The sequence below is a fragment of the Methylobacterium sp. M6A4_1b genome, from assembly GCF_053345175.1.
This window is the reverse complement of the sequence record NZ_JBKEZQ010000001.1, coordinates 109661-220802: the sequence shown is the minus strand read 5'-3', so window position 1 is coordinate 220802 and position 111142 is coordinate 109661. Positions and strand designations below refer to the sequence as shown.

Here is a 111142-nt window from a genome sequence, read left to right as displayed (position 1 = left end):
TGAACCCGTGACCAGCAGCATTCCCGTTGTGCCCGCATCAGCGCCAGCGTCGGTGCCCCACATCCGGAAGGCAGTAGCTTCGACCCCTTGGTGTGCACCGGAGCGTCGCGTTGGAAGCGGAGAGGGCTTCTGCCTGATCAACTGATCGACTGCGCGATGATGAGAACGTGCGCGGCCCACCGGTCCAGCGCGTCACGCTTCTCAGTGGCGTAGCTCGCTCGGTTGTAGACGCCTGCCACGCCGGCCTTGTGGCCGGATACATGGTTCAGCACAGCCTCAACGACGTGTGGCAGCACCCTTAGGTTGGCCATGCCGGTGGCGGCTGTCCTCCGGAGGTCGTGGAGGACCCACGCTGTGGAGATGCCCGTTCGCGCATCCAGTTCCGCCTTGGCCTTGCTGAACCCTGAGAAGCCGCCAGCCCGTTGGCCGAATAGAAGGTTTCTTCCCTCTCGCACTGGCACCGAGCCCAAGATCGACAGTGCTGCGGCTGACAGGGGAATGTCGTGGCGTCGGTTGTTCTTCGTTCGCTCCGATGGCAGCGACCACGCTGCGCCCTGGAGGTCCAGCTCACTCCACCGAATGCCAGCGACTTCCTCCCGCCTTTGCCCTGTCAAAATGAGCAACTGGACGATGCGGCCGAAATCACCGTCGTCGCAGGCAAGCCATATCGCACGCAGCTCGGCGTCGGTGAGCGTGCGCTCACGGAAAATCTCAGCCGCGGCTTTGTTGGTGCCGATCACGGGGTTAATTTCCGTAAGACCCTCTCCAGCAGCCCAGCTGAAGAATGCTGAAAGCGCAGCCCTTGCGCGGTTGGAGGCGAAGGGGCCGGATTTGGCTGCGATCTCGCTCAGCAACGTGGCTACCTGCGCACGCTTGATGTCGGCCAACGGCAGCGCGTGCAACGTCTTCGATTGGACGTCGAGGTAGCGTTTCACGTCGCCGAAGCTCGACGCACGAAGACGGCTTTCAGCGCGCGCGAGGTAGCGCGGGAGGACGCTACCGAACGTGACAGCCGACCGTGCCTTGGCTGCCTCCCGCTCTGCAGTGACGTCCACCCCAAGAGTGACGTTGGCGATCCGCTTCGCCGCCTCTAAGCGCGCCGTGGCGAGCGGGATCGCGCTCACTGTGCCCAGGGTGAAGACTGAGGACTTGCCGCCTTTCCGAGGCGGCTGCACAACCCAATAGGCGCTCCCGCTCGCGCGCAGTCGAACACCAAGGCCGTGACACTCGGTATCCCAAACCTTCCGCTCGGATTGCCCCGGCTCAAGTGCCAGGGCGGCGACGCTGGTTTTGGTGAACTTCACAAGGTTCTCGGAGGAAGCGCGACGGGCCACGGATCGTCTCTGGGCTGGGCTGGGCCGCAACTGGGCTGCAGCAATAGGTATCACGGCCGAAGCATCCTGGCTGCCCCTGATGCCAAAACTCAGCGGGCCCAACCAGAAAGCAATTTCTTGGCAGAGACTTACGCCGATATGGGCGTCCGGCTGATCGCTTCTGAATGCGCCTGAACATTCAACACCGGTTTCTCTTAATCAGCGGGTCCAAGGTTCGAACCCTTGTGCACCCACCAAACTTCCCGGTGTCCTTTAAGCCTCTGTGCCTCAGTCGTTTGGCGCTCGGACCTCGTTGAGGCGGCTCACCGCCCCGGCCTTATTTCCCGTATGCATCCGCTTCGATGGACTTGCCCGGGCCGTCTCGATCTACGATCATGGTCTTGAAAGTACTGATATCCTGATCAATCGATCGCTGGGTCGTCAGTGACGAGGATCTCCGTGATCCAATGATCTGGGCCGCCGATTGCGGGTTCGGCCAAGTCGAACGCACGCATTTCTTGAAAAAATGCCCACCCTTGTGGGCGGGTTCAAGTTCGGCTTCGGAGCGGGATCACGCGGCGCGCACCGTGGCGAGAAAGCCATCGACCTCGGTGGACTTTGTCGCCACCTTCGCGAACGTGCTGAGCTGCTTGGCATCGTCCGAGGTCGGTCTGCCTCTCGGCCCGTCCGCGCCCAAGGGCGGCGTGAGGGCGGTCCGCGCGGGATCTCCGTCCTGACGGATGTCGGCAGCAGCCCATAACCATGCGGACAAGGCGGCTCTGCGCTTCGCTCAGCCCTTCGTCGGACGCTGTGATATCCGATCGTCCCGACCCCTGCGGTCGGTGACGCCTCTGGGTGATCTGGCAGAACTGCCCGGCGACATCGCGGGTGTGCCGAACGCCGCCGAGGAGAGGGCTGCTGCCAGCAGCGAGGGGCTGGGCGCAGCCTCCGAGTCATCGCGCCAGACCGCGCGCCTGACCGCCGAGGTCGCTCTCTTTCTTTCGACCGCACCCGCTGCTGAACAACTGTGATCCCGCGGTGCGAAGCCGGCTGGATCTGAAGATGTATTCCACAGATATTCTGTAAGAATTCCGATCCGATATACGAAGATACGATTTCTATTTCAATGGATGGCAATTTTGCGGCCGATCGACTTGGGCCGCGCCATGATTATTCCCCGATCCGGGCAGGACGCTGCACAATCGGATAGATTTGACAAATTTAATATTGGATCAATGACAATCAGGAAAGGAAAGTTGACCCTTTCGAATAGACATTTTTAAATTCCGATTTGCTTAATGTATCCGGGTCATCCTGACTGGATGAGTAACGCCGATCAGCGACACCCATCATGACCAAAAGTCCGGGCACGCCCGCGTTCCTCGAAGAGCAGACCGCTCTCCTGCAGCACCATCTCGTCTCGATCTCGGAGGCGATCGTGAAGACGCGTCGGGAGATCGCCGAACTGCGTCAGGAGCAGGAGGCCGGGCGCACCCGCGACGAGCTTCATGCGGTCGTCCACAGCACCGAGCAGGCCACCAACACCATTCTCACGGCAGCGGAGACCGTCGACACGCTCGCCCGCGGCATCGCCGCCCGAACGGAGCACGCGGCGACCCTTGCGGATGCCGAGGCGATCCAGGCGCAGATGCGGACCGTCTTCGAGGCCTGCAACTTCCAGGACCTGACCGGGCAGCGCATTTCCAAGGTGGTGCGCACCGTCGTCCTGGTCGAGGAGCGCGTGGCCGAGATGCTGCGTCTGTGGGCCGGATCGGCCGAGACGTCCGCGGCGGCCAAGCCTATCGCGAATCGGCCGCCCGCGCCTGGGGCGGAGACGCGTCGGCGCGGCGCGGAAGACGGGCTCCTGAACGGCCCCGCCCTACCGGGTACGGCGGCCGTCTCCCAGGATGCCGTCGACGCGATGTTCGGCTGAGGTTGCGCAGGTGGTCATGCAGAGGGGCTGCATGCTCGTGATCACGGACGATGCCGGACGCAGCGCCGGTCTGGCGCGGGACTTGGCCGCCGGCGCGCCGTTCGCGCTGCTCGACCTCCACGATCCGTCGATCCCGACCGAACCCGCCTCAACCCTTCTCGTCGATGTCCTCGATCTGCGCCCGGACACGGCCGCCCGCCTACGCCGGGTTCTCACGCAGATGCAGGGCGGCGCGCCTCTGGTCGTCCTGCTGCACAAGGACGATCCGCGCGGGCGCATGCAGGCCCTGGCGCTCGGGGCGACCCGGACGCTCTGCCCGCCCTTCGACATTCCCCGCCTGCGCGCGTCCCTGGCGCAGTCGGCGGTCGCCCCGGACGCCGAACCCATACCCTTGTGCGCCCTCCAGGTGGCCTGCCAGGCACGCAGCTTCCTCACGACCGTGTTCGTGCCGGACCGGCCGTTCACCCCGACCGTCGTCGACACCGGCAGCGCCTTCATCGAGCAGGCGATCCAAGAGACCGGCATCCGCGATTGGATCCGGGCCGTGCGCCGCTTCGACGACATCACCCACCAGCACTGCCTGCTCGTCGCCGGCCTCGCCGCGGCCTTCGGCCAGGCCCTCGGTCTCGGCGAGCAGGAATGCCACCGCCTGACCCGGGCCGCGCTCCTTCACGACGTCGGCAAGATCCACGTCCCCACCGCGATCCTGAAGAAGCCGGGCAGGCTCGACGCCAACGAGATGGCGGTGATGAAGCGTCATCCGGAGATCGGACACGCCATGCTGACCGGCCAGGGCTTCCATCCGGAGGTGCTGCAGGTCGTGCGCTCCCATCACGAGATGCTCGATGGCTCAGGCTACCCCGACAAGCTCAAGGCGGTCGACATCCCCGACCTCGTGCGGGTGCTGACCGTCTGCGATATCTATGCGGCCCTGATCGAGCGGCGGCCCTACAAGGCGCCGATGGCGAGCGGGAAGGCCTTCGCGATCCTGGAGAGCATGACGGGGCGCCTCGACGCCACCATCGTCGATGCCTTCCGGCCGGTCGCCGCCGGCTTCATCCCGCGCTTCCCGCAGGATGCATGAGCGTGTTCGCGCGATTTCTGCATCGCTGCATTCGCTCTCCCCGCACCTGGATCGGGCTCGGCATTCTCGTCCCGGTCGGCATGGTGGCGGTCTGCTCGGTGATGCTGCTGCAACTGCGCCGGGATGCGTGGGACAAGGCCGAGCAGACCGCGAAGAACCTGCTCACGGTGATCGAGCGCGACATCGACCGCAACATCGAGATCATCGACCGGGCCTTGGAGAGCCTCGTCGAGAACCTCACGATGTACGATCTCGAAGAACTCAGCCCGAAGTTCCGCCAGCGCATCCTGTTCGACGGCGCCGTCAATGCCAGGGATCTCAACGCGCTGCTGGTCCTCGACCAGTACGGCAATTGCATCTACGACGCCGCCGGCTGGCCGGCCCGATCGTTCAACAACGCCGATCGTGCCTACTTCAAGGCGCATCAGGCCAATCCCGATCTCGGGCTTGGCATCAGTCAACCCATGATGTCCCGGTCCGTGGGAAAGCCGGTCGTCGTCCTCAGTCGCCGCACGGGCCTGCCCGGGGGCTCATTCAGCGGGATCGTCCTCGGCAGCCTGTCCCTGTCCTACTTCGATCGCCTGTTCGCGCATCTCGAGCTCGGGCAAGCCGGCACGATCAACCTCTTCCTCGGCGACGGCACCCGTATCGTGCGCTATCCCGAGCCCGATCCCGGAGCACCGCCCAACTTCGCGAACGCACCGAACTTCCTGCGCTTCCAGCGCGAGGGCCGCGGCAGCTTCGTCGCCGCAACGCAAACCGACGGAATCGAGCGCCTCTACAGCTTCACCAGGGTCGGCACCCTGCCGCTCATCCTGAACGTCGCGCTCTCGACCCGTGAAATCGAGGCGGAGTGGCGGTCCAGGGCCCTGGTGATCGGCACACTCGTCCTGGCCCTGTGCGGGATCACGGTCGGGCTCTCGCTCCTCGTCGCCTGGGAGCTCGAGCGGCGCAACGCGGCCGAGGCCGAACTGGCGGATGAGTCGCGCACCGATGCCCTGACCGGCCTGCCCAATCGGCGCGCCTTCGAGGAGGCGTTCGAGCGCGCCTGGGCCGACGCACGCAGGCGTCGCGCTCCCCTCGCGCTCCTCGTCATCGATGCCGACCACTTCAAGGGCTACAACGACCGGTACGGTCATGCCGGCGGCGACCGCGTGCTTCGGGCGCTCGCCGGGGCTTTCTCCGCGTGTGCTCAACGGCCGGGCGACCTCGTCGCCCGGGTCGGCGGCGAGGAGTTCACCCACCTTCTCGCCGACATCGACCCCGAGGACGCGGCGCAGCTCGCCGAGCAAGTGCACGCGGCCGTCGCACGCCTGGTCGTCGCGGCGAACGGCACCGATGTCGGGCGGATCACGGTCAGCATCGGGCTCGCGTTCGCCCTGCCGCGCCTGGGCGGGAGCCCGGCCGATCTCTTCCGCCTGGCCGACGCCGCCCTCTACGCGGCCAAGGCGATGGGCCGGAACCGGACGTGCTATGCGGTGATGGGTATGGACGGTGCCGAGATCTTTCGGTCAAGTCCGCAGCTGGACATCGAACCTGTCCCGACCACCGTGCGCTCGGACGTCGTTCCTCTCGTCGCCTGACGGGTTCCATCGGCACGGCGCCGAGCTCGCTCCGAGCCGTCCCGTCCCGATGATCGCTTCGGTGAAGCCCGTCGCCTGTGGCCACAGCGCCGTGGCCTTCAACGGCTCGGCTGCCGCCGCGACCTGGACGTCCGCCTCGGCGCCCTGCCGGCGAGCCGCCTGGAGTACCGTGAGGCGAATGCGGGCCTCGGCGACCTCGACGACGAGCCTCGCAGCCGGGTCACCGTGACTTCGCTATCTTGCGAGCGCTACCAGCATCGCCCACCGACTCCGGCTCTCGAGAAACGAACCTGACCGTTCGTCTGGGCCGGGCCCGGTGAAAGGCTGTTGCGTGTCGGTGATCATCGGCCGGCCGGAACCCCGGATCCGAGAGGGGACCAAGCGCAGAATGCAGGAGGCTGGGTGGGCCGGGACGAGGGTACGAGACCGGGACCCGCGCAGTAAGGAAGGCGAGTCAGGACCAAATTCGGAGAGGCGCTTCGGGTAGGCACGTACCAAGGACTGTCCTGGATCGCCGAGACGCACTCAAGCAGCTCGGAGGCGCGAGCCTCAGCATCATGCTATGAGCGCCGGAGACTAGGTCGCCAGCCAAGTTCCCGTGAAGGAGACGACCGCGGAGTAAATCGCCCGGCCCGTTTCGTCGCGCACCGTCAAACTGAAACGTTGGATATCGCCGCCTCCGGGAGCTTCCTCCGAGGCGACGAGGGGCAGGAACTTCTTGGCCTCTTCCACGGCCTCCGATGGCCCGGGAAATTCCATTCCTTCTTCATCACGCATCGAGCTGGTATCGGTGACGTCAAAGAAAAATCGAGGCATTCAACTCTGCGAACCCATAGAGCTTAGATTTGTGCATTTAAAGATGTGTTCAAATCAACGTCCGGACCATTCCATGAATCAGAATTGCGCCGTTTTGTCAAATCTGATTTTCAAGCAGGATATATATTTACAAATCGAAGACAATATATGGTCATGCAAACATACATCACGCTCGTGAGTATGAACTGTTTAAGTAATTTGCACTGAATCCGGCATAGTTCTGTAGAGCCTGCGGATCGGGGATCGATACTCGCTTGCTCCTGATTTCGATCAGGCCGGTCCCACGAAGTTTCTGAAGTGTGCGATTTACATGGACTCCCGACAGGCCAAGGGTATCCGCAAAATCCGCTTGCGTGATCGGCCAGTCAAAACTGTTTCTCGATGTTAGTCCGACCAAGCCGAGGCGGGCCAGCAATTCGCAGAAGAGATGGGCGGCCTGCTTCTCTGCTGAGGGGCGACGCTTGCGCACGACCCATTCACGGAGGATGGCCTCATCGAGAGACGCGGCCCATCGTAAGGCGCGACCCAGGGTCGGATGGGTCGTGATGCAATCGTCGAGGACTTCCCGGCGAATGAGCGCGACCTCGCACGCACCGAACGTGCTGATGGAATGATCGATGCCGCCGAACAGCGGCATGTTGAGGTCGCAGACATCGCCCGGGATCAGATAGGCGAAGATCGCCCGCGTGCCGTCGGGGAGGATCTTGTAACGGCAGGCGATGCCTCTCTGAATGATGTGAACGTTCTCCGAGACAGACGCCTCTAGGATCAGTGTCGCACGAGGTTCGATGACGCGTGTGTTGGATGTCAGGCTGACGAGTGCCGTCTTATCACTGTCGCTGAGCGCAAAACGACTTTCGAGCTTTTGGATGAGATGATTTGCCATATCCGCCGGACCGTTGACGACACACAGATTTCGAAACTTAACGGAAGTTACCGATTTCCATCAATTTATCATCATTTTATTCGAGATGAATATTCAAATGTTACAAAATCTGGATTCATAGCTGTGGATTTTTGCGAAAAATAGGAAAACTACCTCATTCCATGAGCATCAACTCCGGGCGTCGACTTTTGAACACTACGTACTTGACCGCGCGAATCTTTGCGGGAGCTGTCTGCGACCCGCGAGATCACCCAAAGAGGCTCGTTCGGCGGTCCCTCGGCACGCGCCGATGGGGTCTCGGGCGAGACGAATGCGGCGCAGATATCCTTTCGGTGCAGCCGGTCATCGGTGCACCCCCACGGCCGCGACGTGATCAGAGACGACCGCGAGAAACACGGTTCGGAGGAGGTGATTTCGGCGCCGTGAAGGCTGGCGCGCGGCCTCCCGAGTCCGGATCGAACCATCAGTCTGGCGTCTCCGTCATCGCGCGGAGGCGCAGACGCGGTGGGATCGCTGATCGCGGCGTTGATGATCCTATGAGACTTCGCTCACGCGCGACGTCACCGCAACGCTGCGAGGCGACGGCGGGCAAGGAGCGCGTTCAGCGCATCCCGGGTCGCGAGAGGAGGCGACGCCGCCTGCGAGATCGCGCGCCTTGCGCCGGAACGGGGACAAGCTCCGGTGCCCATGGCGATGTCGGCCCGGGCCGACACCGGCCTAACCGCGGGGGAAGCTGCTCGCCCCACTGCAACGTCGATCCCGACCGGTTCCACGTTCTGAGCCGCGGCGCGGCACCTCGCGCAAATTGCTGACGAGCATCCGCTCCATCCGAGAGCCCCCCGCGGACGAGGGCGGCAGCCCCACGGGTCGCGGCGACCACGGATCGGCAGACCATCAGCGGTGCGCTTGCACGCGATCCTGGTGCGCGCGGCGCCGAGCGCGACCGCGTTACTCGCTTCTGCCGCCCTTCTTGTCGCGTTCGGCCTGGGCGGACGAGGCGGTGCGCGGGTTCGCCTTGCCGTCGTGAACGGCCTTTGCGTTCGCCTCCTTGGCCGCCTCGCTGCCGTGGCTTTTCTTCTCGGTCATGGTCATTTCCCGTGTGGCGCACCGAGGACTTCGCGCGTGAGGGTGCAACGGTTAAGCCTGCGCCGACGTTTCCCGTCGCGGCCCCCAACATCCGAGGGCCATGGGAGCAGATCATGCTGGTACGTTTTGGGTTGAGCCTCATCCTCGCGGCGGCTGCGGCCAGCGCTGCCATGGCGGCACCGATGTCCGACGAGGACAAGGCCGCCCTGCAGCTGCAATGCGCCGGCGACTTCACGACCTTCTGCGCCGGCCTGCCGCCCGAGGACGGCCCCGAGACGCAGGCCTGCTTCCAAAAGAACATGTCGAAACTCTCGCCCGGCTGCCAGAACGCAATTCAGGCCTACAAAAAGAAGGGCTGAAGCCACACCGGGCGGTTTTCGCGAGCTTCCAAGTCCGGAGATGCCGGGCGTTGGAGCTCGCACGTCGGACCGTTGGATCAGGCGTACGACACTCCGCCTGACAGGGTCGCGGTGGAGAGCCGGCGGTCATCCCGGAGATTTCGTTCGATCCTTTCGTCCTGACGACCTCGGAAAGGGCCGCCGCCGTCCGCGGAATACCGGGATCCGACCGGGTCAGGGTGACTCGCCGCTGCGATGTGGGCCGGTCGGGAGCGGCAGGGGCGGCCGACGATCTCCTACTTCCCAGCCCTCCCGACAGCCGTCGGTCACTGGTCGCGACGGCGGCGGAACCAGCGCCGGAGGCCGATCGTCAGGGCGGCGGCGAGGACGATGAGGCCGAGGCCGGGATGCAGGAGCGCGGCCGCCTGGAACAGGACGAACACGCCGACGACGACCATCCAGGGCCTCATCGCGAGCGCGTCAGCCGCATCCGTCGTTTGCGCGGGGACCGGTCGCGGCGCCGGGGGCTGGCGACCGATGGGTGGGACGACGCGCCGGTCGGCCGCGCCCGCCGCGCCGCGGGCCGCTTCGGCCCGGGCGGCGTCCGCCTCGACCAGCAGCGGATCGGGGCGTGGGCCGGGCTGCTCCGCCGGAACCCACCAGCCCGCGCGTGGCGGCATGCCTTGCGCGGAGCGCACGCGGAATGCGGTGACCCGGGGCTGCGCCCGCTTCGGCTGCGCTCCGTGCCGCTCGGCGAGCCTTCTGGCTTGCGCCACCAGGGGCGTGCCGACCTCGGGTGTGACCATCCGGACGAAGCGGGCGAAGCCGAGGGCGGCGCCGAGCACCGCCCCGTCCGTGCTCCGACCCCAGCGCCGGCCGATCGGCCCATGCCGCTCGATTCCGTGGAGCAGCGCACGAAAGCGGCGCAGGGACTCGCGGGGCACCGCGACCCGCTCGTTGACGGTCAGCCCGGTTACCTCCTGATGGCGTCCCCGCCGCATCACCCGGGTCTTGTCGGGATGCACGGTGAAGCCTTCCTGCGCGACGATCTCGTGCACGTATTTCAGCAGGGGACCGACCTTGGCCGCCGCCTCCCCCGACGCCGAGAAGGTCATGTCGTCGGCGTAGCGGGTGAACGGGCGGCCCGGTCGGGAGTTGATCGATCCGCGCACCGGAGAGCGCGTCGTCCTGCGCGCGTGGCACACGCTGTTCTGGATCCCGATGCAGTATTATTCGGTGCTGCTGCTGCTGCTCGGTGCCCTCGCCGCCCTGATGGCCCACGGCCCCGGACGCGTGGCGTGACGGGCGTCTCGGTCCGGCGCGGGCCGGACCTCGAGGCAGTGAAGTCCAAGCCGTAGACTCCGAGAATGTGGACTTGCCGGCCGCACGTCCGAAGCTCGCCAGCCTCCTGCTCCTCGCGCGGAGGTGCCTCCACGGCTTGCCGGACTCCAATCGCGGACAGGAGGATGACCAACTCGGCGACGTCGAAAAGATCGGGGGCAGCCGCGAATTTTCGACGTGCGCCTCGGGCCGTGACGAACCGGGCCGAACCGGCGCTGGGGAACGCGACGGGGAACGGGCGGAACGCGAGATCAACGGGAGAGGGTCGAAAAGGCGGAGAGGTCGACGCGCAAGGTGGAGCGGGCGATCGGGATCGAACCGACGACATTCAGCTTGGGAAGGTCACCGTCAAAGCTTGAGCCCTGAGGGGTTCGCTAGATCAACTCCCTGCGAGACTTGAAGATTTCCCTCTGAGGCGCGGCGCCTAGTGCCCCTCGGAGACGACGGCCTGCGGCTTTCGCCCGACCGGATCGCACCACCCGCCACCCTATTCACCGGACGATTTCCCGGCAGGAGGCCCCATGCCCCCACGAGACACGAGCTTCCCCGAGGGCAACGACGTGGTCCTCCACAAGGGCCCCTGCACCTCATGTTCCTCCAGCGACGGAATGGCGACCTATGCAGACGGACAACCACGCGGTCCTCGCCCAGGAGGTTCTCCGCCAGGGGCTTGGCCCCCACACCGCGGAGTGGCCCGAGGTCCCCGAAGACCTCCGCCTGTTCCTGGAGGGCTCCTTCCCGGGCCGCTGCTACGCCCCCGCCGAGGAGAACCTGGAGCAGCACCTCGTCTACTCCGGGCAAGCCAACCTCGTGGCCACCCTCCGGGTCATCTTCGAGCAGCAGAAGGCCGAGGCCCTGGCGCTCGACCCCGACGACGACACCGCGCTCTCCGTCGAGCTGGACCATCCAGAGCAGGAGGACTGAGGCCATGTGCTTCGGCGGTGGCTCCAAGAGCACCAACAACGTGAACACCCCCGCCTACGCCGCGACACCCGAGGCCGGCGCGGGGGCCATCCAGCAGGACAGCGTGGCGAGCCCGCAGACCACCTCCAAGGTCCCCGGGCTCTCCGACCGTCCCACGCAGGCTGACATGACGGGCGCCGACCGGCGGACCCAGGGCGTCGGCCTCAACATCACGCGCGTACCGGATGGTGACCTCTACATCGCCACCGGGTCCGCGTACTATTTACTCCACGGGTGAGGCCATGGGAGGCATCTCGCCCGGGCCCAGTGCTGGCGCGGCGGCTGTCTCCACTCTAGCAGCCACCGTTGCGGTCCTCTCGGCCTCGGTCTCGACCATCCCCGCCCCCTCGGACACGATGCCCCCGGCCACGGCGCTGGACGGCATCCAGGGGAGCGCGGTCACCTACGCCCGGGCAGACCACACGCACGCCGCCCGGGTCCAGCGAACCGTAGTCGCGATGGCGGCTGACGGGACCTACACGTGGGTCTTCGCTCGCCCCATCACGGTGCCGAAGGGGAAGCGCCCGGCCATCGCCTACATGGTGGACGACACGGGCACCCCGGTGGCGGTCCAGGTGATCGCCCGGGGCGTGGCGGCCTCACAGGATGGCCTCACCGACATTCACACCTCGGTGACGGTGAAGGCGCAGCGGGCCCAGGTGCTTCCGGCCGCCCTGTTGTCCCTCACCTCCCTCATCAACTTCAACGTCTTCGGCGGCTCCGTTGCGGCGGGGCTCCAAGTCAACCTCTGGGCAGGAGACCCCACACAATGACGCGCTTACCGAGCTGCTGCGCCGGGTGCTCACCAGGGCCCGGAAGGTCTGGCGCATCTCCCTCCCGCAGGAGCCCAACTGGGGCGCCCACCGGCTGGCCAAGGCCGCAACCGATAGCGCGAACCGCCGCTCAATCTCCCGGACTATCTCCCGGAAAGGGTTGGGAAAAGTGGAGCGGGCGATCGGGATCGAACCGACGACATTCAGCTTGGGAAGCTGTTTATTCGATGCCGGTGAGAAATATGAGGCTCCCAAGACGCTGCAGGCCATAGCCTTTTAGCGTCACGTATCTCATACCTAACCCACACCTCCGTGTGAGACGCTGTGTGGGACGGGTTATGGCCAAGGGATCTGATCTCGACAGCACTGCTAAGCGGTCCCGTCTCGCGCCGGCCAAAAACCCCTACTGGATCGGCATTGCTGGTGGCCGGGGTGGGGTGTCGCTCGGCTATCGGAGACCGAAGAGCGGGCCGGGCACGTGGACCGTCAAGCTGGTGCTCGACGGCAACCGCAGGGAGGCTCGTCTGGCACAGGCTGCAGACGCGGGGGCCGCGCCGGATGCATTGAGTTACCCCGCAGCCGTCACCGCGGCGATGGCATGGGCGCGGCAGCAGCTCGAGCTTCAGGAACGCCAACAGGCCGGCGCGGAGCCAGAGCAGCCGCTGACCGTCGCTAAAGCAATGGACGCGTATGCCGACGCCCATGAGGCGCGGAAGGCGACACCGCGGAACTACATGCGTGGCACGCTCAAGAAGCACGTCCACGCTGACGCGGCCTTCGCGACCATCCCGATGTCGAAGCTCACCGCGGAGGCGATACTGGCCTGGCGTCGACGGCTTGCTCCCAATCTCTCGAAGCGCTCCGTGAACTGGATCTTGACTGTCACTCGAGCCGGGCTGAACCATGCGCTCAGCACGAACCGAAGGTCGCTGCCCGCGACCCTAGCGGCCGAGATCAAAGTCGGCACCAAGGCGCTGCCGGGCGACACGAACGCCCGCAAGCAGGTGCTGCCCGATGCCGATGTCCGACGCTTGGTCGACGCCGCCTTCGCAGTCGACGAGACCGGTGATTTCGGCCGCCTCATCCTCGTGATGGCTGCGACAGGAGCCCGGTTCTCCCAGGTTGCCCGCATCAGGGTTGGTGACGTTCAGGCGGCGCGCTCGCGGATCATGGTGCCGCCGGCGCGGAAGGGGCAAGAGGCTAAGGCTCCTGCACCGATCGCCGTCCCTGTCGGTGAGGATGTCATTGCTCGCCTACAGCCTGCTCTCGCTGGCAGGCGTGGCCACGAGCCTCTGCTGCTGCACTGGCACCACGCAAAGAAGAAGGGGTCGGTGGCGTGGGTGCCAGTCGAGCGCCAGACGTGGCCTGAAGCCACAACAGCACGTCGACATTGGATCCTGGCCCGCGCTGAAGCAGGGCTTCCGGACACTACGGTGATGCTGTGCCTTCGCCACAGCTCCATCGTGCGAGGGCTCAGTGCAGGCCTGCCGGTGCGCCTCGTCGCGGCGCTGCATGACACAAGCGTCGAGATGATCGAGCAACACTATTCGGCCTACATCGTCGATGCCACCGAAGAGCTCGCTCGCCGGGCAATCACACCACTTGCTCCCGTAGAAGTCATACCGCTTCGCGTAGTCGGCGAGGTAGAGGCCTAATGCCTAAACGTGTGGTCGCTCGAACCAAGCTGACAAAGAACGGATGCGTTAAAGGACGTCCCGTGAATGGTCGCGGCCCTGTGAAGATCGAGCCGAAGCTGCGGCGATACCTTGTGGGCTGGAAACGTCCAAGGATGATCGAGGACCCGGTCACTGGAGAGGAGGTCCGCCCGGATGAACCGTTGAGGCCGATCTATGAAGTTCGAGAGGTTCGTCGCGGGCGGCCGCCGGTAAAGCGATCCGAGGCCTTGCTTGGCATCGTTGATGCGGTTGTCGCGTTCGGCAAAGCCGGGAGCGCCAAGGCGGAGGCCACCGCCTCAGAGCTGAAGATCGACACGATTAAGCGAAAACGTAGACGCGTCAGAAATCCAAAAAAGACCGAGAAACTTTCGGCAATAAAATCAACAAAATGAACAGCTTATGATTATTTTTTAGCCCCTCTTTTTCGTACACCTCCACTGCATGAAGTTCGCTTCACCAACGTGGAGGAGAGACATGCGACAAATTAGAGGAGCGGCTCACGCACCGGCGACTGCAGCGAAGACATCGTCTGTCGACCCAAATTGGGGAGCGATCCCACACCATCAGATGACGCCGGCCAGCCGCATCGCCGGTGTCTCGGAAGGCTCGCTGTATCGAGCCGCCGAAGAAGGCCGATTGAAGCTGGTTCGCTTGGCCGGCCGTACCCTGGTGGAAACGGAGAGCCTCAAGGCCTTCATCGCCAGTGCCCAACCTTGGACGCCTTCAGACCGCGGCGCGGCAGGACGAGCCAAGCGTGCCGAAGCCGCTCGTGCGGCGCTGCGTTGAGGGCCGAGACGATGACGAGCCTCGTCCCCATCATTGCCCGCGCCGCGAAGGGCGACGACCTATCGGTTCAGTGGCAGCCGACCCCGAACTTTGCCGCCGGCAACGCGCAGTTCCTCAACCCCGATCCTGCCTGCCTCATCCAGGTCCGATCGATGACGAAGGCGGATCTTGGCGCCAACGGCGCCGGCCGTCGGGCCAACGCCATCCTATGGATCAAGGGCGAAGATGGCGGCCCGGACATCGCCTATTACGTCCGCATCCCGCCGCACCTGCGCAAGAACAACCGGGCTGGCGTGATGCGCGGGATCGAGTGCGTTCGGCGCTTCGACCGCGCACTCGCCTGCCATGCCCTCGACGTCGCGTCCCGTACCCGTTGGCCTAAGCTGGAGGGCCGTTCGTGGACAGCCTGACCGAGCTTCGAAGCGCCCAAGGGTTGCGCATGGTCAAGCGCATCACGCGCGACCCCTCTACCGGCAAGCTAGCGATCGAGGACTACGACGCGGGCGCCTACAGCTTCCATCAGGCTACGCACCAAGTCGCCTCGATAAGGACCATGGCTACGGTCCTCGATACGATCATGCTCAACCCGACGGCCTGCGTGATCCGTGGCGAGCCGAAGTATCCCGAGCTGCAAGTCGTCCTGCGTCGGAAAACCCATTTCGACGACGTGCCCCGGCGATGGGTTCTCCTCGATATGGAGAACATACCGCTGCCTCCCGGCCTGGACTGGCGCACGGAGCCGGAGGCGGCCATCAGGCATGCGATCAGCCTTCTCCCGAGACACTTCCACGGCGTGACGTGCTGGTGGACCTTCACCGGCAGCCAGGGGGTCAAGAAAGGCCCAGATGGCGCGGACGACCTGCGCGTCCGGCTCGCTTTCTGGTTCGACCGCCCCGTGTCCAATCAGGAGCTGAAAACCTGGTTGACCGAGAAGACCCCGGAGGTCGGCAAGCCGCGGAGTAGCTGGCGCAAGATCCATCCGGTCGACCCGTCGGCCTTTCGCGTCGTGCAACCCAACTATATCGGGCGCCCTGTCTGCGACGAAGGCGTCACCGATCCCGTTCCTATCCGGTCCGGCCTTCTTGTCGGATCGCGCGAGGTCGTATCGATCCCGATGCCGATTGTGCCTCGGACCTCCGGCATCGCCACGCCCACGAAAGCCTCGGGACCATCCAAGCTGAGCGACGAGGCATCGATCAGCGAACCTGTGACAGACCCGTATAAGCCGGACGGCAGTGGCTTCGCCTACCACGTCAAGAGCATAGGCGATGGGCCTGGCGGCCAGGGCTTTCACGATCCCATGAAGGCGGCCGTTGCGTCATGGGTCGGCCAGAACGGGCCGGATGCCGACGCCACGGCCATGCTGGAGACGATCGCCGCGGTCGCGCGTAACGCGCCGCGGGTGGAGAGCACGCACACGGCCGCCTACGTCGAGCGCCTGATCCTCGGCTTGTCCACGATCCTGGAATGGGTGCGGACGGAGGAGCGAAAGCGGGCGGACATCCAGTCGGCGGTCGGAAGCGTATGCGATCCAGGGCGCTCGCTTCCGACCATGAGCGTGGCGGAGGCGTCCAGTGCCCTTTCGGCCGGCGTCATGGCTGCGTTCGCCGAGATCCTGCCTGCGGCATACGAACGGCGGGGGCGGGTGCGATGACATCGTCAGAAACGAGCGAGGCTGGCACGGCGGGATCCCTTTTCGACCTGTCGCCAGCGCCCCCTTCACCTCACATCGCCATCGGCGCAGGCATCGGGCTCGGTAAGACCGAGGCTGCGTTGCGCGCCATACATCGCGCAGTGACCGACGATCGATCGTCGCGTTTCGCCGTGTTCGTTCCGACGCACGTAACGGCCGACGATATCGCAGTGCGTCTGAACCGAATGGCGGGCGAGATCGTCGCCGCCGTATGGCGGGGAACGGGGCGGCCCGACCCGACGCGGCCGCAGCGCCTGATGTGCCCGATGCACCCGCTCGTGGACCAAGTGCGCACGGCCGGTGGAGACGTCAGGGACGTGTGTGGATCCGGGAAGGCCGGGTGCGACCATCATCCGCTCAAGCCCGACCAGATACCCGGTAACGCCTGTGCCTACCGACAACAGTTTGATGCGGGCATCTCCGTCTGGATCATGCCGCATGCGATGCTGACGAGCGCGGCGCCGGACGTGTTCATGACGGCCGAACGGAAGCGTCTCGGTTACCCAGTCGACGTCGTGGTGATCGACGAAGCTCCCTGGCTTTCCTGTCTCGGCGGTTGCGATCCTAAGAACCCGGTGCAGATCCGCGTCGAGGACGTCGTGCACCTCCCGCGTTGTCCAGAAGGAGGCGCGGGTCGAGCCGAGTATCTGGGTATCGCTCGACGGCTCGCTATTGCCCTCAAGGGACAGGAAGGGCTCCTGAAGCGAGACCCGTTCGTCGAGGCCGGGTTGTGGCCGGGCGCCGCCGACCGTGCCGCTGCGCTCACGCGGGGGCTACAGGCGGCACTACCGATCCGCCGCGACCTGCCGGCCGAAGCTGCAGCAGCGGCCTTGAAGGCTGACGGGAGCGGCAGTGGCGCTACCGAGCTCGTCCGCCGGCTCTGGACAGAGGTCTCGACCTTCCTGCGGTCAGGGGCGTCCACAGCTCCACACACGTTGCAGCTCGCGACGGACGACGAAGGCCATAGCGTTGTCCGCTTACGGTGGAAGGACGAGATCCATCGAGACTGGGCGGACGGACCGATCCTGCACCTCGACGCCACGATCGTACCGGAGGTGGCACGACGCTGGCTCCCGCATTTGCGGGTCGAGGCGCAAGTACGGGCGTCCGAGACGAACGTGTACCGGGTCGCCCTGATCGAGCGTGCATTCGGCAAGAGCGGCCTTGTGGGAGGAGGATCGGAAGCTAGGAAGCGCTTGGCTGCGAACAGGCGAGAGCGGGTTCTCCACTTTGTCGAGGTGCAAGCCTTTCTCCACCGCGGTCGAGGCCGATTGATGCGGGATGGTACCCGAGGGCCGGACGTGGCGCTCGCCGGCAACAAGGAATTGGTCGACGCACTACGCCCGCATCTCCCGCCGAACGTCGCGCTTCTGCATTTCAACGGCTCGCGGGGCTACGACGGTTTGGGTGGCGTCTCGGCGATGGTGACGGTCGGGCGGCCGGAGGCCTCGGTGCAGGCGGTCGAGCAATGCGCATCGATCGCGTTCGGCGAACTCATACCTCCATGTGGCGAGCGCTGGTATCCATCCGTCCAGGGTGCACACCTGATGATCGACGGGTCGGGGCGTCGGATCCCGGCTCATGCACACCCGGACCCACGCGCAGAAGCCTTTCGCCGGCAGGTTGCCACCGAGCTCGAACAGACCGAAGGCCGCGCACGGGGTGTGCGCCGCGGGCCCGAGAACCCCCTGACTTCCTTCCTCGTGACCAACGCACAGACGGACTTGCCGCTCGACGCGGCCGTGACGGAAGACGAGATGCTGGACGTCCCGCTCGTGCTGTTGCTGTTCGCTCGTGGTCTCGTGCCGGACACCTCGGCGGACGCGGCCAAGGTGCTTCACGACATCTTCGGCACCGATGCCAAGGGGGCTGCAGCCTTTCGTCAGCGGATAGGGCGGGAGGGTAACGGTGGCCTCGCACCCTTCTTCGCGTCCTCAGAAGCCGGTCGGAGCGCTGGCGGGGGCGAAGTTGTGACAGGCCTATTAGAGAACTACTTAACGTCTGTCACAGGTTCGCACCGTCAATCAGACCTCCCGCCCCGAGCTCTCGCGTGGCCGGCGGCGGTGCTGGCCTTCAGGTGCTTTCGGTACAGAGCCCATGATCGCCGAACGAGCGGTCTCGCCCTCGTCGATACGGTTCGGCATGCCGACCCGGAAGCGGCACTTCAAGGTGTCGTCGGTCAGCTCGTCAGTTTCGCATCGGTCGAGAGCCCCGCGTGGCTCGAGAGTGTCCAGACAGCCTATCGTGACGAGCGGCACAAGGCGGACGCCGTCTATCAAATGTCCGTCGCCGATCCGACGCCGAGCCTACCCCCGGTCGAGTTGACGACTACGTCAGACCCGGGCCCAACGGCTGCGTTCGCGCCGCAAGCCGCGTCGACGGCTGTCGAACCGACCATGACCATCTTCGAGATCGCTTCCGAGCTAGGGGTCCGACCTCAGGCCTTCATGCACGGGCCGAAATACAAGCAGCTTGAACGAGCATTCGGCCGCGAGAAGGCGGGCGTGATGAAGCTCGTCATGAGGTTCGGCGCCGAAGCCGTCCAGGCTGCCGGCGCTCGGTGCCTCGCTCGATCAGTCGGGAGACAAGCCTGATCCAAGAGGTCGGATTGCGGCATGTATAGCATCTGCTATATAATTTCACTGAAATCCTAAATAGGAATATCGGCATGCCACTGAAGTCAGGGTTGTTCACCCCCCAAGAAAAGGCTTTCGTCCGTCACATGAGCCATAGCAACGACCCCACCGTGGCAGCCCAGGCGGCTGGCTATGTGCAGCCTGCCTCCCGCGGCGGCGTGCTCATGCGCCGACAGGATGTCCTCGAAGAAGTTCAGGCCGCCATCGCCTACCGACTTAAGACGGAGGGGGCCAAGGTCGGCGTCGGCGTCCTGATTGAAGTCGCCGAAGACAAGAAGCACCCGGCCGCGAGCCGTGTCATGGCCGCCAGGCCCTCGTGCAGCTCTCCGGCGTCGGGACGACCGATGCCAGCGAGGAAAAGGCCCTCCACACCATGACCCGCGCCGAGCTCGTCATCCGGGCCGAACAGGCGCGTAGAGTGCTGGCCGAGCTGGACGCGCCCATCATCGAGCACGAGGACGCACCGGCCGGTGGTGTCTTCGACTGAAAGGGTCCTCAGCGCCGGGGCGTCTCCGGCTTCTGCTTCAGCGCAGCGCCTGCAGCTTTTCCGGCGAGGACAGGCAGTGCCGCGAAGGCGAGACAGAACGCGACGAAGCCAATGAGAATGAGCATGGCGTTTCCTAGACTGCGGGAGGCTGAAGACGCGCCCGGAGACGAGCGACGGCCGTAGCAGTCCAAGCGCCCCGTCCGCTTGGCGTTGGGATGCCTTCGGCTTGTAGGGCAGTGGCGACGCTGCGCAGCGTGCCCGTGTTATTGGGGTCGATCTCAGCCAACGCGACGGCCAAATCCTGCACCTTGACGCCAATCTTCTCGGCACGCACCGCTCGCGCTTTGGCGGTATTTTCCGCCGTTCCAGTATAGCCGCGAGCGCCACCGAGAGCCTGGCCGCGCGCCTTTGCGGCTGCCAAAGCTAGTTTGGTGTTGGTGGAGATGCGCTTGCGTTCTGCCTGCGCGACGACGGCCATGATACCGACAACCATCTCGTTCGCTTCGGGCATATCGGCGGCGACGAACCGGACGCCCGCACTCTGAAGATTGAGCAAGAACGCGGCGTCACGCGATAGGCGGTCAAGTCTGGCGATCAATAGCGTGGCGTTACGAAGTCGACAGAGGCGCAGCGCTTGGTCGAGCTTCGGCCGATCATTCCGCTTGCCGCTCTCGACCTCGACCACTTCTGTTAGGAGGGTCCAGTTCCCGCCGTTGAGGAAATCGGTCACTGCTTTGCGCTGCGCGTCGAGGCCCAGGCCGGATGTGCCTTGGCGCTTCGTCGAGACGCGCAGATAGCTGATGAACTTGCCGTCTGCCATGACTTGCGCCTCGTTGCGAATTGAGCGACCAACGTTGCTCAATTTGATACAAGCCCGATCTGTGGTCAACCTCCGTCGCGGAGATGCGCCTGAAGCTCGTCGCATGCAGCCTCGCGAGCCTGGAGCCGGATCACGGCCGCGGCACAGGGCCCCGCTGACGACGGTCCGCGCGGGGCGATGTCCACGGCCATAGGATCGAGGTCGTCGGAGAGGCGCAGGGCCTCGGCCCTGGCCAGGGAGAGCAGCCCCGTTAAGCGCTCGCCGGCTTCCTTCGAGATGTCATCACAGATCAGCACGGTCTCGATTGCAGCGCCGAGCGTGCTCGCGATGGCGTAGGCCCGGACGTCGGGCTGCGAGTAGATTTCAAGCATGTAACGACCTCGTGTGTATGGCTCCGAGAGCTAGGGTTGACGCTACGCTAGGCCCGCTGTCAATCGAAGTATTGCACGGCCTAATCCGTGAATATGTATTTTCGTCGTACGTTGTCCGACAGATCAGACGATCATCTGATATGATGCTGCTAAGTGCCTGGGGCGACATGAGCGGGTGTCTGGCGTGTCTGGTGCTTGTCTGATCTTCTGACCAACCTGCCAAAACGTCGCAGAGCGTCCGGTGCCTAGCGGTAGGGGTGGGGGCGCACCCCCGGGGTATACCCCCGCGCCGCGCGCGAAAACGTCGCCCGAGCGGTGTTGGAAAATTCTGGCTGTGAAATCGAGCCGACACTTTTGTCCGGCGCATCGCCTATATGGAGATGTCACAGGTTCGGCGAAGCAGATATTCTTTTACTTTCAGTATCTTAGCGTGATATTCTGCTCGAAGTCACTACGAGCCATAGCATCCCGTGAACGCAATCGAAGCCGCCCTAATCAGAGACGACGACTACACCTCCGTGTGGCTCTGGCTGGATCACGCCGTCACTCGCGACAACGCCGCCGGCCTCGTCTTCGACCTTGAGCTCGTGTTCAACGTGCTGATCAATCGCGCGGCTCGCACTTATCTCACGGTCGAGCAGGTATCCGAACTGCGGCGGCTGTTCCCTGTGTGCCGCCAGCGCTGTGAACGATACCTCCCGCCACACTGCGGCGTGGAGGACGTCCGTGCAGGGTTCTCTGCGGCCGACCGACTTCTGGCCCTCTGGCTTCGCCCGCCGAGCAAACGCGCCGGCCACACCATCGAGCACGAGCCCTATGCCGGCATTCTCCGCTTCCATGGCGTACTGAGATCGCTGCGGCGGGCGGGTTCCCTACCCATGGCTGCCGTGATCCCGACCGCGATCAAGCGCAACGGCTGCGAGATCATCCCCTTCCCGAAGCCCTGCCAGGAACATGCTCGATGAAGTCCGAGAGGAACGCCGCACCCGAGATCCTGGCCCATCTGCAGAAGGCCGCGACGTCGCTGGAGGACGGGCAGATCATCGTGAACCTCTCGGAGGCGTTCGCCGCGGTCGTCCGCGGTCATGGGGTCGGGCAGATCCCTGGCTGGCAGCGTGACGCGATCGTCGCTGCGCTGATCCGGGCCGAGGACACCGCGCGCAGCGCCCTTCCGGCCCATTTCTCCGAGAGCAGCCTGCACCAGGGATGCCTTGCCATCTTCGGCCTCGTGAATGCCTGGGCCAAGCCGGTCGGGTCGCCCGAGCGGCGCGAGGCAGCGCCGGCCGGGCTTCCGCTGATGGTGCGCATGATCGCGAACAATCTCGACACCCTGTGCGCGAGCATGGAGATGGCGCGGCTCCTCCCGCCCGCCGTGTCTGCCCAAGCAATCCCCCTCGCCGACATGCGGCTATCCGCGACGGCTCACTGAGAGACGGCCGACATGAGCAAGAAAGACGGCGGCGCCAGCAAGGCGGCGGCAGCGGCCAGGGCAGACGAGACCGCGCGTCAGGCGACGATCCGGCAGGGCACGCAGGCCGTCAACGACACCTTCAGCCAGTTCGATCAGCCCTTCTTCGACAAGCAGCGCGACAGCTACACCGGCTTCGCCCTGCCGCAGCTCGACGACCAATACGGGAAAGCTCAGAAGACCCTCACCTACGCGTTGGCGCGCGACGGCAACCTCAACTCGTCCGCGCAGGCTGTCCAGAACGCCGAGCTTCAGAAGACCTACGACACGCAACGCTTGGCCATCGCCGACCAGGGTCAGAACTTCGCCAACCAAGCCCGTTCCAGCGTCGAGGACGCCCGCGGCAACCTGATCTCGACGCTGAACGCCACGGGAGACGCCACGCAGGCAGCGCAGTCGGCTGCGGCGCGCGCGGGAGCACTGTCCGCTCCACAGGGCTACAGCGCGCTGGGCGATGCCTTCGGAGCCGTCCTGAACGGCTTTGCGGTCAACGCTCAGAACAACCGGGCGCAGGCCATGTTGACCGGTAAGCCGCTGTCGGCTTCAGGTCTGTTCGGCTCGTCAAGCGGCGCCGTGAAGACCACGGCGTGAGGGCTTGAGGATGAGGTACACCCTGCACCGCCTCGCGCCAGGCAGCTACGACCTCGTCCTCGCCGGCGAAATCGTGGGCAGTGTGGTTCGCGAGATCGTAGCCGGTGACGACGCTCCTATCTGGCACGCTGAACTTCTGGACGATCCGCCACCGGCCGGGCGGCCGCGTCCGTTCAGCAAGGTCGACCACACCTTCGGCTCGCTGCAGGCTGTCACTGTCTGGCTTGGCGATGCCCACATCATCGACCTCACACGCAGTTGAACGCGAGTACTAATGTGCCTATCTAGTATCCTCGAAGTTCCAAATTGTATATATATAATGCATATTCGGTTAAAGTGACGGTTCCGTTATTTCGGATATGTAATGTCATGTGGTATTAGCGGTGGAGCAAGCCATAGAACGGAATTTTGGATGTCTGAAAACTCTGAAAGTCACGCCTTCAACTTCGCGGAGCTGGCTGTTGATATCGCTGCCGCTTACGTGTCGAACAACTCGGTTCGGCCCACCGAACTGTCGGATCTGATCCGCACCATCCACGCTGCTCTCGGTAGCCTTGCCATCAGCGCTGCACCAACCGCGTCGGAGCCGAAAGTCGAGAAGCTGAGCGCAGCTCAGATCCGCAAGTCCGTTACGCCTGACGGCATCGTCAGCTTCCTCGACGGCAAGACCTACAAGACCCTGAAGCGCCACCTGACTAGCCACGGGCTCGACCCGCAAAGCTACCGGGTTCGCTTCGGTCTTTCGGCCGACTATCCGATGGTCGCTCAGTCCTACGCCGCCATGCGTTCCGACCTCGCCAAGTCGATCGGTCTCGGCCGGGTCGCCGGACGCACCCAGGGCGAGCAATCGTCAGCAGGGCGCCGCAAGAAGGCTGCATAAGAGCTGCTTGCAGTGCGCGAAGCCCCGCAGCCCTCATCGGCGCGGGGCTTCGTCATTCCCGGCAGCTGAAATCGACGCTTGTCATCGGGTCCTTACCGGGCAAGCACGCGTGCGGCTGTCTTGGTCGTTTCGACCGCATGTGTGACGCTCGCCACAGAGCTAGAAATTGCCAGGATGTTCTGCGCTATCGCACCAACTGCTCCAGCGGCATCCTGCATGTTGCCCGACATGTCGCGCGTGACGACGCTCTGCTCCTCCACAGCCGCTGCTGAGCTCACCACGTAGTCACGCATCCGCTCAACCGAGCCCTTGATCGTGTTGAGGGCACCTACGACTTGCTTTGAGACCGCCTGCACGTTGTCGATCTCGCCCGTGATCTGCTCGGTAGCACGCGCAGCTTGGTTGGCGAGGTTCTTCACTTCCTGTGCCACAACCGCAAAACCGCGCCCGGCTTCACCAGCACGCGCACTCTCGATCGTGGCGTTCAGAGCCAGCAGGTTAATCTGGCCGGCGATGTTCTGGATCAGGCTGACGATGCCACTCATGGCTGTCGCCGCCTGTGACAACCTTTGAGTGAACTCAGCAGCCCCGCTCACCTGCTCATTAGCCTCGTCCGTGGCAGCCCGCGACTTTGCCATGCTCTGAGAGATCTCGGCCACGGAGGCAGCAAGCTCCTCGGCAGCCGCGGCCATGGTCTGCACCGTGTTGGCGGTCGTGCCCGCCGCTTGCGTGGCCTCGTCGGCCTCATGGTTCGAGCGCAGGATGGCGGTGTCGATCTCGCCGAAGTTCTCCTCGATCAGCCGGTTAAGGTCAGCCAGAAGTTTGACCTGCGCGGTGATGTCAGTGGCAAACTTCACTACCTTGTAGGGCCGGCCGCTTGCGTCGAAGATAGGATTGTAGCTGGCCTGGATCCAAATCTCGCGTCCGCCTTTGCCGATGCGCTTGAACTGGCCTGCCACGTACTCGCCGGCTTGGAGCTTGCCCCAGAACGCGCGGTACTCGGCGCTAGCTTTCAAGGCAGGCTCAACGAACTGGCTGTGGTGCCGGCCTTGGATCTCTGGCAGCGTGTAATCCAATGCGGCGAGGAAGTTCTCGTTGGCCTCCTGGACGATGCCATCGAGGTCGAACGAGATCACCGCTTGCGCCTTGCCGATAGCCTCAACCTGCCCGCGCCGCTCTGCCTCCTCAGCAATCTGATGGGAGATGTCGCTCGCAACCTTGACGACCTTGTACGGCTTACCCGAGCGGTCCAGAACCGGGTTGTAAGTCGCTCTGATCCAGACCTCGCGGCCTCCCTTTGCAACGCGCTTGTAGCGGCCAGCCTGGAACTCGCCGGCGCGCAGTTTGTCCCAGAACGCGTCGTACTCGGCGCTCGCCTTGTAGGATGGCTCGATGAAGAGACTATGATGCTGACCCTGGATCTCGGACAGACTGTAGCCGAGAACACTGAGGAGGTTCTCGTTAGCAGTCAGCACGGTGCCGTCGAGGTTGAACTCGATCACGCCGAGTGAGCGGCTTAGAGCCGCCAGCGTCGCTTCGGCATTCGACCGAGCTGCGTTCCTTGCACCAAACATCGCCGACCTCCAGCGAGAGCCGTGAAGGGCTCGTCCAGATCTCGTGAATGCAGGTCCGTATCGTACCTGCCACGCCACGCTCACGGAAACGTGTACAGGCAGATCCTTAAGAATGCCGAAACTGCGATGAAGCTGGTTGCCTTATTGAAGATTGCGTCAGGCTCATTCAAGTTCGCGCTCTCCCGCATTCGCCGCTAGATATGTTCTTTTGTGAGCGGCCAGTGGCTTATCCTCCCGCCAAACATCGCCTTTGATGACGAGGTACTGTCCGGAGGGTACGGGGACTACGCCGACATGCTGATAGTGCTCGAATTGACGCTCAGCCTCGTGACCCTCGCCACCCGGCCGCCTTCGCCTCGTCCTCCGAGCAGAACATGCGCTCGCCGGCGCGATCGTTAATCCGGGTTCGTTCGTAATCCCGTGAGCCGATCAGATGGTAGATCCGCTCGCCGCCGGCCGAGATGTTGCCCTTGATGTTGCAGCCGCTCGCCTTGCTCGGCGGTGTGACTGTCTCGGGCCGCGCATGCTCGCCGCCGGCGCGCTTCTCCCGGCGCCATTCGGACGGCTCCTGGGACGTGCCGGCCCAGATGCCGTGCCGGAGCGCCTTCGCCGTGAACTCGGTGTTGGCGTAGTCCTCGGTATAGCGCCGGTACGCGATGGCATGGCCTTGGCGGACCATCCAGGCGTTCAGATCCTCAGCTTCGGCCCGGCACACGGCTACGACCCGGCCGTAGCGGTCGGTGTCGCGCGGATCGCAGGTCGCGAGCCGATTGCCGATGTGGTCCGACAGGGTGAGTGCCGCTGTCTGACCGCAGCGGTAATCCTTGCCGTCGGCATCCTTGCAAAGCTGCGCACTCTCGGGTGCATCGATGCCGTGCAGCCGGATCCGCGTTCCGCGGACCTCGAGCGTGTCGCCATCGATCACGGAGGCCCGTCCGACGATCGGATCGGCCAGAGCCGAAGTGGCGATGAGCAGGATGAGGAGGCAGGGCCAGGAGCGCATGCGGGGGCTCTACCACGCTGAATTTTGAGAACGACGGGCCCATTACTTCCGCAACTCGTGTGCGCGGCTAGAGGCCGCGTTCAAGCGCTCAAGGTGTGCAGCATGCGAACCGTCCCCGTCAGAGCCGGCCGAACACGAAGCGGACCATGTTCCAAGGTTTTGAAATCTCGTCTCGCCCATCTCGAGCGATGCGAATGATACGCCCGGCTGCAACGACAGCAGCAAGCGCTTTATGTGGCTCGGTGAAGCCGTCCCGTTCACCGAACTTGCCCCCGGTTAATGCGCGGACCAGACCAACGAACTCGGTTTTGAGAGGCCCACGTCGCGCAGGGGGGAGATCCCGCGACATGCGCTCGACGTCGGCTTGTAGCACCGTCTGCGAGCCTCGAAGGCGGATTTCGTGCTTCAAGGCAGTCGAGGTAAATTCCTTCGCCTCGTCAGATGCTGCTTCCGGTAGAACTCCATCCTCGCGAGGGACACCGAGCAGCCAATAGTCCAAGCTCAGGTCGGAGATCGTTCCTATCACTTCAGCGAACGTGTCACAGCGAGATGAGAGCTGGTCAAGGCGGAGCTTCACCCACATCACAGTCAGCGGGATGGCGGCGACGCCCAAACCTGCGACAAAGGACCAAGCTATCGAGCCTGCAGTGAGTGTCTGCGCGGGCTCTGGGCACGAGATCGTCAACGGCGCTTTGGCTTCTTGGCGTCCTCTTCACGCATGTACTCAAGTGCGAGATCGCGAAAAACCTCGAACTCGCCGGTGCCGCGAATTTCTAGCCGTTGCATCGCCTCGGCGTAGCTATCGAACATCCCTCGAAGGAGCCCGCCGAACACCTCTTCCAGGAACGAGCCGATGTAGGTATCGACGCCATCGAGATCGACAACAACTCGTTCGTTTGTCGCCACCGCATCACGTAAAGCCGGCTCCAGCCAGCGCGTGCGAAACTCCACACCGTTGAAGCTGCCATTGCGGCCGGAACGGCCGCCAGGCGTCCGCGTAAAATCGGATGCAATCTTGATGATGTGCGTTCGGGTAGGCGTGTCCCGCTTCTCTGCGACGCTCATGGAGCGATCTCCGGAGGCAATCTGCTGCATCACAGGTCGACGATCCATTCGACGAACGTGCCGTTGAGCGTCACGCCCCGCGTCCGGTATTCGTCCTTGCGTCCCGAACATGCCACAAATTCCCCATTCCTGCTGATAATCCGTAAACGGCCCTGTCGTTCGTTCCGGATATAATCACGCATCAGCCCAAGGCCACGCCCCCTGTGAGAAAGGCCAGTCCCCGAGATACCCACTCGCACTGCCGCCGCTAATGTCTGGCCGTCCAGCGAAGCGTCCTCGGGATCGTATCCATTCCCTGTAAGGCGGTTCAAAAACCGTCGCACGCGTTCGTGGCGACGTCCGTACGGGATCGCACGTGGAATTGTCACGCCCTGATCGTAGACAGCGAACGTCAGCCGACGTGCTACCGGATCGACGGCACCGGTAATCCACCAGCGTCCGACGTTGGGAAGCTCCGTCTCGACAGCGTCGGGATACGCGTGATCGCTCGTGTTGTTCAGCGCTTCGCCGATCGCCATGAGGAATGTGCGGAACTTAGAAAGCGGATCCGCCTCGATCCCGATAACTGCCGCAGACGCAGCAAGAGAGATGACCTCGCGCAGGGTGTCGGATGCGACGCGCATGTCGACGCTTGTGTCCGCGCGGAACGGAACGATGAGTTGATCGGCGTCGGGCTGCATGTCCGCCGTATCAATTCCAAGAAGGGGCAGAAGGCCTAGGCTTAAAAGCATCTTTCTTGGCTGTGGCTGCCACTTATGCATATCGATCGTGAACATCTGCCGGGTTCGCGTCAGGATCCGAGCCCGATCAAATTCCGCCGCGACTATCAGACCTGCTCCTGGTGAGATCTCGGCGAGTTGACCAAAATCGTACCACCCTATCGGCCTCCGCCGAGTGCGTATCTTGTTCCGGCCTTCCAGATATTGATTACAAAGCTGTCGACTGAGGCCGGAAATGAATTCCACCGTCTCATCGAAATTCTGATCGAAGCACAGAAGTGCAGGCACGGGCCTAGGCCGCGCGGAAACCCACATTCGCCGCCGCTTGCCCTGCCAGTATCCGGTGGCACGCTTGTAGGACTGGCCCGACCGCTTTGCGCATCGACGCGCACGTTCATCCTCGCGACGCCGTGCAGCTCGGCGCGCATGTCGGATCAGCCAAATTTTCTGGAATGCGGAGAGCTTTTTCATTCAGAGAGCTTGCGTCCGCAGCGGGCAGTTGAAGCATTCAGGCCTCTACCCTGTCGCAAACGACGAAACCAGCGTCACCTGGCTGGAAGCGCGGCGTTCGACGGCACCGCCTACCCAGGTTCGCTGTTTCGATCCTTGAACCGCACGCCAGCTCCACCCCGTTCTTGGGGATGAACTCGAGGCCGGCTTTCTTCAAGGCGAGCCCTAAGAGGTTCCGATTGCTGTCTCGCATCTCGCCGCCGCGCTCGAAGGCGCGGATCGTGACGGCGCTCAGCTCAGTCGCGTCCGCGAGGTCATGCTGCGGTTCCCACCCCGTCCGATCGAACGATCAATCCGGACGTCTGTGAAGGCCTTCGTCAGCACCACCCGTCCGACGGCGTCGTAGACTTCGACCCACCAGCCTGACCAATCGAGCCGCGCCCCGTGGAGCATCAAATCAAGGGCGACGCGCTCGGCGTGGAGGCGCACGAGCGCCAGCGTCGGCAGTCGCTGGCCGCGCAGATCAGCGACGAGATCGTGCCCATCCGTACAGTGGAAGCGGTAAAGCCGCGTCGGCATTGGTCTTCTACCCCGCGCTCCACAGGCGTCCACCGCCCTGTTTCCCGGCTCGGCCGTTGCGATTGAACCACGCCCGGCTATGCGGTTTGTTCCCGTTGTGTTCTAACCGCAGCCGGACGCGCAATGCAGGCCCAGCCCAATGAACCCCCTGTGGACATCCGTCTCACCGAAGCGGAGACGATCGCGCTCGCCTATCACCGTGCCGCACGGGGCGACGCGTGGGCTGCCCTCGTCCAGGCAGTTGAGGATGCGTTAGGCGATCTCGCCGAGGCTGAGCATCGGACTGCGCAGCAGCGCCGGTTCATCTCGCGGGGCTTCATCCGCGACGGCGCGATCAGCCCAGGCACCGGCCGATGAAGCTGCTCCGGATCGCGGAGCTTCCGCCCTACAGCGCCGGCACGGTCCGCATCCCGATCCAGGGTGCCGCGCTCTGCGCCGGCTTCCCATCGCCGGCCGACGACTTCCTTGAGGGCGCGCTGGAGCTACCGCGCTGGCTGGCGCCCAACCCGCCCGCCACCTTCGCCTGGAACATCTCGGGCGACAGCATGCGCGGCGCCGGCATCTTCGACCGGGATCTGGCGGTCGCCGACCGTAGCTTGAAGCCCGGCAACGGCAGCGTCGTCGTGGCGATCGTCGATGGCACCATGAGCCTGAAGCGCCTCGTAATCGAGGGCAATGTCGCGCGCCTCGCCTTCGACAATCCCGACCTGCCGGCCTTCGCCGTCGAGGATCTGATCGAGGGCGAGATCTGGGGCGTGGTGCGCTTCTCCATCCGCTGGCACGTGGCACGCGCCGGGCTGGTGCGATGAGCCGTGCCATCGCGCTGATCGACGGCAACAGCTTCTACTGCTCGTGCGAACGGGTCTTCGACCCCAAGCTCGCCCGCGTGCCGGTCATCGTGCTGTCCAACAACGACGGCTGCGCCATTGCCCGCACGGCCGAGGCCAAGGCGCTCGGCATCAAAATGGGCGATCCCTGGTTCAAGATCCGCCAGCAATGCCAGCGCGAGGGCGTGAGGGTCTTCTCCTCGAACTACACCCTCTACGGCGACATGAGCGCCCGCACGAACGCCGTGTACCGCGACTTCTCGCCGGCGGTGGAGATCTACTCCATCGACGAGAGCTTCCTCGACCTCTCGGACGTGCGTGACCGGGACCGGGTGGCACTCGCGCGCGACCTGCGCTCAACGGTGCGTGCCTGGACCGGCATTCCAACCTGCGTCGGCATCGGGCCCACGAAGACGCTGGCGAAGCTCGCCAACCACATCGCCAAGACGATCCCGGACCTCGACGGCGTCTGCGACCTGACCGACCCGATCGCCTACGATCACTGGCTCTGCCGGATCTCGGTGGCCGAGGTCTGGGGCATCGGCCGGGCCTCGCTCGCCAAGCTGATCGGGCTCGGCGTCGACACGGTGGCCGACCTGCGCGACCTCGACCCGCGACCGGTGCGTAAGGCCATGACGGTGGTGGGCGAGCGCATCATCTACGAACTACGTGGGCTCGCCTGCCTGCCGCTCGAACTGATGCCGGCCCAGCGCAAGGGCTGCGCGGTGACCCGCTCGTTCTCCCGGCGCATCACCGAGCGCGAGACCCTGGAGCAGGCGGTGGCCGCGCATGCGACGCGTCTGGCCGAGAAGCTACGGCGCGGCGGCCTCGGTACCACCCACGTCTCGGTCTTCTACCACACGAGCGAGCACGACCGCGGCGACCCGATGCGCTCGGTCTCCACCACCGTGACGCTGCCCGAGGCCACGAACGACACGATGGCACTGATCAAGGCGGCACAGGCCGGCGTGGCGCGCACCTGGCGCGAGGCGCCGAGCGACCGGCCCTGGCGCTACAGCAAGGCCGGCGTGGTCACGACAGACCTGAAGCTCTTGGAGGATGCGCCGCGGGCACTGATCGGACAGCTCGACCGCGAGCGCAGCGCGCCGCTGATGGCGGCCATGGACGCCTGCAACGCCCGTTTCGGGCGGGGCGCGGTCGTGCCGGCTCGGGCCGGGCTCACCGAGAAACGGACCTGGTCGACGAAATTCGAAATGCGTAGCCCGCGCTACACCACGCAGGTCAGTGAGTTGCCGACAGCGCATGCCGGATGCGGGAATGCGAGATGGCCTGCACCGTCGGCCCTCTCCGTGTGAAGGATTAGACCTTTTTAACCACCCCCCTGTGCCTGCCCTTGGATGGAAGGCCAATTCGGCCTTCGCGGGACGTTTCGGTCCCTGGTTTCCGGGGATAACCGGGGGGAGGTTCGGTAGCTATTCCAGCCGGTGCGAACCATCAGCCATCTGAGCGTGCGCTCACGTATGCCATTGTCAGGGGCGGTAGTGGGTCTGTTTGAAACTCAGTGCGGGTGGCCAAGCCTTGTAGGGCAATGGCAACACGCTAGATACGACGATCAACAGTGAGGCGGATCATGGCTGACGGCTGGGCAGTAGGTGTGACGTGGGACAGAGCGGGGGAAGATCTCATCAACGAGGTATGGTTCGCTGCCATCACGGATGAGCAAGCAGCAATCACCTCTGTCGCGCAGGCGACAAACGGTCCTAGGATTTGGGCTCAAGCACCAGTATCCGAGGCTGTCCTGACTGCGCTTGGCATAAAGTCTGGAGAAGCCAAGAAGTGGCTGTGACCCCCAAGCGCCGCCGCGATCCCTACCAGCTCGCCAAGCTCATTGTGAAGTTGCGTCAGGAGACGCGACCGAGTTGTCCGACACCGCCCTGATCAGATAGGCGAGAGCCGGAGGTAAGCGGATATCGTTTTGTTGAAGTGGCTGCCGTTGCAAAGCCAATTATGCGCAACGCATCTAAGAACGGAAGCAAGCATGCCAATTAAGACGAGACAGGGGTGGATAGCTCCCAAACCCGATAACTGTCGGTATGTAGTAAATGGCGAGCATCCGACCGGCGTCTTCGTGCAGCATATACCGCGGGCCGTAACCAGCCTAGAGTATGCGGGCTCGGGAACCGTGGCAGGAGATGGCTTCGAGCTTCCGACTGATCCTGATTTTCTTCGCGACATCGCGGCAGCGATCAACAGCTTAGCGGATGAGATCGAAAAGGCGCGAAGCGGGCGATAATAAATAAATCCAAACCGACCCACAGCCGCATAGGCTACTCGCGGCATCATAACATGGTGTTCGTTACATAGGAAATCTGCGTTGAAAGTTCCCCGGCCTATTCCAATACATGGCTATCTAAAAGGAGACTTCGCAAACGCAGGGACGGCCTTTCTTGTTCAACACAATACCTCCGTATGGTTAGTAACTTGCCTTCACAGCTTAACAGGTCAGCTTGTTAATCCAATAAAAACGACGCATTTGCAGCCAGGCTCAATTAGTGTTGTCGGGAATAGCTTAAGTCTACCACTATCGATCTTCCCCAATCGAGTGCGAATAGTAGAAGAACCTTTCTCTTCAAAATTGATCGATGTAATTTCGGTCAGGTTGAGCAGCAATGAAATTTTTGCTCTCAACGAATACGGACAGTTTGACGCTTCTTTAATTAGAGAGCCAAATATTGGAGAGAAAGTTGATGTAACTGGATTTCCAAAGCTCGGCGCGCACTTGATTGGATCGTCTGAATTCCAGGCCGAAGTTGAAGCCTTGGATTTGTGGAAATTTAAATTGAATAAGCCGAGCGCTAAAGGCTACTCTGGTGGCCCCGTTTCGAAGGGGGATAAACTTTTTGGCATCGTTTATGGGGATACCGGGTCTGAGCCAGCATATACGAATGCAATAGCCTGTAATCTATCGGTGCTAAAACAGAATTTATTCGTATAAACTTCGTTCGAGTTTCCGCTATTACGCAGAAGAACACTTCAATTCAGCGTCGTCGAGATACGCTTTCGACGACGCTGCGCAGATGCTCCGGTGCGTGGTAGCCATAGAAGCCCTCGACCACTTTCTCGGTCGTGCCGAGTGCCATCGCGACTTTCGAGAACGGCGCGGCGTCGCGTACCGCCCAGCGTATTCCAGCCACGGTCGAAAGCTGCGTCAGTCCGCCCGTCCAAGAGCTCTATACCCTTGGCATGGATCGTGGGCTAGCTTGGACCCGTCGTGCTACCCCTCTGCCTTGTCGCTCTGGCCCTTCTTCACGCCGCCCATCGGATCAGTCTCGTCCTCTCCTGCCTCGTCAGGATCTGTTCGCCCCTAAGGGGTGAGGCGCGGCGCAGCGATGTCGTCCTCGTTGACCTCGATGGAAGGTTTGCCACCCTTCTCCTTCTCTCCTGCATGCATGCGAACACGCGTAGCATCATAGGAAGCGGAAGCTCGGGTCTTGTTCGTCGTGGAGGTTTCGGCGCGCATTGATGTCTCTCCTGTTGAGAGGTCAACGGCCCGTGGTCAGCGAGGTTCGAACGGCGTGCGACTGTGGGCTGGGGCGCTGACCGATGGGGCCTGCACTTGGTCATCGGCAGTTTGGGTGGGTGCGCGACGGCCGTAAGCTCGCTATGCGCCCCGCTCCCTCGCGCGGTTCATCACCCGAAGACGCAGCGGACGACCTGCAACGGCGCCGCCGAGCCCGTCCGTGATGGAGAGCGGGAAGCAGCGCGCGATGCTGCCCAGCACACCGGCGAGAAACCCCTTTTGGGAAGCGTCATCACCCACGAGCTTCGAATGCGTGATCCGCGGCTGCCCCTGCAGGCTGCCATCGCGCTAGATGCTGAACAGGACCGTGACCTCTGAGCCCGCTGACCCCGCGGGCCCGCCAACCGATTGAGAACAGGAGCCGAGCAGCTGCCACAGTCCATTGAGGGTCGACGCAGGCTCGGCATGGGCGCTTGGCGCGGCTGAAAACACGAGCAGCAGGGCGAACATTAGAGAGCGCATGGGGATCCGCCGCCGATTAGCGAGCCTGTGGCCTCGAGGGCTGAACCTCACGAAGGGCTTCGCCGAGATCGTCGTCCTCATCGTCACCGGGCTCCTCTGTCGAGTAGCCATCCTTGTCCGGAGCCGACAGTTCTCTCTGCCCACGCGGCTTTCCATCGAGGCCCAAATCCCGCTCACGCTGGGTACGAGGAGCTTCTCTCGAGCTCGGATCGTCTCAAGGGGGCGGAAGGCTCTGTGAGTGCGCCTGCGCCACCATGAGCAAACTGATGGCTGCCAGCGATAGGACGGCGGGTTTCATGAGTGTGCCTTGGAACGGTCGAACGACGCCTGTCGGGGACGTTACCTTGATTGAGGCTCCCGCGTCCCTACTCATCCTGGCAGGGTCGCAACGCGAGCAACTCGTCCAGAACGGCGGCGAGGATCGCCCAACCGAACTCATCCGCCCGATGGATAGCGCGTGATCCACCAGCGCCAGTATCAGGGGCCAGGTTCGCAGCCCCGATCACAATCGAGAGGATGCCGCAGTCGGCCATGATGGAGAGGCGGCCTTCCGGCAAGGCTGAGCGTGCCAACAGGAGGGCTGCATCAGTCCAAGCCTTCGCATCAAGGAGGATCGCGAAGCGAGCTTTCGTATCCGGCGATTGCCTGCCGGTGCAGGCAAACCACACCTCGGCAAAGAGTGCGCGGTCTGGACCAGATGCGTCCGAGACGCGCTTACGGAGGCTGCGAGGGAGGCCGTATCTCTCACACTGAGCGCCGATCTCAAGCCGCTATGTGAGATGACTGTGTGGGACGGCGCCGCAAACCGAAGCTAAGTGATTGTAAAGATTGGAGCGGGCGATCGGGATCGAACCGACGACATTCAGCTTGGGAAGCTGACGTTCTACCACTGAACTACGCCCGCGCCGCGCGGATCGGTAGGCCGCAGCGGTGGCCCCGGAGACCACGAGCGGGACCATATCAGACCCGCACCCGTTGTCCACGGGGCCGTGCCAAAACCAGACCCTTTCGCGGAGGCGCGTTCACAAGGTCAGGGGTTTCCGCTAGGTTCCGGCCGCCTCGCCAGCGTGGATGGCGCGCATGCATGCCGATGCGCGGCCTCAGCCGGTCGTGTCCACCCGCCCCCTCACAGGATGCCAACCCCGCGCATGACGGCCCGCACGTGACGACGATCGACGACACCTTGGTTCCGGGCCGGAGCGCCCGTCTCATCCTGGCCTCCGCCTCTCCCCGGCGCCTCGCGCTCCTGCAGCAGGTGGGGATCGAGCCCGACGCGCTCCTCGCGGCGGATATCGACGAGACCCCGCGCAAGTCCGAAACACCCCGCGAACTCGCCCGGCGCCTCGCGCGCGAGAAGCTCGCGGCGGCGGGAGCCGCGGCGCGGCGGCGGGACGACTTGCGCGATGCCTATCTCATCGCGGCGGACACGGTCGTCGCCGTGGGCCGCCGCGTGCTCCCCAAGGCCGAGCTGCCCGACGAGGCGGCCGATTGCCTGCGTCTCCTCTCAGGGCGCCAGCACCGGGTCTACACGGCCGTCTGCCTGCTCTCACCCCAGGACGTGCGCCGCGAGCGGGTGGTCGAGACCCGTGTCCGGTTCAAGCGCCTGTCCACCCGGGAGATCGATGCCTATCTCGCCTCCGACGAATGGCGCGGCAAGGCTGGTGGCTATGCGATCCAGGGACTGGCGGGTGCCTTCGTGGTGAAACTCGTGGGCTCGCACAGTGCCGTGATCGGGTTGCCGCTCTACGAGACCGTCAGCCTGCTCGAGGGAGAGGGGTTTCCGGTTCGCGCCGCCTGGGGGGAACCCGCATGAGCGATGTCGATGCCGCCCGCCGACGCGCGGGGCCGTCCAAGCCCGATCCGTGCCCGATCTGCGGGAAGCCGCTGGAGGCCGCCTTCGTGCCGTTCTGCTCCGCCCGCTGCGCCGACGTCGACCTTGGGCGCTGGCTGACCGACCGCTACGTCATCCCGACTGCGGAGGACGAGGACGAGGATGCGGAGGGCGTCGGTTCCCGGTCCGACCGCGCCGACTAAGGGCGTCGATCCGTCGGCAAAATCGAATGAAAAAATCTCTTCGGATCGAGGCTGGACAGCCCGCAATCCACCCCCTATACCCCCGCTCCAGCCGGTGCCGCTCTCGCGAACCGGCGGAGGCCCAGGTAGCTCAGTTGGTAGAGCATGCGACTGAAAATCGCAGTGTCGGCGGTTCGATTCCGTCCCTGGGCACCATCGTTTTCCTGAATTGATTTTCCAAGCAATAGCTTCGGTCAAGGTATGCCTTGCCGGTGATCTGACGCGGGTTCGAACATCGGTTCGGTCTCGACGGTGTCCTGTGTGACGAGTGCCGCCGGCGGATGATTATCCATTGGCCAATCGTCTACAAAGAGCCTCCCGAAGATCGGGAGCCGTCACCTTCACCCGCCCGGAGTAACCCGGGCGGGATTTTTTCGTCTGTTGCCGGATTGTTGCTGCGAATCGATCGCAGATGGTGTGGGGTCTATGGGTTGAGGTCGACGCCCGATCAACCGTTAGGTCTCACAACCACGCCCGCCCGGCTTCGGCCGCGGCGGGTTTCTTCGATTTGGAGGATGATCGATCGAACGCGATCGTTGTGCATCACCCCATGATGCGAACGATGACCTCGACGGTCGACAGAATTCGATCCGATCGCGCCAGTCCAGGGCACCCGCACGGATCTGGTATCGGGCGCCGAGGTCACGTCGATGGGACTTCGCCTCGCGGCGCCGAGTGCCGCAACCAGGAACTGACGTGTGCTGAAGGCGGTCGACCGAGGATCTCAGGCCCTCCTGTTCGTCGTGGTCGCAGCTGCGCCTCTCCCGTTCGGCTCGATCGAGCCGTTCTGGACCAATGTGTTCCTCGTCCTGATCGGGGTCAGTTGCCTGGGTGCGCCATGGAGCCGGATGCCGGATCGACTCCACCGAGCGGCGGCCCGGATCGTCCTGGCAATCCTGATCGTCGGCGTGGTCACCCTGCTGCAGTTCCTGCCCGACCCGTGGTGGACCGTGCCGGATCCGATCTGGCGTTCCGTCGCACCGCAGATCGACAGAACTCCGCTTCCGCGAGCCTCGAGCATCGCCTCCCTGCCGATGGAAACCCTTGCCCCCTCGTTCCTGTTCGCCCTCACCGCGCTGCGAGCGCTGCCGATCGGAGCCGACCGCGAGGCCGCCAAGCGGCTGCTCCACGTGGTCGCCTGGTCCGGCCTTTTCTATGCAGGCTTCGGCATTCTCCTGCTCGAGATCGAGCCGGATCGCGTGCTCTGGGTGAAGAAGGTCGCGTATGTGGGGAACATGACGGGTCCCTTCGTCAACAGGAACACGGCCGCGACCTATTTCGGCAGCGTTGCGGTCATCTGGCTCATCCTGGGGCTCCGCGCCTGGTCCGGCTCGATGCGGCTCCGCCGGCGCCTCTGGCGCGCGACCACTCTGGCCGGATGCCTCACCTGCTTCGCGGCGGTGACGCTCACCGGCTCACGCGCCGGCCTCCTGCTCACCGTCGGTGCGCTGCTGTTCAGCCTGTTTCGTCTTCTTCCGAGCTACGTCACCCTCCGGCGCTACCGCAAGCGCGCCGCGCTCGCCGCTGTGGCCGCCTGTCTTGCCCTGGTCGAGATCTGGGGCGGCCAGGTCGGTCTTCGCATCCAGGCCCATGGCTTCGCCGATCCGGGTCGGTTGGAAATGTATCGGATCGCTCTCGAAATGATGCGGGAACGACCCTGGCTCGGCCACGGAGCCGGGTCGTTCGAGGCGGCGTTTCCCGCTTATCGCAGCGATGTCCTGGGCATGTTCGGCGTCTGGGACATCGCCCACAGCACGCCCCTGGAGATTGCCGTCGAGTGGGGTGTGCCGGTCCTCGCCGTTCTCTGCGCGCTCTGGGCCTGGGCTGCCCTCGCGATGTGGCGCGCCGGCCGCGTCAGGGGTCGCGATCGCTCCGTCGTCGTTGCGGCTTTCGCCGTCGGAGGCCTCGGCACCCTGCATTCGATCGTCGATTTCTCCCTCCAGATCCCGGGCTACGCTGTGGTGTTCGCCGCCCTCGTCGGGTGCGGGCTGGGACGGTCCAGGTTGCTGACGGCACCGCTGCCGGATGGGGATGCACGAAGGACCCCGACGCCGGATGGGCGCGATGCCCCCGCGGCCCCCGCGATAGGCTTCCGGTGACCCGAGTCGGCCGCGCGCCCGGTGCTGTCGCGATCGGGACGATGGCCCCGAAGGCCGGACGCGCGGTGACGGTCGAATCGATCGGCCGGGCGATCGTTCCGTAAGGGATTTTCGGGAAGGACGGGCACCCGCCGCGAGGCATCGGGGGGGCGGTCGTCCGGGATCAGACCGGGCGGTCTCGGTCCTTGGTTCGGCCCCAGTCCCGGAGCGGCGCCGAGCTCCCCAGCCGTTCGGAGCGGCGCGGTTCGCCGGTGGAGCCGGGGCGCGGCGCGTTCGCGTTGCCGCGCACGACGTCGCCCTGGACGATCGCGTGGCCGGACGCCACGGCCAGGATCAACTGGGTCGCATAGGCGCGCGGACCGCTTCCCTTCAACGACATCCCGGGTCCGCCGGGACGAAGCTTGCTGCCGAGGAGGCCCCAGGGAGGAGGAGCGGCGAGCCTCCGGATGCCGAGCCCTCGGTCGATCAGGGCCGCCGCTTCCTCGATCTGCCCATCGAGGAGGAGGAGGCCGGGCCGCGTGATGCGGAACGCGTAATTGCCGTCGTCATCCACCTCGACGAGGGACACGAGCTTCAGGGACAGGGCTTGGCAGGCGGTCTCGACATTCTCGCGGGTAAACTCCGCCTCGAGAGCAAGGGCTCCGAGAGGCGCCCCGGGCGCTCGGCAGGAGACCCGCTCCAGGAACAGGCGGCGTTTCGACGTCTGAGCCATGTCCCTCGCTGCCCGATCACTCGCCCCGGGCCGATCTTTCGCCGGGAAGCATGGCGCCGCGGAGGTTTCAGACTCGTTGCGAAGCGGCCGGACATCGATTCCTGCGGCCGGAGGCTCCTCGGTGGGTGCAGCTCAAGGCCGAGCAGGGGCGTCGCCGTGGCGGAACGACCAGCACGCCTTTCGTTCGCTCGACGGTCTGCGAAGGCGACTCCGACGCAGGCGAGCTTGGGTCAGGCGAGTCCCGGCCGAATTCGAGGCCGCGATTCCGCTCCCTTGCTCTTTGCGGGTATCGCCCTTTGTGAAGGGACAGGATCGCTCCGGGAGACCGATGATGACGAAGCTGTTCATTGCCAAGATCAGGTCCGCTGCGGGGACGAAGCCGCTGGTCACCGTGCGGGCCGCGGCAGAGGGCGAGGCGCGGCTGTTCCTCGAGGCCGCCTATCCGGAGGACGAGATCGTCGAGGTCGCGGAGCCGAGCGGCTGGGCGAGCGACGCCGACACGGGAAGCGTGCCGGGCGACGTCCGCGAACATGCCGGTGTCGAGTGGCAGGCTCCGTCGAGCCGCGCGGGGTAGTGGCCGGGATCGACGTCGGCCCCGGGAACCGGTGGTTTGTCGGCGCGCGGACGACGCGGGGGGACTCCGGCGACGGCGCCAACGCTCTCGAATGAGACCCGCTGCCTTCCGTCGGCACGACCCGAGGATGGCCGATCGCTCGAAGCATTCCGCCCGGGCGTCGATGACCTCTTTTCACGACGCGAGGCGGATCGCCGGATGTGGTCTTCCGCGGGCGATCGATTTACCGCTCCGCAGCCCGCCGCCTCGGTGTTGGAGCAGTGCCCTGCCTCAAGTCGAGGGGCTCGGCATTCCCCTCAGCACGGCTTCGTGCAGGATTCGGAGCCAGTGAATGGCCTCCTTGGCCTTGGCCTCCGCGATCTCCGCTCGCCGCTCGGCGTCTGCCACGAGGGCCTTGCTGGCGTTACCGGCATCGACGATCGCCTCGATGTTGGCCAGCGTGATCGACCAATCGAACTCATCGGTCTCCGCCTTGACGGCGGGCTCCGCCCGTCGCGTCAGAGTATCGGTGAAGTTCTCGGGGATCAGACGGTTCAGGTCTTCGCTCGAATGCGGAAACGAGGTGCTGAAAATGCTCCGGATCCGATCCGCCTCCTTGTCGAGCGAATCCATCGGCACAGGCTTTTCGGCGGCTTCCATCACGCATACACCCCACGCAGAACCGGGTTAGTCTGCATTCATAGTCACGATGTGCCGTAAAGATCTGATTAAAAGGCAAAAATCAGCCGATTGCGGAGATCGTTGGCGAGCGCCCCGGCTGCGTCGCGAGGTGAAAGCGAATTCATGCGGATCCGACCGGCGGCGGCCCCTCGGACGCGCCGCGACGAAGGGGGAACTGCCTATCGGGTGGCCCGGAACGGTGGATATCCTCCCAACTCGTGTGTCGAAGTGCGATCGGCTTGATGCCCTCCGCCCAGTCGACTACCGATTGCATCCTGGATCGGGCGCACCGTCGAATCATGATCTCCGGTGCCATGCTCGCTGCCCTCATTCGCTGTCTCGCACTCATCGCGGTCGCGGCGGCACTGCTTCAGCTTCGAGCCATCTCGATCGCTCCGGACAACGCGGCCTCGGCGGCGATGTCGATCGTGCGCGGGCATCATTTCGACGTCGAAGCGCTGAAGGCGCAGGCGAACCGGCGTGACAAGGCCTCGCCCGCCTGCGCGCGGCGCCGGATGCGGCATTGGCTGATCGTCCGTTCCCAGCTGGCGAGTGCGCTCATGCAGCGCGCCGACCTCGACGCGATGGATGCGGCGATGGACGGACTCGATCTGCGCAGTCGGAACCTGCTGGCCTGCTATCCGCGCGACGGGCTCGCCTGGCTGACACTGGCCTGGGTCGAGCTCAATCGCACCGGCGTCAGCGAGGACACGTACCGGAAATTGCGCAATTCCTATGCATTCGCACCTCGGGAAGGATGGCTCGCCGCACAGCGCAACCGCCTCGTCCTCCAACGTTTCAGCCTTATGCCCCCGGATCTTCGCGACCGCGCCCTCGTCGAATTCGCCGATCTCGTGGAGGGGCGCTTCATCGACGAAACCGTGGCCACGTTCTTGTCGGTGAAGCCCGCTCTGCAGGCCGAACTCATCGGCCGGACGAAGGGCGTGTCGGTCCTGTGGCAGACGAAGTTCCAGCAGGCGTTGAAGCGGGTCGGCATCGAGGTCCGCATGCCGGGCATCCCCGAGAAGCCCGATCGACCCTGGCACTGAAGGAGCGGCAGGGAGATCCGGGAATCCGGGGACGCATCCTCGACACGGCCGGCCCAAGAGCCGACGTCACTCGGCGCGCGCATCGGCGACCGGCGCGCGCGCAGGCCCGAGAGCCATCCGCCGGGCCGACGCCGGGATGTCGAGCCAGAGATCCGGGTTTCCGGCCGCCTGGATCTTGCTCCAACGATAGTTTGTCTGCGTCCAGGGGCGGATATCCGGGTGCAGGTTGTCGAGGACGAGGTCTCCGGATGCCTGCCGGACGACGAGGACGAGGTGTCCGACGCCCTCCGGCGTCACGACCACGGCCAGGGACAGGGTCCCGATCGGCCAGCCGCGCGCGAGGAGTTCGTGCCTCTTCTGGAGGGCGTAGGTGTTGCAGTTACCCTGTCTGGCGGTCAGGGACCACGCGCCGGCCTCCGAAAGGCCGGCTCTGGGAGCGATGCGCCGATTCACAGCCTCGTTGACGACGGCGAGCTCCTTCAGCCGCGCCGCCGTGATTTCGAGCGGTTCGTCCCGTCCATCCGGGGCGCAGTCGCGCGGCGCCTTCTGGCAGAAGCGGAGATAGGCGAACGGAGCGAAGGCCGGCCCCCCGGCGAGGATCGGTCCCGATGGGCTGCGACGGTCGCTGGGACTGTCCGGCCGTTTCGAGTTGGCGGAGGCTTCACCGGTGTCGAGCACCGCGAAACTCGCGAGGACCAGAGCTGCCGACATCCCCTTCGCAAGGATCGACCGGGCCGAGCTGTCACACCGTACCAAGCTCGAACCTCCACCGATCGCGAAACGAAACGGGGAGTGAACGTCGATCCACACACCCCTCGAGTGGGTTCAGCGTAGGGCGGGACCGGTAAATTTTTTTCCGGCGTCGATGCGCGTGTCCGGGACCTCGGACCGACACGCAACATCCCGGCGCGGCGGCTCGAGGCTACCCTCCACCTTGGGTGGATCGCCGCTCAGTCGGCGGAGTCGGATGTGTCGGTTTCGGCCAGGATGAAGTCCACGCCCCGTGCCACGACCGCCGGATCGTAGGCGTGCGGGCCGTCGTACTCGACTGCCGTGACCGCGTAGCCGGCCTCCCGCAACTGGGCGACGTGGACTCGCGCGCTTCGGTCGATCGGGATCTGCTCGTCGCGGGTGCCGTGGGAGAGGTAGATGCGCGGCGCGCCCGATTGCAGGTGGACGGAGAGGAAACCGGCCGAAGATACGAGGAGGTGGGTGACCACGTGCCCGTTGGCGAGGCCGAGGGAGAGCGTGTAGCTGCCGCCGTCGGAATGGCCCGCGAAGACCAAATGCGTCGGATCGAGAAGGTAGCGGCTGCCGACTTCGGCCAGCGCCTCGTCGACACGCTCCCGGTCTGGGCCGTGGCCGCCGATCACCAGGTCCCAGGTCGGAAACAACGACTGGGGTGCGAGCAGCAGGAAGCCTCGCGCCCGGGCATGCGCCTCCAGCATCGGCAGGATCTTCTCCGCGCTGCCGCCTCCGCCATGGAAGAGTACCACGAGGGGTGTCGGCCGGCGCGGCTCGATCCCCTCCGGCACCACGAGGACCGCGTCACGCTGGGCGAACAGGCCGAGGGCGTGGCGGCCTGGGGACAGGGGTTCCTGCGTGGGCAGCCGGTGCGCGAAGGCGAGCCGGCCGGCCAGTCGGGGATCGATCATGCGGAAGCCTGCTTGTCGGGAATTTCCAAAGGGCGGCCGCCCATCAGTTGGCCTTGTCCGCTTCAAGCGGCTTGATCTTCAGCTGGTCGATCAGCCAGCGCCATCCGCCGTCGGCTTGGCGCCGTGCGGTCTCCACCGAAATCGTCCCGTTCGGCAAGCGTGCGAAGGTCATGGCGAGATCGCCGTTCCGGATCGCCGGAAGGGTCTCTGCGGCCGGGAAATCGGATTTGCGCGCCAGGAGGTCCGCATAGAACTGCCGGATCTCGACGTGCCCCGTGGCCACCACCTTGCCGGCGGCCAGCACCGCGTCACGCTCGTAGAGGGCAACCAACCCCTCCACATCGCCCGCGTTGGCGCGTTCGTTGAAGAGGCGGGCGAGGTCTTCCGGCTCGTGTGCGAGCGGCGGGTTGTGGCCGGACGCTTCAGGCATCGTCGTCATGGCAGATCCTTCCGTGAATGAAATGGGAGGTTCAGGTCAGCAGCGCGCCCGCGCCGTCGCGAACCGAGACCGCAATGGGAATACCGGCCTGCACACTCTCGGAGACGGTACAGAAGCGTTGGAACTGCTCCAGCACCCGGTCGATACGGGGCACGGCGTCGGCGGTCGCCCCGAGGCTGATGGCGATTGCGATGCCCGTGATGCGCAGGCGGTTCTCGGCATTGCGCGTGACCTCGCAATGCGCCTCGGCCCGGATGCCGCCGGCTTCCTGCTTGTACTTGCCGAGGGCGAAGACGAGACTGGCACACAGGCAGTTCGTCACCGCCGAGACGAGAAGCTGTTCGGGAAACGGGCCTTCGCCCTTGCCGATGGGAACGGCCTCGTCCACGACCAGATGAGGAAGGATCCCGCCAAAATCGATCGCGAACTTATAGCCTTCGATCTGCGTGATCGTGATGCTCGGGCCTGCACCCATTGCGCCCCTCCCCCTGCCGGTTCTCGTTATCCGCGCCGTGCCGGTCCGTTTCGAGAACGCCGTCACCCGAGCTCGGGCTCCCTTCGCCGGTTGACGATGGCAGCGCGAGTTGACACTCCAACGGCGTTGGCATACCAAATACCAACGACTGTGGCACCGAAAAAACGAAGTCCTCGCGATGCCTCCGAACAGGCTCCGGCCTGACGGACAAGGAGAGGAGTGTTCCATGCCGGCGGATGACCGTCATCCGATCCCAGATTCGAGCCCGCCCGGTCGGTGAACCGGGCAGCGGAGACGACATCCGCGACACGGACAGGGAGACTAAGGGTCAGCGCATGACGAGCTCGATCGATTTTTCCGCCCTCGTGGCGGCGGCCGGCGACGCCGTCGTGGTGTCGGACCCGAGCGGCGCCATCACAGTCTGGAATCCCGCCGCGACGCGGATCTTCGGCTACACGGCGGCGGAGGCGATCGGCCAGCCGCTCGACCTCATCACGCCGGAGCGGCAGCGCAAGCGCCACTGGGAGGGTTATGCCAAGACCATGCAGACGGGAGTGACCAAGTACGGCGCCGACGTCCTGCGGGTGCCGGCCATCCACAAGGACGGTCACACGCTCTCCATCGCCTTCACCGTCGGGCTGATCCACGGCCCCGACAACGCCGTTACGGGCATCGCCGCGATCATCCGCGACGAGACTCAGCGCTGGAACGACGAGCGCGACCTGCGCCGTCGCCTGGCGGACCTCGAATCCCGCGTCGCCTGAGGGCGGCACGCGACACGCCGTGGGACCCCCGCTCGACGGGAGCCCGGCCAACCCAGAACCCGGATCGACCGGGCACGTCTCGAACTTCGCTTTCGTCTAAGCCAGCAGGGAGAACGCCACGATGAGCAAGCCGCTCGAGGGTATCAAGATCATCGATTTCACCCACGTCCAGGCAGGCCCGGCCTGCACGCAACTCCTGGCCTGGTTCGGCGCTGACGTGATCAAGGTGGAGCGCCCTGGGTCCGGCGACGTGACGCGTACGCAGCTTCGCCATGTCGAGGACGCCGACGCCCTCTACTTCACCATGCTCAATTCGAATAAGCGCTCCTTGACGCTCGACACGAAGACCCCCGAGGGCAAGGAAGTTCTCGAGAATCTGATCAAGCAATCCGACGTCATGGTCGAGAACTTCGGCCCCGGCGCCCTGGACCGTATGGGGTTCTCCTGGTCGCGCATCCAGGAGCTCAACCCGGGCATGATCCTCGCCTCGGTGAAGGGCTTCTCGGACGGCCACCACTACGAGGACCTGAAGGTCTACGAGAACGTCGCACAGTGTGCCGGCGGCGCGGCCTCGACCACCGGCTTCTGGGACGGCCCGCCCACCGTCAGCGCCGCCGCACTCGGTGACTCGAACACCGGCATGCATCTCGCCATCGGCATTCTCACGGCGCTTCACCAGAAGAACAAGACCGGCAAGGGCCAGAAGGTCGCCGTCTCGATGCAGGATTCGGTTCTCAATCTCTGCCGCGTCAAGCTGCGCGATCAGCAGCGCCTCGATGCCCTCGGCTACCTCGAAGAGTACCCGCAGTATCCGCACGGCGAGTTCTCGGATGTGGTGCCGCGCGGCGGCAACGCGGGCGGCGGCGGCCAGCCGGGCTGGGTGCTGAAGTGCAAGGGCTGGGAGACCGACCCGAACGCCTACATCTACTTCACGATTCAGGGCCATGCCTGGGCGCCGATCTGCAAGGCGATCGGCAAGCCGGAATGGGAGAACGACCCGGCCTACAGCACCGCCCGTGCGCGCCAGGACAAGATCATGGACATCTTCGGCACGATCGAGGCTTGGCTCGCCGACAAGACCAAGTTCGAGGCCGTCGACATCCTGCGCAAGTTCGACATCCCGTGCTCGCCGGTGCTGTCGATGAAGGAGATCGCCAACGATCCGTCGCTGCGCGCCAGCGGCACCGTCGTCGAGGTGCCGCACCCGAAGCTCGGCTCGTACCTGACCGTCGGCAGCCCGATCAAGTTCTCCGACATGCAGGTCGAGGTGAAGGCCTCGCCGCTGCTCGGTGAGCACACCGACGAAGTTCTCCTGGACCTCGGCTACACCCAGCAGCAGATCGAGCAGTTGCACCAGGCCCGCGCCGTCTGAGACAGCCAGAGATCGCAGCCGTCCCTCGGGGCGGCTGCCGGACGAACCGACAGACGGCGCGCCGAGAGGTGCGCCGTCTGTTTTCGTCCGGGTGCAGGACCCCTTTGTATCCGTCGTCGCCGTTGATCCTCTGCCGAATGGCTGAGATCATCATGGACTGTGGTGTTCGGTCCTGAAGCCTGCGTCGCACTCGCCTGAGATCGTGGCGAATGATCAGCCGATGGGCTGGCGCGACCGGGAGCATGTAGCAGCGCCCGAACGCATTGTGCGTGACGACGGACGCTGTGATCGTGAGCCGACGGTTCTGCGTGGAGAGGCAGATCACGACGTCGAGGTGCCGATCACGCTCCGTGAGGATCAACATGTCCGCATCGGCGTGCTCCACAAGGAAGAAATCAAGCCTTTCTCCAACTCGCACCGAAGCCCGGGCGCGCCCGCGATATCCGCTGATCGGTCTCGTGCCGAAGCGCGAGGAGATCATGTCGCGCACGCGGATGCCGCTCGCACGACCGGTCGGTGTCCCTCGGGATGAGATTCCCTGCTTGGACCGGCGTCACCGCGACCGGTACGGTGATCGACTGGGCATCGTGGAAGTCCAGATCGGCTACCGGTTGAAAAAGACGGGCGTGGGGAACCGAGGCCAAGCCCCGAGTTTCCTTCGGTCACAACCCCGGCGCTATCCCGTATGGCTGCACCTCACGGAGGGTGCAATCGCGCAATTTCCCCCGCGCCGCAATCACCGGGCGTTTGGCCCGGATGTGCTCTGAAGGGGCATCCAAAGAGCGCCTTCCCTGTTCAGCCGTGCGGTTCCGTGTCCTGAAGCCTGCGGGAGATCGGGCCATCGACGGGGGAACGCGCCGCGGTGTCGACGTCTATCGCATCATGGGGGCCTGCCATCGCCTCTTCGGGCAGCCAGCCGCTGAAGGGCTCCAGGGCGTCCGATCCGGCCGGGCGGTACCAGCGCCAGACCTGGCGTGCGGCGCTCGGGGCGTACCAGCGTCCGGGCCGGCCCTCGGCCAGGATCGGTCCGAGGGTGAGGTGATTGAGCCAGATCCGCGCGACGGTCTGGGGCGCCGTGTGCATCGGGCGCCAGGGGGCGAGCGGTGGCATCGGGCATCTCCGGAGCGGAAGGCGGGGGGCGAAACGGCCGCGGGGGCCTGGACTGATCGTCCGGCCCCCGCGGGTATTCTTCGATCGGTTCGTTCAGACCGTTAGGCCGCGACGATGCGGGGGGCCGGCTTGGTCTCGTCGGAGACGGCGAGTGCCTGCGCCACCACCCGCTTGCGCCAGGGCTTCAGCACCGCGATGGCGAGGAGCGAAGCGAGGATGTTGGCGCCGGCGGCCACCAGGAACACGCCGTCCCAGCTGTTGGTCGCCTGTTGCAGGTAGTTCGCCACCGGAACGAGGAGCGCCGCGGTGCCCTTGGCGGTGTAGAGCAGGCCCGCATTGGTAGCGGCGAACTTGGTGCCGAAGGTGTCCGTGCAGGTCGAGGGGAAGAGGGAGTAGATCTCACCCCAGGCGAAGAACACGAACCCGGAGAGCAGCACGAACCACAGCGGGTCATGGCCCCACAGGTAGAGCATGTAGATGCCGAAGCCTTCCATCGCGAAGGCGACGAACATCGTGTTCTCGCGGCCGATCTTGTCCGAGACCCAGCCGAAGAACGGGCGGGTCAGGCCGTTGAGCACGCGGTCGATGGTCGCCGCGAAGGTGATCGCCACCATGGTGATGCCCATGATCGTGACCGGCACCTTGTCGACGCCGATATCGGCAGCGATGGGCTTCAGGTTGGCGGTGATCATCAGGCCACCGGCGCCCACGATGACGAACATGAAGTACATCAGCCAGAAGATCGGCTGCCGGGCTACCTCACCGGGGGTGTAGTTGCGCCGGGTCTGGATGACGTTCGTGTTGACGGCAGCCTCGGGAACCTGCCCCTTCTTCGGCGAGGTGAAGAAGAACGCCAGCGCGCAGACGACGAGGCCCTGACCGATACCGAAGTTGAAGAACGCGGCCTGGAAGCCGTGATCCGCGATCATCCACTGGATCGGTGCGACGGTGAGGGCCGAGCCGGCGCCGAAGCCGGCGGCGATGATGCCGGCAGCCAGCCCACGCTTGTCCGGGAACCATTTCAAGGCACTGCCGACACAAGTGCCGTAGACCGCGCCCGCACCGATGCCGGCGACGACCTGACCGAGATAGAACATGTTCAAGGAGGTGGCATAGGAGTTGATCACCCAGCCGATGCCGCACAGGAGGCCGCCGAACAGCACCACCACCCGCGGGCCGTACTTGTCGACGAACCAGCCCTCGATCGGAACGAGCCAGGTCTCGAACAGCACGAACAGCGTGAAGGCCCATTGGATCGCTGCGCGATCGAAACCGAACTTCTTCTGGATATCAGGGACGAAGAACGTCCAGCCGTATTGCAGGTTTGCGATCATCACCATGCAGATGACGCCGATGACGAGCTGTCCCCATCGATAACTGTCGGATACGCGCTCGGTTGTGGTTTCCGCCCTCGACATGGCTTTTCCTCCGGTAGACTCTTGCTGAAACGAGTACGCGATCGGCTCTGCGTCCGATGCTGCGCACGGGGGCCGTTGGCCGCCGGGCTTGTCGCCGGCTTGGTATGTGGAATACCAGCCTCTCTCGCGTCGAACCGATCGTCAAGAGTTGGTTTCCAAGAAATCGATCCCGCAATGCAGCGCAGCTGCCGGACGTCAGCACGCTTTCGAGAGCCGATAAGTCCGTCCTGCAGCTATTTAGGAAGTCACTCGGTGCGCTTGTGGCACCACGTCCCGATGAATGCGGGAGATCGGCGAGCCGCTGACACGACCTGCCGAGGGCTGGGATTTCGTCCGCTCGTCAATTGGCGGGCAGGAGGGTCGAGCGCGAATTCCAGCTTGTCTGCCATGAGTTTGACGAAGCCTCCGCATCGGGAAGGTGCGCGATAATGCCGATCGGTAGGGATCGCGCGATGCAGAAGATCGATGCGACGCGAACCGGTGTGACCGTTACTGAAACGTCCCCATCTCTGCTAACCATAGAATTCTTTGCTGCGACGCAGCATGGCGGCCCACAAAATATGTGCTTTGTCCGATTGGGGCGGCGTCGCTGGATCGCGCCGAATTAGGCGCACGAACGACAATCCAGCGCGTCTGTCTCGTGTTTCTGCAGGATATTTCAATACGCGCGTTGACAGCTGAAATTCTGTATACCAGGCTTCGACCATAAGACGTCACAAGTCCGAAGGATCGGCGCCATGAGCGCGAGCCAGAAGCCTGGCAGTCAAGCCTCTCGTGTGCGCTACATCCGTATGGACCGGTCCGTGCGCGAGGCGATGCGCCTCCTCTCGACACCGGAGGTGGATGCTTTGATCGTCGTGGACGGGGCTTGCGACGAGACCGGATCCTTTATCGGAATACTCACGGAGCGCGAGATCTTCCGCGCCATGTCCGATAGGGGGCTGGACACCCTCGACAGTTTGGTCTGGATGCTGACCACGCCGGAATGCGTCACTGCCGACGTTCGGACCCCTTCGGCGGATCGGCTGCAATTGTTTTGCGCGCACAAGACCAACCACATCGCGATCATGGACGGCCTCTGCCTGCATTCAATTCAGAGTATCTGGGATTGTGTTGCCGAGGCTCCACACGCATCGACTGCCTGATGGGGGGATTCGGCTGAGATCGGAACTCTCGTTGATCGGCGATGTTCGCGTTGAGACGTCCGGCGTTTGGCTCTCGCATTGCAAAGGAACTCCGCAGGTCTGCGGCGAAATCTTTTGCGATGCCCAAACCTTGACGCGGAATGCGATCGAACTCAGATTTTTAGTCTCGCTCGACGGTGAGTGGGGCAAAGCAAAGCTGGCTCGGGAGAGCTGGCGCCCATCATCGCTCGTGGCTTCGGCAAGGTGCCGTCATCTGCGGTGAGGGAGTTGAAGGAGTGATCCCCATGCGTTTCCTGGCAATCCTCGACTGCCCTGTGATCTTCAGCGGCGAGAATAGCTATGGGATGACGAGCATCGACATGTGCCCATCGACCGGGATAACGAGCGGACTGATCAGTCGGCACGTGAAGGTGGTCGACGGTCGCCTGATCGCGGTCTGCATTTGGGCCAGCGAGTTCTGCTGCCGCAAGTACTTCGATGCAGCTTGGTACGGTAAGGCCGCGGACCTTTGGGGCGATCAGTATCAACTGCGTCTCGAGGTGATCGAGGAACCCCAGGCCGCCTAAGCGCAAGCACCTGAGAGGCATCCGGGCGAGGCCTACAGGCGGTTCGGGTTCACGTGGACAGCGGAGTGCTTCGGCATGATCAGCCATGCCCTGGCCAATCCATTGCAGGTCTCCGATTCCGGCGGCCACGGACCGTGGAATCCCGGCATCGAATCGAGCTTGCCGCGCGCGATCCTTCCCCTGGCCACGGTCTTCCGGACCGAAAACGTCGAGACTGCTCTCGCGGACGCCTATGAGATGAGCGATGTCAGCGGCCTGCCGCTGACCCAGGTCGTCCGTTTCCGACCCGAGCGCCTGGTGGTCCACGAGGTTCTGATCCGCGTGATGGCGGATCTCTCCGTACCGATGGGACAGACCTACGGCGATCTCGGCGTGAATTTCCGCGCGATCGTCTCGACCATCCTCCGCGAAGGCATTGCGGATCATGGCCAGGAGATCTCCGCCCGGCATGCGGAGATCTGCTCCGCCGCCGCAGTGCTCTTGGACAGCGAGATCGCCGCGATGCTGGACGAGCCTCGGCCCGCAGCAGCGGAGCCGGCGTCCTGGCTACGCTTCTGGCCCCTGCGCAGCCGGAGGACGAACCCTCAGGGACAGGGGAGGTGGGACCCGGCGCGCCGAGCCGAGCACCATCTCGAAGCTTGGGAGGCTCGGGCTATAGCGACCGACGATTCCCTTTCCTCGGCGGCCTGCACAGCGCTTCGTTGCGTGATTGCGAGTCTCGTCGGCCGACGTGGTTTCCTGATCCGAGACAGGGGGCTCCTCGGAAGGCTCGCCGGCACCCTCGTGTCAAACGGCTATGGTAGCCGCGCCCTGGGCGAGATGATCGAGCCCTGGATCCACGAGATCGTGGCGCGCCACGGCTACGTCCGCCTGGCGGCGCAGCCAGCCCCGGTGATCCTCAACGTCAAGGGCTCCTCCGCGTCCGGCAAGAGCACGATCCGGCCCTACCAACGGGCACTGGTGGAGGCCTTGGGGCTCGATTGGTTGGACTTCGCACTGATCACGCCCGACGTCTGGCGCAAGTTTCTGCTCGACTACGACAGTCTCGGGCCAGCACGACGCTACGCCGGCCCGCTCACTGGCCACGAGGTCGAGATCGTCGACCGTAAGCTCGACGGCTACATGGCGCGCAAGGCGGATGCCGGCCGCATCTCCCACCTCCTCATCGACCGCTTCCGCTTCGACAGCTTCGCGGTCAATCCCGGCACCGAGATGGGGAGCCAACTCCTCACTCGCTTCGGGCACCAAGTCTACATGCAATTCATGATCACGCCGCCGGACGCCACGGTGGAGCGAGCCTGGAAGCGTGGCGAGCAGTTCGGCCGCTACAAGGCGGTGGAGGATCTGCTGGCGCACAACGTCGAGGCCTATACGGGCATGCCGCGTTTGTTCTTCACGTGGGTGCTGCGGCCCGACAAAGAGGTCCATTTCGAGTTTCTCGACAACAGCGTGCCGGAGGGCCAGCGGCCCCGCACGGTCGCGTTCGGAACGAACGGCGTCATGAACATCCTCGACGTTCAGGTCCTGCTCGACATCGACCGCTATCAGGCGATCAATATCCAGGCGCGCGATCCGGAGGCGGTCTATGTCGGCGTTCCTCCCCGGGAAACGCTCGGGGCGATGCGTTTCCTGCGGGATTGCCTGCGCCGGATGACCACCATCCGCTTCGCCGATCACGCCACCGGGCGCGTGCTAGCGCACCTCGAGAACGGGCGTCTCGCCCGCCTCGCGCCGATGCTCGCGGGTGCGGACCCGATCGTGCATCGGGTGCTGGCCGCCCTGTGCGTGCTCTCGTCGGCGGAGGCGACCGTGGACACCAGCGAGGCCCTCCGGGTCAGCGAGGCGTGCACCCTCGGTGCCTGGGGCGAGGATGCACCGCCCAAACGAACGAACTGACTGCGTTCACAATGGCGCGGCGGCGCCGAAAAATTTCGGCGGCCACCTGTGAATTTGCAATGCAACATGACAAAGCTGCACTGCAATATGTCGTCAGGAGGCCGTCCGTGCTCGTATCCATTCTCATAACGACCGCCGCTCTCATCGCCATGCAGGTCGTGCTGGTTATCAAGCTCGCGGACTGGCTGTCGCAGGAGAGCGGGTCCCTCAAGGGCCACAACGCGGTCGTCGCGGGGGCCGGCAACGGCCGCTTCGCCGGCATCGCCTGAGCCGTTTGAGCGGTCCGAGAACCGGTCGTCCCAAAAATAGCGCGGCGTCGAGGGATCGAGGCCGCGCGAGGTGGGAGAAGACATCGGGTCGAAGGACGGGATCACTCGGCGGCGATTTTCCGGACCGAGCCGATGGCGCCGGACTCCGCGATCTTGAGGCGCTCGGCTTCCGAGTAGCCGAGGACCTCGGAGAGGATTTCCTCGGTGTGCTCACCGAGGAGGGGCGACCGGGTGATCTCGGTCTCGCTCGCCGAGAGCCGGATGGGGTTGCCCACCGTGAGGTACTTGCCGCGTGTGGGGTGATCGACTTCCACCACGGTGCCGGACTTGCGCAGCGACTCGTCCTCCGCGATCTCCTTCATGGAGAGGATCGGGCCGCACGGCACGTGCAGGGCGTTGAGAATTTCCATTGCCTCGAACTTGGTCTTCGACATCGTCCAGGATTCGATGCGGGTGAAGATCTCGTTCAGGTGCGGCAGGCGAGCCTTCGGCGTGGCGTAGTCGGGATGGGTCGCCCAGGCCGGTTCCCCGATCACGTCGCAGATCTGCGGCCACACAGCTCCCTGCGTGATGAAGTAGATGTACGCGTTCGGGTCGGTCTCCCAGCCCTTGCACTTGAGGATACGGCCCGGCTGACCACCCCCGGAATCGTTGCCGGCGCGCGGCACTGAATCCCCGAACGGGATCCCCTCGCCGAACTGGCTATATTCCGGCAAGGGACCGCGCTCGAGTCGCTGCTGGTCGCGCAGCTTGACGCGGCACAGGTTGAGCACCCCGTCCTGCATCGCACAGTCGACGCGCTGGCCAAGGCCGGTCTGGGTCCGGTGATACAGGGCTGTGACGATGCCCAACGCCAGATGGAGGCCGGTGCCGGAATCGCCGATCTGGGCCCCCGTCACCATCGGGATGTCGGTGCGGAACCCCGTGGTCGAGGCGGCACCGCCGACGCATTGCGCCACGTTCTCGTAGACCTTGCAGTTCTCGTAGGCGCCGGGGCCGAATCCTTTCACCGAAGCGAGGATCATGCGCGGGTTGGCGACGTGGATCGCCTCCCACGTCAGACCCATCCGGGCGAGAGCGCCAGGGGCGAAGTTCTCGACCAGGACGTCGCACTCGCCGATCAGGCGCCACAACACCTCGATGCCCTTGGGGTTCTTGGTGTCGAGGGTGATCGAGCGCTTGTTGTGGTTCAGCATCGTGAAATACAGGCTGTCCACATCGGGGATGTCCTGCAACTGCTGGCGCGTGGCATCGCCCACGCCCGGCCTCTCGACCTTGATCACGTCTGCACCGAACCAGGCCAGCAGCTGCGTGCAGGTCGGGCCCGACTGGACGTGCGTGAAGTCGAGGATCTTGACGCCTTCGAGGGCTTTCATGGCACAGGCTCACCTATCCGGGAGACTTTAGCGCGGGCATTCGGCGAGACGACGGCCGGGGGGGATGCCCTCCCGCGGCGGCGTTGACGGCGCCGCCCTGGCTGGAGCGTGCGGAGCGTCCGCAGGAGAGGCCTCCCGCGCGCCGTGCCTCCGGAGACGAAGGCGATCTCCGGAGGTGCCGACGTCCGTCGGTTCAGGCGGTCTTCTTGCGGACCACGGTGCTCGTCGGGTTCAGGCTGCCGATGTTGCCGCTTTCGGTACCGGCGGCCGGGTCGATCACGGCGTTGATCAGGGTCGGCTTGCCCGAATCCATCGCCGCATTCACCGCCTGGGAGAGTTCGTCCGGCGTCGTGACGTGGACGCCGATGCCCCCGAAGGCCTCCATCATCTTGTCGTAGCGCGAGTCCTTCACGAACACCGTGGTGCCGGGATCGCGGCCGGTGGGATCGGTGTCGGTGCCGCGATAGATGCCGTTGTTGTTGAAGACCACGATGCAGACCGGCAAGTCGTACCGGCAGATCGTCTCGACCTCCATGCCGGAGAAGCCGAAAGCCGAGTCGCCCTCAACCGCGAGGACCGGCTTGCCGGTCTCGACGGCGGCCGCCACTGCGAAGCCCATGCCGATACCCATGATGCCCCAGGTGCCGACGTCCAGGCGCTTGCGCGGCTGGTACATGTCGATGATGCCGCGGGCCAGGTCGAGGGTGTTGGCGCCCTCGTTGACGAGGATCGCGTCGGGCCGCTCCTTGATGATGGTCCGGAGTGCACCCAGCGCCCCGTGAAAGTCCATCGGAGCCGAGTTCTTCTTCAGCTTCGAGGCCATCTTGGCGAGGTTCTCCTCCTTCTTGGCCTTGATCGCGTCGGTCCAGGCGGCGGGGGGGGCCTGCCAGTTCTGGCCCATGCCGTCGAGGAGGGCGGTGACGCAGGAGCCGATGTCGCCGACCACGGGGGCGACGATCTCGACGTTCGAGTCCATTTCCTTCGGCTCGATGTCGATCTGGATGAACTTCTTCGAGCCCGGGGCGCCCCAGGTCTTGCCCTTGCCGTGCGAGAGCAGCCAGTTCAGGCGCGCGCCGACCAGGAGGACGACGTCGGCCTCTTTCAGGACCAGGGAGCGGGCCGCGCCTGCCGATTGCGGATGGGTGTCGGGGAGGAGGCCCTTGGCCATGCTCATCGGCACGTATGGGATACCGCTGCGCTCGACGAGGTTGCGGACCTCCTCGTCGGCCTGGGCGTAGGCTGCACCCTTGCCGAGGACGATGAGCGGGCGTTTGGCGCCCTTGAGCACGTCGAGCGCGCGGGTGATGGCGCTCGGGGCCGGCAACTGCGCCGGGGCAGCGTCGATGACCTTGACGAGGGACTTGGCGCCGGCCTCGGCGTCCATGACCTGGCTGAACAGTTTGGCGGGCAGGTCGAGGTAGACACCGCCCGGACGGCCGGAGACGGCGGCGCGGATGGCACGCGCGACCGCGATGCCGATGTCGGCGGCGTGCAGCACGCGGAAGGCGGCCTTGCACAGGGGCTTGGCGATGGCGAGCTGGTCCATCTCCTCGTAGTCGCCCTGCTGCAGATCGACGATCTCGCGCTCGGAAGAGCCCGAGATCAGGATCATCGGGAAGCAATTGGTGGTGGCGTTGGCCAGCGCCGTGAGACCGTTGAGGAAGCCGGGCGCGGAGACGGTCAGGCAGATGCCGGGCTTCTTGGTGAGGAAGCCCGCGATCGCGGCGGCGTTGCCGGCATGCTGCTCGTGGCGAAAGGAGATCACGCGCATGCCCGCGGCCTGTGCGAGGCGGCCGAGGTCGGTGATCGGAATGCCGGGCACGCCGTAGATGTTGTGGATGCCGTTCAGCTTCAGCGCGTCGATGACGAGGTGGAAGCCGTCGATCTGCTCGCCCGCATGATCGGACGTGACACCGACGCCGGTGGCGACGTCGTGGACGGCCTGCGTGGATTCGGAGCCAGCGGTTCTATCCATGGTGTTTCCTCCAGTTTCGGCGCTTCTCATTGGATGGAGCGCCATTCTTGGTCGTTTTCGAGCGTATCGGGCTAAGTGAGACGGGGTCGCGTTCCGGAACGCCCCGAGCGTGCGCCGGGGCGTCGGCCTGTATTCCGGAAATCCTGCCGCCCGGTTCTGGTGAGCTCAGGTTTCCAGCCGGCTTTGGCCGGGAGATACCGTACGATAACAGTCTTCGCCGGATCGTTCACTCGGCGCCTGATGTGCGTTGCGAGATAATCCGGTCCGAGGATTGTGTTGGGTGCAGTGCTGCCAGTCCCGACTACCCGGTTGCCAGTTCAAGAATGGTGGCATACCAAATACCAAGTGTCAAACCGGATCCGGTCGGTGCGCGTGACCGCGGCGGAGATCCCGCCTTCCGAGCCGGAATGATGGCCGGAAGCGGGCGATGCGGCTGGTACAGTGGGAGAGGGACGGTCGGCCCGGCGTCACAGCTTAGTGAGTCGACGCAGCTATGTTGTTGTTGCAGGGGAGATGCTCAAATCTTGTCCCGGCTCAATCGCTCAGCTTTCCTTGTGTTCCGGGAGCGGGTTCGGCATGTTCCAGGCCAAATTAGCGGTGCGTCAGCGTCCTAGCGATCGTTCCAGGTGTAAGCATGGTTGAGTCCACGACTTTTCAGATCAAGCCGCTCGCTGCGACGTCGAGCCTGCGTGCACTCGCCTATGATGCGCTGAAAGAAGCCATCACCAATATGAACATCTACAGCCAGCGCGACGAGGTCAGACTCGACGAGCGGAAGCTGTCTCAGGATCTCGGCGTCAGCCGCACGCCCGTCCGCGAAGCCCTCACGGTGCTGGAGCAGGAGGGCTTCGTCCGGTTCGAGGCCCGCCGCGGCGTCTTCGTCATCAAGAAGTCGAAGAAGGAAATCGTCGCCATGATCCAGGCTTGGTCGGCCCTGGAGAGCATGGCCGCGCGGCTCGCCTGCGAGCATGCCACCGACGAACAACTCGGCTGCCTGCGGGTGCACTTCCCCGAGTTCTACGAGGGGCGTCCCACCGATCATATGGATGAGTACTCGGACGCCAATATCCGCTTCCACCAGAAGATCATCTCCCTGGGCGGCTGCGACGTGATCAAGGACATCACCAGCAACCTGCTCATGCATGTCCGCGGCATCCGCAACACCGCCCTGCGCCAGGGTGATCGGGCGGCGAACTCGATCAAGGAGCATGTCGAGATCATCCAGGCGCTCGAAGCGCGGGATGCGGAGCGCGCCGAGCGCCTGGTACGCGAGCACGGCCTCGGCCTTGCCCGCCACGTGGAGAAGTACGGAGACTATCTCGACTGAGTGCGTCTGGGCGGCGATCCCTCAGTAGGTCGGGACGAGCCGCTCCTCGGGCAGCGGCGCCTCCATGTGAAAGTGCAGGCCGCTCTCCGCATAGTCGATCGTCACGGCGGCATTGCACTGCTGGGCCAGAACGCGCTGCAGCAGGGTGGAGCCGAAACCCTTGCGCGTCGGAGGGGACACCACAGGCCCGCCCGATTCCGTCCAGTCGAGGGTCAGGCGGCGCCCGGTCTCGCCGGGGACGACGTTCCAGACGATGGAGATCCGGCCGCTTGGCGCGGATAGGGCCCCATGCTTGGCGGCATTCGTGGTCAGCTCGTGGAAAGCCATTCCGGTCGGAACGGCAAGGTCGGCCGCCAGCTCGATCACCGGTCCGTCGAGGTGGATGCGCTGACCCTGAGCGTCGTTGTAAGGGCTGAGCTCGTTCTCCAGCAATTCGTGCAGCGGCACGGTCTGCCAGTAATCCTCGGTGAGCAGAGTGTGCGTCTTGCCCAGGGAGACGATGCGGTTCGAGAAGGACTGATAGAAGGTCTCGACGTCATGGGTCGAGCGCGCGGTGGCGCCGAGAAGCCCCTGCACCGTCGCCAGCGTGTTCTTCACCCGGTGATGCAATTCGCGAATCAGCAGGGCCTGACGCTCGTGGGTCTTCTGGCGTTCGTCGAGATGGGCCGCCACCTCCCATTGCCGCCGTCGGGCTCGCAGGGCCGAGCGCACGGCATTGGCGAGCACCGCCGGATGGAACGGTCGCTCCAGCAGGGTAACGTTGCCGAGAAGTCCACTCAAGCGCTCGTCGGGCGAGGCGCCGCGATGGTTGAGCAGGATGAAGGGGAAGTCGGACCAGGGGGGCTGGCGCTCGGCCCATTCGGCGATCACCCGACGGTCGGAGTGTAGGAGCGCCTCCTCGGTGATCACCGCGCAGGCGGCCGCGTCGAGGTCCGTTACGAGGTCGGCCAAGCTGACCTTGATCCGCGAAGCGATGCCGACCTCCGCCAGGATCGCCGCGCCGACCCGCGCATCGCGACCGGCCGGCGCCAGGATCAGGGCGAAAGGCTCAGGCTGCGCCATGGGATCCGGATGGGCTGCCGGTGATCTGCGTGGTTGGCGGCCGATCGTCGAGGAGCTCGGCGCGGCTGCCCTCGAAGGTCGGCACGCCGGTGAGCACGCCACGGAAATCCTTCAGGACCGCCCCGACCCGTAATCCCCCGGAGTCGATCCGGAACTCACGGATCGTGTCCTCATGGGGGCCGGTTCGTTTCTTCAGAACCGAGAGGGCACGGCGCACATGGCCCTCTGCCTCGAAGAAGCGGAGCATCACCACCGTGTCGCTGACGTAGGTGAGGTCGACCGGGGCCTCCATCCGCCCCACCAAGCCGTGTTGAGCGAGCACCAAGATCGTCACCACGCCCTGCTGGTTCAGGTAGGTTGTCATCTCGTGCATCTGCAGCACCAGGTGCGGCTGTCCGGCCATGGCGCTCATGTAGCCTGTGAGGCTGTCGATGACGACGACGCGCGCCTGGTCGGACTCGACCGCATCACGGATGCGCCCGGCGAAGTCGCCTGCCGAGATTTCGGCCGGGTCCATCTGCTCGATCCTCAGGCGGCCGGACGCGATATGAGGGCCGATCGCGAAGCCGATCCCAGCAGCGCGCCGTTGCAGAATGCCGACGGTCTCGTCGAAGCTGATGATGAGCCCGTGTTCGCCCCGGTCGAGCGCAGCCATGAGGTAGCCGAGCGCAAGCGTGGACTTGCCGGCGCCCGATGGGCCGATCACGAGGCTCGTCGTCCCCCGATCGAGCCCGCCCCCGAGGACCGCGTCGAGTTCAGGCACACCGCAGGTGACGGTCTCAGCCTCGAACGTGGCATGATGGTCCGCCGCGACGAGACGGGGAAAGATGCGCACGCCGCCGTGCTTGAGCACGAAGTCGTGGTAGCCGCTCTCGTAGGGCGTGCCCCGCATCTTGATGACGTGGAGCCGTCGTCGCCCGGCCCCGTAAGTCGGCGTCACCTGCTCCAGCCGCAGCACCGCGTGGCTGATCGAGTGCAGGTTGAGGTCGTCGGCCTCGGAGCTGAGGTCGTCGAGCATCAGCACGGTGGCGTCGTTGAGCAGGAAGTAGCTCTTGAGCGCCAGCACCTGTCGCCGGTAGCGCAGGGAGCCCTGCGACAGCAGGCGAATCTCGGACAGGCTGTCGAACACCACTCGGACCGGATTCACGCGCTCGATCTCGGCCAGCGCCATCCGGACCGTCTCGCCAAGTTCGAGGTCGGAGGAGTGGATGAGGCTCTGCTGCTGCTCGGAATCCAGGCTGAGTTCGGGCGGGACCAACTCGTATATCTCGATGCCGTCCAGGGACCAGCCATGGCGCTCGGCGACGGACAGGAGTTCGCGACGGCTCTCCGAGAGAGTGATGTACAGGCCGCGTTCGCCCCGCTTCAGGCCGTCGAGGAGGAATTGCAGCCCGAGGGTGGTCTTGCCGCTGCCCGGCCGCCCCTCGATGAGGTGGGCACGCTGGGCCGCGTAGCCGCCGTGAAGGATTTCGTCGAGGCCCGGAACTCCGGTCGGGATCGGCGCGGCGTCGCCGGCGACGGGGGTCTGCATGGATGATTCCGCAACGTATCGAACGAGTCCCACCATAGGTGCCAGACCCCTCGACGTCGCCGCTATTTATGCCACACCGCCCGCGCGATGCGAGCCGGCCGTCCGGCGTAGTACGCGACGAGCTGCGACCTGGCCGACCGCATCGTCGGACCTTCGGTCCTATCTCGGCGAAGGTTGCCCTTTGCAGAACGGCGAGGGCGCCGTATCAGGGCCAGCCCTTGCAGCGCGGCCGCGACGTCCAGCGCGCCTAACGCCTGTCCTTTCGAGCTGCCGGAGTGCGGAGCACCGATGCGCGAACCGAACGCGGTGGATTTCTGGCGGGGTCTCGCCCTCGTCACGATCTTCGTGAACCACATCCCCGGCAACACATTCGAGCGCTACACCTATTCCCAGTACGGCATCTCGGATGCGGCCGAACTGTTCGTGTTCCTGGCCGGCTGGTCGATCGGGATCGCCACGCGCAACCGTGACGGCAGCCCCGAGCCGCGCCTGAAGACCGTGCTGCGACTGATGTCGCGCACCATCGAGGTGTACCGCGCCCAGATCACCACGATGGCACTCGCCCTCGGTATGATCGCCGGCACAGCCCTGGTTCTCGACAACCCGCTGCTGCTCGAATGGCACAATGCCGGTGGGTTCTTCGCCGATCCGATCCAGACCATGGTCGGATTCGTGCTGCTGACGCACCAGCTCGGTTTCTTCAACATCCTGCCGCTCTACGTCGTGCTCCTCGGAATCGCGCCGGTCTTCGTGCTGATCGGGCGGTTCAGCCGCCTCGCCGCGCTGCTCCTGTCCTTCTCCCTCTACGCAGCGAGCCTCGTCTTCGAGTGGAACCTGCCTTCCTGGCCGGGGGAGGGGGACTGGTTCTTCGATCCCTTCTGCTGGCAGCTCCTTCTCGTCCTCGGCTTCACCATGCAGGACTTCAGCCGGACTTCGTCCTGGCTGAAGCGCTGGTCGCGCCGCCTCGTCCCCCTTGGCGTGGTGATCGTGCTCACCGGTATCGTCCTGTCGGTCCTCGAGTTGCGGCCCGATCCCGTTCTCGTGCCGGATCCGCGCCTCGTCTTCACGTTCGACAAGACCTACCTGTCGCCGGCGCGCGTCATCCACTTCCTCGGCGTGCTCCTCGCCTTTCAGACCCTCTACGCGTTCCTCGCACCGCGCCTGGGCTGGATCACCACCTTCCTGGCTAGCCTCGGACGCAATTCGCTGGCGGTCTTTTCCATCGGCTCACTGCTCAGCCTGGCCGCGCAGCTTGTGCGCTTCTGGACCGGCGGCGGTGTCGTTGTGGACGTTTTCGTCGTAGGGTTCGGCCTGTTCGCACTGGGTTTCACCGCATGGTTCGTCGAATGGCGCTCCCGCAAGCCGCGGCTCTCCTCACCCTGAGCCTCGCTCTCCTCTGCCATGTCGGCGGGGGAGGAGCCTGCGCGCAGGAGCCGGCGGCACACCAGGATCCTGCCAAGGCGGGGTCTCCCCCGCCGACCGTCGTCTCCCCCCCCAGCGTGGCGGTGGCCGGCCAGGGTGCGGATGCGGAGGCCGTCGACGTGACCCTGTCGCCCGAATGCCGGGTGCCCGGATCGAAGCTCTACACGCTGGCGCGTCTCGGCGCGGTCAAGGCCGCACTCAAGGAGAAGCGTCCGGTCCGCGTCCTGGCCATCGGCGCCTCGACGATGGGGCTCGGCTCCTCCGCCACCTACCCGGTGAAGCTCGAGACGGCTCTGGAGCGGTCCTTGCCGGACGTCGACGTGGTCGTGGAGAGCCGGGGGCTGCAGGGCGAGATCGCATCCGGCGCCGGCGAGCGGCTGCGCAGCATGGTGGCCGAACTGGAGCCCGACCTCGTCATCTGGCAGGTCGGCTCCCACGACGCCCTCGCACGCGTCGATCTCGACGCCTTCGGCACGGCCCTCGACGAGACCGTCCAGTGGATCAAGGGACACGAGATCGACGTCGTGCTCGTGAGCCCGGTCTACACCGCAAGTCTCGCTTCGGACGATTACTACACGAGCCTCGTGCGCAAGGTGCAGGAGGTCGCCTTGCGGGAGGGCGTGCCGCTGGTACAGCGCTACGAGGCCATGCGCTATCTCGCCCACCGCAACGACAAGGGCGAGGGGCACCTGCTCGGCAGCCAGTTCCGCCTGAACGATCTCGGGCTGCGCTGCATGGCCGAGCACGTCACCCGAGCCATCACGCTGTCGCTTCTCCAGCCCGACCCGGCCTCGACGGGCAGTGCCGGCCGTCCGGCACTGACCCTGGCACCGCCGAAGGATTCGGCCGGGGCCAAGACTCTGCCGGCACCCGCCGGGCCATGAGCGCGAAGTCTTAACCGATCGGCTTAACCGCGCCGCAACGGCGCGGGGACTATACCCGCCCGGATCGGGCGGGGGCCATTCGGTGAGTACAGCGACGGACAGGATCGGAGCCGCCGGGCGGTGGAGCGGCCTGATGCGGCTGCGCACCGGCGCGGCCGGAGCGGCGGTCCACGTCTTCGCGATCCGCATCGGCGCGGCTGGCTTCGCCTATGTCGGGCAGGTCCTGATGGCGCGCCTCATGGGCGGCACCGAGTACGGAATCTTCGCCGCGATCTGGGTCTGGATCGCGATCCTCGGGCATTCGGCGACCCTCGGCCTGTCGCAGGGCGCCTGCCGCTTCATGCCGGCCGATCAGGCTCGTGGCGACCTCGCCGCCGTCCGCGCCTACCTCGTCGGCGGGGCGATCGTAACCTTGGCGAGCGCCATCGTCGTCGCCCTCGGCGGCCTCGCCCTGATCTGGGTCGAAGGGTCCCTGCTGGAGGGTCCCTATGCCGCTCCGCTCCTGATCGCGGCGCTCGTCCTGCCGCTCTTCGCCCTTCAGGATTATTGCGAGGGCGTCGCCCGCGGCCAGAACTGGGCCGTCCTCGCCATCGCGCCGCCCTACCTCCTGCGCCAGGGCCTGATCATGCTCGCGATGCTCGCAGCGGTAGGTTTCGGCGCTCCGGCGGAAGCCCGCATCGCGGTTCTCTGCACCCTCGCGGCGACGGGCGTCGCCGTGGCGGTCCAGGCGGCCCTGCTGCTCAGGAGCCTGCGCGCAGTTCTGCCGGCCGGGCCGCGCTGCTATGCCTGGCGGCGCTGGTTTCGGGCCTGCCTGCCGATCGCCGCCAGCGATCTCGCCAGTGCCGCTTCCAGCTTCATCGACGTCGTCGTACTGAGCCTGCTCGTCCCACCGGCCACGGTCGGGCTCTACTTCGCCGCGACCCGCATCCAGCAATTCGTTGTCTTCGTGCATTTCGCCGCCACCGCCGCCACCGCACAGCGCTTCGCCGCGGCCCATGCCGCCGGCGACCGGGTACGCCTCGCCGATCTCGTCACCCTGCAGGCGCGCCTGACGCTGGTCGCCACCGCCCTCATCGGGATCGGAGTGATCGCGGCCGCGCCCCTCCTGCTCGGCCTGTTCGGGCCGGAGTTCAGGGACAGCCTGCCCATCCTCGCCGTCCTCGTCGCCGGCAGCATCGCCGCCAGCGCCTTCGGTCCGGGCGAGGACCTGCTCAACATGCTCGGCGGCGAGCGCCTGGCCGCCGGTATCGCCCTGGGAATGCTCGTCCTCGCCGGAGGGCTCTGCTTCGCATTGGTCCCGGCGCTCGGTGTGATCGGGGCGGCGCTGGCGATGGCGATGGCCACCGTCGTGCGCGCCGTCGCCATGGCCTGGGCGGCCCATGCCGTCCACGGCCTGGTCACTCCGGTCCGGATCGGCCTTTTCGGACAGCCGGGCCGATGAGCGCCGTCCACGCTCGCTGGATTGCGGCGCCGGCCTACACGCACGCGATCACCACGCTGGCAGCCCTCGGACGCGAAGCGGCGGCCTGGGACGACCTCTCGGCCCGCTCGGGTGACGCGCATCCGTTCTTCAGCCGGCACGTGATGCAAGCCCATCTGGCGAGTGGTCTTGCACCGCCGAATCTGCGGGTGGTCGTCGTGCGCGGGCCGGATCGTTTGGAAGCGTTGCTGCCGTTCCGAAGGTCCTACGATATTTGCGGCCTCGGTCGGCCCGTGGCGCTGCCGTTCGTCTCGCCCTTCGTCACCGCGACCGCGCCCCTGACCGCCGCAGGTCCCGATCGGCCCGCGATCCTGGCCGCCCTGGTCGAGGGCCTCGCCGCTGCGTCGGGCGGACGTGCCTGGCGCTGGCCGCTCCTCTCTGGCGAGACGCCGCTGGGCCGCGACCTGGTTTCTGCGATGGATGCGGCCGGCTGGGACCTCGGCGAGGTGGCGCGGTTCGAGCGCCCGGTCCTGGAGCGGCGCGCCGATCACGGCGCTTTCCTCGCCGGGCACCCGCATCCCTCACGGCTCAAGGACCTGCGCCGCCGGCAGCGCCGCCTCGCCGAGAGCGGCGCCGTGAGCCTGGAGACCGCGAAGCGGGGCCCTGCCCTGGCACGGGCCGTGGAGGATTTCCTCGGTGTCGAGGCCGCGGGCTGGAAGGGCGCGGCGGGCAGCGCGATGGCCTGCCGACCGGCGCATGCGGCCTTCGCCCGGGCGCTGTTCCGGACGGAGGGCGGTCCAGTCGGCATCCGGGCCGACACTCTGATGCGGGACGGCACGGCCCTGGCCGTCAGTCTGGCGCTGGTGGCGAATGGGACCGCCTATCTCCTGAAGACCGCCTATGACGAGACCGCACGCGCCTTCGCGCCGGGTCTCGTTCTGGAGGCTGAGATCGTGCGGGCGCTGCACGCGGAGGGCTTCGCCGACCGGCTCGATTCCGCCACCCTGGCGGGGTCCGCCCTGGAGAGCCTGTATCGGGAACGCGATCCGATCGCGGAGATCATCGCGGTGCCCGAGGGCGTGCGCGGTCTGGTCAGCCTGGAGCGGCGCCTCCGGCTCGCCCGCTTCGAGGAGAGGGCGCGGGGCGAGGCGCGGCGCCTGCTGCGGCGCTGAAGGCGTTCCCGGCGCGGGGTTGTGACGTGCTCCCCAGTCCGTGCTACTGCGCCGCCTCGGCATGCCAGACAGGACTTTCCATGCGCCGTCCCCTCTATGCCCTCACCGGAGCCTTGATCCTCGCCATGACTGCATCCGCATCCGCCGAGACCATCACCACCCCCTCGGGCCTCCAGTATCGTGACGAGGTCGTGGGCACCGGCCCCGAGCCGAAGGCCGGGCAGAAGGTCAGCGTCCACTACACCGGCTGGCTCGACGAGGGCGGCAAGCCCGGCAAGAAGTTCGATTCCTCGCGGGATCGCGGCACCCCGTTCAGCTTCACCCTCGGTGCCGGCCAGGTGATCGCCGGTTGGGATACGGGCGTGGCGACGATGAAGGTCGGCGGCAAGCGTACCCTGATCATCCCGCCGGACCAGGGTTACGGCCCGCGGGGCGCCGGCGGCGTGATCCCGCCCAACGCCACCCTGATCTTCGACGTCGAGCTCCTCGGCGCGCGCTGACATACCACGCCGGTCGCGTCGAGGTCGCGCGACCGGCGCCCCTCCCGCGCGTCACGCTCCGGCAGGCGGCGCGGAACCGGTGGCGGACGGCCGATGGATCAGGCCGACCTCGCCGGACGGGCGGGCGACGAAGGTGATTCCGGCTGCCTCCAGGGCCTGCCGGATGGCGGCCCGGGTCCGTGGCCGCAGGGCGGCACCCCCGCTCTCCTCGAATCGCTTGATGCTCGAGCCGGAGACCTCGGCGGCGGCGGCGAGGTCCGGGATCGACCAGTCCAGCATCGCCCGGGCGCTTCGGATCAGTGCGCCGGAGACTTCTGTCAGGGCGAGATCGTCGGGCTGGGTCATCACGCTGGCGGTGTTCGTCATGTCGATGACGAGGCCGATCCATTCCCGCACCGACCGGTCGGGGTTGCGGACCGGGACGGCCCGGCTGCTGACCCAGCGGTAGTTTCCGTCGGCCCGGCGCAGGCGGTAATTGGCCTCGTAGGATTCGCTGCGGCCGAAGGCCGTCGCCCAGGTCTGGGCGGCGCGCTGACGATCGTCGGGATGGATCGCCGAGACCCAGCCGCCGGCATGCCACTCCTCCGCGGTCTGGCCCGTCAGGGCGCACCAGCTCGGCGAGGGTCGGCGCACCCCGTCCGGGCTCATCAGCCAGACGACCGCGGCGATCGCCTGGACCAGACCCTCGTAGCGGGCCTGGTTGCGCTGGACCGCCTGCGTGGTCTCGTGGCGTCCGGTGACGTCGAGGAGGATGCCGTCGGCCCGCACCGGGCAGGCATCGGGTCCCAGGACCACGTTCCCCTTGAACTCCACCCACCGGACCGTGCGGTCGAGGCGAACGATGCGGAAGCCGCGATCGACGGGAATGCCGGTCCGCAGCGCGGCCGCGATCTCCTCGAAGACCTCGCCGTCCTCCGGGTGGACGAGCGCGCGCAGCGCATCCAGGCGGGTGGTCTGCGGGGACAGGCCCGTCAGGCGCGCGACGCCGTCCGAGATCGTGAAGGCGCCCGACCGGACGTCGAAGGACCAGAGCCCGATCTGCGCCAGTTCCTCCAACAGCCGAAGGCGCTGGGTGTGCGAGGCCTGAACGGGCTCGCGCGAGTCCTCCCGCGACAGCGACAGTCCGGACCGGACGATGCGCGCGGAAAGCGAGGGATCATCTCTCATGACAGGCTGTGGGCATGCATGACCTACTCATACTTTAGTCCAATGGGACCGGATGTCGATGCTTGTCCAGGTGCAGGCAAGATGAACGCATAAACTTCATCGAAAATGTTGCGCTATGTTTATTGTCCTAGGGCCGGCGGGCCATGCTTAGGCATCGACACGGCCCGACGATCATCGACGAGGTCTCATGTCTTCGTGCGACCGGTCTCCCGATGCCGCTTCGACCTCAGGTATTCGGGCATTCCGGGGCTCGGGATGGAAGTCTCGACGGGATCTCGATCCGGTTGGGTCGGCGCGCAAGACAAGCGCCCGTCGAGGATGCTTTCAGCGTGGTTCTTCGATCGCGATACGAACGACTGGCCGGTCGCACGAAGACTTCGCGGCAACTCGATTTCCCGGTGTCTGGTGTTTTGCGCCGGCGATCCAACGCGCGAGAAGGAATGCGGTCCTGGTCCGAGAGCGGGGCGCCACGAGCGGGTCTATGACAGGTGAAGGTTTAGAACGGATATTTGCAGTCCGGATGCAAGCATCGACCGCCAAAAAGTCTCGTGAACTGCAAGGTGCGCCTTCAAAATTTCGTGAGAAATGCTTACGAATGCAGTGATATCGGCAGATTTTATGCGACCTGTCGATGATTCTCCGATGCGAATACAACGCATCGTGTCGAGGCATCGGCCGCCGCGCCGGGCCGCGCCGGGCCGCGCCATCCGAGTCGCGACGCGGCTGGATTCCTCGGCCCGGAACCTGCGCCGAACCGAAGGCTGACATCGGGCGCCGGTCGTAGCCGCCCGCGTCTGATTCGGACGTCCGGGCCTGGAAAGACGCGGGCGCCGGTGCTCAAGTGCCCCCGAGATGGCGTGCACCGCGAGCGAGTCGCGGGCAGGCAGGAGATCGGCCACGGGGATCGGCGACCGAGCGATGCGATCCAGCCACCGACACGCCGCCGCCATCCGCCCGCAGGGTCGTCCCGTCCCGGTCGCCGTGGCCCGCATGGCCCCGGCCCGATCGCGCTGACGCCCGTCGCAAGGATACGATGACCATGGCTCTGGAACGGAATGCCGCGCTCTCCAGCCCCGAGGCCCGGGGCGCACGCACGGACCTCCTCGGCGCAGCGGCCGACCGGGTCGCGGGGCAGGGCGGTCCCGGCGGCTTCGTCGCCGACCTGTTCGGGCGCGTCCCCCCCGAGGACCTGGCGCCCTACACCGCGCAGGATCTCGGCGACCTCGCCCTCGCGGCCCGGGCGCATCTCGCCGAGCCCCGGCGTCCCGGTGCCCCGGCCAACCTGTCGGTGAGCGACCGCGCCGTGATGCGCGACGGCCGCGCCCGCGACCTGACCATCGTCGAGGTCGTCAACGACAACCGCCCGTTCCTCCTCGATTCCGCCCTGGCCGAATTGACGGAGCAGGGGCTTGCGCCGCACCTCGTCGCCCACCCGATCCTCGGCGTCGAGCGCGACGGGGCCGGCGCCCTGGTCCGGGTGGTCGGCGAGACCACGGCCGACACGCAGGCCGAGTTCGCCCGCGAGAGCTTCATCCACATCCATCTGGACCGGCTCGATGCCGGCGAGGCCCGCACCCGCCTCGTCGAGGGCCTGGCCCGCGTGTTCCGCGACGTCGCCCTGGCCACCGACGACCATGACGCGATGGCCGCCCGCCTCGCCGGCCTCGCGGAATCCTACGCGAACGCCACGCCGCCCCTGCCGGAGGGCGAGGGGGCCGAGGCCCGGGCCTTCCTCGCCTGGCTCGGCGACGGACACTTCACCCTGCTCGGCCTGCGCGAGCACAGCCTGTCCGGGGGGGAGCACGCCCTGGTCGAGGGGTCGGGGCTGGGGCTCCTGCGCGATCCCGCCGTGGCGGTGCTCCGGCGCGGCGGCGCCCTCGTCGACATGACGCCCGAGATCCGCGCCTTCCTCGAAGGCCCGCAGGCGCTCATCATCACCAAGGCCAGCGTGAAGTCCCGGGTCCACCGGGCCGCCCATCTCGACTACATCGCCTGCAAGCTGTTCGATGCCGACGGCAGCCTCACCGGCGAGGTCGGCATCGTCGGCCTGTTCAACCCGAGCGCCTATACCCTGCCGACCCGCGAGATCCCCTACCTGCGCGAGAAGGTGGCGCAGGTGGCGATGCGCGCCGGTCTCGATCCGACCAGCCATGCGGGTCGCGGCCTCCTCGACGTGCTGGAGACCTATCCGCGCGACGACCTGTTCCAGATCGACGGCGACCGGCTCTACCGGTTCAGCCTCGCCATCGCGCATCTCGCCGACCGGCCGCGCCTGCGGGTGCTGTCGCGGCCCGACCGCTTCGGCCGCTTCGTCTCGCTCCTCGTCTACGTGCCGAAGGACCGCTACGATTCCACCGTCCGGGCGCGGATCGGCGCCTACCTCGCCAGCGAGTATGGCGGCCGGCTCTCGGCCGCCTACCCGTACTTCCCCGACGGGCCGCTCGCCCGCACCCACTTCATCATCGGCCTGCCCGAATCCGGCGCGCCGGAGCGCGATCCGGCCGCCCTGGAGGCGGGCATCGCCGCCCTGGTCCGCACCTGGGGCGACGAATTGCGGGCGGCGCTGGCCGAGACCCTCGACGGGCCTGAGGCTCGCGCCCTGGCGGGCCGCTACGGCGAGGCGTTCTCGGCGGCCTACCGCGAGAGCTTCGCCCCGCGGGTCGCCATCGCCGACATCATGACCCTGGAGCGCCTGAGCCCGGAGCGGCCCCGGGCGGCCGATATCGGCCGGCGCGCCACCGACCCGGACTCACAGATCCGCCTCAAGGTCTTTTCGCGCGGCGCGTCGCTCTCCCTGTCCGAGCGGGTGCCGGTGCTGGAGAATCTCGGGTTTCGCGTCGTCAACGAGCGGACCTACCGCATCCTCCCCCCCGGCACCGACGAGGCCGCACGGGTCTGGCTGCACGACATGCTGCTGGAGCGCGCCACGGGTGCCGCCATCGATCTCGCCCGGCTCGAGACCCTGCTGGAGGACGCCCTGCTGGCCCTGGGTACGGGGCTCGCCGAATCCGACGGCTACAATCGTCTCGTGCTGGAGGCCGAGCTGCCCTGGCGCGAGGTCGCCCTCCTGCGCGGCCTCGGCCGCTACCTGCGCCAGCTCCGCATCCGCTACGGCCAGGACTACCTCGCCGCAACCCTCAGCGCCCATCCGGGCGTCGCCCGCGCCCTGGTCGCCCTGTTCCAGGCCCGGTTCGACCCGGCCGCCGGCGGCGACCGCGAGGCGGCCCAGGCGGAGATCCGCGCCGGGATCGAGGCGGAGCTCGCGGCCGTCACCAGCCTCGACGAGGACCGCATCCTGCGCCGCTTCGTCAACCTGATCGAGGCCGCCCTGCGGACCAACTTCTTCCAGGTGGCGCCGGGGGGCGGACGCCGGGAGGCCATCGCCTTCAAGTTCGCCTGCGCCAAGGTCAGCGGCATGCCGCTGCCGCGCCCGTTCTTCGAGATCTTCGTCTATTCGCCGCGCGTGGAGGGCGTGCACCTGCGCTTCGGCTACGTCGCCCGCGGCGGCCTGCGCTGGTCCGACCGGCCGGAGGATTTCCGCACCGAGGTGCTCGGACTCGTGAAGGCGCAGCAGGTGAAGAACGCCGTGATCGTGCCGGTGGGCGCCAAGGGCGGCTTCTTCCCCAAGCGCCTGCCGCCGGCCTCCGACCGCCAGGCCTGGATGGCCGAGGGCACCGAGAGCTACCGGATCTTCATCCGCACGCTGCTCGAACTCACCGACAACATCGTCGGGGACGCCATCGAACCGCCCGCCGACACGGTGCGGCACGATGCCGACGACGCCTACCTCGTGGTGGCGGCCGACAAGGGCACCGCCACCTTCTCGGACATCGCCAACGCCCTCTCGGCGGAACGCGGCCACTGGCTCGGCGACGCCTTCGCCTCGGGCGGCAGCCAGGGCTACGACCACAAGGGCATGGGCATCACCGCCCGCGGCGCCTGGGAGGCGGTGAAGCGCCACTTCCTGGAGATGGACATCGACAGCCAGAGCGACCCGATCACGGTGGCGGGCGTGGGCGACATGTCCGGCGACGTCTTCGGCAACGGCATGCTGCTGTCGCGCTCGCTGCGCCTCGTGGCCGCCTTCGACCATCGCGACATCTTCCTCGACCCGAACCCCGACGCGGCCGCGAGCTTCGCCGAGCGCCGCCGCCTGTTCGACCTCGGGCGCTCGTCCTGGCGCGACTACGACACCGGCCTGATCTCGCCCGGCGGCGGCGTCTATGCCCGCAGCCTCAAGACCATCCCGCTCTCTCCCGAGATCCGGGCCGTGCTCGGCGTCGCGCAGGAGGCGGCGACCCCGGCGGAGCTGATGCAGGCGATCCTCACGGCGCCGGTGGACCTGCTCTGGTTCGGCGGCATCGGCACCTACATCCGCGCCACCTCCGAATCCGACGAGGAGGCCGGCGACCGGGCCAACGACGCGGTGCGCATCACCGGGTCGATGCTGCGGGCCAAGGTCGTCGGCGAGGGCGCCAATCTCGGCGCGACCCAGCGCGGGCGCATCGAGGCGGCCCGCAACGGCGTCCGTCTCAACACCGACGCCATCGACAATTCGGCCGGGGTGAACACCTCCGACGTCGAGGTGAACATCAAGATCGCCCTGATGACCCCCGAGCGCGACGGCCGCCTCGACGGGCAGGCCCGCAACGCCCTTCTGGTGGCGATGACCGACGAGGTCGCCGCCCTGGTGCTGCGCAACAACCAGCTGCAGACCCTGGCGCTCTCGCTGGCCCGGCACCGGGGCCTGTCCGAGACGGGCTTCGCCATGCGCACGATGCAGGCGCTGGAGGCGGAGGGACGCCTCGACCGCGGCGTGGAGCTGCTGCCGGACGATGCCGCCATCGCCGAGCGCATGCGCAAGGGGGAGGGGCTGACGCGGCCGGAATACGCGGTGCTCCTCGCCTACGCCAAGCTCGCCCTCTACGACGCGCTCCTGGCGAGCCCCGCTCCGAACGACCCCTATTTCGACCGGGAGCTGCAGCGCTACTTCCCCGCGGCGCTCCGCCAGCAATTTCCCGACGCGGTGAACGGGCACCGGCTGCGCCGCGAGATCATCAGCACCGCCCTCTCGAACATCATCGTCAACCGGGGCGGACCCTCCCTCGTCACCCGCCTCGTGGAGGAGACCGGCGCCGATGCGAGCGCCATCGCCAAGGCCTATGCGATCACCCGCGACGCCTACGGCCTGATGGACCTGAACCTGGCCATCGACGGACTCTCCGGCGCCATCGGGGGCCAGGCGCAGATCGCCCTCTACGCCGAGGTTCAGGACCTCCTCGTCGGCCGGATCGTCTGGTTCCTGCGCAATCTCGACCTCTCGGGCAGCGTCGCGCCCATCGTGGCCCGCTACCGGGAGGGCATCAGCGCCCTTCAGGGCGCGCTGCCGGAGGTGATGGGGGAGGCGGTGAACCGGCAGCTCGCCGCGCGCGAGGCCGAGCTCGTCGGCCTCGGCATGGCCCCGGCCCCCGCCCGGCGGCTCTCGGCCCTGACCGCCCTGACCTCGGCCCCCGACATCGTCAGCATCGCCGAGACCGGCGGCGGGGCGATGCCCGACATCGCCGCGACCCACTTCGCCCTGGACCGGGCGCTCCAGCTCTCCGAGCTCGCCGCGGCCGCGCGGGAGGTCGCCACCGGCGACACCTACGACCGCATCGCCCTGGAGCGGGCCGTCTCCAACATCGCCACGGCGCATCGCCAGCTCACCGCCGAGATCGTCGGCACGGTGGGCCCCGGCCCCGACGCGGTGGCGGCCTGGAGCCGGAGCCGCGGTGCGGCCCTCGACCATGCCCGCGCCACCCTGGAGGCGGTGACCGCCTCCGGGCTCACGGTCTCGAAGGCGACGGTGGCGGCGAGCCTCCTGGCGGATCTCGCGCGGCCGAAGGGGGCGCCGGCCCAGGGCTGAGCGCCGGCCGGGCCGGGTCCTATCGGGCGAGGACCCGGGCGGCGTCCTTCGTGGTCTCGACCGCGCGCGAGACCTGGCCGATGGAGTGGCCGATCGCCTGGATGTTCTGCGAGATCGCCGTGACGGCGGTCGCGGCATGCTGCATGTTGCCCGACATGTCCTGGGTGACGACGCTCTGCTCCTCGACCGCCGCCGCCGTGCTGATGGCGTAGTCGCGCATCTGCTCCACCGAGTTCTGGATGGTCTGGAGCGACTCGCCGACCTGCTTCGAGACCGCCTGCACGTTGTCGATCTCGCCGGTGATCTGCTCGGTGGCGCGTGCCGCCTGGTTGGCGAGGTTCTTCACCTCCTGCGCGACCACCGCGAAGCCGCGGCCCGCCTCGCCGGCCCGGGCCGACTCGATGGTCGCGTTGAGCGCCAGCAGGTTGATCTGGCCGGCGATGTTCTGGATCAGGCCGACGATGCCGCTCATCGCGCTGGCGGCCTGGGTCAGCTTGGCGGTCGCCTCGGCGGCGGCGACCACCTGCCCCTGCGCGGCCTCGGTGGCGACCCGCGAATGGGCCATGCTCTGCGAGATCTCGGCCACGGAGGCGGCGAGCTCCTCGGAGGCGGCCGCCATGGTCTGGACGTTGCTCGAGGTGGTGCTCGCGGCGGCGTCGGCCTCGCGCGTCTGGGTGTTGGAGAGGAGCACCGCGCCGTCGATCTCGCCGAAGTTCTGGGCGATCAGCCGGCGCAGGTCGTCGAGGAGCGTCACCTGCGCGGTGATGTCGGTGGCGAACTTGACGACCTTGTAGGGGCGCCCGCCGGCATCGAGGATCGGGTTGTAGGAGGCTTCGATCCAGACTTCGCGCCCGCCCTTGGCGAGGCGCTTGTACTGGGCGGCCTGGTAGGTGCCCTGGCGCAGCTTGGCCCAGAACGCGGCATAGGCGGCGCTCTCGCGCTCCTCCCGCTCCACGAACATCCGGTGATGCTGGCCGACGATCTCGGGCAGGGTGTAGCCGACGGCGGCGAGGAAGTTCGCGTTGGCGTCCAGCACGGTGCCGTCGAGGGCGAAGGAGATCACCGCCTGGGCCTTGTGCAAAGCGGCGAGCTGGCCCTGGACGTCGGCGTCCTGCATCTTCTGCTGCGTGATGTCGGTGGCGAACTTGACCACCTTGGTGGGCTTGCCGGCCGAATCGAGGATCGGGTTGTAGGAGGCCTCGATCCAGATCTCGCGCCCGCCCTTGGCCACGCGCTTGTACTGGGCGGCCTCGTATTCGCCCCGGCGCAGCTTGGTCCAGAACGCGGCGTAGGCGGCGCTGTCGCGCTGGGCGGGCTCGACGAAGAGGCTGTGGTGCTGGCCGCGGATCTCCGCGAGCCCGTAGCCGATCACGGCGAGGAAGTTCTCGTTGGCGGTGATCACCGTTCCGTCGAGGTTGAATTCGATGATGCCCTGCGACTTGTCGAGGGCCGCGAGCTTCGCGGCCATTTCGGCGGCCGCCCTGTTCCTCAGACCCAACATCGATCGCCTCGGAGTCGGAACCCGGACGGGTTCAGGTCGCAGCCGCAGATCATCGCCCCGGATGATCCCCCGCGCTGCACAGTGAATCTCGGATACAAAAATTAATTATTCGAAAATCCGCAGGGTTCGCGAGGCGCTTCGGCGACCATTCAGCCTGTGCGAAACACAGGTTTTCTCGACGAAAGCTCTGGAGCAAGCCGAACATCTTCGAATTTGCCTGACGTTCTCGATGCGGGAGTCGTCGACCACTTCGAAATCACGGAGGCGTCCCGTCCCGATGCGATCCGGGTCCGGCCGGCGACGGGGCGCGTGGTTTGTTCCCCCCGCCCGGGATAATGCGCGCCGGCCGCGGCGAGGCGTGTTGGAACTCGCGGGCGCTTGGTGTATGAGCCTGCCCCAAGTGCAGTTTCTGCGCCGATTCGAGGCCGTCTGACCGACGTCCCGCCCGAGAGACATCTCGGGTCCGGGACGTTTTGCAGTTCGCGTCGCGGGGCTCCGGGCGGGTCTCAGGGTCGGTGCCGTCCAACAAACATCGTTTCAGAGGATTGAAACCGTTGCAGGTACTCGTTCGCGACAACAACGTCGACCAAGCCCTCCGCGTCCTGAAGAAGAAGATGCAGCGCGAGGGCATCTTCCGCGAGATGAAGCAGCGCAAGGCCTACGAGAAGCCTTCCGTCCGCAAGGCTCGTGAGAAGGCCGAGGCCGTGCGCCGCGCCCGCAAGCAGGCCCGCAAGACCGCGATCCGCGAGGGCCTGATCGCCGCTCCGAAGCCGAAGCCCCGTTTCGGCGCCGGCGCGCCGCGTCGTCCGGGCGGTTCGCCGTTCGCGCCGACCGCGCCGACCGTGCTGCCGCCCGCCGGCAACGCCTGAGGCCAGACAGGGTCTGCCACGGCCGCGGGTACGAACCGCATCGGCCGTCGCGGCGACCTCGAAATTCGAAACAGTCCGGCCGCTCGGCGGCCGGGCTGTTTCGCGTTTGGGGCCGGAGGCGTCAGGCGGCCCGGGCCGCCACGGTCGCGCGCTCGGCCTGGACCAGCACGTCGAGGGCGCGCCACGGCTTCTGCATGTAGACGGCCTGGCCCGACAGGGCCTCGACGGCGCGGGCATCGCCCCCGGAGGTGAGGACCACGCGGATGTCGGGCCAGCGCCGCTCGACGGCGCTCGCCAGGGCGATGCCGTCCATGCCGGCGCCCAGGCGCACATCGGCGAAGAGCAGGGCGACGTTGCCGCCGGAGCGCTCCAGCACCGAGATCGCGGCCTCGGCCGTGTCGCAGGCGATGACGTCGAGGTCGCTCTCCTCCAGGACGGCGGTGGCGAGGTTGCGGACATCCGCATCGTCCTCGACCACGAGAGCGATCGGGCAGGGGGCGTGTGAGCGATCCATGAAGTCTCCTCGACGGGCGTCTGGCGTGGCGAACGCGCGGAATGATCAGGCGGGACGCGATACGCGGGGGCACGAGGCGCCCGCACGTGGCCCGAGCTGATCCAATGGGATTACTGATTCTCGCCCGGTGATGCTGCGCCGCCACGGTGAAGGGGGCAAGAGTCCGAATCGATGTTCCGGCTATGCGGTTCCCGCATCGGTGATCGGTTCGTTCGCCGCATTCCCGCCGGGCTCGCATGATGAGTGCCCCGCAGGGCGCCGTTCACCGGGACACAGCCGGGGCCGGGGCGGTGCGCCTCTTGCATAGTCGGCTCGGCAGGAGGTCTGGCGCGTGGCCCCTGTTAACCACTCGTTCACCGCGGTAGCCTGAACTTCACCGTCGTGCGGGTCGAAGAGGTTGCAGGAGACGGACGTCGCCCCAGGGCGGCGACCGGTTCGGTCGCGTCGTTGAGATCAGGGGGTGTTTGTCCGTCATGTGCCGCTTTCTCGCCTATTCCGGTGAGCCGGTCTTCCTGACCGACCTCGTCTGCGCACCGACGCACTCGCTGGTCCACCAGTCGCTCCACGCGGCCGAAGCAAAGACGGAAACCAACGGCGACGGCTTCGGCATCGGCTGGTACGGCGAGCGGGTCGAGCCGGGGCTGTACCGCGACGTCTGCCCGGCCTGGTCGGACGAGAACCTCGTCAACCTCTGCCAGCAGGTGCGGGCGCGGATGTTCTTCGCCCATGTGCGGGCCTCCACGGGCACCGCCACCACCCGGGCGAACTGCCACCCCTTCGCCCATGGCCGGCACCTGTTCATGCATAACGGCCAGATCGGCGGCTATCACCGCATCAAGCGCCGCCTCGAGGCGCTGATTCCCGACGCGCTCTACGACGTCCGGCGCGGCACCACGGATTCCGAGGCGATCTTCCTCCTGGCACTCGCCAACGGCCTCGCCGAGGACCCGGTCGGCGCCATGGCCCGGACGCTCTCCACCGTGCGCGACCTGATGCGGGCGGCCGAGGCCAGCGAGCCGCTGCGCTTCACCGCCGTCGTGACCGACGGCGAGACGCTCACGGCCTTTCGCTGGGCCTGCGACGGCTCGCCTCCGAGCCTCTATTACCGGCAGACCGAGACCGGCCTCGTCGTCGTCTCCGAGCCGATCGACGGCTGCCGGGACGGCTGGAAGGTCATCCCCAAGGGCGGCACGCTCCAGGCCCGCCGCGGCGGATCGGTGATCGTCACCGGCCCCGACGCCGCGGCCGAGCGCATCGCCGCCTGAACCGATCGTCGGGCGAGCCCCGTCCGGGGCGGCCCCGCGCATGCGCTCCTCTCGTCACAGGCACGACACGCGCCCCTGAACACTGCCCGCAGGCGGGCCGGGGCGACGGCGCTCGTGCCGGCGGCTTTCCCCGGTGCCGTCGCGACCGCGCGATCTCGCGGCCGCAGCGGATCCTCCGAAGTCTCTTCCTGAAATCGTCGACCCCGCCATCGTCCGCAGAGGGTTGCGGCAGGCACGCGAACGGCGGACAACCCGGGTCCATGGCCATGCGGGAGCCGCCGATGACGTATCCGAACGTGACGCTGCACATCGCCGGAGCCTGGACCGACGGGGCCGGCTCGGAGACCCTGCCGGTGCTCAACCCGGCCACCGGCGAGACCCTGGGCGCCCTGGCGGTGGCGACCCGGGCCGATCTCGACCGGGCGCTGGCGGCGGCCGAGCGGGGCTTCGCCGCCTGGCGCAAGGTCTCGGCCTACGAGCGCGCCAAGGTGCTGCGCCGGGCCGCCGACCTCCTGCGCGAGCGGGTGGAGGACATCGCCCGCACCATGACCCTGGAGCAGGGCAAGCCGCTCGCCGAGGCGCGGGTGGAGATCCTGGCCGGCGCCGACGTCACCGACTGGTTCGCCGAGGAGGGCCGCCGCGCCTACGGCCGGATCATCCCGGCCCGCGCCGACGGGGTCGTCCAGATGGTGCTGCGCGAGCCGGTCGGCCCCGTGGCGGCGTTCACGCCCTGGAACTTCCCGATCAACCAGGCGGTGCGCAAGGTGGCGGCCGCCCTCTGCGCCGGCTGTTCGGTGATCCTGAAGGGGCCGGAGGACACCCCGGCGAGTTGCGCGGCGATGATCCGGGCCTTCCTCGATGCCGGCGTGCCGGGGGACGTGCTCTCCCTGGTGTTCGGCGATCCGGCCGCGATCTCGGGCTACCTCATCCCGCACCCCGTCATCGCCAAGATGTCGTTCACGGGCTCGACGCCGGTGGGCAAGGAGCTCGCCGCGCTCGCGGGCCGGCACATGAAGCGGGCGACGATGGAGCTCGGCGGCCACGCGCCCGCGATCGTGTTCGAGGATGCCGACGTCGAGACCGCCGTGGCGGTGCTCGGCGCCAACAAATTCCGCAATGCCGGACAGGTCTGCGTCGCCCCGACCCGGATGCTCGTGCACGAGGCCGTCTACGACCGGTTCCGCGACGGCTTCGTGGCTCTCGCGGAGGCACGCCGGGTCGGCGACGGGCTCGACCCCGAGACCACCATGGGTCCGCTCATCCACGCCCGGCGCCTGGAGGCGATGGAGACGCTCTGCGCCGACGCGGTGGCGCAGGGGGCCGAGCTGCGCACCGGCGGCAAGCGCATCGGCAACCGCGGCAACTTCTTCGAGCCGACGGTGCTCTGCGACGTGCCGGCCGGCGCCCGCATCATGAACGAGGAGCCCTTCGGCCCGGTGGCCCTGATCCAGCGCTTCTCCGACGACGCGGCCGCCTATGCCGAGGCCAACCGGCTCCCCTATGGCCTGGCCGCCTACGCCTATACCCGTTCGGCCGCGCGGGCCGTCGAGGTCGCCGCCCGGGTCCAGAGCGGCATGGTCGGCATCAACCATCACGGCCTCGCCTTCCCCGAGACGCCCTTCGGCGGCGTCAAGGATTCCGGCTACGGCAGCGAGGGCGGCTCGGAGGCCCTGGAGGCCTACCTGACCAGCAAGTTCGTCAGCCAGGCGAGCGTCGGCGGGTAGGGGGCTTCCTCTCCCCCTGTGGGGCTATCGGATCTCCACATCCGGATTTTCGAAAAGCTCGACGCGTCCCTCTCCCCCTTGTGGGGAGAGGTCAGGAGTGGGGGTGGCTGGGTGACCATCAGCCGGCCGAGGCCAGCGGAGCCACCCCCACCTCCCACTCCTCCCCGCAAGGGGGAGGAGCGTCCTGCGCCCACCCCTTCAGTAATGCGGCGGCGGCGGCTCCGGGGCGCCGGAGGCCGGGCGGCTGGCGGCGGCCTCCACCTCCTCGACGAGCTTGGCCATCTGCCGGGTGATGGCGTCGATCTGGCGCCACTGGGCCGTGATCGTCGTGTTGAGATCGTCGATCACCACGTCCTGCTCGGTGAGTCGCATCTCCAGGGCATCGATGCGGGCGGAGAGGTCGGTCATCGCGGGGCCTCGAACGTCGGGGAAGCGGACATCAGGGTTTCCGGGGCGTGGTCGGGCCGCTCCACCAGGGCGGGGCCGAGCGCGATGCGCCCGTCGAAGACGAAGCAGTCACCGGTCCAGCGGTTCTCGCCCTCCGGCACCGTCTCCAGGTAGCGCAGGATGCCGCCTTCGAGATGGCGCACGTCGGCGAAGCCCTTCGCGCGCATGTAGGCGCCCGCCTTCTCGCAGCGGATGCCGCCGGTGCAGAACATCGCGACGCGGGGATGGGCCGCCGGGTCGAGGCCGTCGACATAGGCGCGGAACGCGCTGAACCGGGTGATCCCCGGATCGACCGCGCCGGGGAAGCTGCCGAGCGCCACCTCGAAGGCGTTGCGGGTATCGATCAGGAGAAGGTCCGGCGTGTCGAGGAGCGCGTTCCAGGCCTCCGGCGCCACGGGGGTGCCGGCGCCGTTGGCCGCATCGGTGACGCCGTCGTCGAAGGTGACGATCTCGCGCTTCACCCGGACCTTGAGCTGCCGGAACGGCGGCGCCTCGGCCTGCGAGAGCTTGCAGTCGAGGCCGGCGAGACGCCCGCCGAAGAGCGGGCCGGTGCGCAGCGCCGCGAGGAAGGCGTCGATGGCCGCCGCCGGTCCCGCCACCGTACCGTTCAGCCCTTCGGGCGCCAGCAGCAGCGTGCCGGTGAGGCCGAGCTCCGTGCACAGGACCTGCAGCGGAGCCTCCAGGGCGGCGACGTCCGGCAAGGCGACGAACTGGTACAGGGCGGCGACGGTGAAAGGCATCGGGGGCAATCGCAGGGCGGTGCGCGCAAGGGCGGGGCGCGGCAGGAACGGGACAGGGGTCAGGGGGCGGCGGAATCGATCCGGCGCAGCACGAAGGTGGTGCCCACCTCCGGGTCGCGGCGCCAGCGCCCGTCGCCGGCGGCGATGAGATTCACCGTGTGGCCGCGGCGGGCGTTGAGGGTGAGGCGCCCGTTGGCGAAGCGCCAGGTGATCGGGTCGAAGACCGTCAGGCCGCCGTCGCGACAATTGTCGAGGATGCGCACGGGTGCCGGCGCGGTGCCGGGCGTCAGCGCGATCCGGCAGACGTCCTGTTCGCGGTAGCGGTCGAGGGCGTAGGTGCCCGGCGCCGGGCCTTCGCCCGGCGGCGCGGCCTCGGGCGCCGCGGTGCTGCGTGCGTCCGGGGCGGCGCCGGCAAAGCCGGCACCGGCGTAGCCGGCACCGGGGCTGGTGGGGACCGCGTCGGTGGGCGGCACCATGGCGACGATCTGGAGCGGCACCAGGCTGAAATGCTCGTCGCCCGCCGCGGCCACGAGGCTGCGGGCATCGACCCGGGCGCCGAATTGCAGCACCGGGCGGACGTCCTTGTCGACGAGGCGCAGGTTACCGTCGGCGAAGAGCCAGCCGGCGATGTGGTTGAGGATCGGCAGGGCGCGGCGGCATCCGGCCGGGAAGGAGAGCCGCCGGCCCGCCGGCCCGCTCGCGCCGGAGAGGGTCAGGACGCAGCGCCGGGTGCTGCCGTCCCGCGACAGGTCCCAGGTGCCCGGCACCCCGGCGATGTCGCGGGGCAGGCTCTCGACGAAGGGCTGCTCGGGCGTGCCCGCGGCCGGGGCGGGCGCCGCTTCCTGGCCCGGCGCGGGGGCCGCGTTCTGGCCCGGCGCGGGGGCCGCCTGTGGGGCCGGGGCGGTCTCCTGCGCCAGGGCAGGCCCCGCCAGCGTGAGTCCTGCGAGCGTGAGTCCTGCCGGCGTGAGACCCGCCGGCGCGAGTCCGGCCGAGGCGAGTCCCGTCAGGCCGAGGGCGAGGGCGGCGATGAGGCGGGCGCGGATCATGCCTTGGCCGTCCAGGGCGTCTCCGCCACCGGCGTCAGCGGCCCGCGTCCGTCGAACCAGGCGATGAGGTTGTCCACCACGAGCCGGCCCATGGCCGCGCGGGTCTCCACCGAGGCCGAGCCCACATGCGGCAGCAGCACCACGTGGTCCATGGCCACGAGCTCGGGCGGCACGTGCGGCTCGCGCGCGAAGACGTCGAGGCCGGCGCCCAGGATCGTGCCGGCCTGGAGCGCCCGGATCAACGCCGCCTCGTCGACGAGGCTGCCGCGGGCGACGTTGACGAGGAGGCCCTGCGGCCCCAGCGCCTCCAGCACCGCCGCGTCGACGATCCCATTGGTCTCCGGCCCGCCCGGCGCCACCACCAGGAGCACGTCGGAGGCCTCGGCGAGACCGAGCAGGGTGGGGTGGTAGGCGTAGGCCACGTCGTCCTGCGGCCGGCGGCCGTGATAGGCGATCGCGACCCCGAAGCCTTCGAGGCGCCGGGCGATGGCGCGCCCGATCCGCCCGAGGCCGAGGATGCCGACCGTGCGCCCGCGCAGCGTGGGGGTCAGCGGATAGGTCTGGCGCGGCCAGTGCCCGGCGCGCAGGTGGCGGTCGGCCTGGGGGATCTGGCGCACGGTGGCGAGCAGCAGGCCGAGGGCGAGGTCGGCGACCTCGTCGGTGAGCACGTCCGGCGTGTTGGTGACGACGACGCCCTGCGCGGCGGCCGCGCCCGTGTCGATGGTGTCGTAGCCGACGCCGAAGCTCGCGACGATCTCGAGGGCCGGCAGGCGCGCCAGCAGGGTGCGGTCCACCGGCGCCTGCGCCCCCGTCGCCAGGCCGCGGATGCGCGGGCCGGTCTCGGCCAGGAACGCCTCCGGGTCGGGGGCGGTGTCGAGCCGGTGCAGGGTGAAGCGGCGCGCGACGGCGTCCATGACCTCGGGATGCATCGCCTTGAGCATCAGGATGTCGATGGGCTGCATGGGGATCTCGGCGGATGTCGGGGTCGGCGCGGGGCCCGGCGGGGCCTGGACGCCGACAGCTTTAGGCTGCGGGTCCGGACCGGTCCAGTGACCGCGAGCGGCCTCCGGACACCCCATGCGGGCGCCTCCGGGCTGCCATCCGCCCGGCGCAGTGAGGCCCCCACTTCCGCCGTGCGCCCTGGAACACTACTAAAGGGAGACCCGAACCCGTTTCCCGACGAACAACCAGAACAGCCACGCCATGACCGCGCCGCGCACCCTCTACGACAAGATCTGGGACGACCACGTCGTCGATGTCGAGCCCGACGGCTCCACGCTCCTCTACATCGACCGCCACCTCGTCCACGAGGTCACCAGCCCCCAGGCCTTCGAGGGCCTGCGCGTGGCCGGGCGCCGGGTGCGCCATCCCGAGAAGACCCTCGCGGTGGTCGACCACAACGTGCAGACCTCCGACCGCCGCTTCGGCATCGAGGACCCGGAGAGCCGCATCCAGCTGGAGGCGCTGGCCGAGAACGTGCGCGACTTCGGCATCGAGTTCTACGACGCGCTCGACCGGCGCCAGGGCATCGTCCACGTGATCGGGCCGGAGCAGGGCTTCACCCTGCCGGGCCAGACCATCGTCTGCGGCGACAGCCACACTTCGACCCACGGCGCCTTCGGGGCGCTCGCCCACGGCATCGGCACCTCGGAGGTGGAGCACGTGCTCGCCACCCAGACGCTGCTGCAGAAGAAGGCGAAGAACATGCGCGTCAGCGTCGACGGCACCCTGCCGCCCGGCGTGACGGCCAAGGACATCATCCTGGCGATCATTGGCGAGATCGGCACCGCCGGCGGCACCGGCTACGTCATCGAATACGCGGGCTCGGCGATCCGCGCCCTCTCGATGGAGGGCCGGATGACCATCTGCAACATGTCGATCGAGGGCGGCGCCCGCGCCGGGCTGGTGGCGCCGGACGCCACCACCTACGCCTATGTGGAGGGCCGGCCGAAGGCGCCCAAGGGCGAGGCCTTCGCCCGCGCCAGGGCCTACTGGGAGAGCCTCGTCACCGACGAAGGCGCCCATTTCGACCGCGAGGTGCGCCTCGACGCCGCCAACCTGCCGCCGATCGTCAGCTGGGGCACCAGCCCGGAGGACGTGGTCTCGATCTCCGGCGCCGTGCCCGATCCGTCGGGAATCGCGGACGAGAACAAGCGCCAGTCCAAGGAGAAGGCCCTCGACTACATGGGCCTGACGCCGGGCACCAAGATCACCGACATCACCCTCGACCGGGTGTTCATCGGCTCCTGCACCAACGGCCGCATCGAGGACCTGCGGGCGGTGGCCAAGATGGTCGAGGGCCGGAAGGTCCATGCCAGCGTCTCGGCCATGGTGGTGCCGGGCTCCGGCCTCGTGAAGCAGCAGGCGGAGGCCGAGGGGCTCGACCGGATCCTCAAGGCGGCCGGCTTCGACTGGCGCGAGCCGGGCTGCTCGATGTGCCTCGGCATGAACGCCGACCGTCTGAGCCCGAACGAGCGCTGCGCCTCGACCTCGAACCGCAACTTCGAGGGCCGCCAGGGCCATCGCGGCCGCACCCACCTCGTCTCCCCCGCCATGGCGGCGGCGGCGGCCGTGGCCGGCCGCTTCGTCGACATCCGCGAGTGGCGCAGCGAGGCCTGAGCCCCGCGCGCCGGGCCGGCCGAAAAATCCGCGCCGAAGCGGCACGAATCCCCGCGGGGGCGGATTGACGACCGGCCCGCCCCCGCCTAAACGAAACCCCGTCGGCGCCGCAGGGCGGCCCCGGCGAGCCCAGGTGGCGGAATTGGTAGACGCGCTGGTTTCAGGTACCAGTCTTGCAAGAGGTGAAGGTTCGAGTCCTTTCCTGGGCACCAATGTTCTGAGCAACGTCTACGGCTCGGAAACTTAAAGACCGGATCCGGTGTCGAGATTAGCGGACAGCGCTGTAGCGGCGTGTGACACGCTTCTTACCTTCCACCATCCGATGATGCCGTCAGACATCTCCAATCCGCGATCCAAATCGCTCCGCGACGTCGAGAACCGGCTCTTCGGTATTGGCCGGTCCCTTCCCGTGCATCGCTGCTTCGCGATCCTGTCGCCATGGGCGGTGAGAACCTTTCCAGGTCCCTCCGCTGAGACGTCGCCGTTGTCGGCCGCCGCGACGTCCATCGCGGCCGGAAGGTCGCCCGAATGGCGCGGTGCCGCGGCTCCGGTCCGAGCGCTCCTCACGCATGGATCGGTTCCTGCATCGCGCACGTTTCCCCATGGTGCGTCACAGCATGAGGATGCCGCGATGTGGTCGCTGCTCGAAGCCCCCGAAGACTGGGATGCGATGGCGAAAGCGGCGCGGGAGGCCATCGACCGGCGCCTGCAGGACCTGACCGGCGACGAGGCGGTACGTTTCTGGTCCGCCGTGGCGAAGGTCTATGCCCGGGGCCTGCCGGAGATCGCGGCCGCCGCTCCGGTGGTCCTCCCGCCGATCAATCCGCGTCCAGACCGTACTCCGCCAGAAGCGCCGCCCGCCGGCCTCGCAGCGCCAGCGCCTTGACGGCGTGGTTGCGGCTCGTCGTGAGGATCGCGGCCGCCGCGCCCTGCTGAGACCCGCGCATCCTGTCGGCCAGGGCGGCGAGTTCCGAGGCGGCCGCTTCCTCGGCCGCGATGCCCGCCCGGAGGGTATCGAGCACGGCCTGCACCATCGGAATGACCTGGGGGTACCGAACGTCGTCTCTCATCCCCGGTCCCTCTCTCCTTGCGCCCCGTAGCGCGCCTCGGACTGACCGGGCGCGCCCTTGCTCTCGAGCGATCTGCGAGAAAGTAGCTTTTTGCGCTCAGGGAGCAAGCGGGTGTGCAGCCTCGCGGCGGTCCTGCGGCGGTGCCCGAACGAGGCGGTGCCGGCGGTGCGCTTCCGAGCGTCGCGGGTCGAACGAAGTCGCGTCGCGGCATCACCTCAATCGGACGGCCTGGATGATCTCGGGCTTCGAGGCGTGGACCGCGACGAAATTCGGCGGCCCCTGAAAATTCTCGTCGCGCGCGTCGTAGCTTCTGAAGGCGGCGCCCCGGGGCATGATCGGGCCGAGAACGAAGCCGTGGCCGGTCAGCACGCGCCAGAAATCGAGCAGCAGGAACTTCGAGTAGATGTTGATCATGCCGTATTCGAACTGGATGACCGAGATCCGCCCCTCCGTCAGCATGCGGGAGAAGCCCTCCAGAACCAGATGTTCGGCGCCTTCGACGTCGACCTTGAGGAAATCGATCTGCGTGATGACGCGCTCCGCGCAGTAATCGTCGCCCCGGACGACCTCCACGCTGCGCTTGGTCCAGGTGCCCTTGTTGATGGCGGTGCCCTCGATCAGGGAGCTCAGACCGTCCTTCCTGGGATTGACGTTGATCTCCACGGAGCCCGGCGTGTCGGACAGGCCGAAATTGTTCGCGACCACCCGGTCGGAACGCACGTTCGCGACGAACTTGGCGTAGGTCTCCGGAACCAGCTCGAAGGCGTGCAGCTCGGCGTCCTCGAACCGGGCCAGGCAGGCCTTGGCGTATTCGCCCTTGTTCGCGCCCACGTCGAAGATGGTCTTCGTCTCGAAGCGGGCGAGCCGATCCAGCAGATGGTACTCGCCGTTGGTCTTCATGTCGTAGTTCAGGTTGTTGTAGCTCTTCGTATACGCATGCGCCACGTGATACGCGGCGGTCGAGAGCGGGCCGAAATTCTGCGACAGCAGACGGTTCACCGTGCGGACGGCGCGATCGAGCAGGCTCATGAATGGGGTCTCCGAAGGCAGGTCTGGTCCGCGGGCGCCGCGCGACCTCGGGGAGCCGGTCCCGGGACGTCACCGCAGGGCGGGGCCACCGGGCGGGGCGGGGCCGGGACGGCTTCGCTCAGTGCAGCGTGCCGCCGGCCGGCTCCGGGACCGGTGCGAGCACCAGGGCCTCGGCCAGCGGGAATTCGAGCACGATCTCGCCGGAGGCGTCCTCGACGAACAGCACGGCGCGGAGGAGCTGCGGATCGCTGTCGGCGCCCTGGAGGAGCTGGCGGGCCAGGAGGCGCGCGGCGTCCCAGGCGGCGTCCGCGCTCGGCAAGTCGCGGCCGTCAGGATCCACCACCACGTCGTCGCCGATATGCGTGTGGAAGTAGTAGCGCTGCATCGATGCGGATCCCATTCTGCGCCGCCCGGTATTGGCGCGTCCCGGGGAGATAGGAGCGCGCAGGGCCGCGGGGCAGGGGGTCAGCGCTTCTTGCCGAGTTCGGCCGCGATGTCCTTGGTCATGCGGCCGACCTTGCGGTGGGCCGCCGTAAGCTGGTCCTGGGTGACGCCCCAGCGCTTCATCCAGAACTCCACCGCCTTGCGCTCGGAGAGGTCGAGGCGTTCCTTGTCGATGAAGCCGCGCTTGTCCTTGAGGCCAGCCATGAGAGATCCCGTCCGGTCGGGCGCAGAACGGCGCCGGACCGGGATATGGGATGCCGGGGCGGCCGGCGCGAGGCGGCGCGGGTCTGTCCGCACCGCCTCGCGAGTCTTTACGGACCGTTCCGGCGGAGTCCGCCGACGGGATCGGCGGGCGGGGTCAGCGCGTGGGCGCGCCGGTGCCCTTACCGGCCGAGCCCGGCGAGGCGCCCGAGCCGGCATCGTTGGCGCCCGTGCTGTTGGCGGTGCCGGACCGGCTCTTGTCGCCCGTGGAAGGCCCGCTGCCGGCGGCGCCCGGGGACGAACCGGCGCCGGCGTCGTTCGGGCCGGTGGAGTTCATGGTGCCGGACTTGGTGGTGCCGGAGCCGCCTTCCGCCGCGAGGGCGGCCGATCCGAGAAGGAGGGTGCTGGCGAGCGCGACGGCGAAGACCTTCATGACGTTTCTCCCTGATGTTTGGCGTGAAGCACGCAGGAGAGTAACGCCGCGCCGGCGTGGCATGTTCGGCCCAGGCCCGTCCGGGGCGCCTTCGCGGGCTCGAGCGGACGGCGGCGACGGGCCCCTCGCTGTGGATACTGCGCCGTCCGACTGGCGTGCTGCACAAAAATTGCACAGGCAGGACGGCACGCTTCAGGAAAGTCGATTCGCCGATGCCGCTGACCAAACGCCGCCTCCTCGTCGCCCTCGCCCTCGGCGCCGCCCTGCTGTCCTCCGCCGGGGCGCAAGCGCAGGACGCGCTGGCGGGGATCGCCAAGGCCAAGCTGGTCAGGATCGGCATCCCCACCGACTACCCGCCCTACGGCTTCGCCGGGCTCGACCTGCAGCCATTAGGCCTCGACGTCGACGTCGCCAACCTCATCGGGGCGAAGCTCGGCGCCAAGGTCGAGTTGGTGCCGGTCGTGAGCGCCAACCGGATTCCCTACCTGCAGACGAAGAAGATCGACCTCATCGTCTCGACCCTCGGCAAGAACGAGGAGCGCATGAAGATCATCGACTTCAGCGCCGCCTACGCGCCGTTCTACCAGGGCGTGTTCGCCCTCAAATCCCTGAGCATCAAGAGCTTCGACGATCTCGGCGGCAAATCCGTCGCGGTGACCCGCGGCGCCATGGAGGACGAGATGCTCGGCAAGGTCGCGCCGGCCTCCACCCAGATCCAGCGCTTCGAGGACCAGGCCGCGACCACCGCCGCCTTCGCCGCCGGCCAGACCCAGGTGATCGCCACCAGCGTCTCGAATATCGGGGTGCTGACGCGCAAGAACCCGAGCCTCGGGGTCGAGTACAAGCTCCTCCTGCGCGACAGCCCCTGCTTCGTCGGCGTCGCCAAGGGCGAGGACGCTCTCCTGAAGAAGGTCAACGAGATCGTGCTGGCGGCCAAGGCGGACGGAACCCTGGAGGCCCTGTCGCAGAAATGGCTCAAGCGCGGCACCGGCGACCTGCCGCTCTGATCCGTCCCGCCCGCACGGTCCGCCCCGGTGCGGACCGTGCGACCGTCGACTCCCGGGTTCGTTCGCCACGATGCCGCTGCAACTCGATTTCGCGAGTATTCTCGTCCAGTGGCCCCTGCTCCTGCGCGGAGCGGCCTGGACCGTCGGGTTGACCGCGGTGGCGACGCTCCTCGGCGCCGCCCTGGCGATCGCCTGCGCCTGGGCGCGCTCCGGCGGACCCCTCGCCCTGCGCTGGCTCGTGGGGGCCTATGTCGAGCTGATCCGCAACACGCCCTTCATCGTCCAGCTGTTCTTCATCTTCTTCGGCCTGCCGGAAGCCGGCATCCGCCTGTCGCCGGCGACGGCCTCGGTCCTCGCCATGACGATCAACCTCGGCGCCTACGCCACCGAGATCCTGCGCGCGGGCATCGAGGCGACGCCGCGCGGGCAGATCGAGGCCGCCGAGAGCCTCGCGCTCACCCGGGCCCAGGTCTTCACCCGGGTGGTGCTGCCGCCGGCCCTCGGAAAGGTCTGGCCGGCGCTCGTCAGCCAGATCGTGATCGTCATGCTCGGCTCGGCCGTCTGCGGGCAGATCTCGACCGAGGAGCTGAGCTACGCCACCAACCTGATCCAGAGCCGCAACTTCCGCGCCTTCGAGACCTACATCGTCGGCACGCTGTCCTATCTCGGCCTCGCGATCCTGGTCCGGAGCCTGCTCAACTGGGCCGGGCCGCGCTTCCTGTTCGGCCGTTAGGGGAGCGCCATGCCGGACTTCACCCTCTGGGACATCCTGCGCAACCTCGCCCTCGCGGCGCGCTGGACCGTGGCCCTCTCCCTCGTCGCGTTCCTGGGCGGCGCCCTGGTCGGCCTCGTCCTCCTGCTCGCCCGCCTCTCCGGCCGGGTCTGGCTCGGCCGCGCGGTCGGCGCCTACGTCCAGCTGTTCCAGGGCACGCCGCTGCTGATGCAGCTGTTCCTGCTGTATTTCGGCCTCGCCGCGGTGGGCTTCGACACCTCCGCCTGGCTCGCCGCCTGCGTCGCGCTCACGCTCTACGCCTCGGCCTACCTCACGGAGATCTGGCGCGGCTGCGTGGCCGCCATTCCGCGCGGGCAATGGGAGGCCTCGGCGAGCCTCGCCCTCAGCTTCGGCCAGCAATTCCGGCACATCATCCTGCCCCAGGCCCTGCGGATCGCGGTGGCGCCCACGGTGGGCTTCCTCGTGCAGGTCGTGAAGGGCACGGCGCTCGCCTCCGTGATCGGCTTCGTCGAGCTGACCAAGGCCGGCGGCATGATCGCCAACGTCACCTACGAGCCGATGCTGACCTATGCCTGCGTCGCGCTGATGTATTTCGTCCTGTGCTTTCCCATCAGCCTCTGTGCCCGCCTCCTCGAAAGGAAACTCGCGATGAGGACCCTCGCATGAGCGCCGCCCCGAACGCGGCCGGCGAGCCGCATACGCAGGTCGGCGCGCCGATCCTGCGCATCACGGCCCTGCGCAAGTCCTACGGCACGCACGAGGTGCTGCGGGGCATCGACCTCGACGTGGCGCGGGGCGAAGTGGTGGCGATCATCGGCAAGAGCGGCTCCGGCAAGAGCACGCTGCTCCGCTGCATCAACGGCCTGGAGGTCTTCCAGCAGGGCTCGCTGATCGTTGACGGCCGGCACCTCCTTCACGACAACCCGAAGGCCATGCGCGAGCTGCGCCAGGGCGTCGGCATGATCTTCCAGAGCTTCAACCTGTTCCCGCACCTCTCGGTGGGGCGCAACGTCATGCTGGCCCCCCAGCTCGTGAAGCGGCGGCCGGGACCGGAGAACGCGGCCCGTGCCCGCCGGCTCCTCGCCCGGGTCGGGCTCGCCGAGAAGTTCGACGCGATGCCGGACAAGCTCTCCGGCGGTCAGCAGCAGCGCGTGGCCATCGCCCGGGCGCTGGCCATGGACCCGGCCATCATGCTCTGCGACGAGATCACCAGCGCCCTCGATCCGGAACTGGTGGGCGAGGTCCTGCGGGTCGTGGAGACCCTGGCCGAGGAGGGCATGACCCTGCTGATGGTCACCCACGAGATGAGCTTCGCCCGCAAGGTCGCCAACCGCGTGATCTTCATGCACCAGGGGCTCGTCCACGAGATCGGCCCCCCGGCCGAGATCTTCGGGGCACCGCGGACGCCGGAACTGCGCCAGTTCCTGTCCTCGCTGCAGGATTAGCCCCCGGCCCGGCTCAGGCCGCCTGGGCCGGCTCGATGTCCTCGCGGGAGGGCTCGTAGGCGCACCACTGGCAGTAGCCCTTGTCGGCGGCCTTCGGTGCGTTGCGCTGCGAGCAGCGGGGACAGATCAGCACGGACAGCTTCGTGCCGCGCAGGCGGGCGTAGCCGCGGCCGCGGAAGGTGACGGCCACCGACTCTCCGGGCTGGGAATCAGGGCTGGATGACATCAGGGCTCCTCGTTCCGAGATCGACGAGGACCAACGGCCAACCTTCGCATCGGTTCAGCGCGATTCCCGGACCATGCCGCGCTGCCGCAATGGGAGCCGGTACGGTCTCAGGCCAGGCGCCGGGCCGCGTCGGTCTCCTCCGGGGCGGATTGCGGCCCGAAGCGGGCATCGACGGCCGCCATGGTCCGCGCCAGCAACGATGACAGGCCGGCGGTCTCCGCCTCCGCGGTCTGCACGGAGCCGGAGCGTGCCCGGGCCTCGATCGCGCCGAGGGTCTCCGCCAGGGCGCGGCCGCCGATGTTCAGGCTCATCGATTTCAGGCTGTGCGCCGTACGGGCCACCGCATCGGCATCGGCGGAGACCAGGGCCGCCTGCAGGTCCGCCAGCGCCCTTGGAGCGTGCTCCCGGTAGAGGCCGAGGATACGGCCGGCGAAATCGCCTCCGGCCCGGGCCGCCATGTCGATCAGGCCCGCGATAACGTCCTCGTCGAGGAGGCCGTCGGAGTCCGATCCCGACGCCGCGACGGGTGTGGACGCCGGCTCGTCCGCGGTCCCGGCCTCCGGCGGCAGCACAGACGCGGATTCCGACACCAGGAAGTCCGCCAGCGTGTCGGCCAGGGCCGACAGGGTGAAGGGCTTGGCGAGCTTGGCGTCCATCCCGGCCTCCCGCCAGGCCTCGGCGCCCGCCCCGACCACGTGGGCGGTGAGGGCGACGATGGGCGTGCGGGCTCGGCCGTCCGCGCGCGCCTCGGCCCGGATGGCCTCGGCCGCCGCGTAGCCGTCGAGGATCGGCATGCTGCCGTCCATGAGGACGAGGTCGAAGGTCTGGTCGCGGCAGGCCTCCAGCGCCAGGCGTCCGTCTTCCACCAGGGTGACGGCCGTGACGCCGCAGCGGGCCAGAGCTTCGCGGGCGACTTCGCGGTTCACCGGGCTGTCGTCGGCCACGAGGATGCGGGCGGTGGGGAATTGCGGCAGGCGCGCACGTGCGGCCGGGCCGGCCGCGCGTGCGGCGAACGGCCTGCCGCCGGCGAGCGCGGCCAGGGCCTCGCGCCATTCCTCCTGCACCACCGGCCAGGCGAGGACGTGGTCGGCCCAGCCCGCCTCCAGGATCGGAGCCGCGGCCGGGTCGCCGAGGCGCGCCAGGGCCAGGACCCGGCCCGCGCCGGTCGGGCGACGTCCGAGGGCCAGGATCGTCGCCGCATCGGCGATCCAGTGGGTGGTGCCGGCCTCGACGCTGTCCGGCGGCAGGGGCGCGAACCCGGCCTCGGCGAGGCGGCGCGAGAGGCTGTCCCGGGTGGCCTGCCCGGGCACGGCGACGACGATCCCGGCCGCGACGGCGCCCAGGCGCCGGATGGGGGCGCAGGCGTCGGTCTCGATCGCCTCCAGGGGCAGCTCCGTCCAGAAGGTCGAGCCTTGCCCGAGCACGCTGTCGACGCCCATGCGACCGCCCATGGCGAGGGCGAGGCGATGGGCGATCGAGAGGCCGAGGCCTGTGCCGCCGAAGCGCCGCGTGGTCGACTGGTCGACCTGCGAGAAGGCCGAGAACAGGGTTCCGACCTTGTCGGCCGGAATGCCGACGCCGGTGTCCCGCACGCTCAGCCGCAGCGTTCCGGCGGCGCCGCGCTCCAGCCGCACCAGCACCGAGCCGGAGGGCGTGAACTTCAGGGCGTTGTTGACGAAGTTCGAGAGGATCTGGCCGAGGCGCACCGGGTCGCCGGTGATCCGCCGCGGCACGTCCGGGGCCACGGAGGCGGCGAGATCGAGGCCGTTCTCGACCGCCTTCTCGGCGAACAGCGAGACCACGGTGTCGACGATCTCCGAGGGGTCGACGGGAATGCGCTCCAGGTCGAGCTTGCCCGCCTCCACCTTCGCGAAGTCGAGGATGTCGTTGATGATCGCCAGCAGGCTCTGCCCGGAGCGCGCGACCACCTCGGCATAGCGCTGCTGCCGCTGCGGCAGCTCGGAGGCCGCGAGGAGTTCGGCCATCACCAGCATGCCGTTCAGCGGCGTGCGGATCTCGTGGCTCATGGTGGCGAGGAAGGAGGACTTGGCGGCATTGGCGGCCTCGGCCGCCTGCTTGGCCTCGTGCAGGTCGGCCGTGCGCTCGGCGACGTCGGCCTCCAGGCGCTGCATGTGCTGCGCGAGGCGCGCGTCGCGCTCGCGCACGGTCTCGAGGAGCGCGTTGAACGAGCGCGCCAGGACCCCGACCTCGTCGTCGCGGACGATCGCTGCGGCCTGGCTGTAGTCCTGCTCGATGCGGACGCGGTCCATGGTGCCGGCCAGCGCCGCGATCGGCTGGGTGATCGCCCGCTGGATCGCGTAGGAGATCGCGAAACCCAGGACCATGACGAGGCTCGAGATCAGGGCCGAGGTCCGGAGCAGGGCGAGCAGGCGGCCGTTGAGATCGGCGAGGTCGGAGACGAGGATGAGGCTGCCGACGATCCGCCCCGCCTCCTCGACGGGCACCGACACCAGGGCGGTCCGGCTCGTCAGCAGCGCCAGGGGCGACTGGCCCTTGCGCAGGTCGAAATCGTCGGCGAGGCGGGCCGTGAGCCCGCGATCCGCCAGGATCGAGCCGTCCGGGCGCTCGATGGCGGCGTAGACGAGTTCGGAGGCCATGCCTTCGCGGGCGCCGGCGTCGGTGTCGTCGGTCTCGGTTCCGGCGCCATCGAACTTGCCGATGGCGTTCAGGACGCGGCCGGCCGCCGCCGGATCCCCGGCCGCCGTGGCCTGGGCGCCCGACGCGGCGAGCACGTTGGCGATGGCGACGAGGGAGTCGCGCTTGTCGTCGGCGTAGCGGTTCACCTCCTGCCAGAGCGAGAGCAGCGTTCCGGCGAGGAAGGCGAGCGCCACGGAGGCGAACACCGCCAGGGCGAGGCGTCCGGCCAGGGTGCGCTGCCGGCGCTGCTGCCGGGCGGACGGTCGAGGGTCGCCGGAGCGGTCGGGCGCGGGCCGTGGATCGGTCATGGTCGCGCGAGCTTATCCGGTGTTGGTTGGAAGGGTCTTAACCGCCCGCGGCCTGCGATCCGGAATGCCCGGTTCTCCCTTCGAGCGGACCCCGAAAGACGAGGCGGAGATCAGGCGTCGCGGACGCGACCCCGAGACCTGAGCCGATATGCGAGCAGCCCGCAGGGAAGACGTGCGGCCTCGGCCGGAGCGTAGGGGATCATTCATCAAGCCGCCTGGTTTTGCCCGACTTGCCTGAATCTTAAGCGCTGGCGCCTAGACCGGGGATGGGCTTCCCGCGACCCGCCCCAACCGTGCCCCGGCCGGTCGCCCGATCCGAATTCCACACCCTCCCATGTCCGATCCCGCCAGCCCCCCTCGCTTCGTCGCGAGACACGTCCGCCCCCTCCGGGGCGGGGGCAGGTTCCTGCGCGCCCTCTTGGGCCATGGCCTCTTGAGCCGTGCCTTCTTGAGCCGTGCCTTCTTGGGCCGTGTCTCCTTGGGCCGCGCCCCCATGCGGCGCTTCCGGCAGGATCGGTCCGGCGCCATGGCGGTCGAGTTCGCCATGATCCTGTTTCCGCTCTGCATCCTCGTCTTCTTCGTCCTGGAGAACGCGCTCGTCTTCTGGGTGACGTCCGCCCTGGACAATGGGCTCGACGCCTCGATGCGGCAGTTCTACGTCCAGTCCGGCGCCTCGGCGACGTCGCTGCTCGACTCCGTGCGCAGCGAGGTCTGCCGCCAGGTCAATCCGTTCGTGCGTTGCGAGAATCTGAAGGTCGACATCGGCGTCTACGACAGCTTCACGCGGATCGACCGCAGCAGCCCCATCGACGCGGCCTCCGGAACCTGGCGGGCGAATTTCGGTGTGCAGCACGGCTGCCTCACCAAGGGAAGCGTGGTGGTGGTCCAGGCCGCCTTCGCCCAGCACACCTTCCAGAAGTTCGGCGTCGTGAAGAACCAGTTCCAGGACGGCAGCTGGCTCATCAACGCCACGGCCGTGCTGCAGCTCGAAGGCAACTCCACCGGCGGCAGCGGCTGTTGAGGCATGCCCGTCGTACCTCCTCGCCCCGTGATCGCGATCCGCCGGATGAAGGAGGGCCTCGCCCTTCGTTTCGCCCGGGCCGAGGAGGGCGTCGCCATCCTCGAATTCGCTCTGATCGTGCCGGTGCTGCTGCTGATCTACTTCGGGACGGTGGAGCTCACGAGCGTGATGCGCAACGTGCGCAAGGTCGACATCCTGTCCCGCACCATCGGCGACACGCTGTCCCAGCGCACGATCCCGACGGCGGCCGAGGTCAACGACGTCTTCCAGGTGGCGCCCATCGTGCTCGCCCCCTTCGAGAGCGGCGGTGTGCAGATGACGGTGAGCGCGGTCGGGGTCGTCGGCGACGGCGAGACCGGCCCGCTCCAGGTCTGCTCCAGCGTGGCCGCATCGGGCTCGCCGGTCCGGGCGGCCGGGACGCCGGCGCCCGTCGCCGAGGCCGACAGCATCCAGCCGAAGGGGACGCGCATGCTCCTCGTGGAGATCAGCGCCACCTACAAGCCGGTGGCCGGCTCGGCGTTCTTCAAGGACGGCGCCGGCTTCGCCATCACCCGCAAGACCCTGTGGCCAGTCCGCTACGGGCGGCGCTACGCCAGCATGAGCCCGGAGGTCGTCCTCGGGAACGGCATCTCCTGCCCGCCGCGCTGACGGGGCGGAAGGGCCGCATCCCTCGCGGGAAGCCGCCCGTCGGCAGACCTTGGCCTATTGCGTGAGCTGGGTGTCTGCGGAACTCGGGCCGACGCCGGCGGGCACCGGCACGTCGGTGCTGCCGTAGCGGGCGTTCAGCATCAGGTTGGGGCCGTCGTAGAGGTTGATCGTCCGGGCGATGATCACCGTGTAGGCCGACTGATCCGCGACTGGCTTCTTGGAGTCGATGATCAGGCGCCCGACAGGCAGGTAGATCGTTCCCAGGAGCGTGCGGGCGTTGTCGCTGATGATCCGGTACTCGCGCAGGGCGACGAAGCCCCCGGGGGCGGGCTTGGCCTTGCCCTTTCCGCCGAGCGGCAGCGGCAGGATGGACGGAATGGTCGCAGCGCGGTCCTCGAAGAACAGCAGCCCGGCCAGGGGGCCGTCCTTCGGCGCGGTGAGGCTGACGATACTCTTCTCGTCGAAGAGCAGGCCGCCACGCACGCCGGTGAAGTAGAAGCCCGTGTTGACGCCGCTCAGGCTGGCGTCCTTGTCGACCACGAGGGGTCCGTCCTTGAGGATGTAGATCCCGGGTTGCAGCGTGACGATGGCGCCCTTGGTGACGTGCAGGCCGCCGCAATAGGTGCCGGGCTGCAGGGTGACGATCCCGCTGACGACGTTGACGCCGTAGGTCGGGTCGTCGATGCCGTCGACGAACTTCTTCGGATCGACGAAGAAACCGAGGCTGACGCACGAGCCCGGCATCGGCCCCTGCCGGTCGATCAGCGGATCGCGCAGGGCCGGGCAGCCGGTGGCTGGCGGCGGCGTGAAGTTCGCGCCCGAGCCGGAATAGCCGCCGGCCGAGCAGGTGGAGAGAGCGGTGGCCACCGCCGCGTTCTCGCCCTGGATGCCCTCGGGGTTGGCGGAATTCGAATAGAGCGAGCAGTCCGTGGCGGTGATGCGGGCCGCGCTCTCCAGGTGGAAGGCGCCCGCCGCCTGGCGGTCGAGGGCGAGCAGGCACAGCCGGGTGGTGCCGGCGAGCTTCGCCGTCGAGGAGACGCTGACCTCGAGGCTCGGGATGTTGAGGAGCTTGCCGAAGGACAGGGCGACCTGCTCGGTGAGCGTGAGGCGGACGCCGGAATGGTTGTTGAGGACTTCGGCCGTCACGGCTGGGGGCGCCGCGCTGCCGCTGCGGGCCTGGGCCAGTGCCAAGGTCTTGGCCGTGCGGATCGCCGCCGCATCGTCGGCATTGGCGAGCTTGAACTGGTTGACGCCCGCGATGCTGCCGCTGTCGGCGGCGCGTTGAAGCTCGGCCCGGCGCTTGACCAGGGAGGCGTAGTCGATGGCCACCGCGCTCAGGCCGGTCAGGATCGGGAACATCAGCGCGACGATCACGAGGACGCCGCCGCTTCGGTCGCGCTTCAGCCGGGCGAGGAGGGGGAGAACGTTGCCGATCGTCATGGCGCGGTCATGTCTTGAGCCGGGTTTCCAAGGGCTGAAGCCGATCGTCGCGAGTCCCGCACATTCCGTACGGAACGGGGGTCGGCGCGTCAGGATGCGAGCCGAGCCGCGCCGGGATCCCCGTTCCCGGCCGCCGCCGCGCCGGTCTGCAGGGACGGCTGGCCGTGCGCTCTGAGGAAGGCGTCGACGCAGCGCGGGTCGAAATGCGTGCCGGCCTGTTCGCGCAGGTAGGCGAAGGCGTCGCCTTGAGACCAGGCCTGCTTGTAGGGCCGGTTCGAGGTCAGGGCATCGAAGACGTCGGCGACGGCGACGATGCGACCGCTGAGGGGGATCGCCTCGTCGCGCAGGCCCCAGGGATAGCCGGTGCCGTCCCAGCGCTCGTGGTGGGTGGCGGCGATCTCCGCCGCGACCTGCACGAGGTGGGACGAACTGCCCTCGAGGATGCGGCGCCCGCGCTCGGCATGGAGTTCCATCTCGCTGCGCTCCACCGGCGTGAGCGGGCCGGGCTTGAGCAGGATCGCGTCGGGCACGCTGATCTTGCCGACATCGTGCATGGTTGAGGCGAGGCTGAGTTCGCGGATCTCCGCCTCGGGGAGCCCGAGGGCCCGGGCCGTGACGGTGACGTAGGCGGCCACCCGGGCGACGTGGTCGCCGGTCTCGGTGTCGCGGTGCTCGGCCGCCTTCATCAGCATGGTGACGATCTCGCGCTCCCGCGCCTCGATCACCGCGGTCGCGGCCTTGACCTCGCGGTCGAGCCAGGCGGCGCGGTCGCGCTGCTCCAGGCGCGCCCTGTTGAGGGCCAGGAGGTTGGTCACCCGCGCCCGGACCTCGGAGGCCTCGAAGGGCTTGCCGATGAAGTCGGTGACGCCGCTCTCGAGCGCTTCGCGGCGCAGTTCGCGCGCGTTCATGCTCGTCACCATGACGAAGGGCACGTGCGCGAAGCCCGGGACCGCCTGCGCGGCCTTCAGGAAGGCGAGGCCGTTCATGCCCGGCATGTCGAAATCCGAGATCGCCACCCCGATCGCCTCGGCCTCCGCGCGGACGAAGGCCAGCGCCCGAGCCGGCTCGGTGAACGCGACGGTCTCGCAGCCCGGCAGGCCGCGAATGGCTTCGCCCATCAGGACGTTGTTCAGCGGATCGTCGTCGAGGATCAAAACATACATTAAAACTCAACCATCCGACGCGCGCCCTAACCTCGGTTTATGGGGCATGCTCCTCTACAAAAGGTTGAAGTGATCTTCCTACTGTATTGGGATCGGTGCTTTTCGCAGGGGTTCTGTTCCCGGTTCCACCTCTGCGTGTTCCGACGATTCGCGCGACGGGTCCGAATGGAAAGGGGCCGGATACGAGGCGCGTGAGCCTCGCATCCGGCCCCCGAGGCCGTGTCATCGGGAGAGGACTATCCTACTCGGCGGCGATCTGCCTGGGCCGGACCGCCTCGACGCGGGCGGCGCAGAACTTGAACTCCGGGATCTTGCCCATGGGGTCGAGGGCCGGGTTGGTCAGGAGGTTGGCGGCGGCCTCGGCGTAGCAGAAGGGCATGAAGATCATGCCCACCGGCACGTCGCGGTCGGACCGGACCTTGAGCTCCACCGCGCCGCGGCGGGTCTCGAGGCGCATGGTGTCGCCGGGTTCCAGACCGAGCCGGTAGAGCTCCCGCGGCGCCATGAAGGCGACCGCCTCCGGCTCGAGGGCGTCGAGGACGCCCGAGCGCCGGGTCATCGATCCGGTGTGCCAGTGCTCCAGCACCCGCCCCGTCGAGAGCACCATCGGGAACTCGGCGTCGGGCACTTCGTCCGGCGGCACGACGTTGGCCGGGACGATCTTGGCCCGCCCGCTCGCCGTCGGGAAGCCGGCATAGAAGATGATCTCGTTGCCGGGTTGGTCGGGACCGTCGACCGGGTAGGTCACGGCGCCCTCGCGCTCCAGCCGCTCCCAGGTGATGTTCTTCAGGGACGGCATCACCTGCGCCATCTCGGCGAAGATCTCGGCCGGGCCGGTATAGGTCCAGTCGAGGCCCAGCCGACGGGCGAGTTCCTGCAGGATCCACCAATCCTGGCGCGCGTCGCCGGGCGGCGGAACCACCGGCTTGGCGATCTGCACGCGCCGGTCGGTGTTGGTGAAGCTGCCCGCCTTCTCGGCGAAGGCCGAGGCCGGCAGCACAACGTCGGCGTGGAAGGCGGTCTCGGTCAGGAACAGGTCCTGCACCACGAGGTGATCGAGCATCGCCAGGGCATGGCGGGCGTGGTTGAGGTCGGGGTCCGACATCGCCGGATTCTCGCCCTCGACGAACATGCCCTTGATCTCGCCCGCATGGATGGCGCGCATGATCTCGACCACCGTGAGGCCGTTCTTCGGATCGAGGGACTGGCCCCAGAACGTCTCGAACAGGTCGCGGACGGTCTCGTTCTCCACCGACTGGTAGTCCGGGTAGACCATCGGGATCAGGCCGGCATCGGAGGCGCCCTGGACGTTGTTCTGGCCGCGCAGCGGGTGCAGGCCGGTACCGGGGCGGCCGATCTGGCCGGTGGTCAGCGCCAGTGCGATCAGGCAGCGCGAGTTGTCGGTGCCGTGAACGTGCTGGCTGACGCCCATGCCCCAGAAGATGATCGAGGCGCGGGAGCGCGCGTAGAGCCGGGCGACCTCGCGCAGGGTCTCGGCGTCGATGCCGCAGACGGGGGCCATCTTCTCCGGCGTGAACTCGACGATGCGCTCCCGCAAGGCCTCGAAGTTCTCGGTGTACCCGGCGATGTACTGCTCGTCGTAGAGCTTCTCCGTCACGATGACGTTGAGCATCGCGTTGAGCATCGAGACGTCGGAGCCCGGCTTGAAGGCGAGGTGCTTGTAGGCGTGCCGCGACAGGACCTGCCGGCGCGGATCCATGATGATCAGCTTGGCGCCGCGCTCCTTGACCGCGTTCTTGATGAAGGTCGCGGCCACCGGGTGGTTCACCGTCGGGTTGGCGCCGATGATGACGATGACCTCGGCGTCGAGGGCCGCCGAGAAGGGGGCCGAGACGGCGCCGGAATTCAGGCCCTCCATCAGGGCCGCCACGGAGGAGGCGTGACAGAGCCGCGTGCAATGGTCGACGTTGTTCGAGCCGAAGCCGAGGCGCACCAGCTTCTGGAAGAGATAGGCCTCCTCGTTCGAGCCCTTGGCCGAGCCGAAGCCCGCCAGCGCCTTGCGCCCGACGGTGTCGCGGATGTGCTTGAGGCCGCCGGCGGCGCGCTCCAGCGCCTCCTCCCAGGTCGCTTCGCGGAAATGGGTCCAGGGGTTGGCCGGATCGACCTGGTCGTTGGCGTCCTTGCCCACGTTGTCGAGGCGGATCAGGGGCTTCGTCAGACGGTGGGGGTGGTGGACGTAGTCGAAGCCGAAGCGGCCCTTCACGCAGAGGCGGTTCTGGTTGGCGGGCCCGTCACGCCCCTCGGCGTAGACGATCTTGTCGTCCTTGACCTTGTAGGAGACCTGGCAGCCGACGCCGCAATACGGGCAGAGGGAATCCACCTCGCGGTCGGGATAGACGGTGCGGGTCTGGCTGTCGTCGAGATAGGCCGCCGGCATCAGCGCGCCGGTCGGGCAGGCCTGGACGCACTCGCCGCAGGCGACGCAGGTCGACTGGCCCATCGGGTCGTCGAAGTCGAACACGGGTTTGGCGCCGGACGAGCGGTAGGCCATGCCGATGACGTCGTTGACCTGGACCTCGCGGCAGGCGCGGACGCAGAGGTTGCACTGGATGCAGGCATCGAGGTTCACCCGCATGGCCGGGTGGCTCCAGTCGCCCTCCCAGCGCTGAGCTGCCGGGAAACGGCTCTCGGTCACCGCGACATGGTCGGCCTGCGCCCAGAAGTGCGAGGTCGGATCGTGCGAGATCTCACGGGCCGGCTGGTCGGCCACGAGGAGCTCCATCACCATGGCGCGCGCCTTGGCCGCCCGCTCGGAGGCGGACTTCACCTTCATGCCGACGCCCGGCACCCGCTTGCACGAGGCGGCGAGCACGCGCTCGCCCTCGATCTCGACCATGCAGGCGCGGCAATTGCCGTCCGGCCGATAGCCCGGGGCGGGCTTGTGGCAGAGGTGTGGGATGTGGGTGCCCAGGCGCTGGGCGACGGCCCAGATCGTCTCGCCGGGAGCGGCCTCGACCTGCTGTCCGTCGAACTCGAAGATGACGCCGGGGATGCCGGCCGGCATCTCCTTGAGGCCGAAGGTGCCGCTCGGGGCCGGACCCGCCTGGCCGCCGGACTTGGCGCCCTCGGAATAGGTGCTCCCGGCGCCCGGGTTGGCGCCGTCCGCCCGACCGCCCGCGTCCTGCGGGCCGGTCGGCGTGGTGGCGTGGGCTCCGTTGAGGCCCGAGTTCTGTGTGCCGCTGCTCATGGTTCCGCTCCAGTCATGGTGCAGGAAAATCGGGGCGCCGGAAAACCGGGCTGCGGGCAGCTGCCGCCGGGGGCAGCCGCGCCGTCGGGTTCAGGGTCGGATCGCTACTCGGCCGCGATCCGCTGCGGCGACGGGAAGAGATCCGGGAAGTACTTGATCACGGTGGTGAGCGGGTTCGACGCCGCCTGACCCAGGCCGCAGATCGAGGCATCGCGCATGCACTGCGAGAGTTCGCCGAGGAGATCGGTGTCCCACACGTCGTTCTCCATCATCACGCGCGCCTTCTGCGTGCCGGAGCGGCAGGGGGTGCACTGTCCGCAGGATTCGTCCTCGAAGAACCGCATCAGGTTCAGGGCCGCGCCGCGCACGTCGTCCTGGTCCGACAGGACGATGACCGCGGCCGAACCGATGAAGCAGCCGTATTTCTCGAGGGTGCCGAAATCGAGGGGGATGTCGTCCATGCTGGCCGGCAGGATGCCGCCCGAGGCGCCGCCGGGTAGATAGGCCGCGAAACTGTGCCCGTCGCTGATGCCGCCGCAATACTCCTCGATCAGCTCGCGGATGGTGAGGCCGGCGGGGGCGAGCTTGACGCCCGGCTCCTTGACGCGGCCCGACACCGAATAGGAGCGCAGGCCGACCCGGCCGTTGCGGCCGTGGCCCTTCCACCACTCCGCGCCCTTCTCGATCAGGTCCCTGACCCAGTAGAGCGTCTCGACGTTGTTGATCAGGGTCGGGCGGTTGAACAGGCCGACCTGGAACGGGAAGGGCGGCTTGTGCCGCGGCAGCCCGCGCTTGCCCTCCAGGGACTCGATCAGCGAGGATTCCTCGCCGCAGATATAGGCGCCCGCGCCTCGGCGCAGGTGGACGCGCGGTCCCCCGGCCGGGAGCCGGGCGATCTCGCGGGCCAGGATCTCGCGGGAGATCGGATATTCGTCGCGCAGGTAGATGTAGACGTCGTCCGCCTCCACCACGTGGGCGCCGATCAGCATGCCCTCGAGGAAGCGGTGCGGATCGGTGTTGAGGTAGAGCTGGTCCTTGAAGGTTCCGGGCTCGCCCTCGTCGCCATTGACCGCCATGAGACGGGGACCGGGCTCGCCGCGTACCGAGCGCCACTTGCGCCCCGTGGGGAAGCCGGCGCCGCCGAGCCCGCGCAGCCCGCCGTCGTCGAGGACCTGCAGGATCGCGTCGACGGCGAGTTCGCCCGAGCGCAGGCGTTCGAGGACGGCGTAGCCGCCGCCGGCCCGGTAGGCATCGTAGTCGGGATAGGCCGGCAGATGGGCGTGGGTGTCCCCAGCCTCCACCGCCGCCGTGACGCTGGCGACATCGGCCTTGAGCAGGAAGTTGTGGCCGACCTCGACCGCCGGGGCGTGGTCGCACAGGCCGACGCAGGGCGCGCGCACGACGCGGACCCCGCTGCCGAGAGTTGCGCGCAGGGCCTCCATCAGGGGCTCGGCGCCGAACATCGCGCAGGTGAGGCTGTCGCAGACCCGCACGGTCAGCGCCGGAAGGTCGGCGTCGCCGTCCTTCAGCACGTCGAAATGCGCGTAGAACGTCGCCGTCTCGAAGACCTCGGCGAAGGCCAGACCCATCTCGTCTGCCAGCGCCGCGAGATGGGCGGCGCTGATCTGTCCGTAGGTGTCCTGGACGAGATGGAGGTGCTCGATCAGCAGGTCCCGCTGCCGCGACCGGTCGCCCAGAAGGCGCTCGATCTCGACCTTGGCCACGGGCTCGACCTGCCGCCCCTTGGGGACGGGCCGGGCCCGATTGCGTCCCTTGCCGGGATGGTCGAAGCGGCGAACCTCGCCAATGTCATGCGCGCTCATGCGATCATCCTACCCCTTTGGTATTTAAAATACCAGATTCTGCGCGGTGTTCTTATAGGCCTCCCCTTAGCAGCACATCATAAAAATTCGGAAGTGAATTTGGTCGCGCGTCACTGGCCGCCATAGGCGCGCAGCGGACGTCCGGCCTCCGAGCGCTGGACGAAGGCCGGTCTTCCGTTCGCCGGCAGATCCGCGAGTCTTGGACCGACCACGGCACCCAGCTTGAGTTCGAACGCATCGAGGGCTTCGTTGGCCCGTTTCACTGCGTCGGCCGCCAGGGATGCTGAGTGCGGGTGGTCGAGACCGGCTCGGCGTAACGTCTCGCGCACCGCGTCGAGCAGTTCCGGCGTCAGCGGCGGCGCGGCCTCGTCGGCGTAGCCTCGCGCCACCAGCTCGGCCCAGTTGGCTGTGGAAGAGGTCTGGGATTCGGTCATCGATGCGTCTCCAGGTCGCGACTCTCGGAGCACCAACGCGCGACGCGGCCTTTCAGCCGCGCGTCAGTAGCCGCGCATTCGGTCGAGGCCGGCTGGCACCCGGCCCGTCCGACGGAAGTCGGCCACGGCGTCGGCGACGATGGCGGCGGCCGAGGTCATGTCCGTCGGTGCCGCGACGTGGGGCAGGATCGTGATCCCGGGATGCGTCCACAGGCGGTGTTCCGGAGGCAGGGGCTCCACGGGGAAGACGTCGAGGATCGCGTGGCGGAGGGCGCCCGTGTCCAGGGCGGCGAGGAGGTCGTCCTCGACGAGGTGGGCGCCACGCCCGAAATTCACCAGGGCCGCGCCGGGTGGCAGCTGCCGGAAGACGTCCGCAGCGAGGATGCCACGGGTGTCCGGCGTCAGGGGCAGCAGGTTGACCAGGATGTCCGCCACCGCGAGGCTCTGCGCCAACCCCTCGGGACCGCCGGCGACCGGGATCGTTCCGTGCGGGGCGCCGGACCGGCTCCAGCCCCGAACGGGGAAGCCGATGGTGCGGAGCAGATCCGCCGCGGCGCGACCCATCTCCCCGAGGCCGAGGATCGTCACGCGTCGCGCGCTCGCCGGGCGGACCGGGTGCTGGCGCCACGTTCCGGTCCGCTGCTGCGCCGCGTAGCGCGGGAAATCGCGGTGGAGGGACAGCACCGCGGCCGCCACCGCCTCCGCCATGGCCCGCGCCAGGGTCGGATCGACGAGGCGCCGCACCGGCACGTCGGGCAGCGTGTCGTCCAGGACGAGCCGGTCGACGCCGGCCCACAGGCTCTGGATCCAGCGCAGTTTGGGAAGCCCGGCAAGGGCTCCCAGCGGCGGATTCGCCACGATCGCGACCTCCGCCATCAAGGCCTCGGCGCTGTCCGACATCGTGAGAAGGCGCTCCTCCGGCATGGCCGCGCCGAGGGCGTCGCGCCAGCCGGCTTCCTCTTCGGCGGGGAGGCTGGTCACGAGAAGCAGGGGGGCTGGCATGGGATCGGATCTCCTCGGGGGCATCGCGCCGCGACGGGATCACCCCGCGACCGGCACGGCGTCAACGGAGCGGCTTGACCTCGCTGGTATGAAGCATGCCTGATCGCGAGCCTCACCGGTCAGCGTCAGGATTCCATGTTCAAGCCCGCGCTCGTCTCCAAATCTGCGCTCGTCTCCAAGTCCGCGCTCGTCTCCAAGCCCGCGCTCCTCGTCGCGCTCGCGACCACGCTCGCCCAGGCCATGCCTGCTTCGGCGCAGAGCCCGGGCGACGCGCCGTTCCGTGTCGAGGAGGCGACGATCGCCGGGCTCCACGAAGCCCTCGCCGCCGGGCGCATCACCTGCCGAGGTGTCGTCCAGGGCTATCTCGACCGCATCGCCGCCTATGATCAGGCCGGCCCGAAGCTCGCGGCGGTCCGGGCGGTGAACCCGCAGGCCCTGGCGCAGGCCGAGGCCTACGATGCGGACCGCGCGGCGGGCGCGGCCAAGCCCCTCGGCTGCGTGCCGCTGCTGCTGAAGGACAACTACGACACGGCCGAGTTACCGACGACCGGCGGCTCGGCTGCCTTGGCGGGTGCGCAGCCGGCGCGGGACGCCACGTCGGTGGCCCGCCTGCGCGCCGCCGGCGCCATCGTACTGGCCAAGGCGAACATGCAGGAATTCGCCCTCGGCGGCGTCTCGGTGAGTTCGCTGGGCGGCCAGGTCCGCAATCCCTACGACCTGACCCGTACGCCCGGCGGTTCCAGCGGCGGCGTCGGCGCGGGCATCGCCGCCGGCTTCGCCCTCGGGGGCCTCGGCAGCGACACCGTGAATTCGATCCGCTCGCCGGCCTCGGCCAACAATCTCGTGGGCCTGCGCGTCACGCAGGGGCTGATCAGCCTCGCGGGCATCATGCCGGTCTCGAAGACGCAGGACGCCATCGGTCCGATCACCCGAACGGTGGCGGATGCGGCGGCGCTGCTGCAGGCGATGGCGGGAACCGACCCGGCGGATCCGCTCACCGCCGCGGCGGCCGGCAAGGTCGCGCAGGCCTACGCCGACGCGCTGAAGCCCGACGCCCTGAAGGGTGCGCGGCTCGGCGTCGTCACCGCTCTGTTCGGGACCAAGCCGGAGCATGCGGCGGTCAATGCCGTCATGCAGCGGGCGCTCGACGCCCTGGAGGCGGCGGGCGCCGTCCTGGTGCGAATCGACGATCCGACCTTCGAGGCCGACGCCCTCAACCGCGACGACGACGTCCAGACCTACGAATTCAAGGCGCTGATGAACGGGTATCTCGCCACGATCCCAAACGCGCCGCACACGGATCTCGCCGGCATCCTCGCCTCGGGCCAGTTCCACCGTGCCGCCCTCGAGAAGTTCCTGACGGCGGCGGAGGCGCGCCGGGACGGCATGGCGGAGCCCGAGTACAAGGCGCGCCTCGGGCGGATCGCCGACCTGAAGGCGCATGTCGCCGAGGTCTTCGCGACCCGGAACCTCGACGCCCTGGTCTATCCGCTGCAAAAGCGGCTCGTGGTTCCGATCGGCGAACTCAATCAGGCGGACCGCAACGGGATCGTCGCCGGGCTGACGGGCTTTCCGGCCATCGACGTCCCGGCCGGGTTCTCGACGGCCACCGAGACGGCGCCGGAGGGTGTGCCGGTCGGCATGGACCTGCTCGGCCGGCCCTGGAGCGAGGCGAAGCTCCTCGGCCTCGCCTACGCTTTCGAGCAGGCGACGAAGCCGCGCCGCCTGCCGGTCGCCACGCCGGCGCTCGGCGCGCGCTGATCAGGCCGCCAGGGTCGGGGCCGGCACCAGATCGCGCACCCGCCACATCGCCCGCGCGAGATGCGAGCGATAGGGCGCGAAGGGGAGGGCGCAGGCCGCTGTGTCGGTACAGCCGGTCAGGCGCCGAAGGCTGCCCACGGCGGCGACGTCGCCGGCCGGCCAGATGTCCGGGTCGCCGTAGTGGAAGATCCCGATCATGTCGGCGGTCCACTGGCCGACGCCCTTGATGCTCCGCAGGATCGCCGAGCGTTCCGGGTGAGGCAGGGTGGCGAGGGTCGGCCCGAACAGGCCCGCCTCGTCGGCCGCGCGGATCGCCAGCACGGCACGGACCTTGGCACCGGAGAGGCCGCAGCCGCGCAGGGTCTCGCCATGCGCTTCGACGAAGAGGTCGCGGGGCGCGAGGTTCCGCAGGAGGGCCGCCGCCTCGACGCGCCCCCAGATCGCCGCAGCGGCGCGGATCGAGAGCTGCTGGTTGACGACCTCGAGGGCGAGGCGGTCGGCGACATGGGCGTGGGTCGGCGGTTCGACCGGCACCGGCCCGATGCGCATCAGGGCGTCGTGCAGGGACGCGGACACCTCCCGGGCGGCGGCCAGGAGGTGGGTGTGCGGATCGGGGTCGGGCGTCATGTGGACAGGCAGCGACGGACGTCGAATGGCCTCGGCCCCGAAAGCGGGGCCGAGGCGGTCGGCTCAGCGGTCGCGGCGCTCGCGCGTGGTGGTGGTGCGCTCCTCGCGACGCTCGATCCGGTCTTCGCGGCGATCCGGGTCGACGCCGAGAACGCCGCCGACGGTGCCGGTAGCCGCGCCGACGGCGCCGCCCACCACGCCGCCGATCGGGCCGGCCGCACGGTTGCCGTCCTCGACGCCGCGCTCGGCGCCCCGGACCGTGCCCTGGGCCTGGGCCGTGCCGGCGAGGGCGACGGGGGTGAGCAGGAGGGCGGTGGCGATGACGAATGACTTCATGAAAGGGGCCTCGCTTCGATGGTTCGGAAAGGCCGGTCACGCCGTCGCGACCGGTTCGGCATGTCCCATCAACGGCCGAGACGCGGAAAGGTCACAAAATTCGTTGGATCGGGTGGGGAAGGACGAGGGGTGAGACCGCCTTCCGGCGCCTCGACGCACGTCTCTCAGCGCCGGGAGGTCGGCCGGGGCTTCAGGTCGTCGAGGGCGTCGGCATTGGCCCGGCCCCAGGCGTAGAGAAGCTCCACCGGCTCGACGAAGCGGCCGCCGAGGGCGGTGAGCCGGTACTCCACCGCCGGCGGCACCGTGCCGGCCACGTGCCGGGTGAGCAGCCCGCTCGCCTCCATATCCCGCAGGGTCTGGGTGAGCATCTTCTTCGAGATCCCGGGCAGGCTGCGTTGGAGGATTCCGGTGCGCGCGCAGCCGGCATGGCGGGCGTGCAGCGTGTGCAGCACCATGCTGGTCCACTTCGTCGCGAACAGTTCGAGGACCCGGCGCGGCGCACAGTCCTCGCGCCAGTCCTCGTCCCCGCTCCGCCTGTCCATCGTGGTTACCTTCAGGTGCCTATGACCCCAATCGGTGCCGTCTGGTCAGGGGCGGACTGTCTCCATAGGTCGGTTCGAGATCAAGACGGAGACTTTCATGACCCGAACGGCCCTCATCGCCGGCGTCAGCGGCATCGTCGGCAACAACCTCGCCCGCCACCTCGTGTCGGAGGGCTGGTCCGTGACCGGTCTCGCCCGACGCCCGCCCGCCGACCTGCCCGGCGTGACGCCGGTGGCCGCCGATCTGCTCGATCCGACGCGCCTGCGCGCCGCGCTGGCGGAGGTCCGGCCCACCGACGTCTTCATCACGACCTGGCTGCGTCAGGAGACGGAGGCCGAGAACATTCGCGTCAACGGCGCGATGGTCCGCAACCTCCTCGACGCCCTCCGGCCTAACGGTGGTGTGAAGCATGTCGGGCTGGTCACCGGGCTCAAGCACTATCTCGGGCCTTTCGAGGCCTACGGGAAGGGCACCCTGCCGGCCACGCCGTTCCGCGAGGACCAGGGCCGCCTCGACGTCGAGAACTTCTACTATGCGCAGGAGGACGAGGTCTTCGCCGCCGCCGAGCGGGACGGCTTCGGCTGGAGCGTGCACCGGCCCCATACCATCATCGGCTTCGCGCTCGGCAACGCCATGAACATGGGCGTGACCCTGGCGGTCTATGCCAGCCTCTGCCGCGAGACCGGCCGTCCGTTCCGCTTCCCCGGCTCGGCCGCCCAGTGGAACGGGCTCACCGACATGACCGATGCGCGGGTCCTGGCGCGGCAGCTCGCCTGGGCCGCGACCACGCCGGCGGCGCGCGACGAGGCCTTCAACATCGTCAACGGCGACGTCTTCCGCTGGAGCTGGATGTGGGGCCGCATCGCCGACTGGTTCGGCGTCGAGCCGGCGCCCTTCGACGGCTCGGTCCTGCCCCTGGAGCAGCAGATGGACGGGGCCGCCCCGCTCTGGGCCGAACTCGCGGCCCGGCACGGCCTGAGGCAAGCCGATCTCGGGCGCCTCGCCTCGGCCTGGCACACCGATGCGGATCTCGGCCGCCCGATCGAGGTCGTCACCGACATGAGCAAGAGCCGGCGCCTCGGCTTCCTCGACTACCAGGCCACCGACGACGCGTTCTTCGACCTGTTCGCGCGTCTGCGGGCCGAGCGGGTCATCCCCTGATACCCGCGGCGGGTCCCGCGACTTGGCGGCCCGGCCGTTCGGCTCCATCATCGCCAGAGCCCTCCGATCCCGGGACCCCGATCCGATGAAGCCGTTCGACTGGACCACCGGCTACCCCACCGTGCGGATGCCGATCTTCGGCCGCAACATGGTCTCGACCTCGCATGCGCTCGCGGCCCAGGCCGGCATCCGCATGCTCTGGCAGGGCGGCAACGCGGTGGACGCCGCCATCGCCACCGCGGCGGCCAAGACCATCACCGAGCCCTGCAGCAACGGGCTCGGCTCGGACGCCTTCTGCATCCTGTGGGACGGCCGGCAACTGCACGGGCTCAACGCGTCCGGCGGCGCGCCGGCGGCCTGGACCCCCGACTACTTCACCCGAAAATACGGTGCGGCCGAGCGGCCGCCCATGCGGGGCTGGGATTCCGTCACGGTGCCGGGTGCGGTCGCGGCCTGGGTGGCCTTGAGCGAGCGCTTCGGAAAGCTGCCCTTCGCCGATCTCCTGCAGCCCGCCATCGACATCGCCGAGCGCGGCTACCTCGCGCCGGTGGTGGTGCAGCAGAAATGGGCGGCGGCCGCCCGGGTCGCGGACCTCGTGCGCCAGCCCGGGTTCGCCGAGACCTTCCTGCCCCGCGGCCGCGCCCCGCAGGTCGGAGAGCGCGTTACCCTGCCGGGCATCGCCCGGGCGCTTCGGGCGATCGCGCAGACGAAGGGGCGGGCCTTCTACGAGGGCGAGATCGCGGAGGCCATGACCCGGCACGCCGCGGCCCATGGCGGCGCCATGACGGTGGCGGATCTCGCCGCCTTCCGGCCCGAATGGGTGACGCCGACGGCCAAGGACTACCGGGGCTACACGCTCCACGAGATCCCGCCGAACGGGCAGGGCATCGCCGCCCAGATCGCCCTCGGCATCCTCGAATCCTTCGATCTCGTCGGCTTGTCCGTCGACGGGCCGGAGGCGCAGCATCTGCAGATCGAGGCGATGAAGCTCGCCTTCGCCGACACCTATCGCTACGTCGCCGACGCCCGCACCATGGAGGTGACCCCGGAGGCGATGCTCGACCCGGCCTATCTGGCGGCGCGCGCGAAGCTGATCGACCCGCGCCGTGCCCAGGATTTCGGCGCCGGCAATCCGGTCCGGGGCGGCACGGTCTATCTCACCGCCGCCGACGAATCCGGCATGATGGTGAGCTTCATCCAGTCGAACTTCATGGGCTTCGGCTCCGGCGTGGTGGTGCCCGAATGGGGCCTCTCCCTGCAGAACCGCGGCTACGGTTTCGTGCTGGACGCGGCGAGCCCCAACGTGGTGGCGCCGGGCAAGCGGCCCTTCCACACCATCATCCCGGGCTTCCTCACGCGCGGCGGCGCGCCGGTGATGAGCTTCGGCGTGATGGGCGGCAACATGCAGCCCCAGGGGCACCTGCAGACCCTGGTGCGGATGATCGACCACGGCCAGAACCCCCAGGCCGCCTGCGACGCGCCGCGCTGGCGGTTCAATGCCGGCCTGGAGATCAACGCGGAATCCACGATGCCGGCCGCCACCTTGCAGGGTCTGGTGGAGCGCGGCCACCGGGCCGACGTGATCCAGGACAGCTACCAGGATTTCGGGGCCGGCCAGTTCATCTGGCGCATGGGCGACCCCGGCACCGAGGGCTATGTCGGCGCGAGCGATCCCCGGCGCGACGGGCAGGTTTCGGTGTGGTGAGGGCGGGTCGTTGCCAAGCGGTCCGCTGGCACAGATAATGTATACACTTTTGGACGTGCCGACCGGATCGAACCTGCCGCGCGCCCTGCGCGGACGAGCATCGAACCCGTACGGTCCCTGACCCGAAGGACATTGGATGCTGCGTCTGTTCGCTGCCTGCCTCGCCGTGGGGGCTGTCTCGCTGTCGCCCGCCCTCACCCGCTCCGCCGAGGCCCAGACCCTGCGCTTCGGCCTGATGGAAGACCCGGACGCCCTCGACCCGACGCTCGCACGCACCTTCACCAGCCGCATGGTCTTCGCCGCGATGTGCGACAAGCTCGTGGATATCGGCCCCGACCTGAAGCCGGTGCCGCAGCTCGCCACCAGCTGGAGCCTCTCGGAGGACCAGAAGACGCTGACCATGACCCTGCGGCCCGGCGTGCTGTTCCACGACGGCGAGAAACTCGACGCTGCGGCGGCGAAGTACAGCATCGAGCGCCACCTGAAGCTGCCCGGCTCGCAGCGGCGCGGCGAGATCGCGCCGATCGACCGGGTCGAGGTGGTGGACGACCTGACCTTCAGGATCGTCCTCAAGACGCCGTTCGCGCCCCTGATGGCGCAGTTCACCGATCGCGCCGGGATGATGGTCTCGCCCAAGGCCGCCGAGCGCCTGGGCGACAAGTTCTCCACCGCGCCCGTCTGCGCCGGGCCGTTCAAGTTCGTCGAGCGGGTGCCGCAGGACCGGATCGTGGTCGAGCGCTTCGACGATTACTGGAACAAGGACCAGATCCACCTCAAGCGCATCGAGTTCCGGCCGATCCCCGACGGCACCGTGCGGTTGACGAACCTCCGCGCCGGCCAGCTCGAACTCCTCGAGCGCCTGACCCCCACCGACCTGCCGCAGGTGACCCGCGACCCGAAGCTCAGGGTCGGGTCGACCATCGAACTCGGCTTCCAGTCCATCGTCTTCAATCCGAACCGGGCCGGCTCGGCCTTCGCCGATCCGCGCGTCCGGGCCGCCTTCGATCTCGCCATCGACCGCAATGCCCTGAACCAGGTGGTGTTCAGCGGCGAGTTCCTGCCCGGCAACCAATGGGTCTCGCCCAGGCATCCGGCCTACGTGAAGGACTATCCCCTTCCCAAGCGGGACGTCGCCAAGGCCAAGGCCCTGCTGGCGGAGGCCGGCGTCCCGAAGCCGTCCGTCACCTTCACGGTCTATGCCAACAACGAGGCGCCGCAGGTGGGACAGGTCATCCAGGCGATGACCCGCGAGGCGGGCTTCGACGTGAAGCTCCAGGCCACCGACTTCACCACCGCGCTGGACGCCGCCGACAAGGGCAACTTCGACGCCTACCTCTACTCCTGGAGCGGCCGGCCCGACCCGGACGGCAACACCTTCAGCTTCCTCGCCTGCAAGACGCCGCTGAACTACGCCCGCTACTGCAACCCGGACGCGGATGCCGCGCTCGGTGCCGAGCGCGCCACGGTCGATCCGGCCCAGCGCGCCGAGGCCTGGAAGACGCTCGCCGACCGGGTGATGGCCGACCGGCCGCTGATCTACCTGTTCCACCGCAAGCTGTTCTGGGCCTACAGCACCAAGCTCGCCGGCTTCACGCCCTATCCCGACGGCCTCGTGCGCTTCACCGGCCTCAAGCTGAACTGAGGCGGGAGCCCGGCCGATGCTGCGCTTCCTCGTCCAGCGCCTGGCGCTCGCGATCCCCACCCTGGTGATCGCCTCGATGATCATCTTCACCCTGCAGCAATTGCTGCCGGGGGACACGGCGACCGCCCTGTCGGGCGAGGAGCGCGACCCCGAGGTCATCGCCTTCATCCGGCAGAAGTACCACCTCGATCAGCCGCTTCCCGTGCGCTACGCCCTCTGGGCCGGCGGCGTGCTCCAGGGCGATCTCGGCGAGTCGATCCGCCTGCAGAAGCCGGTCATCGACCTCGTCGTCGAGAAGCTGCCGGTCACCCTCGAACTCGCGTGCCTGGCCATGCTGGTGGCCCTCGTGATCGGCGTGCCGATGGGCATCCTCTCGGCGGTCAAGCGCGGCACAGCCGCCGACACCCTGGCCAACGGCATCGCCCTGTGGGGCCTGTCGGTGCCGAACTTCTGGCTCGGCATCCTCATGATCCTGCTGTTCTCGGTCCAGCTCGGCTGGCTCCCGGCCTCCGGCTACGTCTCGCCCTTCGAGAGCCTGTCCGAGAACCTGCGCTCCATGGCGATGCCGGCCTTCGTGCTCGGCAACGC

Annotated in this window: 106 protein-coding genes, 3 tRNA genes and 1 pseudogene (1 of these 110 only partly in view); 60 read left to right on the top strand and 50 right to left on the bottom strand. The window is 67.5% G+C overall.

Features of this window, described 5'->3' with window-relative positions:
* Window positions 1-137 precede the first annotated feature (137 nt).
* Complete coding sequence (locus ACLBWX_RS01085) at window positions 138-1304, bottom strand: tyrosine-type recombinase/integrase (protein ID WP_447675247.1); 1167 nt, start codon at window positions 1302-1304, stop codon at window positions 138-140.
* 749 nt (window positions 1305-2053) lie between these two features.
* Between ACLBWX_RS01085 and ACLBWX_RS01080 the strand changes: the two genes are divergently transcribed.
* The 4 genes from ACLBWX_RS01080 (at window position 2054) to ACLBWX_RS01065 (ending at window position 5913) form a co-directional block, all read left to right on the top strand.
* On the top strand, window positions 2054-2344 hold the full coding sequence (locus tag ACLBWX_RS01080) for a hypothetical protein (RefSeq protein WP_447675246.1): 291 nt from the start codon (window positions 2054-2056) through the stop codon (window positions 2342-2344).
* A gap of 320 nt (window positions 2345-2664) precedes the next feature.
* Complete coding sequence (locus ACLBWX_RS01075) at window positions 2665-3246, top strand: protein phosphatase CheZ (RefSeq protein ID WP_447675245.1); 582 nt, start codon at window positions 2665-2667, stop codon at window positions 3244-3246.
* 31 nt (window positions 3247-3277) lie between these two features.
* Window positions 3278-4330, top strand: a complete 1053-nt coding sequence (locus tag ACLBWX_RS01070) for an HD domain-containing phosphohydrolase (protein ID WP_447675244.1) — start codon at window positions 3278-3280, stop codon at window positions 4328-4330.
* 2 nt (window positions 4331-4332) lie between these two features.
* The gene (locus tag ACLBWX_RS01065; RefSeq protein ID WP_447675243.1) at window positions 4333-5913 is read left to right on the top strand and encodes a sensor domain-containing diguanylate cyclase; all 1581 of its coding nucleotides are present in this window, start codon (window positions 4333-4335) and stop codon (window positions 5911-5913) included.
* 576 nt (window positions 5914-6489) lie between these two features.
* On the opposite strand, the gene ACLBWX_RS01060 is transcribed toward ACLBWX_RS01065, so the two are convergent.
* From ACLBWX_RS01060 to ACLBWX_RS01050, 3 genes are all read right to left on the bottom strand, one after another.
* Entirely contained in the window at window positions 6490-6729 is a 240-nt protein-coding gene (locus tag ACLBWX_RS01060; protein WP_447675242.1) for a DUF6894 family protein, read from the bottom strand.
* 166 nt (window positions 6730-6895) lie between these two features.
* Entirely contained in the window at window positions 6896-7615 is a 720-nt protein-coding gene (locus ACLBWX_RS01055; protein ID WP_447675241.1) for a Crp/Fnr family transcriptional regulator, read from the bottom strand.
* A 948-nt stretch (window positions 7616-8563) separates the two neighbouring features.
* The gene (locus ACLBWX_RS01050) at window positions 8564-8701 is read right to left on the bottom strand and encodes a hypothetical protein (RefSeq protein ID WP_447675240.1); all 138 of its coding nucleotides are present in this window, start codon (window positions 8699-8701) and stop codon (window positions 8564-8566) included.
* Between the two features lie 113 nt (window positions 8702-8814).
* Between ACLBWX_RS01050 and ACLBWX_RS01045 the strand changes: the two genes are divergently transcribed.
* Window positions 8815-9060 carry a hypothetical protein gene (locus ACLBWX_RS01045; protein WP_447675239.1) on the top strand — a complete coding sequence of 82 codons (246 nt, stop codon included), beginning with the start codon at window positions 8815-8817 and terminating at the stop codon, window positions 9058-9060.
* A gap of 305 nt (window positions 9061-9365) precedes the next feature.
* On the opposite strand, the gene ACLBWX_RS01040 is transcribed toward ACLBWX_RS01045, so the two are convergent.
* A complete protein-coding gene (locus tag ACLBWX_RS01040) occupies window positions 9366-10154 on the bottom strand; it encodes a hypothetical protein (protein ID WP_447675238.1) in 789 nt (262 codons plus the stop codon).
* 16 nt (window positions 10155-10170) lie between these two features.
* On the opposite strand from ACLBWX_RS01040, the gene ACLBWX_RS01035 reads away from it, so the two are divergent.
* From ACLBWX_RS01035 to ACLBWX_RS00985, 11 genes are all read left to right on the top strand, one after another.
* Complete coding sequence (locus tag ACLBWX_RS01035; RefSeq protein ID WP_447675237.1) at window positions 10171-10341, top strand: hypothetical protein; 171 nt, start codon at window positions 10171-10173, stop codon at window positions 10339-10341.
* Between the two features lie 657 nt (window positions 10342-10998).
* The gene (locus tag ACLBWX_RS01030; protein WP_447675236.1) at window positions 10999-11304 is read left to right on the top strand and encodes a hypothetical protein; all 306 of its coding nucleotides are present in this window, start codon (window positions 10999-11001) and stop codon (window positions 11302-11304) included.
* 4 nt (window positions 11305-11308) lie between these two features.
* Complete coding sequence (locus tag ACLBWX_RS01025; protein ID WP_447675235.1) at window positions 11309-11581, top strand: hypothetical protein; 273 nt, start codon at window positions 11309-11311, stop codon at window positions 11579-11581.
* 118 nt (window positions 11582-11699) lie between these two features.
* Window positions 11700-12116 (top strand): hypothetical protein, encoded by a 417-nt coding sequence (locus ACLBWX_RS01020; protein ID WP_447675234.1) that lies wholly within the window; start codon window positions 11700-11702, stop codon window positions 12114-12116.
* Window positions 12117-12454: 338 nt separating this feature from the next.
* A complete protein-coding gene (locus ACLBWX_RS01015) occupies window positions 12455-13771 on the top strand; it encodes a tyrosine-type recombinase/integrase (RefSeq protein WP_447675233.1) in 1317 nt (438 codons plus the stop codon).
* A gap of 134 nt (window positions 13772-13905) precedes the next feature.
* Window positions 13906-14184 carry a hypothetical protein gene (locus tag ACLBWX_RS01010; RefSeq protein ID WP_447675232.1) on the top strand — a complete coding sequence of 93 codons (279 nt, stop codon included), beginning with the start codon at window positions 13906-13908 and terminating at the stop codon, window positions 14182-14184.
* 175 nt (window positions 14185-14359) lie between these two features.
* A complete protein-coding gene (locus ACLBWX_RS01005) occupies window positions 14360-14578 on the top strand; it encodes a hypothetical protein (protein ID WP_447675231.1) in 219 nt (72 codons plus the stop codon).
* Window positions 14579-14589: 11 nt separating this feature from the next.
* The gene (locus tag ACLBWX_RS01000) at window positions 14590-14988 is read left to right on the top strand and encodes a hypothetical protein (protein WP_447675230.1); all 399 of its coding nucleotides are present in this window, start codon (window positions 14590-14592) and stop codon (window positions 14986-14988) included.
* The gene (locus tag ACLBWX_RS00995) at window positions 14976-16232 is read left to right on the top strand and encodes a hypothetical protein (protein WP_447675229.1); all 1257 of its coding nucleotides are present in this window, start codon (window positions 14976-14978) and stop codon (window positions 16230-16232) included. Before ACLBWX_RS01000 ends, ACLBWX_RS00995 begins: the two co-directional genes overlap by 13 nt.
* Window positions 16229-18865 (top strand): hypothetical protein, encoded by a 2637-nt coding sequence (locus ACLBWX_RS00990; protein WP_447675228.1) that lies wholly within the window; start codon window positions 16229-16231, stop codon window positions 18863-18865. The genes ACLBWX_RS00995 and ACLBWX_RS00990 overlap by 4 nt, the downstream gene beginning before the upstream one ends.
* 74 nt (window positions 18866-18939) lie before the next feature.
* Window positions 18940-19284 carry a hypothetical protein gene (locus tag ACLBWX_RS00985; RefSeq protein ID WP_447675227.1) on the top strand — a complete coding sequence of 115 codons (345 nt, stop codon included), beginning with the start codon at window positions 18940-18942 and terminating at the stop codon, window positions 19282-19284.
* A 243-nt stretch (window positions 19285-19527) separates the two neighbouring features.
* On the opposite strand, the gene ACLBWX_RS00980 is transcribed toward ACLBWX_RS00985, so the two are convergent.
* Together ACLBWX_RS00980 and ACLBWX_RS00975 are read right to left on the bottom strand one after the other, a co-directional pair.
* Complete coding sequence (locus tag ACLBWX_RS00980; protein ID WP_447675226.1) at window positions 19528-20214, bottom strand: recombinase family protein; 687 nt, start codon at window positions 20212-20214, stop codon at window positions 19528-19530.
* A gap of 65 nt (window positions 20215-20279) precedes the next feature.
* On the bottom strand, window positions 20280-20585 hold the full coding sequence (locus ACLBWX_RS00975) for a hypothetical protein (RefSeq protein WP_447675225.1): 306 nt from the start codon (window positions 20583-20585) through the stop codon (window positions 20280-20282).
* Between the two features lie 470 nt (window positions 20586-21055).
* Between ACLBWX_RS00975 and ACLBWX_RS00970 the strand changes: the two genes are divergently transcribed.
* The 5 genes from ACLBWX_RS00970 to ACLBWX_RS00950 all read left to right on the top strand — a co-directional run bounded on the left by ACLBWX_RS00970 (window position 21056) and on the right by ACLBWX_RS00950 (window position 23524).
* Window positions 21056-21550 carry a hypothetical protein gene (locus tag ACLBWX_RS00970; RefSeq protein ID WP_447675224.1) on the top strand — a complete coding sequence of 165 codons (495 nt, stop codon included), beginning with the start codon at window positions 21056-21058 and terminating at the stop codon, window positions 21548-21550.
* Window positions 21547-22014 carry a hypothetical protein gene (locus ACLBWX_RS00965; RefSeq protein ID WP_447675223.1) on the top strand — a complete coding sequence of 156 codons (468 nt, stop codon included), beginning with the start codon at window positions 21547-21549 and terminating at the stop codon, window positions 22012-22014. The genes ACLBWX_RS00970 and ACLBWX_RS00965 overlap by 4 nt, the downstream gene beginning before the upstream one ends.
* Before the next feature lie 12 nt (window positions 22015-22026).
* Window positions 22027-22644: a hypothetical protein gene (locus ACLBWX_RS00960; RefSeq protein ID WP_447675222.1), complete on the top strand. Its 618-nt coding sequence runs from the start codon at window positions 22027-22029 to the stop codon at window positions 22642-22644.
* 10 nt (window positions 22645-22654) lie between these two features.
* A complete protein-coding gene (locus ACLBWX_RS00955; RefSeq protein ID WP_447675221.1) occupies window positions 22655-22906 on the top strand; it encodes a hypothetical protein in 252 nt (83 codons plus the stop codon).
* Window positions 22907-23056: 150 nt separating this feature from the next.
* Entirely contained in the window at window positions 23057-23524 is a 468-nt protein-coding gene (locus ACLBWX_RS00950; protein ID WP_447675220.1) for a MucR family transcriptional regulator, read from the top strand.
* 92 nt (window positions 23525-23616) lie between these two features.
* Here ACLBWX_RS00950 and ACLBWX_RS00945 read toward each other — a convergent pair whose 3' ends face one another.
* From ACLBWX_RS00945 to ACLBWX_RS00920, 6 genes are all read right to left on the bottom strand, one after another.
* Complete coding sequence (locus ACLBWX_RS00945; RefSeq protein WP_447675219.1) at window positions 23617-25098, bottom strand: methyl-accepting chemotaxis protein; 1482 nt, start codon at window positions 25096-25098, stop codon at window positions 23617-23619.
* A gap of 319 nt (window positions 25099-25417) precedes the next feature.
* A complete protein-coding gene (locus ACLBWX_RS00940) occupies window positions 25418-26101 on the bottom strand; it encodes a thermonuclease family protein (protein ID WP_447675218.1) in 684 nt (227 codons plus the stop codon).
* 118 nt (window positions 26102-26219) lie between these two features.
* A complete protein-coding gene (locus ACLBWX_RS00935; protein ID WP_447675217.1) occupies window positions 26220-26600 on the bottom strand; it encodes a hypothetical protein in 381 nt (126 codons plus the stop codon).
* 182 nt (window positions 26601-26782) lie between these two features.
* A complete protein-coding gene (locus ACLBWX_RS00930; protein WP_447675216.1) occupies window positions 26783-27166 on the bottom strand; it encodes an STAS-like domain-containing protein in 384 nt (127 codons plus the stop codon).
* Between the two features lie 29 nt (window positions 27167-27195).
* Window positions 27196-28356, bottom strand: coding sequence for a hypothetical protein (locus ACLBWX_RS00925; protein WP_447675215.1), 1161 nt, complete (start codon window positions 28354-28356; stop codon window positions 27196-27198).
* Between the two features lie 270 nt (window positions 28357-28626).
* Window positions 28627-28914: a DUF6894 family protein gene (locus ACLBWX_RS00920; protein WP_447675214.1), complete on the bottom strand. Its 288-nt coding sequence runs from the start codon at window positions 28912-28914 to the stop codon at window positions 28627-28629.
* A gap of 123 nt (window positions 28915-29037) precedes the next feature.
* On the opposite strand from ACLBWX_RS00920, the gene ACLBWX_RS00915 reads away from it, so the two are divergent.
* The 4 genes from ACLBWX_RS00915 to ACLBWX_RS00900 all read left to right on the top strand — a co-directional run bounded on the left by ACLBWX_RS00915 (window position 29038) and on the right by ACLBWX_RS00900 (window position 32697).
* Complete coding sequence (locus ACLBWX_RS00915) at window positions 29038-29271, top strand: hypothetical protein (RefSeq protein ID WP_447675213.1); 234 nt, start codon at window positions 29038-29040, stop codon at window positions 29269-29271.
* Window positions 29268-29723: a LexA family protein gene (locus ACLBWX_RS00910; RefSeq protein WP_447675212.1), complete on the top strand. Its 456-nt coding sequence runs from the start codon at window positions 29268-29270 to the stop codon at window positions 29721-29723. Before ACLBWX_RS00915 ends, ACLBWX_RS00910 begins: the two co-directional genes overlap by 4 nt.
* Window positions 29720-31057: a Y-family DNA polymerase gene (locus ACLBWX_RS00905; protein WP_447675211.1), complete on the top strand. Its 1338-nt coding sequence runs from the start codon at window positions 29720-29722 to the stop codon at window positions 31055-31057. The genes ACLBWX_RS00910 and ACLBWX_RS00905 overlap by 4 nt, the downstream gene beginning before the upstream one ends.
* A 1019-nt stretch (window positions 31058-32076) precedes the next feature.
* Entirely contained in the window at window positions 32077-32697 is a 621-nt protein-coding gene (locus ACLBWX_RS00900) for a hypothetical protein (protein ID WP_447675210.1), read from the top strand.
* Between the two features lie 1876 nt (window positions 32698-34573).
* Here the strand turns inward: ACLBWX_RS00900 and ACLBWX_RS00895 are convergent.
* Window positions 34574-34648, bottom strand: a tRNA-Gly gene (locus tag ACLBWX_RS00895).
* A gap of 258 nt (window positions 34649-34906) precedes the next feature.
* Here ACLBWX_RS00895 and ACLBWX_RS00890 point away from each other — a divergent pair.
* From ACLBWX_RS00890 to ACLBWX_RS00875, 4 genes are all read left to right on the top strand, one after another.
* A complete protein-coding gene (locus tag ACLBWX_RS00890; protein WP_447675209.1) occupies window positions 34907-35557 on the top strand; it encodes a Maf-like protein in 651 nt (216 codons plus the stop codon).
* Entirely contained in the window at window positions 35554-35778 is a 225-nt protein-coding gene (yacG, locus tag ACLBWX_RS00885; RefSeq protein WP_447675208.1) for a DNA gyrase inhibitor YacG, read from the top strand. Before ACLBWX_RS00890 ends, yacG begins: the two co-directional genes overlap by 4 nt.
* A gap of 119 nt (window positions 35779-35897) precedes the next feature.
* Window positions 35898-35973: transfer RNA gene (locus tag ACLBWX_RS00880), tRNA-Phe, on the top strand.
* 692 nt (window positions 35974-36665) lie between these two features.
* On the top strand, window positions 36666-37916 hold the full coding sequence (locus tag ACLBWX_RS00875; RefSeq protein ID WP_447675207.1) for an O-antigen ligase family protein: 1251 nt from the start codon (window positions 36666-36668) through the stop codon (window positions 37914-37916).
* Window positions 37917-38079: 163 nt separating this feature from the next.
* On the opposite strand, the gene ACLBWX_RS00870 is transcribed toward ACLBWX_RS00875, so the two are convergent.
* The gene (locus tag ACLBWX_RS00870; RefSeq protein WP_447675206.1) at window positions 38080-38628 is read right to left on the bottom strand and encodes a hypothetical protein; all 549 of its coding nucleotides are present in this window, start codon (window positions 38626-38628) and stop codon (window positions 38080-38082) included.
* A gap of 331 nt (window positions 38629-38959) precedes the next feature.
* Between ACLBWX_RS00870 and ACLBWX_RS00865 the strand changes: the two genes are divergently transcribed.
* On the top strand, window positions 38960-39202 hold the full coding sequence (locus ACLBWX_RS00865; protein ID WP_447675430.1) for a hypothetical protein: 243 nt from the start codon (window positions 38960-38962) through the stop codon (window positions 39200-39202).
* Window positions 39203-39472: 270 nt separating this feature from the next.
* On the opposite strand, the gene ACLBWX_RS00860 is transcribed toward ACLBWX_RS00865, so the two are convergent.
* A complete protein-coding gene (locus ACLBWX_RS00860) occupies window positions 39473-39841 on the bottom strand; it encodes a hypothetical protein (protein WP_447675205.1) in 369 nt (122 codons plus the stop codon).
* A 335-nt stretch (window positions 39842-40176) separates the two neighbouring features.
* On the opposite strand from ACLBWX_RS00860, the gene ACLBWX_RS00855 reads away from it, so the two are divergent.
* On the top strand, window positions 40177-40911 hold the full coding sequence (locus ACLBWX_RS00855; protein WP_447675204.1) for a hypothetical protein: 735 nt from the start codon (window positions 40177-40179) through the stop codon (window positions 40909-40911).
* Between the two features lie 66 nt (window positions 40912-40977).
* Here the strand turns inward: ACLBWX_RS00855 and ACLBWX_RS00850 are convergent, their stop codons facing one another.
* From ACLBWX_RS00850 to ACLBWX_RS00835, 4 genes are all read right to left on the bottom strand, one after another.
* Window positions 40978-41622: a transglutaminase-like cysteine peptidase gene (locus ACLBWX_RS00850; RefSeq protein ID WP_447675203.1), complete on the bottom strand. Its 645-nt coding sequence runs from the start codon at window positions 41620-41622 to the stop codon at window positions 40978-40980.
* A gap of 239 nt (window positions 41623-41861) precedes the next feature.
* A complete protein-coding gene (locus tag ACLBWX_RS00845; RefSeq protein ID WP_447675202.1) occupies window positions 41862-42566 on the bottom strand; it encodes an alpha/beta hydrolase in 705 nt (234 codons plus the stop codon).
* Between the two features lie 43 nt (window positions 42567-42609).
* Window positions 42610-43005 (bottom strand): YybH family protein, encoded by a 396-nt coding sequence (locus ACLBWX_RS00840; protein ID WP_447675201.1) that lies wholly within the window; start codon window positions 43003-43005, stop codon window positions 42610-42612.
* Between the two features lie 31 nt (window positions 43006-43036).
* Entirely contained in the window at window positions 43037-43480 is a 444-nt protein-coding gene (locus ACLBWX_RS00835) for an OsmC family protein (protein WP_447675429.1), read from the bottom strand.
* Between the two features lie 335 nt (window positions 43481-43815).
* Here ACLBWX_RS00835 and ACLBWX_RS00830 point away from each other — a divergent pair, with 335 nt between their 5' ends.
* Window positions 43816-44244 carry a PAS domain-containing protein gene (locus tag ACLBWX_RS00830; RefSeq protein ID WP_447675200.1) on the top strand — a complete coding sequence of 143 codons (429 nt, stop codon included), beginning with the start codon at window positions 43816-43818 and terminating at the stop codon, window positions 44242-44244.
* Window positions 44245-44365: 121 nt separating this feature from the next.
* Window positions 44366-45616, top strand: a complete 1251-nt coding sequence (gene frc / locus ACLBWX_RS00825) for a formyl-CoA transferase (RefSeq protein ID WP_447675199.1) — start codon at window positions 44366-44368, stop codon at window positions 45614-45616.
* A 265-nt stretch (window positions 45617-45881) separates the two neighbouring features.
* On the opposite strand, the pseudogene ACLBWX_RS00820 reads toward frc (ACLBWX_RS00825), so the two are convergent.
* From ACLBWX_RS00820 to oxlT, 3 genes and pseudogenes are all read right to left on the bottom strand, one after another.
* Window positions 45882-46097 (bottom strand): annotated as a pseudogene (locus tag ACLBWX_RS00820) (DUF2867 domain-containing protein); the annotation flags it as partial.
* Window positions 46098-46411: 314 nt separating this feature from the next.
* Window positions 46412-46726: a hypothetical protein gene (locus tag ACLBWX_RS00815; RefSeq protein ID WP_447675198.1), complete on the bottom strand. Its 315-nt coding sequence runs from the start codon at window positions 46724-46726 to the stop codon at window positions 46412-46414.
* Between the two features lie 101 nt (window positions 46727-46827).
* Window positions 46828-48144, bottom strand: a complete 1317-nt coding sequence (gene oxlT / locus ACLBWX_RS00810) for an oxalate/formate MFS antiporter (RefSeq protein ID WP_447675197.1) — start codon at window positions 48142-48144, stop codon at window positions 46828-46830.
* A gap of 737 nt (window positions 48145-48881) precedes the next feature.
* On the opposite strand from oxlT, the gene ACLBWX_RS00805 reads away from it, so the two are divergent.
* From ACLBWX_RS00805 to ACLBWX_RS00790, 4 genes are all read left to right on the top strand, one after another.
* Window positions 48882-49289 carry a CBS domain-containing protein gene (locus tag ACLBWX_RS00805; RefSeq protein WP_447675196.1) on the top strand — a complete coding sequence of 136 codons (408 nt, stop codon included), beginning with the start codon at window positions 48882-48884 and terminating at the stop codon, window positions 49287-49289.
* 284 nt (window positions 49290-49573) lie between these two features.
* Window positions 49574-49855 carry a hypothetical protein gene (locus ACLBWX_RS00800; RefSeq protein WP_447675195.1) on the top strand — a complete coding sequence of 94 codons (282 nt, stop codon included), beginning with the start codon at window positions 49574-49576 and terminating at the stop codon, window positions 49853-49855.
* 75 nt (window positions 49856-49930) lie between these two features.
* The gene (locus ACLBWX_RS00795) at window positions 49931-51751 is read left to right on the top strand and encodes a hypothetical protein (RefSeq protein WP_447675194.1); all 1821 of its coding nucleotides are present in this window, start codon (window positions 49931-49933) and stop codon (window positions 51749-51751) included.
* Window positions 51752-51858: 107 nt separating this feature from the next.
* On the top strand, window positions 51859-52020 hold the full coding sequence (locus ACLBWX_RS00790; RefSeq protein WP_447675193.1) for a hypothetical protein: 162 nt from the start codon (window positions 51859-51861) through the stop codon (window positions 52018-52020).
* A gap of 101 nt (window positions 52021-52121) precedes the next feature.
* On the opposite strand, the gene frc (ACLBWX_RS00785) is transcribed toward ACLBWX_RS00790, so the two are convergent.
* Both frc (ACLBWX_RS00785) and oxc read right to left on the bottom strand, forming a co-directional pair.
* A complete protein-coding gene (gene frc / locus ACLBWX_RS00785) occupies window positions 52122-53396 on the bottom strand; it encodes a formyl-CoA transferase (protein WP_056477477.1) in 1275 nt (424 codons plus the stop codon).
* A gap of 193 nt (window positions 53397-53589) precedes the next feature.
* Window positions 53590-55371 (bottom strand): oxalyl-CoA decarboxylase, encoded by a 1782-nt coding sequence (oxc, locus tag ACLBWX_RS00780; protein ID WP_447675192.1) that lies wholly within the window; start codon window positions 55369-55371, stop codon window positions 53590-53592.
* A gap of 634 nt (window positions 55372-56005) precedes the next feature.
* Between oxc and ACLBWX_RS00775 the strand changes: the two genes are divergently transcribed.
* Complete coding sequence (locus tag ACLBWX_RS00775; protein ID WP_056477473.1) at window positions 56006-56698, top strand: GntR family transcriptional regulator; 693 nt, start codon at window positions 56006-56008, stop codon at window positions 56696-56698.
* Between the two features lie 21 nt (window positions 56699-56719).
* On the opposite strand, the gene ACLBWX_RS00770 is transcribed toward ACLBWX_RS00775, so the two are convergent.
* Window positions 56720-57760 carry a sensor histidine kinase gene (locus tag ACLBWX_RS00770; protein ID WP_447675191.1) on the bottom strand — a complete coding sequence of 347 codons (1041 nt, stop codon included), beginning with the start codon at window positions 57758-57760 and terminating at the stop codon, window positions 56720-56722.
* Window positions 57747-59291, bottom strand: coding sequence for an ATPase domain-containing protein (locus ACLBWX_RS00765; RefSeq protein ID WP_447675190.1), 1545 nt, complete (start codon window positions 59289-59291; stop codon window positions 57747-57749). Before ACLBWX_RS00765 ends, ACLBWX_RS00770 begins: the two co-directional genes overlap by 14 nt.
* 288 nt (window positions 59292-59579) lie before the next feature.
* Between ACLBWX_RS00765 and ACLBWX_RS00760 the strand changes: the two genes are divergently transcribed.
* From ACLBWX_RS00760 to ACLBWX_RS00740, 5 genes are all read left to right on the top strand, one after another.
* Window positions 59580-60674, top strand: a complete 1095-nt coding sequence (locus tag ACLBWX_RS00760) for an OpgC family protein (protein WP_447675189.1) — start codon at window positions 59580-59582, stop codon at window positions 60672-60674.
* The gene (locus ACLBWX_RS00755) at window positions 60638-61597 is read left to right on the top strand and encodes an SGNH/GDSL hydrolase family protein (RefSeq protein WP_447675188.1); all 960 of its coding nucleotides are present in this window, start codon (window positions 60638-60640) and stop codon (window positions 61595-61597) included. Before ACLBWX_RS00760 ends, ACLBWX_RS00755 begins: the two co-directional genes overlap by 37 nt.
* Before the next feature lie 133 nt (window positions 61598-61730).
* Window positions 61731-63038 (top strand): lipopolysaccharide biosynthesis protein, encoded by a 1308-nt coding sequence (locus ACLBWX_RS00750; protein ID WP_447675187.1) that lies wholly within the window; start codon window positions 61731-61733, stop codon window positions 63036-63038.
* Complete coding sequence (locus ACLBWX_RS00745) at window positions 63035-64189, top strand: GNAT family N-acetyltransferase (protein ID WP_447675186.1); 1155 nt, start codon at window positions 63035-63037, stop codon at window positions 64187-64189. The genes ACLBWX_RS00750 and ACLBWX_RS00745 overlap by 4 nt, the downstream gene beginning before the upstream one ends.
* A gap of 80 nt (window positions 64190-64269) precedes the next feature.
* Window positions 64270-64689, top strand: coding sequence for an FKBP-type peptidyl-prolyl cis-trans isomerase (locus tag ACLBWX_RS00740; protein ID WP_447675185.1), 420 nt, complete (start codon window positions 64270-64272; stop codon window positions 64687-64689).
* A gap of 51 nt (window positions 64690-64740) precedes the next feature.
* On the opposite strand, the gene ACLBWX_RS00735 is transcribed toward ACLBWX_RS00740, so the two are convergent.
* Window positions 64741-65856 carry a PAS domain-containing protein gene (locus ACLBWX_RS00735; protein ID WP_447675184.1) on the bottom strand — a complete coding sequence of 372 codons (1116 nt, stop codon included), beginning with the start codon at window positions 65854-65856 and terminating at the stop codon, window positions 64741-64743.
* Window positions 65857-66895: 1039 nt separating this feature from the next.
* Between ACLBWX_RS00735 and ACLBWX_RS00730 the strand changes: the two genes are divergently transcribed.
* On the top strand, window positions 66896-71761 hold the full coding sequence (locus ACLBWX_RS00730; RefSeq protein ID WP_447675183.1) for an NAD-glutamate dehydrogenase: 4866 nt from the start codon (window positions 66896-66898) through the stop codon (window positions 71759-71761).
* A gap of 19 nt (window positions 71762-71780) precedes the next feature.
* Here ACLBWX_RS00730 and ACLBWX_RS00725 read toward each other — a convergent pair whose 3' ends face one another.
* Window positions 71781-73262, bottom strand: coding sequence for a methyl-accepting chemotaxis protein (locus ACLBWX_RS00725; RefSeq protein ID WP_447675182.1), 1482 nt, complete (start codon window positions 73260-73262; stop codon window positions 71781-71783).
* Window positions 73263-73816: 554 nt separating this feature from the next.
* On the opposite strand from ACLBWX_RS00725, the gene rpsU reads away from it, so the two are divergent.
* Window positions 73817-74131, top strand: coding sequence for a 30S ribosomal protein S21 (rpsU, locus tag ACLBWX_RS00720; RefSeq protein WP_055957071.1), 315 nt, complete (start codon window positions 73817-73819; stop codon window positions 74129-74131).
* Window positions 74132-74252: 121 nt separating this feature from the next.
* Here the strand turns inward: rpsU and ACLBWX_RS00715 are convergent, their stop codons facing one another.
* Complete coding sequence (locus tag ACLBWX_RS00715; protein ID WP_447675181.1) at window positions 74253-74645, bottom strand: response regulator; 393 nt, start codon at window positions 74643-74645, stop codon at window positions 74253-74255.
* A gap of 473 nt (window positions 74646-75118) precedes the next feature.
* Between ACLBWX_RS00715 and ACLBWX_RS00710 the strand changes: the two genes are divergently transcribed.
* Together ACLBWX_RS00710 and ACLBWX_RS00705 are read left to right on the top strand one after the other, a co-directional pair.
* The gene (locus ACLBWX_RS00710) at window positions 75119-75910 is read left to right on the top strand and encodes a class II glutamine amidotransferase (protein ID WP_447675180.1); all 792 of its coding nucleotides are present in this window, start codon (window positions 75119-75121) and stop codon (window positions 75908-75910) included.
* A 281-nt stretch (window positions 75911-76191) separates the two neighbouring features.
* Complete coding sequence (locus ACLBWX_RS00705; protein WP_447675179.1) at window positions 76192-77634, top strand: NAD-dependent succinate-semialdehyde dehydrogenase; 1443 nt, start codon at window positions 76192-76194, stop codon at window positions 77632-77634.
* 198 nt (window positions 77635-77832) lie between these two features.
* Here ACLBWX_RS00705 and ACLBWX_RS00700 read toward each other — a convergent pair whose 3' ends face one another.
* From ACLBWX_RS00700 to ACLBWX_RS00685, 4 genes are read right to left on the bottom strand one after another with little or no spacing between them, the layout of a single operon-like run.
* The gene (locus ACLBWX_RS00700) at window positions 77833-78042 is read right to left on the bottom strand and encodes a SlyX family protein (protein WP_447675178.1); all 210 of its coding nucleotides are present in this window, start codon (window positions 78040-78042) and stop codon (window positions 77833-77835) included.
* Window positions 78039-78821 (bottom strand): oxygen-dependent tRNA uridine(34) hydroxylase TrhO, encoded by a 783-nt coding sequence (gene trhO, locus ACLBWX_RS00695; RefSeq protein WP_447675177.1) that lies wholly within the window; start codon window positions 78819-78821, stop codon window positions 78039-78041. Before trhO ends, ACLBWX_RS00700 begins: the two co-directional genes overlap by 4 nt.
* Before the next feature lie 59 nt (window positions 78822-78880).
* A complete protein-coding gene (locus ACLBWX_RS00690; protein WP_447675176.1) occupies window positions 78881-79867 on the bottom strand; it encodes an AprI/Inh family metalloprotease inhibitor in 987 nt (328 codons plus the stop codon).
* Window positions 79864-80829, bottom strand: a complete 966-nt coding sequence (locus ACLBWX_RS00685; protein ID WP_447675175.1) for a 2-hydroxyacid dehydrogenase — start codon at window positions 80827-80829, stop codon at window positions 79864-79866. Before ACLBWX_RS00685 ends, ACLBWX_RS00690 begins: the two co-directional genes overlap by 4 nt.
* Window positions 80830-81070: 241 nt before the next feature.
* Between ACLBWX_RS00685 and leuC the strand changes: the two genes are divergently transcribed.
* Both leuC and ACLBWX_RS00675 read left to right on the top strand, forming a co-directional pair.
* The gene (gene leuC / locus ACLBWX_RS00680) at window positions 81071-82486 is read left to right on the top strand and encodes a 3-isopropylmalate dehydratase large subunit (RefSeq protein WP_447675174.1); all 1416 of its coding nucleotides are present in this window, start codon (window positions 81071-81073) and stop codon (window positions 82484-82486) included.
* A 127-nt stretch (window positions 82487-82613) separates the two neighbouring features.
* A tRNA-Leu gene (locus ACLBWX_RS00675) sits at window positions 82614-82698 on the top strand.
* Between the two features lie 606 nt (window positions 82699-83304).
* Here ACLBWX_RS00675 and ACLBWX_RS00670 read toward each other — a convergent pair.
* The 5 genes from ACLBWX_RS00670 to ACLBWX_RS00650 all read right to left on the bottom strand — a co-directional run bounded on the left by ACLBWX_RS00670 (window position 83305) and on the right by ACLBWX_RS00650 (window position 85663).
* Complete coding sequence (locus tag ACLBWX_RS00670) at window positions 83305-83556, bottom strand: hypothetical protein (RefSeq protein ID WP_447675173.1); 252 nt, start codon at window positions 83554-83556, stop codon at window positions 83305-83307.
* Between the two features lie 210 nt (window positions 83557-83766).
* A complete protein-coding gene (locus ACLBWX_RS00665; protein WP_447675172.1) occupies window positions 83767-84585 on the bottom strand; it encodes an FkbM family methyltransferase in 819 nt (272 codons plus the stop codon).
* Window positions 84586-84703: 118 nt separating this feature from the next.
* Window positions 84704-84970, bottom strand: a complete 267-nt coding sequence (locus ACLBWX_RS00660; RefSeq protein ID WP_447675171.1) for a DUF6894 family protein — start codon at window positions 84968-84970, stop codon at window positions 84704-84706.
* Window positions 84971-85050: 80 nt separating this feature from the next.
* On the bottom strand, window positions 85051-85233 hold the full coding sequence (locus tag ACLBWX_RS00655) for a DUF3606 domain-containing protein (RefSeq protein WP_299656933.1): 183 nt from the start codon (window positions 85231-85233) through the stop codon (window positions 85051-85053).
* Between the two features lie 154 nt (window positions 85234-85387).
* The gene (locus ACLBWX_RS00650; protein ID WP_447675170.1) at window positions 85388-85663 is read right to left on the bottom strand and encodes a hypothetical protein; all 276 of its coding nucleotides are present in this window, start codon (window positions 85661-85663) and stop codon (window positions 85388-85390) included.
* 218 nt (window positions 85664-85881) lie between these two features.
* Between ACLBWX_RS00650 and ACLBWX_RS00645 the strand changes: the two genes are divergently transcribed.
* The 4 genes from ACLBWX_RS00645 (at window position 85882) to ACLBWX_RS00630 (ending at window position 88848) form a co-directional block, all read left to right on the top strand.
* On the top strand, window positions 85882-86670 hold the full coding sequence (locus tag ACLBWX_RS00645; RefSeq protein WP_447675428.1) for a transporter substrate-binding domain-containing protein: 789 nt from the start codon (window positions 85882-85884) through the stop codon (window positions 86668-86670).
* A 70-nt stretch (window positions 86671-86740) separates the two neighbouring features.
* Window positions 86741-87403, top strand: a complete 663-nt coding sequence (locus tag ACLBWX_RS00640; protein WP_447675169.1) for an amino acid ABC transporter permease — start codon at window positions 86741-86743, stop codon at window positions 87401-87403.
* 9 nt (window positions 87404-87412) lie between these two features.
* Window positions 87413-88069 carry an amino acid ABC transporter permease gene (locus tag ACLBWX_RS00635; RefSeq protein ID WP_447675168.1) on the top strand — a complete coding sequence of 219 codons (657 nt, stop codon included), beginning with the start codon at window positions 87413-87415 and terminating at the stop codon, window positions 88067-88069.
* Window positions 88066-88848 carry an amino acid ABC transporter ATP-binding protein gene (locus ACLBWX_RS00630; RefSeq protein WP_447675167.1) on the top strand — a complete coding sequence of 261 codons (783 nt, stop codon included), beginning with the start codon at window positions 88066-88068 and terminating at the stop codon, window positions 88846-88848. The genes ACLBWX_RS00635 and ACLBWX_RS00630 overlap by 4 nt, the downstream gene beginning before the upstream one ends.
* Window positions 88849-88861: 13 nt before the next feature.
* Here the strand turns inward: ACLBWX_RS00630 and ACLBWX_RS00625 are convergent, their stop codons facing one another.
* Together ACLBWX_RS00625 and ACLBWX_RS00620 are read right to left on the bottom strand one after the other, a co-directional pair.
* Window positions 88862-89074: a hypothetical protein gene (locus tag ACLBWX_RS00625; protein ID WP_447675166.1), complete on the bottom strand. Its 213-nt coding sequence runs from the start codon at window positions 89072-89074 to the stop codon at window positions 88862-88864.
* A gap of 107 nt (window positions 89075-89181) precedes the next feature.
* Complete coding sequence (locus ACLBWX_RS00620; RefSeq protein ID WP_447675165.1) at window positions 89182-92040, bottom strand: ATP-binding protein; 2859 nt, start codon at window positions 92038-92040, stop codon at window positions 89182-89184.
* Between the two features lie 526 nt (window positions 92041-92566).
* Between ACLBWX_RS00620 and ACLBWX_RS00615 the strand changes: the two genes are divergently transcribed.
* Together ACLBWX_RS00615 and ACLBWX_RS00610 are read left to right on the top strand one after the other, a co-directional pair.
* Entirely contained in the window at window positions 92567-93061 is a 495-nt protein-coding gene (locus ACLBWX_RS00615; RefSeq protein WP_447675164.1) for a TadE family protein, read from the top strand.
* A 3-nt stretch (window positions 93062-93064) separates the two neighbouring features.
* On the top strand, window positions 93065-93709 hold the full coding sequence (locus tag ACLBWX_RS00610) for a TadE/TadG family type IV pilus assembly protein (RefSeq protein ID WP_447675163.1): 645 nt from the start codon (window positions 93065-93067) through the stop codon (window positions 93707-93709).
* A 54-nt stretch (window positions 93710-93763) separates the two neighbouring features.
* Here the strand turns inward: ACLBWX_RS00610 and ACLBWX_RS00605 are convergent, their stop codons facing one another.
* The 6 genes from ACLBWX_RS00605 to ACLBWX_RS00580 all read right to left on the bottom strand — a co-directional run bounded on the left by ACLBWX_RS00605 (window position 93764) and on the right by ACLBWX_RS00580 (window position 102779).
* Window positions 93764-95149 carry a pilus assembly protein TadG-related protein gene (locus ACLBWX_RS00605; RefSeq protein ID WP_447675162.1) on the bottom strand — a complete coding sequence of 462 codons (1386 nt, stop codon included), beginning with the start codon at window positions 95147-95149 and terminating at the stop codon, window positions 93764-93766.
* Window positions 95150-95238: 89 nt separating this feature from the next.
* Complete coding sequence (locus ACLBWX_RS00600) at window positions 95239-96312, bottom strand: HD domain-containing phosphohydrolase (protein WP_447675161.1); 1074 nt, start codon at window positions 96310-96312, stop codon at window positions 95239-95241.
* 241 nt (window positions 96313-96553) lie between these two features.
* A complete protein-coding gene (gene fdhF / locus ACLBWX_RS00595; protein ID WP_447675160.1) occupies window positions 96554-99520 on the bottom strand; it encodes a formate dehydrogenase subunit alpha in 2967 nt (988 codons plus the stop codon).
* A gap of 104 nt (window positions 99521-99624) precedes the next feature.
* Window positions 99625-101343, bottom strand: a complete 1719-nt coding sequence (locus ACLBWX_RS00590) for an NAD(P)H-dependent oxidoreductase subunit E (protein ID WP_447675159.1) — start codon at window positions 101341-101343, stop codon at window positions 99625-99627.
* 110 nt (window positions 101344-101453) lie between these two features.
* Window positions 101454-101777: a hypothetical protein gene (locus tag ACLBWX_RS00585; RefSeq protein WP_447675158.1), complete on the bottom strand. Its 324-nt coding sequence runs from the start codon at window positions 101775-101777 to the stop codon at window positions 101454-101456.
* Between the two features lie 63 nt (window positions 101778-101840).
* Entirely contained in the window at window positions 101841-102779 is a 939-nt protein-coding gene (locus ACLBWX_RS00580) for a 2-hydroxyacid dehydrogenase (protein ID WP_447675157.1), read from the bottom strand.
* A gap of 135 nt (window positions 102780-102914) precedes the next feature.
* Between ACLBWX_RS00580 and ACLBWX_RS00575 the strand changes: the two genes are divergently transcribed.
* Window positions 102915-104540: an amidase family protein gene (locus ACLBWX_RS00575; RefSeq protein WP_447675156.1), complete on the top strand. Its 1626-nt coding sequence runs from the start codon at window positions 102915-102917 to the stop codon at window positions 104538-104540.
* Here the strand turns inward: ACLBWX_RS00575 and ACLBWX_RS00570 are convergent, their stop codons facing one another.
* The 3 genes from ACLBWX_RS00570 to ACLBWX_RS00560 all read right to left on the bottom strand — a co-directional run bounded on the left by ACLBWX_RS00570 (window position 104541) and on the right by ACLBWX_RS00560 (window position 106045).
* Window positions 104541-105167, bottom strand: a complete 627-nt coding sequence (locus tag ACLBWX_RS00570; protein WP_447675155.1) for a DNA-3-methyladenine glycosylase family protein — start codon at window positions 105165-105167, stop codon at window positions 104541-104543.
* Window positions 105168-105230: 63 nt separating this feature from the next.
* Window positions 105231-105503 (bottom strand): hypothetical protein, encoded by a 273-nt coding sequence (locus tag ACLBWX_RS00565; protein ID WP_447675154.1) that lies wholly within the window; start codon window positions 105501-105503, stop codon window positions 105231-105233.
* A gap of 164 nt (window positions 105504-105667) precedes the next feature.
* A complete protein-coding gene (locus tag ACLBWX_RS00560) occupies window positions 105668-106045 on the bottom strand; it encodes a winged helix-turn-helix transcriptional regulator (protein WP_447675153.1) in 378 nt (125 codons plus the stop codon).
* 97 nt (window positions 106046-106142) lie between these two features.
* On the opposite strand from ACLBWX_RS00560, the gene ACLBWX_RS00555 reads away from it, so the two are divergent.
* The 4 genes from ACLBWX_RS00555 to ACLBWX_RS00540 form a co-directional block, all read left to right on the top strand.
* Complete coding sequence (locus ACLBWX_RS00555) at window positions 106143-107207, top strand: SDR family oxidoreductase (protein ID WP_447675152.1); 1065 nt, start codon at window positions 106143-106145, stop codon at window positions 107205-107207.
* Window positions 107208-107292: 85 nt separating this feature from the next.
* On the top strand, window positions 107293-108912 hold the full coding sequence (locus ACLBWX_RS00550; RefSeq protein ID WP_447675151.1) for a gamma-glutamyltransferase family protein: 1620 nt from the start codon (window positions 107293-107295) through the stop codon (window positions 108910-108912).
* Between the two features lie 136 nt (window positions 108913-109048).
* Window positions 109049-110554: an ABC transporter substrate-binding protein gene (locus ACLBWX_RS00545; protein ID WP_447675150.1), complete on the top strand. Its 1506-nt coding sequence runs from the start codon at window positions 109049-109051 to the stop codon at window positions 110552-110554.
* Window positions 110555-110570: 16 nt separating this feature from the next.
* Window positions 110571-111142, top strand: the 5' portion of a protein-coding gene (locus tag ACLBWX_RS00540; protein WP_447675149.1) for an ABC transporter permease. 373 nt of this gene lie beyond the right edge of the window; 572 of the gene's 945 nt are visible here — the first part of the coding sequence; its start codon is at window positions 110571-110573; its stop codon lies beyond the right edge, outside the window.

Bases quoted from the DNA above. Each gene is read 5' to 3' on its own strand.
- ACLBWX_RS01080 (WP_447675246.1), top strand. From the start codon at position 2,054: ATGTCGGCAGCAGCCCATAACCATGCGGACAAGGCGGCTCTGCGCTTC.
- ACLBWX_RS01075 (WP_447675245.1), top strand. From the start codon at position 2,665: ATGACCAAAAGTCCGGGCACGCCCGCGTTCCTCGAAGAGCAGACCGCT.
- ACLBWX_RS01070 (WP_447675244.1), top strand. From the start codon at position 3,278: ATGCTCGTGATCACGGACGATGCCGGACGCAGCGCCGGTCTGGCGCGG.
- ACLBWX_RS01060 (WP_447675242.1), bottom strand. From the start codon at position 6,729: ATGCCTCGATTTTTCTTTGACGTCACCGATACCAGCTCGATGCGTGAT.
- ACLBWX_RS01055 (WP_447675241.1), bottom strand. From the start codon at position 7,615: ATGGCAAATCATCTCATCCAAAAGCTCGAAAGTCGTTTTGCGCTCAGC.
- ACLBWX_RS01050 (WP_447675240.1), bottom strand. From the start codon at position 8,701: ATGACCGAGAAGAAAAGCCACGGCAGCGAGGCGGCCAAGGAGGCGAAC.
- ACLBWX_RS01045 (WP_447675239.1), top strand. From the start codon at position 8,815: ATGCTGGTACGTTTTGGGTTGAGCCTCATCCTCGCGGCGGCTGCGGCC.
- ACLBWX_RS01040 (WP_447675238.1), bottom strand. From the start codon at position 10,154: ATGACCTTCTCGGCGTCGGGGGAGGCGGCGGCCAAGGTCGGTCCCCTG.
- ACLBWX_RS01030 (WP_447675236.1), top strand. From the start codon at position 10,999: ATGCAGACGGACAACCACGCGGTCCTCGCCCAGGAGGTTCTCCGCCAG.
- ACLBWX_RS01025 (WP_447675235.1), top strand. From the start codon at position 11,309: ATGTGCTTCGGCGGTGGCTCCAAGAGCACCAACAACGTGAACACCCCC.
- ACLBWX_RS01020 (WP_447675234.1), top strand. From the start codon at position 11,700: ATGCCCCCGGCCACGGCGCTGGACGGCATCCAGGGGAGCGCGGTCACC.
- ACLBWX_RS01015 (WP_447675233.1), top strand. From the start codon at position 12,455: ATGGCCAAGGGATCTGATCTCGACAGCACTGCTAAGCGGTCCCGTCTC.
- ACLBWX_RS01010 (WP_447675232.1), top strand. From the start codon at position 13,906: ATGATCGAGGACCCGGTCACTGGAGAGGAGGTCCGCCCGGATGAACCG.
- ACLBWX_RS01005 (WP_447675231.1), top strand. From the start codon at position 14,360: ATGACGCCGGCCAGCCGCATCGCCGGTGTCTCGGAAGGCTCGCTGTAT.
- ACLBWX_RS01000 (WP_447675230.1), top strand. From the start codon at position 14,590: ATGACGAGCCTCGTCCCCATCATTGCCCGCGCCGCGAAGGGCGACGAC.
- ACLBWX_RS00990 (WP_447675228.1), top strand. From the start codon at position 16,229: ATGACATCGTCAGAAACGAGCGAGGCTGGCACGGCGGGATCCCTTTTC.
- ACLBWX_RS00985 (WP_447675227.1), top strand. From the start codon at position 18,940: ATGCCACTGAAGTCAGGGTTGTTCACCCCCCAAGAAAAGGCTTTCGTC.
- ACLBWX_RS00980 (WP_447675226.1), bottom strand. From the start codon at position 20,214: ATGGCAGACGGCAAGTTCATCAGCTATCTGCGCGTCTCGACGAAGCGC.
- ACLBWX_RS00975 (WP_447675225.1), bottom strand. From the start codon at position 20,585: ATGCTTGAAATCTACTCGCAGCCCGACGTCCGGGCCTACGCCATCGCG.
- ACLBWX_RS00965 (WP_447675223.1), top strand. From the start codon at position 21,547: ATGAAGTCCGAGAGGAACGCCGCACCCGAGATCCTGGCCCATCTGCAG.
- ACLBWX_RS00960 (WP_447675222.1), top strand. From the start codon at position 22,027: ATGAGCAAGAAAGACGGCGGCGCCAGCAAGGCGGCGGCAGCGGCCAGG.
- ACLBWX_RS00955 (WP_447675221.1), top strand. From the start codon at position 22,655: ATGAGGTACACCCTGCACCGCCTCGCGCCAGGCAGCTACGACCTCGTC.
- ACLBWX_RS00950 (WP_447675220.1), top strand. From the start codon at position 23,057: ATGTCTGAAAACTCTGAAAGTCACGCCTTCAACTTCGCGGAGCTGGCT.
- ACLBWX_RS00945 (WP_447675219.1), bottom strand. From the start codon at position 25,098: ATGTTTGGTGCAAGGAACGCAGCTCGGTCGAATGCCGAAGCGACGCTG.
- ACLBWX_RS00940 (WP_447675218.1), bottom strand. From the start codon at position 26,101: ATGCGCTCCTGGCCCTGCCTCCTCATCCTGCTCATCGCCACTTCGGCT.
- ACLBWX_RS00930 (WP_447675216.1), bottom strand. From the start codon at position 27,166: ATGAGCGTCGCAGAGAAGCGGGACACGCCTACCCGAACGCACATCATC.
- ACLBWX_RS00925 (WP_447675215.1), bottom strand. From the start codon at position 28,356: ATGAAAAAGCTCTCCGCATTCCAGAAAATTTGGCTGATCCGACATGCG.
- ACLBWX_RS00920 (WP_447675214.1), bottom strand. From the start codon at position 28,914: ATGCCGACGCGGCTTTACCGCTTCCACTGTACGGATGGGCACGATCTC.
- ACLBWX_RS00915 (WP_447675213.1), top strand. From the start codon at position 29,038: ATGCAGGCCCAGCCCAATGAACCCCCTGTGGACATCCGTCTCACCGAA.
- ACLBWX_RS00910 (WP_447675212.1), top strand. From the start codon at position 29,268: ATGAAGCTGCTCCGGATCGCGGAGCTTCCGCCCTACAGCGCCGGCACG.
- ACLBWX_RS00905 (WP_447675211.1), top strand. From the start codon at position 29,720: ATGAGCCGTGCCATCGCGCTGATCGACGGCAACAGCTTCTACTGCTCG.
- yacG (WP_447675208.1), top strand. From the start codon at position 35,554: ATGAGCGATGTCGATGCCGCCCGCCGACGCGCGGGGCCGTCCAAGCCC.
- ACLBWX_RS00875 (WP_447675207.1), top strand. From the start codon at position 36,666: ATGCCGGATCGACTCCACCGAGCGGCGGCCCGGATCGTCCTGGCAATC.
- ACLBWX_RS00870 (WP_447675206.1), bottom strand. From the start codon at position 38,628: ATGGCTCAGACGTCGAAACGCCGCCTGTTCCTGGAGCGGGTCTCCTGC.
- ACLBWX_RS00865 (WP_447675430.1), top strand. From the start codon at position 38,960: ATGACGAAGCTGTTCATTGCCAAGATCAGGTCCGCTGCGGGGACGAAG.
- ACLBWX_RS00860 (WP_447675205.1), bottom strand. From the start codon at position 39,841: ATGGAAGCCGCCGAAAAGCCTGTGCCGATGGATTCGCTCGACAAGGAG.
- ACLBWX_RS00855 (WP_447675204.1), top strand. From the start codon at position 40,177: ATGCTCGCTGCCCTCATTCGCTGTCTCGCACTCATCGCGGTCGCGGCG.
- ACLBWX_RS00850 (WP_447675203.1), bottom strand. From the start codon at position 41,622: ATGTCGGCAGCTCTGGTCCTCGCGAGTTTCGCGGTGCTCGACACCGGT.
- ACLBWX_RS00845 (WP_447675202.1), bottom strand. From the start codon at position 42,566: ATGATCGATCCCCGACTGGCCGGCCGGCTCGCCTTCGCGCACCGGCTG.
- ACLBWX_RS00840 (WP_447675201.1), bottom strand. From the start codon at position 43,005: ATGACGACGATGCCTGAAGCGTCCGGCCACAACCCGCCGCTCGCACAC.
- ACLBWX_RS00835 (WP_447675429.1), bottom strand. From the start codon at position 43,480: ATGGGTGCAGGCCCGAGCATCACGATCACGCAGATCGAAGGCTATAAG.
- ACLBWX_RS00830 (WP_447675200.1), top strand. From the start codon at position 43,816: ATGACGAGCTCGATCGATTTTTCCGCCCTCGTGGCGGCGGCCGGCGAC.
- frc (WP_447675199.1), top strand. From the start codon at position 44,366: ATGAGCAAGCCGCTCGAGGGTATCAAGATCATCGATTTCACCCACGTC.
- ACLBWX_RS00815 (WP_447675198.1), bottom strand. From the start codon at position 46,726: ATGCCACCGCTCGCCCCCTGGCGCCCGATGCACACGGCGCCCCAGACC.
- oxlT (WP_447675197.1), bottom strand. From the start codon at position 48,144: ATGTCGAGGGCGGAAACCACAACCGAGCGCGTATCCGACAGTTATCGA.
- ACLBWX_RS00805 (WP_447675196.1), top strand. From the start codon at position 48,882: ATGAGCGCGAGCCAGAAGCCTGGCAGTCAAGCCTCTCGTGTGCGCTAC.
- ACLBWX_RS00800 (WP_447675195.1), top strand. From the start codon at position 49,574: ATGCGTTTCCTGGCAATCCTCGACTGCCCTGTGATCTTCAGCGGCGAG.
- ACLBWX_RS00795 (WP_447675194.1), top strand. From the start codon at position 49,931: ATGATCAGCCATGCCCTGGCCAATCCATTGCAGGTCTCCGATTCCGGC.
- frc (WP_056477477.1), bottom strand. From the start codon at position 53,396: ATGAAAGCCCTCGAAGGCGTCAAGATCCTCGACTTCACGCACGTCCAG.
- oxc (WP_447675192.1), bottom strand. From the start codon at position 55,371: ATGGATAGAACCGCTGGCTCCGAATCCACGCAGGCCGTCCACGACGTC.
- ACLBWX_RS00775 (WP_056477473.1), top strand. From the start codon at position 56,006: ATGGTTGAGTCCACGACTTTTCAGATCAAGCCGCTCGCTGCGACGTCG.
- ACLBWX_RS00770 (WP_447675191.1), bottom strand. From the start codon at position 57,760: ATGGCGCAGCCTGAGCCTTTCGCCCTGATCCTGGCGCCGGCCGGTCGC.
- ACLBWX_RS00765 (WP_447675190.1), bottom strand. From the start codon at position 59,291: ATGCAGACCCCCGTCGCCGGCGACGCCGCGCCGATCCCGACCGGAGTT.
- ACLBWX_RS00760 (WP_447675189.1), top strand. From the start codon at position 59,580: ATGCGCGAACCGAACGCGGTGGATTTCTGGCGGGGTCTCGCCCTCGTC.
- ACLBWX_RS00755 (WP_447675188.1), top strand. From the start codon at position 60,638: ATGGCGCTCCCGCAAGCCGCGGCTCTCCTCACCCTGAGCCTCGCTCTC.
- ACLBWX_RS00750 (WP_447675187.1), top strand. From the start codon at position 61,731: ATGCGGCTGCGCACCGGCGCGGCCGGAGCGGCGGTCCACGTCTTCGCG.
- ACLBWX_RS00745 (WP_447675186.1), top strand. From the start codon at position 63,035: ATGAGCGCCGTCCACGCTCGCTGGATTGCGGCGCCGGCCTACACGCAC.
- ACLBWX_RS00740 (WP_447675185.1), top strand. From the start codon at position 64,270: ATGCGCCGTCCCCTCTATGCCCTCACCGGAGCCTTGATCCTCGCCATG.
- ACLBWX_RS00735 (WP_447675184.1), bottom strand. From the start codon at position 65,856: ATGAGAGATGATCCCTCGCTTTCCGCGCGCATCGTCCGGTCCGGACTG.
- ACLBWX_RS00730 (WP_447675183.1), top strand. From the start codon at position 66,896: ATGGCTCTGGAACGGAATGCCGCGCTCTCCAGCCCCGAGGCCCGGGGC.
- ACLBWX_RS00725 (WP_447675182.1), bottom strand. From the start codon at position 73,262: ATGTTGGGTCTGAGGAACAGGGCGGCCGCCGAAATGGCCGCGAAGCTC.
- ACLBWX_RS00715 (WP_447675181.1), bottom strand. From the start codon at position 74,645: ATGGATCGCTCACACGCCCCCTGCCCGATCGCTCTCGTGGTCGAGGAC.
- ACLBWX_RS00710 (WP_447675180.1), top strand. From the start codon at position 75,119: ATGTGCCGCTTTCTCGCCTATTCCGGTGAGCCGGTCTTCCTGACCGAC.
- ACLBWX_RS00705 (WP_447675179.1), top strand. From the start codon at position 76,192: ATGACGTATCCGAACGTGACGCTGCACATCGCCGGAGCCTGGACCGAC.
- ACLBWX_RS00700 (WP_447675178.1), bottom strand. From the start codon at position 78,042: ATGACCGACCTCTCCGCCCGCATCGATGCCCTGGAGATGCGACTCACC.
- trhO (WP_447675177.1), bottom strand. From the start codon at position 78,821: ATGCCTTTCACCGTCGCCGCCCTGTACCAGTTCGTCGCCTTGCCGGAC.
- ACLBWX_RS00690 (WP_447675176.1), bottom strand. From the start codon at position 79,867: ATGATCCGCGCCCGCCTCATCGCCGCCCTCGCCCTCGGCCTGACGGGA.
- ACLBWX_RS00685 (WP_447675175.1), bottom strand. From the start codon at position 80,829: ATGCAGCCCATCGACATCCTGATGCTCAAGGCGATGCATCCCGAGGTC.
- leuC (WP_447675174.1), top strand. From the start codon at position 81,071: ATGACCGCGCCGCGCACCCTCTACGACAAGATCTGGGACGACCACGTC.
- ACLBWX_RS00670 (WP_447675173.1), bottom strand. From the start codon at position 83,556: ATGAGAGACGACGTTCGGTACCCCCAGGTCATTCCGATGGTGCAGGCC.
- ACLBWX_RS00665 (WP_447675172.1), bottom strand. From the start codon at position 84,585: ATGAGCCTGCTCGATCGCGCCGTCCGCACGGTGAACCGTCTGCTGTCG.
- ACLBWX_RS00660 (WP_447675171.1), bottom strand. From the start codon at position 84,970: ATGCAGCGCTACTACTTCCACACGCATATCGGCGACGACGTGGTGGTG.
- ACLBWX_RS00655 (WP_299656933.1), bottom strand. From the start codon at position 85,233: ATGGCTGGCCTCAAGGACAAGCGCGGCTTCATCGACAAGGAACGCCTC.
- ACLBWX_RS00650 (WP_447675170.1), bottom strand. From the start codon at position 85,663: ATGAAGGTCTTCGCCGTCGCGCTCGCCAGCACCCTCCTTCTCGGATCG.
- ACLBWX_RS00640 (WP_447675169.1), top strand. From the start codon at position 86,741: ATGCCGCTGCAACTCGATTTCGCGAGTATTCTCGTCCAGTGGCCCCTG.
- ACLBWX_RS00635 (WP_447675168.1), top strand. From the start codon at position 87,413: ATGCCGGACTTCACCCTCTGGGACATCCTGCGCAACCTCGCCCTCGCG.
- ACLBWX_RS00630 (WP_447675167.1), top strand. From the start codon at position 88,066: ATGAGCGCCGCCCCGAACGCGGCCGGCGAGCCGCATACGCAGGTCGGC.
- ACLBWX_RS00625 (WP_447675166.1), bottom strand. From the start codon at position 89,074: ATGTCATCCAGCCCTGATTCCCAGCCCGGAGAGTCGGTGGCCGTCACC.
- ACLBWX_RS00620 (WP_447675165.1), bottom strand. From the start codon at position 92,040: ATGACCGATCCACGGCCCGCGCCCGACCGCTCCGGCGACCCTCGACCG.
- ACLBWX_RS00615 (WP_447675164.1), top strand. From the start codon at position 92,567: ATGGCGGTCGAGTTCGCCATGATCCTGTTTCCGCTCTGCATCCTCGTC.
- ACLBWX_RS00610 (WP_447675163.1), top strand. From the start codon at position 93,065: ATGCCCGTCGTACCTCCTCGCCCCGTGATCGCGATCCGCCGGATGAAG.
- ACLBWX_RS00605 (WP_447675162.1), bottom strand. From the start codon at position 95,149: ATGACGATCGGCAACGTTCTCCCCCTCCTCGCCCGGCTGAAGCGCGAC.
- ACLBWX_RS00600 (WP_447675161.1), bottom strand. From the start codon at position 96,312: ATGTATGTTTTGATCCTCGACGACGATCCGCTGAACAACGTCCTGATG.
- fdhF (WP_447675160.1), bottom strand. From the start codon at position 99,520: ATGAGCAGCGGCACACAGAACTCGGGCCTCAACGGAGCCCACGCCACC.
- ACLBWX_RS00590 (WP_447675159.1), bottom strand. From the start codon at position 101,343: ATGAGCGCGCATGACATTGGCGAGGTTCGCCGCTTCGACCATCCCGGC.
- ACLBWX_RS00585 (WP_447675158.1), bottom strand. From the start codon at position 101,777: ATGACCGAATCCCAGACCTCTTCCACAGCCAACTGGGCCGAGCTGGTG.
- ACLBWX_RS00580 (WP_447675157.1), bottom strand. From the start codon at position 102,779: ATGCCAGCCCCCCTGCTTCTCGTGACCAGCCTCCCCGCCGAAGAGGAA.
- ACLBWX_RS00575 (WP_447675156.1), top strand. From the start codon at position 102,915: ATGTTCAAGCCCGCGCTCGTCTCCAAATCTGCGCTCGTCTCCAAGTCC.
- ACLBWX_RS00570 (WP_447675155.1), bottom strand. From the start codon at position 105,167: ATGACGCCCGACCCCGATCCGCACACCCACCTCCTGGCCGCCGCCCGG.
- ACLBWX_RS00565 (WP_447675154.1), bottom strand. From the start codon at position 105,503: ATGAAGTCATTCGTCATCGCCACCGCCCTCCTGCTCACCCCCGTCGCC.
- ACLBWX_RS00560 (WP_447675153.1), bottom strand. From the start codon at position 106,045: ATGGACAGGCGGAGCGGGGACGAGGACTGGCGCGAGGACTGTGCGCCG.
- ACLBWX_RS00555 (WP_447675152.1), top strand. From the start codon at position 106,143: ATGACCCGAACGGCCCTCATCGCCGGCGTCAGCGGCATCGTCGGCAAC.
- ACLBWX_RS00550 (WP_447675151.1), top strand. From the start codon at position 107,293: ATGAAGCCGTTCGACTGGACCACCGGCTACCCCACCGTGCGGATGCCG.
- ACLBWX_RS00545 (WP_447675150.1), top strand. From the start codon at position 109,049: ATGCTGCGTCTGTTCGCTGCCTGCCTCGCCGTGGGGGCTGTCTCGCTG.